This is a genomic window from Enterococcus sp. DIV0755f (assembly GCF_051713725.1).
GTDB classification, from domain to species: domain Bacteria; phylum Bacillota; class Bacilli; order Lactobacillales; family Enterococcaceae; genus Enterococcus_D; species Enterococcus_D casseliflavus.
The window spans coordinates 690,172-805,514 of record NZ_JBIOQL010000001.1; the positions used below are offsets into that span (position 1 = coordinate 690,172).

Annotated in this window: 102 protein-coding genes, 1 tRNA gene and 2 pseudogenes (2 of these 105 only partly in view); 81 read left to right on the forward strand and 24 right to left on the reverse strand. The window is 41.2% G+C overall.

Going from position 1 to position 115,343, the window contains the following annotated elements; translation table 11 throughout:
- The 3 genes from glpO to IGI73_RS03180 form a co-directional block, all read left to right on the forward strand.
- A protein-coding gene (glpO, locus tag IGI73_RS03170) for a type 1 glycerol-3-phosphate oxidase (RefSeq protein WP_438759075.1) crosses the window boundary here: on the forward strand, positions 1–827 show its 3' portion. Its footprint begins 1,003 nt before the window's first position; 827 of the gene's 1,830 nt are visible here — the last part of the coding sequence; its start codon lies off the left edge, out of view; it ends in the stop codon at positions 825–827.
- A complete protein-coding gene (locus tag IGI73_RS03175) occupies positions 820–1,536 on the forward strand; it encodes an MIP/aquaporin family protein (RefSeq protein ID WP_005225178.1) in 717 nt (238 codons plus the stop codon). Before glpO ends, IGI73_RS03175 begins: the two co-directional genes overlap by 8 nt.
- Positions 1,537–1,626: 90 nt before the next feature.
- Positions 1,627–2,682, forward strand: coding sequence for an alpha/beta hydrolase fold domain-containing protein (locus IGI73_RS03180; RefSeq protein WP_438759076.1), 1,056 nt, complete (start codon positions 1,627–1,629; stop codon positions 2,680–2,682).
- 59 nt (positions 2,683–2,741) lie between these two features.
- Here the strand turns inward: IGI73_RS03180 and nrdF are convergent, their stop codons facing one another.
- The 3 genes from nrdF to nrdH form a co-directional block, all read right to left on the reverse strand.
- The gene (nrdF, locus tag IGI73_RS03185; protein ID WP_005225180.1) at positions 2,742–3,707 is read right to left on the reverse strand and encodes a class 1b ribonucleoside-diphosphate reductase subunit beta; all 966 of its coding nucleotides are present in this window, start codon (positions 3,705–3,707) and stop codon (positions 2,742–2,744) included.
- Positions 3,708–3,804: 97 nt separating this feature from the next.
- The gene (gene nrdE / locus IGI73_RS03190; RefSeq protein WP_005225181.1) at positions 3,805–5,964 is read right to left on the reverse strand and encodes a class 1b ribonucleoside-diphosphate reductase subunit alpha; all 2,160 of its coding nucleotides are present in this window, start codon (positions 5,962–5,964) and stop codon (positions 3,805–3,807) included.
- Positions 5,965–6,061: 97 nt separating this feature from the next.
- Positions 6,062–6,286, reverse strand: coding sequence for a glutaredoxin-like protein NrdH (gene nrdH / locus IGI73_RS03195; RefSeq protein ID WP_005225182.1), 225 nt, complete (start codon positions 6,284–6,286; stop codon positions 6,062–6,064).
- Positions 6,287–6,643: 357 nt separating this feature from the next.
- Between nrdH and IGI73_RS03200 the strand changes: the two genes are divergently transcribed.
- From IGI73_RS03200 to IGI73_RS03240, 9 genes are all read left to right on the forward strand, one after another.
- A complete protein-coding gene (locus IGI73_RS03200) occupies positions 6,644–7,111 on the forward strand; it encodes a FeoA family protein (protein WP_438759077.1) in 468 nt (155 codons plus the stop codon).
- Entirely contained in the window at positions 7,111–9,249 is a 2,139-nt protein-coding gene (gene feoB / locus IGI73_RS03205) for a ferrous iron transport protein B (protein ID WP_270788176.1), read from the forward strand. The genes IGI73_RS03200 and feoB overlap by 1 nt, the downstream gene beginning before the upstream one ends.
- On the forward strand, positions 9,246–9,377 hold the full coding sequence (locus IGI73_RS03210) for a hypothetical protein (protein WP_010747544.1): 132 nt from the start codon (positions 9,246–9,248) through the stop codon (positions 9,375–9,377). The genes feoB and IGI73_RS03210 overlap by 4 nt, the downstream gene beginning before the upstream one ends.
- Before the next feature lie 280 nt (positions 9,378–9,657).
- Complete coding sequence (locus IGI73_RS03215; protein ID WP_194193843.1) at positions 9,658–10,923, forward strand: CapA family protein; 1,266 nt, start codon at positions 9,658–9,660, stop codon at positions 10,921–10,923.
- Between the two features lie 232 nt (positions 10,924–11,155).
- Complete coding sequence (locus tag IGI73_RS03220; RefSeq protein ID WP_005225192.1) at positions 11,156–11,770, forward strand: hypothetical protein; 615 nt, start codon at positions 11,156–11,158, stop codon at positions 11,768–11,770.
- Between the two features lie 266 nt (positions 11,771–12,036).
- On the forward strand, positions 12,037–12,693 hold the full coding sequence (locus tag IGI73_RS03225) for an HAD family hydrolase (protein WP_438759078.1): 657 nt from the start codon (positions 12,037–12,039) through the stop codon (positions 12,691–12,693).
- 578 nt (positions 12,694–13,271) lie between these two features.
- Positions 13,272–13,655 carry a DUF7006 family protein gene (locus IGI73_RS03230; protein ID WP_010747547.1) on the forward strand — a complete coding sequence of 128 codons (384 nt, stop codon included), beginning with the start codon at positions 13,272–13,274 and terminating at the stop codon, positions 13,653–13,655.
- A 239-nt stretch (positions 13,656–13,894) separates the two neighbouring features.
- Positions 13,895–14,737: a Cof-type HAD-IIB family hydrolase gene (locus IGI73_RS03235; RefSeq protein ID WP_074934501.1), complete on the forward strand. Its 843-nt coding sequence runs from the start codon at positions 13,895–13,897 to the stop codon at positions 14,735–14,737.
- A 116-nt stretch (positions 14,738–14,853) separates the two neighbouring features.
- On the forward strand, positions 14,854–15,018 hold the full coding sequence (locus IGI73_RS03240) for a hypothetical protein (protein ID WP_164888623.1): 165 nt from the start codon (positions 14,854–14,856) through the stop codon (positions 15,016–15,018).
- 157 nt (positions 15,019–15,175) lie between these two features.
- Here the strand turns inward: IGI73_RS03240 and IGI73_RS03245 are convergent, their stop codons facing one another.
- Positions 15,176–15,814, reverse strand: a complete 639-nt coding sequence (locus IGI73_RS03245) for a CPBP family glutamic-type intramembrane protease (protein WP_015509102.1) — start codon at positions 15,812–15,814, stop codon at positions 15,176–15,178.
- A 513-nt stretch (positions 15,815–16,327) separates the two neighbouring features.
- Between IGI73_RS03245 and hisG the strand changes: the two genes are divergently transcribed.
- The 8 genes from hisG to hisIE all read left to right on the forward strand — a co-directional run bounded on the left by hisG (position 16,328) and on the right by hisIE (position 23,640).
- Positions 16,328–17,887 carry an ATP phosphoribosyltransferase gene (gene hisG / locus IGI73_RS03250; protein ID WP_438759080.1) on the forward strand — a complete coding sequence of 520 codons (1,560 nt, stop codon included), beginning with the start codon at positions 16,328–16,330 and terminating at the stop codon, positions 17,885–17,887.
- A complete protein-coding gene (hisD, locus tag IGI73_RS03255) occupies positions 17,884–19,164 on the forward strand; it encodes a histidinol dehydrogenase (RefSeq protein ID WP_438759081.1) in 1,281 nt (426 codons plus the stop codon). Before hisG ends, hisD begins: the two co-directional genes overlap by 4 nt.
- On the forward strand, positions 19,161–20,219 hold the full coding sequence (hisC, locus tag IGI73_RS03260) for a histidinol-phosphate transaminase (protein WP_438759082.1): 1,059 nt from the start codon (positions 19,161–19,163) through the stop codon (positions 20,217–20,219). Before hisD ends, hisC begins: the two co-directional genes overlap by 4 nt.
- The gene (gene hisB / locus IGI73_RS03265) at positions 20,216–20,809 is read left to right on the forward strand and encodes an imidazoleglycerol-phosphate dehydratase HisB (protein ID WP_005225202.1); all 594 of its coding nucleotides are present in this window, start codon (positions 20,216–20,218) and stop codon (positions 20,807–20,809) included. Before hisC ends, hisB begins: the two co-directional genes overlap by 4 nt.
- Positions 20,810–20,874: 65 nt before the next feature.
- Complete coding sequence (gene hisH / locus IGI73_RS03270; RefSeq protein ID WP_015509106.1) at positions 20,875–21,498, forward strand: imidazole glycerol phosphate synthase subunit HisH; 624 nt, start codon at positions 20,875–20,877, stop codon at positions 21,496–21,498.
- Positions 21,495–22,214 (forward strand): 1-(5-phosphoribosyl)-5-[(5-phosphoribosylamino)methylideneamino]imidazole-4-carboxamide isomerase, encoded by a 720-nt coding sequence (gene hisA, locus IGI73_RS03275; protein ID WP_015509107.1) that lies wholly within the window; start codon positions 21,495–21,497, stop codon positions 22,212–22,214. The genes hisH and hisA overlap by 4 nt, the downstream gene beginning before the upstream one ends.
- Positions 22,211–22,969, forward strand: coding sequence for an imidazole glycerol phosphate synthase subunit HisF (gene hisF / locus IGI73_RS03280; protein ID WP_005225205.1), 759 nt, complete (start codon positions 22,211–22,213; stop codon positions 22,967–22,969). Before hisA ends, hisF begins: the two co-directional genes overlap by 4 nt.
- A 38-nt stretch (positions 22,970–23,007) precedes the next feature.
- Positions 23,008–23,640, forward strand: coding sequence for a bifunctional phosphoribosyl-AMP cyclohydrolase/phosphoribosyl-ATP diphosphatase HisIE (gene hisIE, locus IGI73_RS03285; RefSeq protein WP_422704675.1), 633 nt, complete (start codon positions 23,008–23,010; stop codon positions 23,638–23,640).
- A 132-nt stretch (positions 23,641–23,772) separates the two neighbouring features.
- On the opposite strand, the gene IGI73_RS03290 is transcribed toward hisIE, so the two are convergent.
- Positions 23,773–24,222, reverse strand: a complete 450-nt coding sequence (locus IGI73_RS03290; RefSeq protein WP_087626980.1) for a DUF305 domain-containing protein — start codon at positions 24,220–24,222, stop codon at positions 23,773–23,775.
- A gap of 802 nt (positions 24,223–25,024) precedes the next feature.
- Between IGI73_RS03290 and IGI73_RS03295 the strand changes: the two genes are divergently transcribed.
- Both IGI73_RS03295 and IGI73_RS03300 read left to right on the forward strand, forming a co-directional pair.
- On the forward strand, positions 25,025–25,498 hold the full coding sequence (locus tag IGI73_RS03295; RefSeq protein ID WP_010747557.1) for a DUF1456 family protein: 474 nt from the start codon (positions 25,025–25,027) through the stop codon (positions 25,496–25,498).
- Between the two features lie 719 nt (positions 25,499–26,217).
- Positions 26,218–26,751: a DUF1648 domain-containing protein gene (locus tag IGI73_RS03300; protein WP_438759083.1), complete on the forward strand. Its 534-nt coding sequence runs from the start codon at positions 26,218–26,220 to the stop codon at positions 26,749–26,751.
- A gap of 142 nt (positions 26,752–26,893) precedes the next feature.
- On the opposite strand, the pseudogene IGI73_RS03305 reads toward IGI73_RS03300, so the two are convergent.
- Positions 26,894–27,057: pseudogene (locus IGI73_RS03305) on the reverse strand (transposase); the annotation flags it as partial.
- A gap of 456 nt (positions 27,058–27,513) precedes the next feature.
- Here IGI73_RS03305 and IGI73_RS03310 point away from each other — a divergent pair.
- From IGI73_RS03310 to IGI73_RS03340, 7 genes are all read left to right on the forward strand, one after another.
- A complete protein-coding gene (locus IGI73_RS03310; protein ID WP_438759084.1) occupies positions 27,514–28,389 on the forward strand; it encodes an AraC family transcriptional regulator in 876 nt (291 codons plus the stop codon).
- A gap of 217 nt (positions 28,390–28,606) precedes the next feature.
- A complete protein-coding gene (locus IGI73_RS03315; protein ID WP_159161408.1) occupies positions 28,607–29,929 on the forward strand; it encodes an ABC transporter substrate-binding protein in 1,323 nt (440 codons plus the stop codon).
- 142 nt (positions 29,930–30,071) lie between these two features.
- Positions 30,072–30,950, forward strand: a complete 879-nt coding sequence (locus tag IGI73_RS03320) for a carbohydrate ABC transporter permease (RefSeq protein WP_201290607.1) — start codon at positions 30,072–30,074, stop codon at positions 30,948–30,950.
- A 12-nt stretch (positions 30,951–30,962) separates the two neighbouring features.
- A complete protein-coding gene (locus IGI73_RS03325; RefSeq protein WP_115231896.1) occupies positions 30,963–31,820 on the forward strand; it encodes a carbohydrate ABC transporter permease in 858 nt (285 codons plus the stop codon).
- Positions 31,821–31,829: 9 nt separating this feature from the next.
- Entirely contained in the window at positions 31,830–32,264 is a 435-nt protein-coding gene (locus tag IGI73_RS03330) for an RDD family protein (RefSeq protein WP_034858295.1), read from the forward strand.
- Positions 32,240–33,385 carry a glycoside hydrolase family 88/105 protein gene (locus IGI73_RS03335; protein ID WP_438759085.1) on the forward strand — a complete coding sequence of 382 codons (1,146 nt, stop codon included), beginning with the start codon at positions 32,240–32,242 and terminating at the stop codon, positions 33,383–33,385. Before IGI73_RS03330 ends, IGI73_RS03335 begins: the two co-directional genes overlap by 25 nt.
- Before the next feature lie 539 nt (positions 33,386–33,924).
- Entirely contained in the window at positions 33,925–37,206 is a 3,282-nt protein-coding gene (locus tag IGI73_RS03340; protein WP_438759086.1) for a MucBP domain-containing protein, read from the forward strand.
- Positions 37,207–37,310: 104 nt separating this feature from the next.
- On the opposite strand, the gene IGI73_RS03345 is transcribed toward IGI73_RS03340, so the two are convergent.
- Positions 37,311–37,745, reverse strand: a complete 435-nt coding sequence (locus IGI73_RS03345) for a hypothetical protein (RefSeq protein WP_438759087.1) — start codon at positions 37,743–37,745, stop codon at positions 37,311–37,313.
- 532 nt (positions 37,746–38,277) lie between these two features.
- Here IGI73_RS03345 and IGI73_RS03350 point away from each other — a divergent pair.
- From IGI73_RS03350 to IGI73_RS03375, 6 genes and pseudogenes are all read left to right on the forward strand, one after another.
- Positions 38,278–39,771: a helix-turn-helix domain-containing protein gene (locus IGI73_RS03350; protein ID WP_438759088.1), complete on the forward strand. Its 1,494-nt coding sequence runs from the start codon at positions 38,278–38,280 to the stop codon at positions 39,769–39,771.
- Positions 39,772–40,255: 484 nt separating this feature from the next.
- On the forward strand, positions 40,256–40,636 hold the full coding sequence (locus tag IGI73_RS03355; protein ID WP_438759089.1) for a DUF7006 family protein: 381 nt from the start codon (positions 40,256–40,258) through the stop codon (positions 40,634–40,636).
- A 198-nt stretch (positions 40,637–40,834) separates the two neighbouring features.
- Positions 40,835–41,428: pseudogene (locus IGI73_RS03360) on the forward strand (HD domain-containing protein).
- A 90-nt stretch (positions 41,429–41,518) separates the two neighbouring features.
- Entirely contained in the window at positions 41,519–41,884 is a 366-nt protein-coding gene (locus tag IGI73_RS03365) for a hypothetical protein (protein WP_213357043.1), read from the forward strand.
- Between the two features lie 100 nt (positions 41,885–41,984).
- The gene (locus IGI73_RS03370; protein ID WP_015509114.1) at positions 41,985–42,341 is read left to right on the forward strand and encodes a RidA family protein; all 357 of its coding nucleotides are present in this window, start codon (positions 41,985–41,987) and stop codon (positions 42,339–42,341) included.
- A 532-nt stretch (positions 42,342–42,873) separates the two neighbouring features.
- Positions 42,874–48,051, forward strand: a complete 5,178-nt coding sequence (locus tag IGI73_RS03375) for a mucin-binding protein (protein ID WP_438759090.1) — start codon at positions 42,874–42,876, stop codon at positions 48,049–48,051.
- Positions 48,052–48,259: 208 nt separating this feature from the next.
- Here IGI73_RS03375 and IGI73_RS03380 read toward each other — a convergent pair whose 3' ends face one another.
- The 3 genes from IGI73_RS03380 to IGI73_RS03390 all read right to left on the reverse strand — a co-directional run bounded on the left by IGI73_RS03380 (position 48,260) and on the right by IGI73_RS03390 (position 49,308).
- Positions 48,260–48,610 carry a hypothetical protein gene (locus IGI73_RS03380; RefSeq protein ID WP_016610497.1) on the reverse strand — a complete coding sequence of 117 codons (351 nt, stop codon included), beginning with the start codon at positions 48,608–48,610 and terminating at the stop codon, positions 48,260–48,262.
- Entirely contained in the window at positions 48,600–48,839 is a 240-nt protein-coding gene (locus tag IGI73_RS03385; protein ID WP_015509117.1) for a helix-turn-helix transcriptional regulator, read from the reverse strand. Before IGI73_RS03385 ends, IGI73_RS03380 begins: the two co-directional genes overlap by 11 nt.
- 148 nt (positions 48,840–48,987) lie before the next feature.
- Entirely contained in the window at positions 48,988–49,308 is a 321-nt protein-coding gene (locus tag IGI73_RS03390; RefSeq protein ID WP_086294617.1) for a DMT family transporter, read from the reverse strand.
- 379 nt (positions 49,309–49,687) lie between these two features.
- Between IGI73_RS03390 and IGI73_RS03395 the strand changes: the two genes are divergently transcribed.
- Positions 49,688–50,278, forward strand: a complete 591-nt coding sequence (locus IGI73_RS03395; protein WP_438759091.1) for a nucleotidyltransferase family protein — start codon at positions 49,688–49,690, stop codon at positions 50,276–50,278.
- A 169-nt stretch (positions 50,279–50,447) separates the two neighbouring features.
- Here the strand turns inward: IGI73_RS03395 and IGI73_RS03400 are convergent, their stop codons facing one another.
- Positions 50,448–52,382, reverse strand: coding sequence for a BglG family transcription antiterminator (locus tag IGI73_RS03400; protein WP_438759092.1), 1,935 nt, complete (start codon positions 52,380–52,382; stop codon positions 50,448–50,450).
- Between the two features lie 247 nt (positions 52,383–52,629).
- Here IGI73_RS03400 and IGI73_RS03405 point away from each other — a divergent pair, with 247 nt between their 5' ends.
- The 5 genes from IGI73_RS03405 to IGI73_RS03425 all read left to right on the forward strand — a co-directional run bounded on the left by IGI73_RS03405 (position 52,630) and on the right by IGI73_RS03425 (position 58,281).
- Positions 52,630–53,091: a PTS sugar transporter subunit IIA gene (locus IGI73_RS03405; protein WP_005225261.1), complete on the forward strand. Its 462-nt coding sequence runs from the start codon at positions 52,630–52,632 to the stop codon at positions 53,089–53,091.
- Positions 53,088–53,411 carry a PTS fructose transporter subunit IIB gene (locus IGI73_RS03410; protein WP_005237427.1) on the forward strand — a complete coding sequence of 108 codons (324 nt, stop codon included), beginning with the start codon at positions 53,088–53,090 and terminating at the stop codon, positions 53,409–53,411. The genes IGI73_RS03405 and IGI73_RS03410 overlap by 4 nt, the downstream gene beginning before the upstream one ends.
- 18 nt (positions 53,412–53,429) lie before the next feature.
- Positions 53,430–54,530: a PTS fructose transporter subunit IIC gene (locus tag IGI73_RS03415; protein WP_015509121.1), complete on the forward strand. Its 1,101-nt coding sequence runs from the start codon at positions 53,430–53,432 to the stop codon at positions 54,528–54,530.
- Positions 54,531–54,793: 263 nt separating this feature from the next.
- Positions 54,794–57,469 (forward strand): mannosylglycerate hydrolase, encoded by a 2,676-nt coding sequence (gene mngB, locus IGI73_RS03420; protein ID WP_428221104.1) that lies wholly within the window; start codon positions 54,794–54,796, stop codon positions 57,467–57,469.
- 383 nt (positions 57,470–57,852) lie between these two features.
- Positions 57,853–58,281, forward strand: a complete 429-nt coding sequence (locus IGI73_RS03425) for a GNAT family N-acetyltransferase (protein ID WP_428221105.1) — start codon at positions 57,853–57,855, stop codon at positions 58,279–58,281.
- 84 nt (positions 58,282–58,365) lie between these two features.
- On the opposite strand, the gene IGI73_RS03430 is transcribed toward IGI73_RS03425, so the two are convergent.
- Positions 58,366–59,193 (reverse strand): LysR family transcriptional regulator, encoded by an 828-nt coding sequence (locus IGI73_RS03430; RefSeq protein ID WP_016610507.1) that lies wholly within the window; start codon positions 59,191–59,193, stop codon positions 58,366–58,368.
- A gap of 150 nt (positions 59,194–59,343) precedes the next feature.
- On the opposite strand from IGI73_RS03430, the gene IGI73_RS03435 reads away from it, so the two are divergent.
- From IGI73_RS03435 to IGI73_RS03455, 5 genes are all read left to right on the forward strand, one after another.
- On the forward strand, positions 59,344–60,312 hold the full coding sequence (locus IGI73_RS03435) for a TDT family transporter (RefSeq protein ID WP_438759094.1): 969 nt from the start codon (positions 59,344–59,346) through the stop codon (positions 60,310–60,312).
- A 93-nt stretch (positions 60,313–60,405) separates the two neighbouring features.
- Positions 60,406–61,365: an L-lactate dehydrogenase gene (locus tag IGI73_RS03440; protein WP_010747562.1), complete on the forward strand. Its 960-nt coding sequence runs from the start codon at positions 60,406–60,408 to the stop codon at positions 61,363–61,365.
- Between the two features lie 319 nt (positions 61,366–61,684).
- A complete protein-coding gene (locus tag IGI73_RS03445; protein WP_123834059.1) occupies positions 61,685–62,761 on the forward strand; it encodes an ABC transporter permease in 1,077 nt (358 codons plus the stop codon).
- Positions 62,762–62,766: 5 nt separating this feature from the next.
- Complete coding sequence (locus IGI73_RS03450) at positions 62,767–63,468, forward strand: ABC transporter ATP-binding protein (protein ID WP_077453594.1); 702 nt, start codon at positions 62,767–62,769, stop codon at positions 63,466–63,468.
- Between the two features lie 47 nt (positions 63,469–63,515).
- Positions 63,516–64,142, forward strand: a complete 627-nt coding sequence (locus IGI73_RS03455) for a TetR family transcriptional regulator (protein ID WP_081117236.1) — start codon at positions 63,516–63,518, stop codon at positions 64,140–64,142.
- Between the two features lie 115 nt (positions 64,143–64,257).
- Here the strand turns inward: IGI73_RS03455 and IGI73_RS03460 are convergent, their stop codons facing one another.
- The gene (locus tag IGI73_RS03460; RefSeq protein WP_438759095.1) at positions 64,258–65,685 is read right to left on the reverse strand and encodes an APC family permease; all 1,428 of its coding nucleotides are present in this window, start codon (positions 65,683–65,685) and stop codon (positions 64,258–64,260) included.
- A gap of 549 nt (positions 65,686–66,234) precedes the next feature.
- The gene (locus IGI73_RS03465; RefSeq protein WP_438759096.1) at positions 66,235–66,774 is read right to left on the reverse strand and encodes a hypothetical protein; all 540 of its coding nucleotides are present in this window, start codon (positions 66,772–66,774) and stop codon (positions 66,235–66,237) included.
- A gap of 140 nt (positions 66,775–66,914) precedes the next feature.
- Between IGI73_RS03465 and IGI73_RS03470 the strand changes: the two genes are divergently transcribed.
- The 5 genes from IGI73_RS03470 (at position 66,915) to IGI73_RS03490 (ending at position 72,419) form a co-directional block, all read left to right on the forward strand.
- Positions 66,915–69,392, forward strand: a complete 2,478-nt coding sequence (locus IGI73_RS03470) for a vitamin B12-dependent ribonucleotide reductase (protein WP_438759097.1) — start codon at positions 66,915–66,917, stop codon at positions 69,390–69,392.
- Positions 69,393–69,479: 87 nt separating this feature from the next.
- A complete protein-coding gene (locus tag IGI73_RS03475) occupies positions 69,480–69,869 on the forward strand; it encodes a DUF4430 domain-containing protein (RefSeq protein ID WP_208773567.1) in 390 nt (129 codons plus the stop codon).
- Positions 69,870–70,406: 537 nt separating this feature from the next.
- Entirely contained in the window at positions 70,407–70,895 is a 489-nt protein-coding gene (locus IGI73_RS03480) for an AAA family ATPase (RefSeq protein WP_438759099.1), read from the forward strand.
- Positions 70,896–71,824: 929 nt separating this feature from the next.
- Entirely contained in the window at positions 71,825–72,100 is a 276-nt protein-coding gene (locus IGI73_RS03485; protein ID WP_005225277.1) for a type II toxin-antitoxin system RelB/DinJ family antitoxin, read from the forward strand.
- Positions 72,093–72,419, forward strand: a complete 327-nt coding sequence (locus IGI73_RS03490; RefSeq protein ID WP_438759100.1) for a type II toxin-antitoxin system PemK/MazF family toxin — start codon at positions 72,093–72,095, stop codon at positions 72,417–72,419. The genes IGI73_RS03485 and IGI73_RS03490 overlap by 8 nt, the downstream gene beginning before the upstream one ends.
- 422 nt (positions 72,420–72,841) lie before the next feature.
- Here the strand turns inward: IGI73_RS03490 and IGI73_RS03495 are convergent.
- Positions 72,842–72,914, reverse strand: a tRNA-Lys gene (locus IGI73_RS03495).
- Between the two features lie 269 nt (positions 72,915–73,183).
- Here IGI73_RS03495 and IGI73_RS03500 point away from each other — a divergent pair.
- The 10 genes from IGI73_RS03500 (at position 73,184) to IGI73_RS03545 (ending at position 83,993) form a co-directional block, all read left to right on the forward strand.
- Entirely contained in the window at positions 73,184–73,750 is a 567-nt protein-coding gene (locus tag IGI73_RS03500; protein ID WP_034858210.1) for a DUF1836 domain-containing protein, read from the forward strand.
- Positions 73,743–74,603: a DegV family protein gene (locus IGI73_RS03505; protein ID WP_005225280.1), complete on the forward strand. Its 861-nt coding sequence runs from the start codon at positions 73,743–73,745 to the stop codon at positions 74,601–74,603. The genes IGI73_RS03500 and IGI73_RS03505 overlap by 8 nt, the downstream gene beginning before the upstream one ends.
- A 132-nt stretch (positions 74,604–74,735) precedes the next feature.
- Positions 74,736–75,440 (forward strand): response regulator YycF, encoded by a 705-nt coding sequence (yycF, locus tag IGI73_RS03510; RefSeq protein WP_010747607.1) that lies wholly within the window; start codon positions 74,736–74,738, stop codon positions 75,438–75,440.
- 3 nt (positions 75,441–75,443) lie between these two features.
- Positions 75,444–77,285 carry a cell wall metabolism sensor histidine kinase WalK gene (gene walK, locus IGI73_RS03515; protein ID WP_005225283.1) on the forward strand — a complete coding sequence of 614 codons (1,842 nt, stop codon included), beginning with the start codon at positions 75,444–75,446 and terminating at the stop codon, positions 77,283–77,285.
- Positions 77,282–78,592, forward strand: coding sequence for a YycH family regulatory protein (locus tag IGI73_RS03520; protein ID WP_194195593.1), 1,311 nt, complete (start codon positions 77,282–77,284; stop codon positions 78,590–78,592). Before walK ends, IGI73_RS03520 begins: the two co-directional genes overlap by 4 nt.
- On the forward strand, positions 78,593–79,447 hold the full coding sequence (locus tag IGI73_RS03525) for a two-component system regulatory protein YycI (protein ID WP_005225285.1): 855 nt from the start codon (positions 78,593–78,595) through the stop codon (positions 79,445–79,447). It begins immediately after the preceding gene.
- 55 nt (positions 79,448–79,502) lie between these two features.
- On the forward strand, positions 79,503–80,309 hold the full coding sequence (locus tag IGI73_RS03530; RefSeq protein ID WP_005231151.1) for an MBL fold metallo-hydrolase: 807 nt from the start codon (positions 79,503–79,505) through the stop codon (positions 80,307–80,309).
- Positions 80,310–80,351: 42 nt separating this feature from the next.
- On the forward strand, positions 80,352–81,089 hold the full coding sequence (locus IGI73_RS03535) for a MurR/RpiR family transcriptional regulator (protein WP_010747610.1): 738 nt from the start codon (positions 80,352–80,354) through the stop codon (positions 81,087–81,089).
- A 155-nt stretch (positions 81,090–81,244) separates the two neighbouring features.
- Complete coding sequence (locus tag IGI73_RS03540; protein WP_005225288.1) at positions 81,245–82,537, forward strand: PTS sugar transporter subunit IIC; 1,293 nt, start codon at positions 81,245–81,247, stop codon at positions 82,535–82,537.
- 25 nt (positions 82,538–82,562) lie between these two features.
- Positions 82,563–83,993, forward strand: coding sequence for a 6-phospho-beta-glucosidase (locus tag IGI73_RS03545; RefSeq protein ID WP_151196076.1), 1,431 nt, complete (start codon positions 82,563–82,565; stop codon positions 83,991–83,993).
- Positions 83,994–84,035: 42 nt separating this feature from the next.
- Here the strand turns inward: IGI73_RS03545 and IGI73_RS03550 are convergent, their stop codons facing one another.
- Complete coding sequence (locus IGI73_RS03550) at positions 84,036–84,680, reverse strand: CPBP family intramembrane glutamic endopeptidase (RefSeq protein ID WP_005225290.1); 645 nt, start codon at positions 84,678–84,680, stop codon at positions 84,036–84,038.
- 217 nt (positions 84,681–84,897) lie between these two features.
- On the opposite strand from IGI73_RS03550, the gene groES reads away from it, so the two are divergent.
- The 5 genes from groES to IGI73_RS03575 all read left to right on the forward strand — a co-directional run bounded on the left by groES (position 84,898) and on the right by IGI73_RS03575 (position 90,315).
- Complete coding sequence (gene groES, locus IGI73_RS03555) at positions 84,898–85,182, forward strand: co-chaperone GroES (protein WP_005225291.1); 285 nt, start codon at positions 84,898–84,900, stop codon at positions 85,180–85,182.
- 32 nt (positions 85,183–85,214) lie between these two features.
- On the forward strand, positions 85,215–86,843 hold the full coding sequence (gene groL / locus IGI73_RS03560; protein ID WP_005237384.1) for a chaperonin GroEL: 1,629 nt from the start codon (positions 85,215–85,217) through the stop codon (positions 86,841–86,843).
- Between the two features lie 803 nt (positions 86,844–87,646).
- Positions 87,647–88,393 carry a YcjF family protein gene (locus tag IGI73_RS03565; protein ID WP_005225303.1) on the forward strand — a complete coding sequence of 249 codons (747 nt, stop codon included), beginning with the start codon at positions 87,647–87,649 and terminating at the stop codon, positions 88,391–88,393.
- A 96-nt stretch (positions 88,394–88,489) separates the two neighbouring features.
- Entirely contained in the window at positions 88,490–88,996 is a 507-nt protein-coding gene (locus tag IGI73_RS03570) for a hypothetical protein (protein WP_151196073.1), read from the forward strand.
- A complete protein-coding gene (locus IGI73_RS03575; RefSeq protein WP_428207294.1) occupies positions 88,996–90,315 on the forward strand; it encodes a glycosyltransferase family 2 protein in 1,320 nt (439 codons plus the stop codon). The genes IGI73_RS03570 and IGI73_RS03575 overlap by 1 nt, the downstream gene beginning before the upstream one ends.
- 64 nt (positions 90,316–90,379) lie before the next feature.
- Here IGI73_RS03575 and IGI73_RS03580 read toward each other — a convergent pair whose 3' ends face one another.
- Positions 90,380–91,078 (reverse strand): GntR family transcriptional regulator, encoded by a 699-nt coding sequence (locus tag IGI73_RS03580; RefSeq protein ID WP_034858220.1) that lies wholly within the window; start codon positions 91,076–91,078, stop codon positions 90,380–90,382.
- Positions 91,079–91,277: 199 nt separating this feature from the next.
- On the opposite strand from IGI73_RS03580, the gene IGI73_RS03585 reads away from it, so the two are divergent.
- The 4 genes from IGI73_RS03585 (at position 91,278) to IGI73_RS03600 (ending at position 94,964) form a co-directional block, all read left to right on the forward strand.
- Positions 91,278–92,657 (forward strand): glycoside hydrolase family 1 protein, encoded by a 1,380-nt coding sequence (locus IGI73_RS03585; RefSeq protein WP_074932468.1) that lies wholly within the window; start codon positions 91,278–91,280, stop codon positions 92,655–92,657.
- Between the two features lie 11 nt (positions 92,658–92,668).
- On the forward strand, positions 92,669–93,982 hold the full coding sequence (locus tag IGI73_RS03590) for a PTS sugar transporter subunit IIC (protein ID WP_016620624.1): 1,314 nt from the start codon (positions 92,669–92,671) through the stop codon (positions 93,980–93,982).
- Between the two features lie 151 nt (positions 93,983–94,133).
- The gene (locus IGI73_RS03595) at positions 94,134–94,433 is read left to right on the forward strand and encodes a hypothetical protein (protein WP_428207293.1); all 300 of its coding nucleotides are present in this window, start codon (positions 94,134–94,136) and stop codon (positions 94,431–94,433) included.
- 72 nt (positions 94,434–94,505) lie between these two features.
- The gene (locus IGI73_RS03600; RefSeq protein ID WP_005225310.1) at positions 94,506–94,964 is read left to right on the forward strand and encodes a GNAT family N-acetyltransferase; all 459 of its coding nucleotides are present in this window, start codon (positions 94,506–94,508) and stop codon (positions 94,962–94,964) included.
- Positions 94,965–95,219: 255 nt separating this feature from the next.
- Here the strand turns inward: IGI73_RS03600 and IGI73_RS03605 are convergent, their stop codons facing one another.
- Positions 95,220–96,059: an AraC family transcriptional regulator gene (locus IGI73_RS03605; RefSeq protein ID WP_074932463.1), complete on the reverse strand. Its 840-nt coding sequence runs from the start codon at positions 96,057–96,059 to the stop codon at positions 95,220–95,222.
- Between the two features lie 114 nt (positions 96,060–96,173).
- Between IGI73_RS03605 and IGI73_RS03610 the strand changes: the two genes are divergently transcribed.
- Positions 96,174–97,055, forward strand: a complete 882-nt coding sequence (locus IGI73_RS03610; protein WP_428207292.1) for a DMT family transporter — start codon at positions 96,174–96,176, stop codon at positions 97,053–97,055.
- A gap of 150 nt (positions 97,056–97,205) precedes the next feature.
- Here the strand turns inward: IGI73_RS03610 and IGI73_RS03615 are convergent, their stop codons facing one another.
- Together IGI73_RS03615 and IGI73_RS03620 are read right to left on the reverse strand one after the other, a co-directional pair.
- A complete protein-coding gene (locus tag IGI73_RS03615) occupies positions 97,206–99,827 on the reverse strand; it encodes a PRD domain-containing protein (RefSeq protein ID WP_087627037.1) in 2,622 nt (873 codons plus the stop codon).
- Positions 99,828–99,898: 71 nt separating this feature from the next.
- Positions 99,899–100,318, reverse strand: a complete 420-nt coding sequence (locus IGI73_RS03620) for a DUF3284 domain-containing protein (protein WP_005225314.1) — start codon at positions 100,316–100,318, stop codon at positions 99,899–99,901.
- Positions 100,319–100,622: 304 nt separating this feature from the next.
- On the opposite strand from IGI73_RS03620, the gene IGI73_RS03625 reads away from it, so the two are divergent.
- From IGI73_RS03625 to IGI73_RS03640, 4 genes are read left to right on the forward strand one after another with little or no spacing between them, the layout of a single operon-like run.
- Complete coding sequence (locus IGI73_RS03625) at positions 100,623–100,934, forward strand: PTS lactose/cellobiose transporter subunit IIA (protein ID WP_005225315.1); 312 nt, start codon at positions 100,623–100,625, stop codon at positions 100,932–100,934.
- A 20-nt stretch (positions 100,935–100,954) separates the two neighbouring features.
- On the forward strand, positions 100,955–101,263 hold the full coding sequence (locus tag IGI73_RS03630) for a PTS sugar transporter subunit IIB (RefSeq protein ID WP_005225316.1): 309 nt from the start codon (positions 100,955–100,957) through the stop codon (positions 101,261–101,263).
- A 32-nt stretch (positions 101,264–101,295) separates the two neighbouring features.
- Complete coding sequence (locus tag IGI73_RS03635) at positions 101,296–102,612, forward strand: PTS sugar transporter subunit IIC (protein ID WP_185953316.1); 1,317 nt, start codon at positions 101,296–101,298, stop codon at positions 102,610–102,612.
- 13 nt (positions 102,613–102,625) lie between these two features.
- Positions 102,626–104,071, forward strand: a complete 1,446-nt coding sequence (locus IGI73_RS03640; RefSeq protein WP_128489024.1) for a glycoside hydrolase family 1 protein — start codon at positions 102,626–102,628, stop codon at positions 104,069–104,071.
- A 214-nt stretch (positions 104,072–104,285) separates the two neighbouring features.
- On the opposite strand, the gene IGI73_RS03645 is transcribed toward IGI73_RS03640, so the two are convergent.
- Positions 104,286–104,426: a hypothetical protein gene (locus IGI73_RS03645; protein WP_005237363.1), complete on the reverse strand. Its 141-nt coding sequence runs from the start codon at positions 104,424–104,426 to the stop codon at positions 104,286–104,288.
- 611 nt (positions 104,427–105,037) lie between these two features.
- Here IGI73_RS03645 and IGI73_RS03650 point away from each other — a divergent pair.
- The gene (locus IGI73_RS03650; RefSeq protein ID WP_428207291.1) at positions 105,038–106,678 is read left to right on the forward strand and encodes an SH3 domain-containing protein; all 1,641 of its coding nucleotides are present in this window, start codon (positions 105,038–105,040) and stop codon (positions 106,676–106,678) included.
- Between the two features lie 245 nt (positions 106,679–106,923).
- Positions 106,924–108,696 carry an oleate hydratase gene (locus IGI73_RS03655; protein WP_087627042.1) on the forward strand — a complete coding sequence of 591 codons (1,773 nt, stop codon included), beginning with the start codon at positions 106,924–106,926 and terminating at the stop codon, positions 108,694–108,696.
- Positions 108,697–108,782: 86 nt separating this feature from the next.
- On the opposite strand, the gene IGI73_RS03660 is transcribed toward IGI73_RS03655, so the two are convergent.
- On the reverse strand, positions 108,783–109,571 hold the full coding sequence (locus IGI73_RS03660; protein ID WP_311952409.1) for a MerR family transcriptional regulator: 789 nt from the start codon (positions 109,569–109,571) through the stop codon (positions 108,783–108,785).
- A 73-nt stretch (positions 109,572–109,644) separates the two neighbouring features.
- Between IGI73_RS03660 and IGI73_RS03665 the strand changes: the two genes are divergently transcribed.
- From IGI73_RS03665 to IGI73_RS03680, 4 genes are all read left to right on the forward strand, one after another.
- Entirely contained in the window at positions 109,645–110,268 is a 624-nt protein-coding gene (locus tag IGI73_RS03665; protein WP_159161275.1) for a GNAT family N-acetyltransferase, read from the forward strand.
- 156 nt (positions 110,269–110,424) lie between these two features.
- Positions 110,425–111,264 (forward strand): Cof-type HAD-IIB family hydrolase, encoded by an 840-nt coding sequence (locus IGI73_RS03670; protein ID WP_159161305.1) that lies wholly within the window; start codon positions 110,425–110,427, stop codon positions 111,262–111,264.
- Positions 111,265–111,372: 108 nt separating this feature from the next.
- Positions 111,373–112,320: a hypothetical protein gene (locus IGI73_RS03675; RefSeq protein ID WP_428207290.1), complete on the forward strand. Its 948-nt coding sequence runs from the start codon at positions 111,373–111,375 to the stop codon at positions 112,318–112,320.
- Between the two features lie 228 nt (positions 112,321–112,548).
- The gene (locus IGI73_RS03680) at positions 112,549–114,213 is read left to right on the forward strand and encodes a peptide ABC transporter substrate-binding protein (protein ID WP_010747630.1); all 1,665 of its coding nucleotides are present in this window, start codon (positions 112,549–112,551) and stop codon (positions 114,211–114,213) included.
- A 194-nt stretch (positions 114,214–114,407) separates the two neighbouring features.
- On the opposite strand, the gene IGI73_RS03685 is transcribed toward IGI73_RS03680, so the two are convergent.
- Both IGI73_RS03685 and IGI73_RS03690 read right to left on the reverse strand, forming a co-directional pair.
- On the reverse strand, positions 114,408–114,992 hold the full coding sequence (locus IGI73_RS03685) for a polymer-forming cytoskeletal protein (protein ID WP_010747631.1): 585 nt from the start codon (positions 114,990–114,992) through the stop codon (positions 114,408–114,410).
- A 245-nt stretch (positions 114,993–115,237) separates the two neighbouring features.
- Positions 115,238–115,343 carry the 3' end of a MurR/RpiR family transcriptional regulator gene (locus IGI73_RS03690; protein ID WP_015509153.1) on the reverse strand. Its footprint extends 704 nt past the window's final position, so the window shows 106 of its 810 coding nt (coding positions 705–810); its start codon lies off the right edge, out of view; it ends in the stop codon at positions 115,238–115,240.

The following is a 115,343-nucleotide window of genomic DNA, read 5'->3' on the forward strand; positions in this document are numbered from 1 at the left end:
CCCTTGATGATATCGAAGCGAGCTGGGCAGGATTGCGTCCGTTGATTGTGAATAATGGCGGGTCTGATTACAATGGCGGCGGTAAAGGCAAACTATCGGATGAAAGCTTTGAGCAGATCGTTGAAAGCGTCAAAGAGTATCTTGAAGATGAGCGGCAGCGACCAGTCGTAGAAAAAGCCGTAAAACAAGCACAAGAACGAGTAGAAGCCAGCAAAGTGGATCCATCGCAAGTTTCTCGCGGCAGCAGTTTGGAACGCTCAAAAGACGGACTATTGACGTTGGCAGGGGGAAAAATCACCGATTATCGCTTGATGGCGGAAGGAGCAGTCAAACGGATCAATGAATTGCTCCAAGAAAGCGGTACATCCTTCGAGTTGGTGGATTCAACCACGTACCCAGTTTCTGGTGGTGAGCTTGATGCAGCCAATGTAGAGGAAGACTTAGCGAAGCTGGCTGACCAAGCGCAAGCCGCTGGATTCGATGAAGCAGCTGCGACGTATTTGGCTCATCTTTATGGGTCGAATCTTCCCCAAGTGTTGAACTACAAGACGAAGTTTGAGGGCTTAGATGAAAAAGAAAGTACGGCCTTGAACTATTCCTTGCATGAAGAAATGGTTCTGACGCCTGTCGATTATCTATTGCGTCGGACCAACCATATCCTATTTATGCGAGACACCTTAGATGAAGTCAAAGCCGGTGTCGTTGCAGCTATGACCGACTTCTTTGGCTGGAGCGAGGAAGAAAAAGCAGCCCAGGTAGCAGAATTGAACCAAGTGATCGCAGAATCAGATTTAACAGCCTTAAAAGGAGGAAAAAAAGATGAATGAAACAACCCAGATCTTTAGTGAATTTCTAGGAACGGCTATTTTGGTTTTGTTAGGGGATGGTGTGTGTGCGGCTGTCAATCTGAAAAAGAGTAAAGCAGAAGCCTCTGGCTGGATCGTGATCGCAATGGGCTGGGCGACAGCGGTAACGATTGCCGTTTACGTTTCAGGGTACATGGGACCTGCTCACTTGAATCCAGCCGTTACATTAGGCATGGCGATGACGGGGAATTTTTCTTGGAGCTTGGCTGTACCGTTTATGCTGGCACAAATTGCTGGTGCGATCGTAGGGGCGATCCTCGTTTGGCTCAACTACTTGCCATTATGGGATGAAACAAAAGACCAAGGCGCGATTTTAGGTACCTTTGCAACAGGGCCTGCAGTTCGTAATTTAGTATCGAATACCATCACTGAAGTGATTGGTACCTTTGTCTTAGTCTTTGGCTTATTGGCTTTTGGTGCCAATACCTTTACGGATGGATTAAATCCCATCGTCGTTGGGATCTTGATCTTAGCGATCGGGCTGTCGCTTGGTGGACCAACAGGCTATGCCATCAATCCGGCACGGGACTTAGGACCACGGATCGCTCACCAAATCTTGCCAATCAAAAACAAAGGGACTTCCGATTGGGGCTATGCGTTAGTACCAATCATCGGTCCAATGATCGGGGCAGCGATCGCTGCTGGTTTGTTTATGATGTTGCCATTATAAACGATGTTATTTTAAGGATGATGCCTATTGGTATCATCCTTTTTTAATCTTTAGCGATTGTCATTGAATTTGCTAAAAAAACATGGTTAAATGAAAAAGCTGAAACAGAAAGAAGGAAGGAGCTTTTACTTGAAAAAAATTCTGCGCTTTTTCATGTGGGTGGCGATTGTCCTGATCGGACTCTTAGCTGCCGTTTTTCTGGCTTTTCAACTCTCCCCACGACCGGGGGCTTTTTTGATCGGTCATCTGTTTAACCAAGAAGTGACCATCAAGGATGAGGCAGCTTATCAAAAAAGTTTGCCGAATGTGACGGTCAAACAGGACTTGACGTATCAATCGGATTATCAACGTAGTACCTTTGATCTATATTATCCCAAAGAGGCACAAGGCCCTGTTCCAGTCATTTTTTGGGTCCATGGGGGCGGCTATGTCGGCGGAGACAAAGAAGGGGTCAAAGAGTTTGCGACCTATGTCGTCGATGAAACCAAAGCCGCTGTGATTTCGATCAATTATGAATGGGCACCAAGTCTGCATTATCCTGGACAGGTCAAACAAGTAGCCCAAGCGGTAGACTCGATCAAAGCAGATGCCCAAGCATACCCCATGCTGGATTTCGATCAACTCTTCTTTGGCGGGGATTCTGCAGGAGCCCAAATCGCTGGGCAATATGTGGCGCTGCAAACCAATCCAGCGTATGCGAAGGAAATGTCCTTTGATCAAGACATTCCTGCATCGGCCCTGAAAGGGTTTATTTCCTATTGCGGACCGCTTGATTTGAAGCAGATCGCCGGGACTTCTTCAGATGATCGCTTTATGAAATTCTTTGTCAAAACGGTGGCTTGGTCGTTATTAGGAAAAAAAGAATGGCAAGATAGTCCCCAACTGCAGGAGATCTCACTGGTGGATAAATTGACGGCTGATTTTCCACCAACGTATATCACGGATGGCAATGCCTATTCCTTTGAAGACCAAGGCATTGCCTTTGCCAACCAGCTGCAAGCTCTTGATATTCCCGTGACGAGTCGCTTTTACAAAGAGGATTCGGAAACGGTGACCCACGAATACCAATTTGATTATAGCTTGCCCCAAGCGCAGGCCTGTTTGACAGAAACGTTGACCTTTATCAAAGACCAGTTGGCTCACTAAAAAACACCTTGTTTCTCACCCTCAATTGGCGAGAAACAAGGTGTTTTTTTGTCAGCAGATCAATCAAGTCCGATGAAGTAGTCATCGTCTTTCATCGCTTCTACGGAACCAAGCAGATACCCGTTCCCAACTTGTGAGAAGAAGTCGTGGTTGCTGGTACCAGTTGAAATACCGTTCATGACGATTGGATTGACATCGTTGGCGGTATCTGGGAAAAGCGGGTCTTGACCTAGATTCATCAAAGCCTTATTGGCATTGTAACGCAAGAAGGTTTTGACTTCTTCGGTCCAGCCGATCTCATCGTATAATTCTTCGGTATAACGCTCTTCATTTTCATACAACTCATACAACAAGTCGTACATCCAGTCTTTCAGCTTTTGCTGTTCGTCTTCTGGTAATTCGTTGAAACCTAATTGGAATTTGTAGCCGATATACGTGCCGTGAACGGATTCGTCACGAATGATCAATTTGATGATCTCCGCTACGTTCGCTAGTTTGTTATTGCCTAAGTAGTAAAGGGGTGTATAGAAACCTGAATAGAATAAGAAGGTCTCTAGAAATACACTGGCGATTTTTTTCTCTAGCGGTGTGCCATTTTTGTAGATCTCATTGATTCGTTCGGCTTTCTTTTGCAAATATGGATTGGTGTTGGTCCATTCAAAAATATCAGCGATCTCCGCTTTTGTATTCAGGGTGCTGAAAATCGATGAATAGCTTTTTGCATGGACAGATTCCATAAATTGGATGTTGTTCAAGACCGCTTCTTCATGTGGGGTGCGGACATCTTTACGCAGTTGATCCATACCGCTTTCTGATTGAACGGTATCTAATAAAGTCAAGCCGCCAAAGACGTAGCCCACCGTTGTTTTTTCTAATGGAGATAGCGTCCGCCAGTCATCAAGGTCATTTGATAAAGGGATCCGCGTATCTAACCAGAATTGTTCTGTTAATTTTTCCCAAGTGGATTTATCGATGATATCTTCGATCTCATTCCAGTTGATTGCTTCATAGTAAGTCTTACCCATAGTCGGTTCCTCCAATAATCGTATCAAGACAACAGCCGACCCGCTGTCAAGAAAGAGCAGGGGCAGGCGGTTGGTTCGTTTTCAGGCAAAAGTTGGATTAGATGACGCAGCTTTCACATTGGTTGCTGCCGATCTCTTCTGCATCATCTGTAAAGGTCCGTACATAGTAGATCGATTTGATGCCTTTGTGGAAAGCGTAGTGACGCAAAATGTTCAAATCACGCGTGGTTTGTTTTGTCGTTTCTTTCCATTCGTAAAGACCTTCTGGAATATCTGAACGCATAAACAAGGTCATACTCATACCTTGATCGACGTGTTTTTGAGCAGTTGCGTAAACATCGATCACTTTGCGCATATCCATATCGTAGGCTGATTTGTAGTAGCCGATCGTCTCATTGCTCAAGTAAGGTGCTGGATAGTAGATCTTGCCGATTTTCTTTTCTTGGCGTTCTTCGATCATCCGAGTGATTGGGTGGATGCTGGCACTCGTATCATTGATATAAGAGATCGAACCATTTGGTGCAACGGCTAGGCGGTTTTGGTGATACAAGCCGGTTTCTTTGACGGTTTGTGCCAAGGCTGCCCAATCTTCACCAGTTGGTAAAAAGACGCCTTCGAACAATGCTTTGACTTTTTCCGATTTTGGTTGGTAGTCACCTTGGATATAATCGGTGAAGTAGCTGCCGTCTGCATACGCTGATTTTTCAAAGTTATGGAAAACTTCGCCTTTTTCTTTGGCGATGGCATTGCTTTCAACCAATGTCCAATAGTTCAACAACATGAAATAAAGATCAGTAAATTCAAGGGATTCTGGTGAACCATATTCCATTTGATTTTTTGCAAAATAGGTATGCAAGCCCATTGCGCCTAAACCGATCGTGTGGTTCAAGGCATTCCCATTTTGGATCGATGGTACTACGTCAATGTCAGACGCATCAGTAACAAAGGTCAAGGCACGAGTCATTGCTCGAACAGATTTCCCAAAGTCAGGGCTGTCCATCAAGTTCACGATATTGGTGGAACCTAAGTTACAGCTGATATCTGTTCCTAAAACTTCGTATTCTTGTTTGCCGTTGATCTCAGATGGTGCTTGGACTTGAAGGATCTCGGAACAAAGATTACTCATGATAATCTTGCCATCAATTGGGTTGCTGCGGTTTGCTGTATCGATATTGATGATATAAGGATAACCAGATTCTTGCTGCAATTTAGAAATTTCGTTTTCTAGATCACGGGCTCTGATTTTGGTTTTGCGAATCCGTGGGTTCATGACTAAGTTGTCGTATTCCTTGGTGATATCGACATAAGAGAAGGGCACGCCATATTCTTTTTCGACACTGTAGGGACTAAAGAGATACATCTCTTCATTTTTACGCGTCAATTCGTAGAATTTGTCAGGTACGATCACGCCTAATGATAAGGTTTTGACACGGATTTTTTCATCCGCATTTTCTTTTTTCGCTGATAAAAAGCTGATGATGTCTGGGTGGAAGACGTTCAAGTAGACCACGCCAGCCCCTTGCCGTTGACCCAATTGGTTTGAGTAGCTGAAGCTATCTTCAAACAATTTCATTACAGGCATCACACCACTTGCTGCCCCTTCGTAGCCTTTAATAGGCGCGCCGGCTTCCCGCAAGTTTGATAACGTGATCCCGACACCGCCACCGATTCGTGAAAGTTGCAGCGCGGAGTTGATCCCACGACCGATCGCGTTCATGTCATCAGTGATTTGGATCAAGAAACAAGAAACCAACTCACCGCGACGTTTGCGTCCTGCATTCAAGAAAGAAGGGGTTGCTGGTTGGTAACGTTGGTAGATCATTTCATCTGCCAAGCTCATTGCTAACTCTTCATTGCCATCCGCAAAGTAAAGGGCGTTGAAAGCCACCCGATCTTCGTAACGTTCTAGATACGCGGTACCATCATTCGTTTTTAATGCGTATTGTGAATAAAACTTGTAAGCAGCCATAAATGATTTGAAAGTAAAGTGTTGCTCATCTAAGAATTGATACAATTGCTCAATAAAGGCAGGGCGATACTTTTTGATAAATTCTTCTTCTAAATAATCATTTTCAATCAAATAATTGATTTTGTCCATTGCAGTCGCAAAGGTTAAGGTATTTGGTTCAACGTTTTCTTTAAAGAATGCCGCTAAGGCTTCTTTGTCTTTATTTAATGGAATTTGACCATCTACTGGACGGTTGATCTCATTATTCAATTTGAAATAACTGACATCTTTGATTTCTTTCAAGCTCATAAATGGCTAACCTCTTTTCTTGTTTTGTTCGTATAAAAAAGGACTTGCGGTCTGGACGACTGACAAATCCCTCAAAAGCATCACATTGAGAAAAATCTTAGCTCGCTAATTGACGTAGTTGATCTGGACGGAAACCGATGATCGTTTGCGCATCAGAGGTAATGACTGGCACACTTTGGAATCCTTGTTCTTTCAAAAATTCTAATGCTTCAGGCTCATTATCAATATTGATTTCTTCAAATGCAATCTGATTTTCACTTAAAAAGCGTTTCGCCATTTTACATTGCATGCAGTTGTTTTTCGAAAATAGTTTGATATTCATAATTGTTTCCTCCGAGTTGTAATAGTTATAAACCTAGTATAAATAAGTCTCGGAGAAAGTCAACGAAAAAACACTATATCTTGTGCTTGTGAATTCGACATACACAATTTATAGTGTTTCTGTGTTTTTTATGCAAGGGAAAAAAGCGAAAAATACTTAGAATTACAAGGTTTTTGCGTAACTAATACAGGGGATATGCAATCAAAATGAGTAAAAAAAATCCGTATTGTGAAGGAAGATTCAAAGTGAGGCCCAAAACAGATTGACTTCTTATGGAAATGGCTCTATTATAATGATAATCATTCTCAATTAAAGTAGGTTAATTATAACAACACTTCACAAAAGGAGTAAGAAGCAATGAAAATGGCGCAAACTCTGGCTTCTGGAACATACAAAATCGACTCGTTGGCAACCACCAAAGAAATCACGGCTCATTTAAATGATCTTGGTATTCGCACGGGCGTTGAAATCGTTGTGGTACAAAAAGATCGCAAAGGCGGCATCATTTTACACCAAGGGACGCGGATCGCTTTAGATGAACGGGTCATGGAACAAATCGATGTCACAGAAACCCAGCAGCAAACCATCATTACCTCTTTGGATCAGCTACAAGTCGGTGAAAGCGGGAAGGTCAATCAGATCGCCGCCAAAGGTGCGGTGCGCCGTCGATTGATGGATATGGGGCTTACGAAAAACGTCCATTTGGAAGTGGTGAAGCTGGCTCCTTTGGGTGATCCGATGGAGATTCGGCTCCGCGGCTATGAATTGTCTTTGAGAAAGCAAGAAGCAGCGTTGGTTTTTGTCGAAAAAGGAGTCGAAGCGTAATGACCTATCACTTTGCATTAGCAGGAAATCCCAATAGCGGGAAAACGAGTACCTTCAATCAATTGACCGGTGCCAAACAAACAGTGGGGAATTGGCCAGGCGTTACCGTGGAACGAAAAGCGGGGCGACTGCGAAAAGACCGACAAGTATTGATCCAAGATCTACCAGGGATCTATTCCTTGTCGCCGTACACACCAGAAGAACTGATTTCTCGCAATTATTTGATGGAAGCATCATTGGATGCGGTGATCAATATTATCGATGGAACCAACCTGGAGCGCAACCTGTATCTAACATTGCAATTATTAGAAATGAATGTCCCGACTGTGGCAGCCATCAACATGATCGACCTATTAAAGAAAAAAGGCTTGCAGATCAATTTCGAAAAGCTGGCTTACGGTCTAGGGGTTCCCGTAGTAGGGATCAGTGCTTTGAAGCAACGCGGCTTAACCAAAATGATCGAGGCAGCGAAGCATGTAGCCAATACACAACCGCTTCCTCCCCGCTACGATGCTCGTCTAGAAGCTGGCTTGACCGAGATCATGGCGATTTTGCCAGAGACGATCCCTCAGCAGCAAAAACGCTGGTTTGCCATAAAACTCTTTGAAAAAGATGAAGCGATTCAGACGATGTGTAAACTGACTGATTCCCAGCAGGCAGTCCTTCAGGAGACGATTTCGATTTTAGAGCTGATCTTTAAAGACAGCAGTGACGCCATTCTCGTCAATGAGCGCTATGGCTTCATTGAAGAATTGTTGGCGCTGGCAGTCATCAAGGAAACAGATCAGCACTTAGCCTTCAGCGACAAAATCGACCGTGTGTTGACCCATCGCGTATTGGCACTACCGATTTTTGCCTTCATTATGTGGGGAATCTACTATTTATCGATTCAGACGATTGGTACGATTGGTACTGATTGGGTCAATGATGTATTATTTGGCAGCTGGATTCCCGAAACAGCAGCGCACTGGCTAGAACAGCTGCAAGTCGCCCAGTGGCTGCAAGAACTGATTTTAGACGGCATCGTGGCAGGTGTCGGTGCGGTCTTAGGCTTTTTGCCACAGATCTTCGTGCTGTTTTTTTGTTTGGCTATCTTGGAGGACTGCGGATACATGGCACGGGTGGCATTTGTCATGGACCGCCTGTTTCGCAAGTTTGGTCTATCTGGCAAGTCGTTTATCCCCATGTTGATCGCTACCGGTTGCGGGGTGCCGGGGGTGATGGCAAGCCGAACGATTGAAAATGAAAAGGATCGTCGATTGACGGTGATGGTCACGACCTTCATGCCTTGTTCTGCCAAATTGCCGATCATCGCATTGATTTCAGGAGCCTTTTTCCCTCAGTATAGTTGGGTCGCCCCATCGGCCTATTTTGTCGGCATGGGTGCTGTGATTTTTTCAGGGATCGTCTTGAAAAAAACACCGCTGTTTGCAGGTGATCTGGCACCATTTATTATGGAACTGCCAGCGTATCACTTGCCGCAGCTCACAACGATTTTGAAAAGTGCCTGTGATCGAGCCATTGCTTTTGTGAAAAAAGCCGGGACGATAATTTTTGTGGCTTGTATCTTTGTCTGGTTTACCTCCAGCTACAGCTTTGCCTTGCAGCGGGTCACAGAAGACCAAAGCATTTTGGCCTTTTTCGGACGACTTTTGGCGCCGCTTTTTGCTCCCCTAGGCTGGGGAACCTGGCGAGGCGCCGTGGCGACGATTACTGGCTTGGTCGCCAAAGAAAATGTGATCGGCACCTTTGGGATCCTCTACGGACAAACTGGGGAGTTGTCAGAAAGTGGGACGGAGATTTGGCAAGTGTTGCGCGGCGATTACACTGCTGTGGCGGCATACTCTTTTCTCGTCTTTAATTTACTATGTGCCCCTTGTTTTGCTGCTATCGGTGCGATCCACCGTGAAATGGGGGACAGCAAGTGGACGTGGTTAGCCATTGGCTATCAATGTGGCTTGGCGTACTGCGCTAGTTTGTTGGTCTACCAATTCGGGCACGTCATCTTTGAAGGCGGACACCTCACTCTGGGTGTTTTCGCGGCAATCCTCATTGCTGGGCTATTGGTATTTGCTCTGTTGAAGAAACCATTCCGCGGGAGTGTACCCTTGATCCAAGTCGTAGGAGGCGAAAAATGATTGCTACAATAATTCTAAGCGGCCTGATTTTTGGCTATGGCACCCGTGTAGTGTACCGCATGGTGAAAAAGGATCATTGTTCTGATTGTCATAGCAGTTGTCCCGTGAAGCATGAGGAAGCAAAGTAGCAGATAGCTTCAGGAAACAAAAATTTCTGAGGTCAGAGCTACTATAGAAAAGAATAAAAGAAACGAATAAAACAACTCAGAAGCGAATAAAACAGTTCGATCACGATCGGGCTGTTTTTTTATTCTTTACAAAACGACCTATTAAAGGAATCTCAAATATAGTATAATTATTTAATAAAAAGATATTATTTAGTGAGGTTCGCAGGAAAGGGAGCAGGGAATCTCGTTAGAACGTAAACGAAGATAGGTTTTTGATAAAGCAGAGTGAAAGGGTGAGGGCATGAGACAACAACGAAGACGGGAGCGTCAGAAACGCCAGCGGATCATTGTGGGGTTAAGTACAGCGTTGCTGGCAATCATACTTGGAGTGATTTATCTAGTGATTCAAGCGACAAGCATCCCTGAACAGCGTCTTACAGCAGAATCGACAAAGGCAACAAAGCCAATGCAAGAAACGAGTAGTTCTACCGAAACAAAGCCAGCAGTAAAAACCATCACAGTGACAGCTAGTGGCGATATGCTTTATCATACACCTGTTTATTTAAGCGCTTACGACGGGAAGCGTTATGATTTTGACAATGATTTTGAGCAAGTCAAACCGCTGATTGCATCGGCGGACCTTGCTTTAGGTGATTTTGAAGGAACCATCAATCCTAATAAACCGCTTGGCGGTTTTCCCTTATTCAACGCCCCTATCGATGCTGTTGCCAGTATCAAAGACGCGGGCTTTGATGTGATTGATCTTGCCCATAACCATATTTTAGATACAGGGATCGAAGGAATCAAAACAACGGCGGCTGCTTTTCACGACCAAGGCTTGGCAACGATTGGTGTCACGGTCGACAATAGCGGAATCCTGGTCAAAGAAGTCAACGGGATTAAAGTTGCTCTCTTGGCCTATGCCTATGGCTTCAATGGCCTTGAAGAAAGCTTAACTCAAGCAGAGTATGACACCTATTTGAAAGACTTGTCGTTAGATAAAGTGGAAGCAGAGATCAAAGAAGCGGAAAGCTTGGCGGATATCACCATCGTGATGCCTCAGTCTGGTGTCGAGTATTCTTTAGAACCAACGGAAGAACAACAAACTGTTTATCGGAAGATGATCGATTTTGGTGCTGATATTATCTTCGGCGGCCATCCGCATGTAGCAGAACCAACCGAAATCATCGAAAAGGACGGTGAAAAGAAATTTATCATTTATTCAATGGGAAACTTATTGTCGAATCAACGTTATGAAACCGTCAATAACAACTATTGGACCGAACGAGGCGTCATCCCAGAAGTTGAAATCTCCAAAGAAGGGCAGCGGACCTATTTAAGCAAGATTGCCATGCATCCGACTTGGGTCTCTAAAGAACCGATCCCTGATCGTACCTATTATGATCCAGAATACGGCGTCTTGCAGGCCTTTGATTTTCAAGTCTACCTTGCCGAAGATTATCTGCCAGATGGGCAATATGCCAAAAATGTCCCTGAAGAAAAACGCCAGCGGATCGAAACCGCCTACCATGAAATGCTGGAGCTGTTGGATTTGAAGTGGGAGTAGTGAGGACAAGAAAGCAATCTGGCTAACAGGTTGCTTTTTTATTGGCTATCGAAGAGTATGAACCATGAAATGAAAGTCAATCTATTTTTTAAAACATGACACCAGATCACCATTTATGAACAAAAAATGACACCTCAAGCTGATAAAAATAAGTAATAATGTCAACATAAAGTATTCAGAAATCATTTCCAACTCATTTCTGAATAAATAAGAAAGGAAAGTAGGGTGTATCATGAGAATTATCATATTGACGAAAAATATATCATATGAGATTGATTTGCAGCGGGAGCTGCAGATTTTGAGCCATGAAGTGTTCGTGGGCAGAAGTACCGAAGAGGAGGAATGGTTGATAGAAAGTGCCAAGTTATTTGACTGTTTATTTGTCAGTGAAACAATTGCTGATCCAGAATTTTTATTGCTCAATCAGACATTGGCTCCTTATTATCAACAGCGGATCGTTCGAATCTTGCCAGGGAATGACGAACAAGAAATGATACTGGAAAAAGCGGAAAATGCGACCTATCTTAATCGGTCATTTGTCGAGTTGAGAGAATTTTTGGCGGCTTTGCCACCAAATACTCGCAAGTTAGAAAAGGCATCAGTAACGAAGGAATCGTTCCCTAAATTTCTTAGTCTGCAAGAACAGATCTTTTTCAATAATCTAGCAGAAGAGCAATTTATCAACCGAGAGGACCTTTGCTGGAAAATTTGGGGCAACGGCGGCACGAATTCCCGAAAATCGCAGCTATCGATTTTGGCGAAACGAATCAATGAGAAATTAGATGAATACGACTATACTGAAAAACGCGTCCGTACCGCTTGGGGCAAAGGATATATCTTGCAATAAAAAAGCTAAAAATGGGTTTAACTTTTTATGTCTGACAAATAGGCCTTCAGGTAAATTTGCCTATCTTGTAGAAACGACTCTGTTTTCAAAGCGAGTCGTTTTTTATATAAGTATATTAGCAATAAATGAAGAAGGTTATGGAAAAATATGATAATGCTTTTTTTTAGTGATAAAATAGAGATAATCAGTAATGGAAAGAAATACTGCGTAAATGAAAAAAGCATTTGTAGAAAATTGATGGAATACCTTTTGGAGGAGGAAATATCGTGAAGCAGGTTGAATGTGTGATATTTGATTTAGATGGAACTTTATTGGATTCAAAAGAATGTAGTGTGAAGGCGACAAAAGCAGGTTTTAAAGAGATGGGACTCAAAGTACCCAGTGAAGTAGTCATTGAACATTATATGGGGATACCGATCGAAGAATCATTTTTTAAAATGTCTGAACAGCCATTAGATCAAGAAACCGCAGCGGAATTGATTCGGATTTTCCGAGCCTATTACCAAACCTATGAAGAAAGTACCTTGAAAGTATTTCCAGAAATTCCCCATGTCTTAGAAATCTTAAACAAACGAAAGGTACCTTGTTTCGTCGTTTCAAGTAAAAAGACAGCGGTCGTCAAACGAAACCTAGCTGCTCAGGACCTTGTGGCGTTCTTTGAAGAGATCATCGGCTCTGATGCGGTGACCCACTACAAACCTCATCCCGAAGGAATCAATAAAGTCGTGGCACACTATCAATTTGACCCGACAAAGACGATCATGGTAGGAGATGCTATTTTTGATATCCAAATGGGAAAAGCCGCGGGTGTCAAAACGATCGCCGTTACGTGGGGCAGCCACGATCCGAAAAAGCTTTCTGAAGAAAACCCAGATGCTTTGGTAGACGCGCCACGTGAGATTTTAGATTTTCTATATGCATGATCCTTTTTTGTGCTCACAGTGTAAGAGGACGTTTTAGCCTCGCTTATATCTTGGCATGATCGAAAAAGAAAGGACAGATTGTCCTTTTACAAAATGTAAATTGAGAACTTTGACCAATGATCGAAACCAGCGATCATTGGTTTTTTGTGCTGTCGTGAGAATGAAGGCGCCACAGCATTGGTTAAAAGCATTCATTTCCATTCGTTCTTTTGGTTGATCGTGTAATCATCGGAAAATCACTGCAAATAATTTCCTTTTGATCTTTCTTCTTAGATAAAGCAATGCGGGTACGCTGGATTTTTCTCTCTTATTCCTCTGCTAGAGCAAAAAGGAATTATAAGCTTGGAGAAACAAAAAACTATAATGAGAGTAACTGATTTCCTTAGATCATGCATTGGAGGTGAGCGCAGAACGGGATGCCACCCAAGGATTTCATGTGATTTGAAATACTAGAAGATAAAGCCTTTGTTTTATGTGAAGGGATGTAGGGGCGATTAACGAAGAAGGAAATCATTACGATTAAATGAGGGATCAATGCTATCATTGAAGAAAAGCCATGGATGGAAAGGAGTGATTCTGTGTTATCAGAAAAAATAAATGACCCGAAGGATTATCTGTCTTATTCAAAGGAAGTATTGTTAAGCGCTGGGGTACTGACAGCCTATCCGAAACTTTTTACTTATTATCAGGAACTTTGTGTTGACTTCGAAGACATTTACTATGATCGAACAAAGAACTTATTTGATACCTTTCGAGCGCTTCTGGCTGTGGACGCACAGATCCAAATTCTACTGGAACTTGTGACCAATACCAAAACTGACCTATGTCAAGAGCTGGGGATGAAGGAAGAGGAAATTATCAGTATGATCAAGCATGACAAACGGTACTATTATCGCGAGCTTACGGGTCATGCAACTAACCAACTACCTAAATGGGGGTTGATTTATTTAAGTGAAGAGTAAGCTACGCAAAGGATAAGTCACCTTAAAAGTGATCAAATGAAAGCCATTTGACGATCATCAAGGATAAAGGGCATCGAGAAAAAAGGAGAGCGTGTTTATGTATGAGTCAGTAAAATAGTCTAGCGAGGTTATCTTGTGATTTGTTATACTAATAGCAAGCGGCTGATGGTGACATCTTGGGTTCAGCAAATATGTTCATGTGAGCGCTTTATTGATTGGGTTAGGAAAGAGGGAATGAAATGACGAAGAAAATTGTCTTTTTAGATGTAGATGGAACATTGTGCGATGATGCGGGAAACGTACCTGAAAGTGCTCGCCAAGCGATCACAGCGGCACATAAGAAGGGGCATGAATTTTTCTTGTGTACGGGTCGTTCAAAAGCCGAAATCACAGAAGATGTACTGGCACTGCCTTTAAGTGGAATGATTGGTGCCGGCGGCGGTTATTGCGAGGTGCACGATGAGGTGATTTTGCACAAAGTTTTTGAAAAGGAAGCCTTATTAAGACTGATCGATTTCTTAAAAGCAAACCAAATCGAGTATTACTTGGAATCGAATCAAGGATTATTTGCAAGTACCAATTTACGAAATCGGTTGATTGAGATCGTCTTAGCAGGTGAGCCTGTTGAAAGTGAAGCAGGAAAACAACGTGTTCAAACTATTCAGTGGTTCCTTGATTTATTGATCGAGGACGAAGCGAAAATCGATTACGATGACGTGAACAAAGTTTCCTTCATCAATCATTCCATTCCTTATGAACAGGTCCATGACCAATACCACGAACAATTCCAAATGATTCGCAGTACAGTTCCTGTTTTTGGCAAAGACAGTGGCGAGATCGGCATCAAGAATATCCACAAGAAAACAGCCATCGATTTTCTCTTGAACCACCTAGGGATCGATAACAAAGATACCTTGGCGTTTGGTGACGGCCATAATGATGTCGAAATGTTTGAAGCCGTTGCGACAGGAATTGCGATGGGCAATGCCTGTGAACAGCTATTGGCAGTAGCTGACGAGGTGACGGCTCGTCCAGAAGACGGCGGGATTGCGCAAGCGCTCCAAAAGCACGGTCTGGTGTAACCACTAAGAAGCAGATGTCTGCACAATTCTTTTGTTTCCTAGAGGAATTGATCAGGAGTTGAGCGACGTTGTTAAAGTGACCTGTAAAACCAACGATTGACTAGGAGGCTGGGTAAATGAAGGAAACGACCTTTTTTTGTTATCTTGAACAAGCTTTGAAAAACCTGAAGGCGACAGAAGCCCTGCGTTTTAATATCGAAGGCGAAGTCAAGCGGCTGATGAAGGTGTACAGTGAAGCAGAAATTTGTGAGAAAGTAAAAGAGGATCCCTTTAAAAAGTAAGGACATTTTCTTATGAAACACAGCGAATAGAACAAACACCCAACCTCGTGAAAGGCACAAAAGCGATCAATGCTTCCTTTCAGGGAGGAATACTCAGGTAACTAGTTGTTGTATCAAAAAAGACTGATTTCAATTGAATCAGTCTTTTTCGTTTTTCTCAAGCAGTCAGATAAGCCACTAAAATAGCAAACAGGTCGAACAAGACATGTGTGCCCCAACTAGTCAGGATCGAGTTGCTCTTGATGGCAGCTTGGTTAAATAGCAAGCGCGCCACCCCTTGAATGAAAAGAATATGGACCAAGGTATGGAAAACATTGCCGTTGTCATAAGTGCTGTAATGAACCAAGCCAAAGATGATCGCGGAAAGGATGCTGGCAACTGGCAAGGTACATTTACTAGAAAAAATCGCTAAAAAGAAGATGGAAAAGAGTTCTTCTCCAAGTAACATGATTGGAATAACTAGCAGAGTCAACCACTGAAAGCCTTCGTTCACAGGGTTTCCGTGAAGATCCCACTTTAGTCCGTATTGCAAAACGAGAGAAACGAGAAAGCTGATCAGGATGTTTAAAAGAAAATACTTGCTGATCGTCTTCACTGGCGCGATGGGTTTTCCAAAGAGCTGCTTGACTGCTTCTTTACCGTAAACTAGCCGTAATGCCCAATAGCTGGCAATCGACAATGAGAAGATGCTGACGATGGCAGGGGCATACAAAAGACCGACCAAACCGATACCTGCGAGGACTGTTCCTAGTAAAGCGTGGTTCCATGAGATTTGTTTTCCTATAAGTTTGTTCATTTACTTTTCTCTCCTTATTAAGCTATAGAGCATGTACTATTTAGCTGTTTTCTCTGATTCTTCTGCAGTGTGCTTTTTGTGCCGTAATATAAGCGATAAGTACAACAATGAACGTTTTGGGTGATTTTCATATCATCGCTTCATTTGCGCCAATTCTTTGTACGGTACAAAAGATAGAGTAATCGATAACGAGTTTCTGAAACAAGATGGTCGTATATTTCGGACTTTTTTATGGTTGAGCAACTAAGTGATGGCGGATGCACAAGTACTAAGTTACTTCATTAAGAAAGGAAAACTGACTTCCAGATTCGATGGAATAATCGTCAACAAAGAAACGACATCGCTATGTTCTCTTGAAATCGACTAAAAATTCCAGAATATTTCGAAAAATACCATTGCTTATTTATGGCAAAACCATTAGTATTATTAGAAAAACTGATGGTGAATCGATGATAAAGTGTGACTTTAGCAGTGAGAAAGCCGAATCAGTGGCATGAAATAGGAGTGATAAGTGTGGAAGAGTTATGGAATGTATTAAAACCAGCCGAACAAGTCGAACTGAAATTAAGAAAATTGTATACGCAGCATCATTTTTCACCTTATCACTCGAACAATTTTGAAGAGTATCGCAACTATCAGCAAAATGATCAGTTCTTGCGTGGTTCTTCCATCATCACGTTTACAGGCACGGATGGCAGGACGATGGCGCTAAAACCCGATGTCACCTTGTCGATTGCCAAAAATACACCTTCTGGAGAAGCGCGCAGAGTGTATTATGTGGAGGATGTCTATCGACAGGATCGTCAAGCAGGGGAATACCAAAAAATCGATCAAATCGGTTTGGAGCTCATTGACCAAATCACATGGGAAGATCAACTGGAGGTTGTAAAACTGGCTTGGGAAAGTTTGGCTCAGGTGGGAAAAGGGACCTTGGATCTGTCTCATATGGGGATTTTGGATGGCATCTGCCAACGCTTCCCCGAAGCGGATCGACAAAAGGTACTGCACTGCCTGCGGGACAAGAGTTCCCATGGCATGGATGCACTGACTGAAAAGGCTGGCTTGTCAGCAACAGAAGCTGAAAAATTGGCGAAACTGGTACGTTTGTCAGGTGATTTTGAAACCAAGTATCAAAAGACCAAAGAGCTGCTGGCAGAGTATCCCCAAGCACAAGCTGGTTTAGCAGAACTAAAACAACTGTATCAAGCATTGCAAAAAGAACAACTGTCAGCCTCCATTCGGATAAGGCTGGATTTTTCAATTTTAAATGATGCCGATTATTACAGTGGCTTGCTGTTTCAAGGATTCATCGAAGAAGCAAGAGAGACGATTTTATATGGCGGCCGTTATGATCGCTTGATGAGTCGGCAAGGCAAAGAGCAAGGGGCGATCGGGTTTGGTATGAAGCTCAACCATGTAGGGCAAAAGGTGCCGACTGACAACGAAAGTTCAGGCTATTTGAACATTGCGCTACCTAAAGGCCGCATGGGGGATGCCGTATACGATTTATTCACGAAAGCTGGAGTTGCTGCGCAAGGCGTCTTCAAAGACAATCGCCAACTAATTTTTTGTGATGAAGAAAACAAGTTGCGCTTTTTCTTAGTCAAGCCGAGCGATGTGGCAATCTATGTGGAGCACGGAGTGGCGGATATCGGTGTCGTAGGCAAAGATATTTTAATGGAAAGCAAGGCAGAAGTCATCGAATTTCTTGATTTGCATATGGGGGTCTGCCGTTTGGCAGTAGCTGCGCGTACGGATTTCGAGGAAGATTTCTCCCGCCCGCTGCGGGTCTCCACAAAATATCCGCAGATCACCCGCCAGTTTTATCAAGGGTTAGGTCGCTCGGTGGAATTGATCCAACTGCATGGATCGATTGAATTGGCTCCTTTGTTAGGTCTCTCCGATGTGATCGTTGACATCGTCGAAACGGGGACGACACTAAAAGAAAATGATTTAGAAGTGATCCAAGACATCGCGCCGTCTTCAGCGCGTTTAGTGATCAACCACGCCACGTGGCGTTTCAAGCAAGAACGCATTCAAACAGTGATTGAGAAGGTGAGGGAGCAATTATGAGAATTTTTTCGACCCAAAAAGATACGATCGAAACGATTGTGGCAAGGAAACAGTCGGAAACGAAGGATGTTTCAACCGTTGTCGCCCAAATCATTGCCCGTGTTCAGCAGCAAGGAGATCAGGCGTTGTTTCAATTAATTGAAGAAATCGATCAAGTGACCTTGTCTTCCTTAACCGTCAGTCTTGAGGAGGTTGAAACGGCTGTCCAAGCCGTCTCCCCTGAGCTGCTTGAGGTGATGGAACAGGCGAAGGAAAACATTTTGGCATTTCATCAAAAGCAAGTCCAGCAAGGCTTTGTCTTGACGAAGGAAAATGGCGTTGTGATGGGACAGCGGGTCTTGCCACTAGCAAAAGTCGGGGTCTACGTTCCTGGCGGCACAGCAGCTTATCCTAGTACGGTTTTGATGGATGTCCTGCCCGCAAAAATCGCCGGGGTCAAAAAAATCGTTATGATCACACCGACGGACAGCCAAGGAAAAGTTCCAGCTGCTATCTTAGCGGCAGCTTCCGTTGCTGGAGTGGATGAAATCTACAAAGTCGGTGGTGCCCATGGCGTAGCGGCATTGGCTTATGGGACAGAAACGATTCCCAAAGTCGACAAAATCGTGGGGCCAGGAAATATTTATGTCGCCACAGCGAAAAAAATGGTGTACGGCGAAGTTGATATCGATATGATCGCAGGGCCCAGCGATGTGCTGATCATCGCCGATGCCAGCGCAAATCCTCGCTGGCTGGCAGCGGATCTTTTGGCACAAGCCGAGCATGATATCTTAGCGCAAGCCATCTTAGTCACAACAGAAGCAGCCTTGATTGAACAAGTCCAAGTAGAGCTTGACTTGCAGCTGAAGGAACTGCCCCGCAAAGACATTGCTGCTGCGGCGCTTGAATCTAGCGGAAAGCTGATCCTAGTCAAAGATTTGACCGAAGCTCTTACCATTGCCAATCAAATCGCCCCAGAACACCTTGAATTAGCAGTGGCAGATCCTTTTGCTTTGTTGGGACAGGTAGAAAATGCGGGCAGTGTCTTTTTAGGACATCATACACCAGAAGTGCTGGGAGATTATTTTGCTGGGCCAAATCATACCCTACCGACGGAAGGGACCGCCCGTTTTTACTCGCCGTTATCAGTGGATGATTTTATTAAGAAAAGCAGCTACTTGTATTACCCAGAAGCAGCCATGAAGGCGGCTGGTCCAGCCGTAGCGTTGTTCGCAGAAATCGAAGACTTGATCGGCCATGCCCGTTCGATCAATGTACGAAGAGAGGGAGAAAAATGACCTTTTTACATCAAAAGTATCACAAGCTGACTCCTTATACGCCAGGGGAACAAGTAGACGAGCAAGCCGTTATTAAACTGAACACCAATGAAAGTCCTTATCCGCCAGCGCCAAGTGTTCAAGCAGCGGTTGCCGATGCCGCCCACAAGCTGAATCGTTACTCGGATATTGCTGCTGAAGTGGTGACAACCCCTCTGGCTGCTTATCTTGGCGTTACACCAGCCCAGCTGTTTCTCGGTAATGGCAGTGACGAAGTCTTGTCCTATCTCTTTCAAGGCTTCACGGAAAACGGCATCGCCTTTCCCGATGTGACCTATGGGTTTTATCAAGTGTATAGTGCCTTGTACCAAGTCGCTGCCACCGTTGTTCCGCTGCAAGAAGATTTCTCGATTGCGTTAACGGACTACGATTCGCTCAAAGGGACCGTTATTTTTGCCAATCCCAATGCGCCGACTGGGGTTTATCAAGAACAAAGCGAAATTTGTGCCTTTCTAAAACGGCATCCCGATCGCTTAGTGATTGTCGACGAGGCCTATATCGATTTTGGCGGCACTTCAATGGTTTCTTTGATCGATCAATACCCAAATCTCTTGGTCGTGGGGACGTTTTCGAAATCTCGGCAGCTGGCAGGGGCACGCCTAGGCTTTGCGGTTGCTAATGAAGGACTGATTCAAGACTTGAATCGGTTGAAATTTAGCTTGAATCCTTACAATGTCAATAGTTTGACCCAAGCCGCTGGTGCAGCCGTTTTGCAAGAACAAGCGTATGTCGATGAGAAGATCCAAGCAACGATCCACGTGCGTGAGTGGAGCAAGCAAGCCCTAGCGAAGCTCGGCTTTGAGCAGACCGACAGCCAAGGAAATTTTTTGTTTGCAAGGCACCCTGCGATTGCTGGGGAAGAGTTGTATCAGGCACTGAAAGAGCAGAAAATCTTCGTCCGCTGGTTTAATCAGCCCCGCATCAAAGAGTATTTGCGAATCACGGTAGGAACGAGGGCCCAGATGGAACGATTGATGACGGTGTTAACAACGATCATAGAAGAGGTGAAGGAATGAGAAAAGCAGAAGTTACCCGCAATACGACTGAAACCAAGATCCACCTGCAGTTGACGATCGATGGTACTGGTCAGCAATCAATCAAGACTGGTGTGGGGTTTTTAGACCACATGCTGGAATTATTTGTCCGCCACGGTCGCTTTGATTTGACGTTGGTCTGTGATGGCGATACAGAAGTAGATGCCCATCACACAACAGAAGACGTTGCCATCGCCATTGGCCGAGCGTTTTCAGAAAGTCTTGGGGAGCGACGAGGCATCAAACGTTATGGCAGTATGCTGCTGCCGATGGACGAAGCCTTAGTTATGACAGCGATCGATATCAGCGGTCGCGGCATGGCAGTCGTAGAGTTGGCGATACCGAGCGAAAAAATAGGGCAGCAGTTTGATACGGAATTGGTTGAAGAATTTTTCATTGCTTTTGCCCGTGAATTAGGTGCTACGATCCATCTCCATCAAATCGCTGGCAAAAACAGCCACCACATTGTGGAAGCTTGTTTTAAAGGCTTTGGGCGGGCTTTAGGTGAAGCAGTAGCGATCAACCAAGCAGCCCCAGATGAGATCCCTTCAACCAAAGGGACGATCCAGTGATTCATGAGGGAAAAATGATTACGTATCTTCCACACAGATGGATGAGATAAGGAAAGGGGCGTATTATGTTAGCAATCATCGACTATGGGGTCGGCAATTTGTTCAGCTTGTCTCGTTCGCTGGATTATTTGGGGGTTGACTGCCGAATCACGCGTTCACTAGCAGAATTAAAAGCTGCCGACCGCATTCTTTTACCCGGCGTAGGCGCTTTTGGCGATGCCCGCCAAAAGTTGGCAGAGTTGTCGCTGATCGAACCGATCCAAGAATTGGCAGCAGCTGGCAAACCCTTTTTAGGCATTTGTTTAGGGATGCAGCTGTTGTTTGATAGTAGTGAGGAGTTTGGCACACATGCGGGGCTCGGTTTGATTCCAGGACGGATCGTTTCCATGCAAAGCGCCTTTGAAGAAGCCAAACTGAATCTGAAAGTGCCACAGATTGGTTGGAATCGGCTGACTGTCAGAAAGGAAAGTCCTCTCGTCAGCGGGCTAGGGGAACAAGACTTTGTCTACTATGTCCACAGTTATTTTGCTACTGATTGCCAAGAGTATGTCATAGCAGACAGTGATTATGGTCTAGCAATTCCCGGTATCGTGCAAAAAGACAATGTCTTCGGTACTCAGTTCCACCCAGAAAAAAGTGGGGCTGTCGGGTTGAAGATTTTAAAAGCATTTACGGAGGTGCCGCTATGAAAATTTTTCCAGCAATTGATCTGTTAGATCAAAAAGTGGTCCGTTTGTACCAAGGAGACTATGAGCAAAAAGAAGTGTTTGGGGATGATCCAGTGGCATTTGCTCGTTCATTTGAAGAAGAAGGTGCCAACTATCTGCACCTCGTCGACTTAGATGGTGCCAAAGCTGGCAAACTCCATTACTTTGATGTCGCAAAAAAAATCGTCCAGCAAACCAATCTGTTTGTCGAAGTTGGCGGCGGGATTCGTGAGGAAGAAACGATCCAGCATTGTTTGGCAGCAGGCGTTCATCGGGTGATCCTCGGCACGATTGCCCAGAAAGACCCAGCATTCACAAAAGCGATGCTCAAGAAATACGGTAATAAGATCGCGATTGGGGTCGATGCCAAGGAAGAAAAAGTGGCCGTGGAAGGCTGGCTCGAGAAAACGGCAACAGACGCGTTTACTTTTTGCCAACAATTGGTGGAATGGGGCGCGCAAACGATCATCTTTACCGAAATCTCGCGTGACGGTACAGGAGAAGGCATCAATCTGCCCTTATACGAAAAACTCAATCAATTAGATTGCGACATCGTGGCTTCTGGCGGCGTGGCTTCATTGGCAGATATCAAAGGATTAAAACAGTTGGGCATCTCTGGCGTGATCGTTGGGAAATCCTTATATAACGGCAGTCTCCAATTGGCGGATGTCTTAGCAGCAGGGGAGGCAGAAGCATGATCGCCAAACGAATCATTCCTTGCCTTGATGTGCGAGATGGGCGAGTCGTGAAAGGAGTCAATTTTGCTGGCTTAAAAGATGTCAATGATCCAGTGACTTTGGCGCGCTTTTACAATGAACAAGGCGCCGATGAGCTGGTTTTTTATGACATTACTGCTTCTGCAGAAGAACGCGGCTTATTCACGGACATTTTGCAGCGCGTGGCGTCAGAAGTGTTTATTCCTTTGACGGTGGGCGGTGGCATCAATCAAGTAGCAGATTTTGAACGAGTCTTAAACTGTGGCGCCGACAAAGTCAGCGTCAATTCGGGGGCACTTCGCAGACCAGAGTTGATTGCAGAAGGCGCGAAACGCTATGGCAGCCAGTGCGTTGTTTTATCCGTTGATGTTCGCCGTGTCGGTGAGAACTGGCATGTGTTTGCCAAAGGCGGACGGGAAGATACAGGCTTAGAAGCATTGGCGTGGATTCGCCAAGCGGAGCAGTTAGGTGCTGGTGAACTTGTTATCAACAGCATGGATACCGATGGCGTGAAGCAGGGGTTTGATTTAGACTTGCTGAAAGCTGTCAGCGAAATCACCAAATTACCGATCGTCGCATCGGGTGGTGCTGGCAAAAGTGCCGATTTTATCGAGCTGTTTCAATTGCCAAATATTGAAGCAGGGCTGGCAGCCTCGATTTTTCACTATGGCGAGGTAAAAATCCCAGAGCTGAAAAAACAATTACAGGCCGTCGATATTCCCGTACGAATCGTATAGCGTTGGCGTTTTGATAGGTAATAGAAGGAGTGGATAACATGGTGCAAGTACGATTTGATGAACAAGGATTGGTTCCAGTGATCGTGCAGGATGTGGAAACGAATGAAGTCTTGACCTTGGCTTATATGAACCAAGAAAGTTTGACCTTGACCCTGAAGGACCGATTGATGACCTTTTATTCCCGCAGTCGCCAAGAATTGTGGCGCAAAGGAGAAACCAGCGGCAATTACCAGCATTTAGTATCATTGACCGCAGATTGCGATCAAGATGCCTTAGTCGCCAAAGTAAAAAAAGACGGACCTGCTTGCCATACAGGCACAAAAAGCTGCTTTACAGAGGTGCTTTATGGTACAGAATCCTCTCCGACCATCGATGCGTTGTATGAGCTGATAAAAGGTCGTAAAGATACGCCGCAAGAAGGTAGCTATACCAGCTACTTGTTTGAAAAAGGCAGTGAGAAAATCTTAAAAAAAATCGGCGAGGAAGCAACCGAGGTCGTGATTGGGGCGATGAAGGAAGACCGCCAAGAAACCGTTTATGAGATTGCTGATTTGGCGTATCATACATTGGTTTTAATGGCAGAAATGGGGATTGATTTAGCGGCTATTCGCCAAGAGCTTGCCAAGCGTCATGTTGTGGATAAGAAAGTCAAACAAGAACGGATGCAATAACGGTCAGGGTTTTTCAGTAGAAAGAAAGCAACTGACGATAAAAAAAGAAGCCCTTCAGCCATTGCTTGAAGGGCTTCGTAACCGTGGCGATAAAGTTGATCTGCTGGTTCTTTGAGTGAGCACACAAACTGGCTATTTGTTTTCCAACTCTTCGATCAATTCTTTCATTTCCTTGATTTCTTTTTCCTGTGCGTCAATGATTTTTTCTGCAAGTTCTTTTACTCTTGGATCAGACAAATCGGCATTTTTACTGGTTAGAATCGCAATCGAATGATGGGGAATCATGGCTTTCATCCAGGCAGTATCTCCCACGGCGGTTTGGCTTCTGACCATAAACAGTGAACCAAAAAAGAGTACAACACTGACAACTAAAATTCCGATATTCATTTTCTTGTTGTCATACATCTTCCACATAAATAACAGCATGATGATCGCCATCATCGCGCCCATCATCAGTGCCATAAACAGGCGGGTTTGGCTGAAAAAGATATGATCGAGGGAGTAGACATTGAAATACATCATACAAAACATAATCACCGTTGATACCCCAATCATCACCAAAAATTTCCCGTATTTCTTCATTTCTTTCCTCTCCTTTTTGTTTCTGCTACACGAAATAAAACAATAAAATCAACCAAAAGGGTCAAGAACACTTGCCTTGCTTTTGATTATTTTATTGTTAAGCAAAAAATTTTCTCGTTAAATTAAGTATAGCGGATAAGAAGAGTTTAGAAAAATAATACACTTAAGCAGGTTCCTTTTAGAGATGAGGAAACGATGACCAAGCGTGCATCCTGTCATCCATATAGAGGCAACGATCGGCTAAGCCCTCCATTTTAAAAGAAGATTGAAAATCAGGGTATTTTAAGCAGTAAATGAAAAAGGACGAAAATACGCCCTTCCTAAAAGAAATCAAACTCGCTTATTTCTTTTGTTCGTTGAATAGATACTAAGCACAAGGGCAAGTCCTATACATAGAATCAACACAAATGTCATTTTTTCCCCTCCTAGTCCTTTGTCCTGAAAAGCGAAAATCATACATTTTTTGTTCCGTCAGTGTTTGATTGCTTTATGAGGAAAAAAGGATAAAGCAGACCTCCTTTTATCATCGGTAATGATTGGCAGTAGAAAATACTCGAATGATTTTCCTAATCTATGTACCATGTTACAGTGAAGAAGACAGATGATGGCGACAGAAACTGTTTTGGTCGTTACTGATTGTGTCGTGAATCAGTACAAGTGACTTTCACATGAACGCAAACTGGTGTTATCTAAGCGTTTGGCATTTGTTTTTCTAGCAATCCCAAGCAAAGGAAATCAAAAATGATGGTTCTTAAGCATTTTTATTTGTTATAATCAACCTAAGAAATGGATGGTGTATAGAATGAATCACAATGATCGCTTGACGCGTTTACGCTATGCTTTGGATATCAAAGATACCGACATGGTGAAAATTTTTGAACTTGGCGGCGCTTCTTTCACAAAAGAAGAAGTAAGACAATTATTGAAGAAAAAAGATCCTGAGACCTACGAGATTGAGTGTACCAATGAAGCCTTTGAGCGTTTCTTAAATGGTTTGATTCGCTCGCAACGAGGAACAAAGCCAGATGCTGCAGAACCTGTCCTAGAGTTGAACAATGGCAATGTAAATAATTTGATGCTGAAGAAAATAAAAATCGCCCTTTCCCTAACAACAGATGAAATGCTAGACATTTTCGAGCAAGCGGGAGTCAAAGTTTCAAAAGGTGAATTAGGCGCCATTTTACGCAAAGAAGGCCATCGCAATTACAAGCCATGTTTAGACAAATATGCCCGCAACTTTTTAAAAGGATTGACGATCGAGTATCGGGATAACTAGTTTGACAGGTAAAAGGCAGATAGTGGGAAAAACATATGAAATAGTGGCACTTCGGCAATAGAGACTGATGAGTCATAGCTGAAGAACCCCACCAATTTCTAGATTGATACACACAAGGATGATCTGCTTTTACTTATCCGTCTTTTTTCTATTCAATACATGTATATGTATTGAATAGAATTTGATGAAATCTCAAAATAGCCTGTTTAGATAGTTTCTTTCATACAGAATTGTCTAAATTGTGATCTTAGCAGTTATTTAGCTACTATTTTTCTTTACTCTTGAAAAAATATAAATTTATCATAATCTTTTAAAACAATACAAGGAGGAAGAAATTTGTTCGGATGCGCCCCAAGAAGCTGATCCGAATTGGTTCTTCGATATGAATAATCTGGTAGTGTATTTTGCTTCAGTTAGGGCGGCTGCCATTGGCTATTATCAGAGCATTATGCAAAGCAGTATCATGATTTTCTTAAAATTTGGATGACCTGATTATATACTAATAAAAGTGAAGGTGTGAGTACCTGAAAGTGAAATACCTAAGTTTTATCATAGATGTCTGAGTTGTGCTTTTATGATAATAGTCCATAAATAGTATTCGTCATTAATGAGAAATATGGTAAAGTTATTAATGGAATTATGACTTTATTTTTGGTGAAAGTGATTTAATACAACAACCAGTTGACCCATCAATGATAGAAAGCTAGGCGACAATTGCTATGAAAAACAAACTATTCTTTTCTTTAGTATTGTGCGGATTACCAATAATCCCAACTATTTATTTCTTTTCAGATCTTCCTGATCAGATGGTTATTCATATCAATAGTGAGGGAATACCAGATGCTTATGCAAACAAATACTTGGCTACATTTGGTGTTATTCTCTTTTGCATGGTCATTCAATTTGTACATTATAAATGGAAGATTCAGAATAAAAATGAGTTAGATGGTATGGCAGAATTAATATCTTTGCTGGTCATGCCAGTTATTACTAATCTTACGCTATTAAGTATTCTACACTATTCATTAAAGGGGCAAAAATTGATTATTGATCCGACTAAAATAGTTGGAATCCTGTTACTTATTTTGGGTTTACTTATTTTCAACTTTAAATGGAATTTTATGTTCCTAAATCCGTGGAGAAAAATAGAACAGCCACTTAACGATTCACTCATTAAAATCACTTCAGTATTATTTTCTCTTTCAGGTTTGTTTCTAATTTTTTTGCATCCCTCGGGATTGTTACAAATTTAGTATTAATAATATTAATTGTGGCTCCTAGATTTTTTCTATTGTTATTAAACTGAATGAAATAGCTTTTTGTCAATAAGGACTAGTGAGTTGTGCAAAATCAAATCTGGGTCAGAATGAATCTCATTCTGGCTCAGATTTTTTGTTATCTTACTTTGAATACTTGATTGATTAAAAAGTTTCTAATTCTCATATTTACAAATGATTTAAGTCCGTAGGATATTCATTTCATTGTCTTTATGTGGCTGTCCTTCACTTCTATTTTTCCATTGGAGTAAGGATAGAACCTCGCAATGTGATGCCTTCTTCCTTTGAAGTAAAAATCATTCATTTTGAAAGGGGCAATGGAGTGAAAGTATTAGGAAGTTGTGTAAACACTCTAGGTAAGTAGCAGTGGCTTCTCCAAAATCCTTCGTATCAATAAAATTCGTTTTCTCATGACCGGCAGGAATGCAAGTCAAGCAATCCATAACTGAAAACTTTTCCTGTGGTTTTTTGGCAAAGTCAATCAGACAAACTTTTCACAAAATATTTTCTTTCTTTACTATGGGTTCAATCAGGGGAAAACCGACTTTGAGATGAAAAAAATACTATGATTACAGGTTTTAAAAGAGATAAAAATAACCAGTATATTGAATTCGAATTTATTCGTAATTGTTATTTTTTATTGGATGCGCTTTCTATGGTGAAGGAAATATGTCACAATTATCATAAGATAAGAGGATTTTTTCGGTTAAAAGAAGAAAACAAAAGGAGGAGTAAAAAATGAAGACAGTCCTTTTTCGAGGCATGATGAATGGATTGGAAATCGATCGTTCACAAAGAGACAGTACGTATAACATGGTGAAGCATTGGCATCCAGAATGCGAGATTCAATATTTTATTGAAGGGAAACGCTATTTTTTAATCGACGAAAAAACCTATGAAGTTCAAACGGGTTCTTTGGTTCTGGTTCCTTCAACACTTGTCCATAACACATTTTCGGGAAACTATATCTTTCACGATCGTATATTGGTCCTGCTTGAAGCAAACAAGTTTCCTAGAATCAATCAAGCTATTGGCGAACCCCTTTGTCAGTTTTTTGTAAAGCATCAAGGGAGGGTTCAAATTCCTAAAGAACAGCAAGCATATGTTCAAAAACTTTTGACTCAACTGGCAGACGAAGTCATCCAAAAGGAATCTAACTATCAGGCAATGGTCGAAACAAAATTGATTGAACTCCTGATCTTTCTTCAGCGAATCAAGCAAGCCGATTGTTTAAGTGATAAACCCTCGGGAAGCAAAGTGAAGGAACTTGTAGAACAGCTTTCTGCTTATATACGGCTTCATTACGCCACGATCCATTCGCTAGATCAGATTGCAGCTGCTTTTTATTTTGATAAATCGTATTTAAGTCGGATATTCAAAAGTGCCACTGGCTATACCATTACTGAGTATTTAAATATTCAACGCATTCGCCAATCACAGCGTTTGTTGGAAGATACCGATTGGGATATTGCAGAAATAGCGAAATCCGTTGGGTATAGTAATATTACTTATTTCAACCGTGTGTTCAAAAAATACACAGAGACATCGCCCCTTCAATACCGTAAAAAACAAAGCGCCTACAAAGAAAGTTTACGAGAAAAGAATAATTTTTGAACAGCTCATCTTATGTTTCTTTGGTTTTGCCACGTAACATAAAACTACAATCAAAAGAAAAAGTCAAAATTGTATAAGTTTCATGATATTTCATCACTATTTTGTGGAGGTTTTTGGGATCCATTGCTGAGAAAACATTCCTTCGTTAAAATCGTTAATGAATAGAGGATCACTGAAATGAAAACGTGTGCATTTAATGAAGGAGGAAAGAAATGTTATGAAAAGAAAGCTATTATTAGTCAGCCTTTTTAGTACGTTGGTTTTAGCTGCTTGTGGAACTCCGGCTGATTCCGACAGACCAGAAAGCGGAAGTACAGAAGAGGTTACCATCAAGTTTGCTTGGTGGGGCGCAGACAATCGTCATGAGGCAATGCAAGACTTGGTACAGCTATTTGAAGAAGAACACCCTCATATTAAGGTGGAAACTGAGTATGGCGCTTGGGATGGTTGGCAAGAAAAAACCTTGACGCAGCTATCAGGAAAAACAGAAGCTGATGTGATGCAAGTAAATTACAATTGGCTGTTTTCATTTGGAAAAGGCAAGAATATTTTTATGGATCTAAATGAAGTCAGCGATTATTTGACCCTGGATAATTGGGGAAGCTCTTATTTAGAAGCAATGCAAGTTGATGGGGAACAAGCGGCTGTTCCTCACGGATTAATGACTGGGCGAGTCCCCTTGATGAATCAAGCGTTGTATCAAGAAAATGGCCTTGACTTACCAACGACCTATGATGATTTACTTGCCGCGGGTCAAACGATTGCTAAAGATAATACGGCTACAGGAGAAGACAATCAGTATGCCTATTTAACAGTTGGTGAATTTGCACTCGATTTGTTTATTGCCCAAATGCTCTATGACTACACTGGAAAAATCATGCAAACCGATGGTACTGTCAATTATAGTGTAGAGGAAGTCCGAGAAGTGTTGGAACGCTACAAAGCGTTAGAAGATGCAGGGGCATTGCCAACCTTTGAACAGACAAGTCCAATTGATACGGAGTCTAACCCGCAGTGGGTCGAAGGAAAAGCGGGTTCGGTTTATGAATGGGCCAATACCTTGGCGAAGTGGACAGACTCTTATAAAGGCGGTCAGGCACAAGAGGAGCTGGTTGTGGGAGATTTCTTACAAGTTGATGCTGCAACTAAGCCGAAAGTTTATGTTAAGCCCACTTTCGGATACGCAATTTCTAGAAATTCCAAACATCCAGAAGCTGCAGCCACATTTATTGAATTCTTATTTACCAATGAAGAAGCAGTGAAAATCGCTGGTGACACATTAGGAATTTCTAGCAATGCTGTTTGTTACGACTATCAAGTAGCGAATAATCTAGTAGAAGGTGCAGTTGCCCAAGGATACGAAAAGCTCGATGAGTATGAGACAACTGTTTTAGATCCCTATTTCGAAGACGAAAATGTTCGTGGAGAAAGATACACCGTTTATGAAGCATTTCGAACAGGTAAATTCACTGCCGAAGAAGCAGCCGCTCAATTTGTTGAAAAACAACAGGCGGCGTTAGATAAGCATTATCAAGAATAATTGATGGTTGGGAAGGAGTTGGGAAGGAGTCTGAACGAAGCTTTGCGGAGAGTCCTTCCCTTCTATTTTCAAAAAGCAGACACGGCTGTGGTTATTTCGCGTTTATTTTAAAGACAAAGGAGTCATTTGCATGTTGAAAAAAATGAAACGGTCACATTGGTTGATTTACTGTATGTTAATGCCATGGGCCATTGGGTTTGTTGTATTCAAAGTCTATCCCATCGTTGTTTCTTTCTATTATAGCTTATTAGAGTACCCGATTTTAGGAGATCCGGAGTTTATTGGCTTGCAAAATTATGTTGAAATATTCACAAAAGATGATACATTTTCAGCTAGCTTTTTTGCCACCATCAAATATGTTTTGATTGGTACGCCTGCTGTGATCATTGTGTCATTTACAGTTGCAGCTATCTTGAATTTTAAACTCAAAGGAGTAAATTTCTTTCGTACCGCGTATTACATCCCTTCCATATTAGGTGGGAATGTCGCAGTCTCCATTTTGTGGACTATGCTGTTTGATGTTAATGGTCCTGTCAATACGATTCTGAGTGTATTTACACTAGGCAATGACGTAGCGATCAACTGGACCAAAGATCCTAGATTTGCGATTTTTACCTTGATTATTTTAAAAACGTGGCAGTTTGGTTCCACCATGTTGATTTTTCTATCTGCCTTACAAGGGGTGTCCAAAACGGTTTATGAAGCAGCAGAGATGGATGGTGCCTCAAAAATCAGACAATTATTCAGTATCACTGTCCCTATCATTACCCCTGTGATCTTATTCAATGCGGTGAATGTCTTAGTCAAAGCATTTCAAGAATTCAATTCCGCCTATCTGATCACTAAGGGTGGGCCGAATAAAACCACTTATTTCTTGAATCTTTATATTTACGATCAAGCATTTCAAAATGGAAATTATGGTTATGCCAGTGCACTGACATGGATTTTGCTAGTGATAATTGGGGTCTTTACGATTATTATCTTCAAGTCATCCAACCGCTGGGTATTTTATAATGATTAAGGAGGCGAACTAATGGAAATGAGTCGTTCACGTAAACGGATGAATGAAATCATCCGCTATGGTTTGTTGATTGTTGTCGGAATAATTCTGATATATCCCTTATTGTGGATGCTGGGGTCAGCATTTAAGGAAAATCGCGATATTTTCGGGAGCATCAGCATCTTTCCACCAAGAGATCGGATAGTGACGAATAATTTTGCTGATGCTTGGCAAATGACCCGAGACCGATCGATCTGGTTTTTCTTTGGCAACACTTTACGATTTCTAATCCCCAAAACCATTTTTACCGTTTTATCTTGTGTCATTACGGCTTACGTCATTGCTCGCAAGTCATTTAAAGGGAAAAAGTTTGTTTTTGGTGCCGTGATTGTCACATTATTGATGCCAGAACTTGCCTTTCGAATCCCCCTTTATCTTTTGTATCGCGAAGTTGGTCTTTTAGACACCTTTGCCAGCCTGTATGTTGCGGATATTTTTGCTAGTTCTTCCTTCTTTATCTTTATGATCATTCAATTTATGCGGACTATTCCGAAAGAACTAGATGAAGCGGCTGTCATGGATGGCTGCAATGAATTTCAAATTTTGTTTAAAGTCATTATTCCTGTCATCAAACCAATTCTGATTACAGTCGCTCTTCTTAGCTTCATGTGGGGAATGAATGATTTTCAAGGACCATTGATCTATTTGAATAGCTCCGATAAAACAGTTCTATCCGTTGCCTTAAAGCAATTACTCGATGGCGAAGCGATGATTTCATATGGTAGAGTTTTTGCAGCATCTTGTTTAGGCTTATTACCGATGATTGCGATCTTCTTCACGGGTGCGCGGTATTTTGTTGATGGTGTTGCTTCAACAGGAAGCAAAGAATAGGTGGATGCAATGTTGATAAAAAGAGTTCTTGCACAAATTATTGACTTTGTATTAGGTATCTTAACCATCTTTTTAGTTTTTACAAAAGGAATTCCAATTATTAGTCAGATCATAGCAAATGATTTCGTGGTCGTGTTTCTTGCGATTGGTTTGATGGGAAGTCTGTATTTCCTTATTCAATACCCCTTTATGCAAAATCAGCAAACGATTGGAAAAGCATTCTTTCATTTACAGATCATTTCAACCGATCAATATCGCAAAGAGGTACCAGTCGCAGTCATCTTTCAACGGGAGATTTTATGCAAATTAGCCAGCTGTTTCTTCATCTGTTTACCGCTTTTTTTCGGCAAAGAAGGAGGACATGAGGCTTCCACCCACACCAAGTTAATATCAGTTATGAATGCAAAGGAGCAGAGGATTTGGAAGAAATCAGACACTATTTAAATCAGATCATTGAACGTTCATCTCCAGAGTCACCAATCTGGAATCAAGAAGCTCGTTTAGATAAGAAAACGGGGGGATGGAGTTATATTGATGGGTGCATGCTCATCGCTATCCAATCGGTGTACAATACAACCCAGGAGCAAACGTACTTTTCGTTTATTGAAAACTTTATTGACTACTATATTGACGATGAGGGACACCCCTTAGGATACGAGCCAGAGACTTATAATTGCGATTCGATCAATGAAGGAAAAGTCTTATTTCAATTATATGCGCAGACCAAAAAGGAGAAATACCGTAAAGCGTTGACTCACCTTTATCAGCAAGTTGTCTTACAACCGCGGACGAAAGAAGGCAGCATGTGGCATAAATTGATTTATCCGCAGCAAGTCTGGTTAGACGGGCTATATATGGTACAGCCATTTGCTCTTGAATATCAATTAACCTTTGGCACATCTCAAGACATCAGCGACATTGTTCGGCAATTTGAAAATGTGGTGACAGCTATGAAGGACCCGCAAACCGGCTTATTGTTTCATGGATACGATTGTACCAGAAGCGCTTTTTGGGCAGACAAGATAACGGGGTGTAGCGCCAACTTTTGGACGCGTTCTATCGGGTGGTTTGCGATGGCATTGGTGGATACTCTCGCTCTTTTAAACGAACGTCAAGAATACGGTTCAGAAAGGAAAAAATTGCAAAGGTATTTGCAAGACTTGATGGAGGCAATCCTCGCTTATCAAGATCGTGAAACGAGCCTGTTTTATCAAGTCACAGATCATATTGGGGCACAAGGGAACTATTTGGAAACAAGTGGTTCAGCTGCATTGAGTTACGTCATGCTAAAAGGTGCACGGCTAAAACTATTACCATCTAACTTTCAAGCGATTGGAAAAACAATACTGACCTCGCTTTTAAAAGGCAAGCTGACCTGTGAAAATGGTGTGTTTTCATTGGACGATATCTGCTTGGTAGCTGGTCTGGGGGGAATCTCAGGAAAAGGCAATTATCAAATAAGAGATGGTTCTTATGACTATTATGTATCAGAACCTGTCGTTTGCGATGATGCCAAAGGGATCGGTCCGTTTTTGTATGCCTATAGTGAATGGTTGTTGCTATAAAAACTGCTCGTTCTTTCAATTATAGATGCGAACATAAGAAATCGAAGAAAACACAAGTCAGAAATAGATGTAGTTGCGAAGAACACTGCAACCTATTAAGTAAAATCATTTAAGAAGACGTCTCTCGATCTATCGAAATGAAGCAACCCCAAAAGTTAGACCAAGAAATCTAACTTTTGGGGTCACTACAAGATGCATGTTATGTGTCTTTTTTTTTGTGTAAATTCAAAAAAACAATGTAAATCAGTGATTGTAACGCTAACTGAGGCCAAGCTTGGAGCATGAAGGAGCAGGTGAAGTGAACGATCTGTATGCTTGAATAACCTGTTCGTTAAAACCTGACAAGTTTGGTCATTTCTGATACAAATGTTGACGTGTTCAGAATGATCAACCATGTAATACTATCAAAATGAACAGGGGTATCCTGTGTCTAAAAGTTGTAATTAACAAGTCGTCACCATCATCAGAAGGGGAAGTTTGTCGATAGGTGAAAGATAGGAAAGCGTATCGTAGTTAAACGAATACAAAAGGAGAATGTTATGAAAAGGAACTTTTGGGGTTATTTGTCATTGGCGATCTTGTTAAGTCAGCCTGTGTTGGCACCTTTGGCACAAGTTATGGCTGAGGAACAGGAAACCATTCCATCAAACAAAGAAATAACGACATTAGGAACATTAGAAAAAGTGGAGGAGACTACTGAAACAGTCGATTCTTCTCGTATAGAAGAAATCAATGGAGACACCACAAGTAACTCAGAATCGCAAGAAGTGGTTAATGATGATGAGAAAAGTGGCTCGACGGAAAGTACAGAAAAAAACCTCCCTGATTCAAGTAAAGACACAGCTAGCTCGGCAACTGAATCATCAGCGGAAATGAAAGAGGCATCTAATCGCAGCGTTTCATTAGACGCTTGGATGCCAGATAAGAATTTGCAAAATGAGGTAGCGAAAGGGCTAAACAAAACCGTTGATACAATCACTCAAGCAGATATGGTGAATCTAAAACAGTTAGATTTTTCTTCTTTAGTCAAAGACACAGTAGTCGATTTTACTGGTTTAGAATACGCAAGCAACTTGCAGGCGTTATACACGACATCTATTATTGCTACGAATGTTCCCAAAATCACTATGGCGGAAAATGCAACATTGTTTACTCGTCCTAATGTACTAGCACACATTCTTCCAAAAGGATCTTTTTCAAATATCCACATAGGTAATTATGATGCCTATTTGACAGCCCAAGAATTGATTGGGGTTGGTCAATATCTTAGTGGATGGGTAACAGATTATCTGACGGTCTATGCAAGTAGCATGACGGATTTTTCTAAGTTAGAGCTATCTCCAGAACACCATCAAAATTCCCAACTATCTATTATGACTCAGGAGAAAATACTATTAGAGCCAATGCTAGTAAAAGATGGCCAATCTGATGTTCTTTATAAAGACCGTATGATGGTTGATACCCAAGGAAATGCGTTGCTCTCTTCTTTGTCCAACAAAAAGTATTCTTATTCGATTCGGGGGATAGATAAAAATGGCTATAGCTTTCCCTTATATGAAAATGATGGGTTTGAACTGACTGAAGAAGGAATTCAATTTAAAAATATTCCCGCCAATGTTGACTATTTGTCAATCACTTCTCTTGTTCCTAATCGTTTATCCACCGAGAGAGCTGCTAGTACAGGTACCATTCAATATTTAGTGAATTATCAAGTACCTGTGAAGTATGTGAATACTGCAGAAGATGTTACGGTCAAGTATCTTGACGAAAACGGACAGACGCTTGCACCAAATGTCACTTTATCAGGGTATGTAGGCGATCCCTTTACTACGGAAGAAAAGGATATCTCAGGCTATACACTGAAAAAGATCCAAGGGGATAGGATAGGGACCTTCAGTGATGTCGCGCAAGAAGTCGTTTATGTCTATGAACGTAGTAATGCGGCCCCAGTTACCGTGAAGTATGAAGATACAGAAGGCAATGAATTGGCAACACCAACCGTAATGAATGGCAAAGTAGGGTTACCCTATACAAGCGAAGCCAAAACGATCCCAGGCTGGTTTGTAGCTCAAACGCCAAGCAATGCTAATGGGACTTATAGTGAAACAGCTCAAGAAGTCGTCTATGTCTATGAACGTAGCGATGCAGCGCCAGTTACGGTCAAGTATGAAGATAAAGAAGGAAATCAACTATCTGCCCCGACAGTATTGAGTGGCAAAATAGGTCTGCCCTATGAAAGTGAAGCTAAAGCCATCCCAGGCTGGTACGTTTCTCAAACACCAACTAACGCCAACGGGACTTATAGCGAAACGGCACAAGAAGTCGTCTATGTCTATGAGCGTAGCGATGCAGCGCCAGTTACCGTGAAGTATGAAGATACAGAAGGCAATGAATTGGCAGCACCAACCGTAATGAATGGCAAAGTAAGGTTACTCTATACAAGTGAAGCCGAAACAATCAATGGCTGGTACGTTTCTCAAACACCAACTAATGCCAACGGGACTTACAGTGAAACAGCTCAAGAAGTCGTTTATGTCTATGAACGTAGCGATGCAGCCCCAGTTACGGTTAAGTATAAAGATACAGAAGGGAATCAACTATCTGCACCGACAATATTGAACGGCAAAGTAGGTTTGCCCTATGCAAGTGAAGCTAAAGCCATCCCAGGCTGGTATGTTTCCCAAATGCCAACTAACGCTAACGGCACTTACAGTGAAAATGAGCAAGAAGTAATTTATGTCTATGAACGTAGCGATGCAGCCCCAGTTACCGTGAAGTATGAAGATACAGAAGGCAATCAACTATCTGCCCCGACGGTATTAAGTGGCAAAATAGGTCTGCCATATACAAGTGAAGCCAAAACGATCCCAGGCTGGTACGTTTCTCAAACACCAACTAACGCCAATGGGACTTACAGTGAAAATGCACAAGAAGTCGTTTATGTCTATGAGCGTAGCGATGCAGCCCCAGTTACGGTCAAGTATGAAGATAAAGAAGGGAATCAACTATCTGCCCCGACAGTATTGAGTGGCAAAGTAGGTCTGCCCTATACAAGTAAAGCCAAAGCCATCCCAGGCTGGTACGTTTCTCAAACACCAACTAACGCCAACGGGACTTACAGCGAAACGGCACAAGAAGTCGTTTATGTCTATGAGCGTAGTGATGCAGCGCCAGTTACGGTCAAGTATGAAGATACAGAAGGGAATCAACTATCTGCCCCGACAGTATTGAGTGGCAAAATAGGTTTACCATATACAAGTAAAGCTAAAGCCATCCCAGGCTGGTATGTTTCCCAAATGCCAACTAACGCTAACGGGACTTATAGTGAAAATGCGCAAGAAGTTACCTATGTGTATGAACGTAGTGATGCAGCACTGGTTATCGTAAGATATGAAGACATGGAAGGAAATCAATTAGCTGAACCAACGATCCTTAGTGGCAAAGTTGGCTTGTCTTATGAAAGCAACGCCAAAGAAATAGCTGGCTGGCGGGTTTCAAAGACGCCTAAAAATGCAAAAGGGACCTTCAGTGATGCCGTCCAAGAAGTTATTTATGTTTACAGTGCTGATAAAGAGAATGAACCGGGAGAAGATTCAGGAAAAGATACACCAGAATCAGAAAACAAGGCGCCGAAAGAAGAGAACGGGAATAGCTCAGGAAATAACAGCAAGCAAACAAACACACAAACCAAATCAAAAAATAAGTTGCCTGCAACAGGAGAACAACTTACAGGTCAACGAATCATGGGCTTTTTGGGAGTCATCACTGTTCTGTTTTCTTTCGTAGTAATTTTGAGACGAAAAAGAAAAACTGAAAATTAAAAGCTTTTCAATAGAGAGGAAAGAGTATCCAGAAATGATTGTTTTCTGGATACTCTTTGTTTAACCCTATTTAATTATGAGCGAGAATATGAGATTTTTGTCAGTTATCTTTCGAATATTACGTTCTTGAATTCATCATTCAAGCCATCCCGATAGGCAATAGTCAAGACTAATTTTCCTGTTGTTTTGTCATAGTCTATCACGTTTAGTTCTAGAGAGAAGTTCTTAACATTGGCATCAATATAAGAAACAATTTCTTTTTCTTCCTCACCGATTTTTATCGAAAGTGTACTTTCTCCTAATAAATTCGCCTCCTCCAGAGCTGTTTTGGTTGAGCGTATTTCAGGCTGATAGAAGACAGTGTTTGTTTGAGTTAAATAGGTTCTATTTATTCGCAACGGAACGGTGATCTTTCCAAAGTCATTTGAGACAACGATCCCAGGTTTATTACTAGGGGAGAAAAAGACAGCGATACCTATTAAAATTAGAACGAGAATACTAGCAACACTTGACCATACTATTTTTTTTGATATTTTCATTGATTTCAGTTCATTCAGCGAAGCATGAACACCTGTCCCACCATTCTTTTTAAATAATGTAAGAAGTTAGCTTGATTATGGCGAAGATACTTTAAAAATGACTGTCACTAATTTTCAATTTTATATAAGCGTAATTGATAGAAAGTAGAAGCTTTTGGAATTGTTGAATTGCTCAAAGGCTACTTAACTCTTCGATTGTAAATGCTCCTAAAAACCGACCCGCTTTTTATCGTAGCAAAATATACGATTTTTTACTTTTATTATTATAAAATAATTTTTTGATAAATATCGGTTTGGACTGTTTTGTCGTCTTAAACGAGCTGTTAGAAAGAGCAATGCTCTCCAGACGTAGTAACTCGTAGTTCTAAGTAGTTGTAGCCATGCTTTTGCTTATCCTAAATGATTCAGAAGGTGATAGTTTCAGAGACAGCTTCTTATAAAATGAAATAAGTAGTCAATGAATACACACTGAATGAAAATAGATCGTGAAAGGAGTATAATTACCTTAAAAATAAAGTTAAGAGGTATTATTATGTATAAATTTCTTTTAACTAAATTAGACCAAGATGTTTATGAATTGTTTGCGCATTTTTTTGAGCAGGCGGTGGAGCGTGAAAAACTAAATGACCTTGCTGAAAAGACAAACTTATCAAAACGACGAATCGTCTTAGTTTTTGAGCGAGCACTCGATTTGCAAAAGGCGTATCCTTATTTTGAGATTGCGTTGCATGAAGGTAGAGAGATGACGCTTTATTTTGCGCCGAATTTTCTTTTGTCTAAGCTTTATTCGGTCATGCTAGCAGAAAGCATGCCATTTCAAATTTTAGACAGACTCTTCAGTGATAAATATGTGTCGCTGGAAGAAACCGCCCAACAACATTATGTCAGCAATCGCACGGTTCAAAGAAAACTAAAGGAAGTAGAAACGATTCTTGAAAATTATCACATTCGATTGAACCTAAAAAGAAAACCGCTTTTTGTGGGCGAAGAATACCGCATTCGGCATTTTTTCCACATCATGTATTGGCAGATCTATGATGCAACGAACGCGCGTTATAGTGGATTGACGAAACAAAGTGTCAGTACATTGAAGAAAAAGTTGACAAGTTATCCCAGTTTTTATCGCGGGATTGATCAGGAGAAATTTGTTCAATTGCTGGCATTGAGTATTTATCGTTTTAAAAGAGGCTTTCCTGTAAAAGAGATTCCTCAAGAGATGAGGGAGATGAGGCATCTGACGATTTCCTTTGAAGAATTTAAAGAAGAGCTCATCAAGCCATTGCTAAGAGACAATTTGATTCTAAATGGGCTTCCAGAAACAGAATTTCTCTTCTTGTATTATATGTTTTCTGTCATGACGACGTACTTACCTGAAGAGATTCCTAGTCAGCTAACAATTGGGGATCATTTTTCTCCTCAAGCCATCGCTGCAGCAAGGCTATTTGCGGAAAACGCTCAGAAAGTTTTTCTCGTTTCTGAAAGCAATATTGATTATTTGTTGGTCAATGCCTTGAATATTCATTCGGTTTCGCTTCTTTTTGCATCGAAAAATAAGATCGATGCCTTTGGAAAAAGCACCACGGACAAAGATTATCGCCGTGTCTTTCCTAAGATTTTTCCGCTTGTTCAGGAGATGTACCAATCGTTAGCGCAACAATCACCAATTTTTTCAACCATGTATGAAGCGAACAATCGCTTGCTTTTTCAATATAGTATGCTTCTTTCTCTGGTAGCGAAAATTGATCGTTCTACGGTTCGTATTTTTCACGAATCAAAATTCGGAAAAATCCAAGAAATCAGACAAAAGGAACGATTGAAGCGCTGGTTTGGGTACACACTTTCATTTGTTTCCGAAAATCCCGATTTTGTCGTGACAGATTACCCCGTCAATCGGCAAGCTTTTATTGACCAAAATCCCAACGTCCAATTTTTTAAATGGAATAGTTTTCCAACGGGGGATCGCTGGCTTGAACTGATTGAAGCAGTTGAAAAGTTCCAGAATGAGTTTAGTCAAAAACATACGTAAAACTGTGGATTTCACAGTATGAAAAAAAGGGAGGATTCTCAAAACCAGAGAATCCTCCCTTTTTTTAGTGGGAAGTGAAAAGTTTTGCACAGCGTTTCTCAGATTTCCTATGTAGTTTGTCAATCGCTCAATCGGCTCTTGGGCTTGTTTACTTTTATGAAACTAAAATTGATACGATCCAACCCGAAGGTATCTAACAGGACTTTATTTGCTTCTAACAAACAAATGATTGGCGTCTCCTTTCCAAAAAAACATGTAATAATGCAGGCATAAAGATTTCGGTCAACAGAAACGTTTTACGAAAAAGTGAAGGCAAAAAAGTGTTCGAATCTTCTATTTAACGTAATGCTAGTGATTTCAGCCTAAAGGTCGATTTCCTTTCAATATTTCCATAGAGTAAGCATCGACGTATTCGTTCCAACTATAAACATATAAACAGGATTTTACATAAGATTCACCAATCAATAGAACAGGAGGGTTAAAGATGGAGTCAGCATTTAAGATCCATTCAATGGAAGAATATTTAAACTTCTACATGGAGGAAACGGAGCGGCTTTTTTTCAAGGAAGAGTTTCCAGAACTCAAAGAAAAGATTCTTGCCAATTGCTTCGAAATCAAACGAGCGATCCAAGAAATCAATCACGAAAACTTTTTTGAACAGTATGCGAGAATCAATACATTAGAAGCAGAAATTTTGATTGTTTTGGAATGCAGTGAATTGCGGGGGAGTGACAATGTGGTCCCTTTTGCTGAGGCAGAAATTTTGCAAGTGGCGAAACAAGATAGCAAAACCTATTTTAAAGAAAGATGTGGGCTGACATTGATCGCGCCTACGCCCCATTCATTGCATTTTTCCGTGGAGTAGTTGAAGTAACAACAAAGATCATTCGTGAGGAAAAAGTGTTATAGGAAGTTTGAAAGGAGCCTTTCATTTAGGTTTGTGCAGGAGTAATTGTTTTACCAAAAGAAAAGGCTGCAGTCTTTTTATGCAACTTTGGAGGCATTGTGGAAAAAAGCTGTACCTTTGATATAAATTCATTTAACAAATAAGTGGAGGTCACAGATGAATGCAATAGAAAAGAGGATCCAGTTTATTGTCGAAGCTGACAAGCTTAAATCTATCCTTAGACAATCAACACTGATCTATGATAGAAACCAACGGGAAAATGATGCAGAGCACACCTGGCATTTGACATTATGTGCACTATTGCTTGCAGAACATGTCGCAACCGAAGGGCAAGTGGATTTGTTGCGAGCACTCAAAATGTTAATTATTCATGATATGGTAGAAATCGAAGCGGGTGATACCTATTGTTATGATGAAGCTGGGTACCTGGATAAAGTACAGCGAGAACGGGAAGCAGCTACAAGTTTATTTTCTACATTACCGAGTGAACAATAAGATGATTTTATGGCTTTGTGGGAAGCGTTTGAGGAAATGGCAACCGTAGAAGCAAAATATGCAGCGGCAATCGATAGGTTACAGCCTGTCTTGCAGATATACTACTGTGACGGGAATACCTGGTTAGAAAATAACATTGATGTTGAACGCGAATTAAAACGAAACGAGGTCATCAAAGAAATTATGCCAGAAGTTTGGGACTATGTTAGAAAACTTATAGATGATGCCGTAAATAAAGGTTGGCTGAAGCAATAAAGCAAAAATCAATAAGCTGTTAAACATGAGCCAAAGTAGAAGAGCATCATCAAAATGAACACCAAATGTACTAGAAGAGAAGGAATGGTTATGAGTATCGGGGAAGTAGGGTATATTTTTACAAAGTATTTTATCGTAACAGTGTCTATTCTTACATCAATATATGGGGGCTATTGGGTATACTATGCCTTTGTCCAAACGAAAGATGAACAAGAAAAAGCGCTTGTTTGCTACACGGCAGCAAAAGCATTCGGTGTCACTGCCCTCTTGTTTTTCCTCTATTATCTTTTACAGCTGATCGTAAAAGCCGCAAATGTAAAGCAGCTGACAAGGCTTTGGCAGATTCTTCATTTTGGAAGTCGTGATGAGTTTTCTGTAGGAATGGCTCTTTCCATCATGATGGTGGTCCTAGGAGTTTTTCTTTTGGTTGAAAAACGAAACATTCATTTGCGGTAATCATTGAATTTCCCGTGTTTTGGCAAAATATAGGCATAGAAGTATTTTTTATAAAAGTAGTGAAAAAAATGGCTCAAACGCAAAAGGAGTAAAGAAGAAAATGATAAAACGTTATGATATTAATGAGGAATGGGCGCTTTCGGGCGTGATCGAAGCAGGAAATTTTGTTTTTGTTGGCTATTGCGTGGGAAATATTGGCGAGCCGATCGAAAAGCAGATTGTAGGAGCACTGAAGCAATTAGAAGAGCGATTAAAATTGGTGGATTTGGCACTAGCAGATGTGGTAAAGATGGATGTACTTTTCAAAAATATTTTTGATATTCCGATTATGGAAAAGATTTTAAAAGAAACCTTCCATGGGAAATTTCCTGTTAGAAAATCGATTCAGACAGAATTTGCTCATTCTGGCGAGGTGGGGATTCTTTTTCAAATTGATGCGATAGCTTTTAAGGGATAGCGCGATAAAGGGAGTACATTTCGAAAAAACGGAACGTCTCTTTATGGTTACCTATCGGCAAAAGTAATGGTAAGCCAGTGTTTTCTTGAATGACGGTGTTGCTTACGCTTCATTGATTAAAAAAGCAGACAAAGAAAAGGGGGCTGAAGAATCAGTCCTCTTTTTTTTGATTCTAACACATCTTTTTAGAATCACAGAATTCCCATCAGTGTGGTAAGTTATTGAGAAGAAAGAGTTAAAAATAGAGTGTAGTCTGACAATGACGTGTTATTTATTGTATTTTGTATACACTTTTAGCGGTCGTCCCCTTCATATTCCTTTATTTTCTTTTTATAAAATAGGACTTTTTTTGTATTTTTCAAGCCGTTTATTGTCGTGTCCTGCTCCGAGAACCATGTAATAATGCAGGCATAAGGAATGAGAACAACGAACGTATTACATAGAAGTAAGAAGTAGTTGTCAACGGGCAGCTTTTTTGCATTGGGGAGAGTGTCGCTGCGCTTATTCACTTAAATTGAAAGAGGGAACAGTAATGAAAAAATCAGCGAAGCAAGAACTATTGTCGCGTCTTCTTGTTAGTTCGTCAGTGTTTATTTTGGGAAGCCCAATTGTTACACAAGCAGTTGTTAGCATCCCTGCTGCGGCCGAAACAATCAGCACTTCAGAGATAGAGGAAGCAACACTGAGTACGAGTGAGAATCTTTCTGAACAGCAAGTTTCCGAACCAGCAGTAACGGAGGAAACGACCACTTCTGAAACGGGGAGCAAAGGAAAAGCAGTTGAACAAGAAACTGAACAAGAAACAGTCGAGACAACTCAAGTAGAAGAAACGGAATCTGATCAGCGAACAGAACAGTCTGCAGAAAACGCCAGTACAGAAGAAGACACAGAAAGCAGTATGGCGGCTGATGAGAGTCAGGAAGTAAAATCTGCGCTAGCAGAAAATATATTGTGGACGGGCATGTGGGGGACTGCGCCAGCAACATTAGATATTGAAGGGGTTTTGGCTGTAGGAGCAGGTACATTAACAACTGCGGTGGATCAAGTGATTCCTTTAACGGAAGAACTTAAAAATATGGTCATAAAAAAAGTTATTCTCACAGCACCAGTCATTCTACCAGCAGATGTGCCAGGTCTGTTTGAAAGTACCTCTCATGATGGGAAAGTCCCTTCGGAGTTGGATGAAATTGTAGGACTGACTTTTCTTGATACGAGTCAAGCGACCACAATGAATAATATGTTCTATGGCTTTCGAGGATCATCGCTAGATTTGTCGAACTTTGATAGCAGTAGTGTAATAAGCTCATTGGGAGCAGGGATGAACGAATTTTTAGGCAATGCTTTGTACTTAAAGGAATTAAAGTTGGGGCCGAATTTTAGTTTTGTTGGGTGGAAAAATTCGTCAAGTAATCCCTATCCGGTCAATTTGTCAGAGCCTAGTGACATGTATGGCTTTCATTCCAGTTACTATACAGGATATTGGCAAAATGTAGGAAATGGAACAGTTGATGCGCCTTATGGCGATTATGTCTACTCATCAAAAGATCTTGTTATGTCCTACGATGGCGCGTCTATGGCGGACACTTATGTGTGGCAGCCTCATCACATTGAGGCCGCACCAGTTACGGTCAATTACTTAGATGAAGATGGCAATGAATTATTGCCCCCGAATGTACTGACTGGCGGAAATATTGGCGATACAATTGAAGTTGTTCCTGAAGATATTCCTAACTATACATTGAAGGAAGTCCATGGTGATGAGAAGGTTGTCTTTAGTAATGTTCCGCAAACGGTCACGTATATCTATAGTCCCTTGATAGAAACCAAGGAAGAAAGGAAAATTGTCGCACGAATCATTCACTATTTGCATGAAGACGGTACGGAAGCTGCTCCAGATCATGTAGATACAGTTGAATTTACTCGAGAAATAAGGACGAATCTAGCCACTGGCGAAGAAACGTTCGGTGAATGGCAAGCAAGAGATGATGATACGATATTTGATTTAGTCAAAAGTCCGGAGATAGCCAACTACTATACAGACAGGGATTTTATTGATGAAGTCATGGATGTAAAGGCCGATTCAGAAGATATTGAAGAATTTGTCATTTACTCGCCAAAGATAGTCGAATCAACGGAAACAAAAGAAGTCAAGCGAATGATCCATTATGTGTATGAAGACGGCAAAGAAGCTGCGCCAGACAATGTAGACACGGTCACGTTCACACGCACAGTGACCACGAATGAAGCAACCGGTGACAAAACTTTTGGTGAATGGCAAGCCAAAGATGATGATACAACGTTTGATGAAGTACAAAGTCCTGAAATTGACAAATACAATGCAGACCAAAAAATGGTTGATAAAGTCATTGAGTTGACTGCAGAATCAGAAGATCTTGAAGTAACTGTCACTTATTCGCCAAACATGATCGAATCTACGGAGACCAAAGAGGTCAAGCAAACGATCCATTATGTTTATGAGGACGGTAAACAAGCCGCACCAGACAAGACGGACACTGTGACTTTTACACGGACAGTGACAACGAATGAAGCAACAGGTGACAAAACTTTTGGTAAATGGCAAGCCAAAGATGATGACACAACGTTTGATGAAGTGCAAAGCCCTGAAATCAAGAACTATCACGCAGACAAAACAAGCATTGAGGAAGTCACAGGTTTGACAGCAGAGGACAAAGATCGCGAAGTGACTATCACTTATTCGCCAAACATGATCGAATCTACGGAAACCAAAGAGGTCAAGCAAACGATCCATTATGTGTATGAAGATGGCAAAGAAGCCGCCCCAGACAAAGTAGACACGGTCACGTTCACACGCACAGTGACAACGAATGAAGCAACAGGGAAAAATACCTATGGAGAATGGCAAGCCAAAGATGATGACACGACGTTTGATGAAGTGCAAAGTCCTGAAATTGACAAATACAATGCAGACCAAAAAATGGTTGATAAAGTCATTGAGTTGACTGCAGAATCAGAAGATCTTAAAGTAACTGTCACTTATTCGCCAAACATGATCGAATCTACGGAAACCAAAGAAGTCAAACAAACGATCCATTATGTTTATGAAGACGGCAAAGGAGCCGCACCAGATAAACTAGACACGGTCACCTTTACACGCACAGTCACAATGAATGAAGCAACAGGTGACAAAACTTTTGGTGAATGGCAAGCCAAAGATGATGATACAACGTTTGATGAAGTGGAAAGTCCTGAAATCAAGAACTATCATGCAGACAAAACAAGCATTGATAAAGTCACAGGTTTGACAGCAGAGGACAAGGATCGTGAATCGACTGTTACTTACTCACCAAATATGACTGAGTCAACAGAAACCAAAGAAGTCAAACAAACGATCCATTATGTGTATGAAGATGGCAAAGAAGCCGCCCCAGACAAAGTAGACACGGTCACGTTCACACGGACAGTGACAACGAATGAAGCAACAGGGAAAAATACCTATGGAGAATGGCAAGCCAAAGATGATGACACGACGTTTGATGAAGTGCAAAGTCCTGAAATTGACAAATACAATGCAGACCAAAAAACGGTTGATAAAGTCACAGGTTTGACTGCAGAATCAGAAGATCTTAAAGTAACTGTCACTTATTCGCCAAACATGATCGAATCTACGGAAACCAAAGAAGTCAAACAAACGATCCATTATGTTTATGAAGACGGCAAAGAAGCCGCCCCAGACAAACTAGACACGGTCACCTTTACACGGACAGTTACAACGAATGAAGCAACCGGTGACAAAACTTTTGGTCAATGGCAAGCTAAAGATGATGACACGACGTTTGATGAAGTGTCAAGTCCTGAAATCAAGAACTATCACGCAGACAAAACAAGCATTGATAAAGTCACAGGTTTGACAGCAGAGGACAAAGATCGCGAAGTGACTATCACTTATTCGCCAAACATGGTCGAATCTACGGAAACCAAAGAGGTCAAGCAAACGATCCATTATGTGTATGAAGATAGTAAAGAAGCCGCCCCAGACAAAGTAGACACGGTCACCTTCACACGGACAGTTACAACGAATGAAGCAACCGGTGACAAAACTTTTGGTGAATGGCAAGCCAAAGATGATGATACAACGTTTGATGAAGTACAAAGTCCTGAAATCAAGAACTACCATGCAGACAAAACAAGCATTGACGAAGTTACAGGTTTGACAGCTAACACCAAAGACTCCGAAGTAACTGTTACTTACTCGCCAAATATGACTGAGTCAACAAAAACTAAAGAGGTCAAGCAAACGATCCATTATGTGTATGAAGATAGTAAACAAGCCGCACCAGACAAACTAGACACGGTCACCTTTACACGCACAGTCACAATGAATGAAGCAACAGGTGACAAAACTTTTGGTGAATGGCAAGCCAAAGATGATGATACAACGTTTGATGAAGTACAAAGTCCTGAAATCAAGAATTATCACGCAGACAAAACAAGCATTGACGAAGTTACAGGTTTGACAGCCGACACCCAAGACCGAGAATTGACCGTTACTTACTCGCCAAATATGACTGAGTCAACAGAAACCAAAGTGGTCAAGCAAACGATCCATTATGTGTATGAAGACGGCAAAGAAGCCGCCCCAGACAAAGTAGACACGGTCACGTTCACACGCACAGTCACAACGAATGAAGCAACAGGAAAAAATACCTATGGTCAATGGCAAGCCAAAAATGATGACACGTCGTTTGATGAAGTGTCAAGTCCAGAAATTGACAAATACAATGCAGACCAAAAAATGATTGATAAAGTCATTGAGTTGACTGCAGAATCAGAAAATCTTGAAGTAACTGTCACTTATTCGCCAAACATGATCGAATCTACGGAAACCAAAGAAGTCAACCAAACGATCCGTTATGTTTATGAAGACGGCAAAGAAGCCGCCCCAGACAAAGTAGACACGGTCACCTTCACACGCACAGTTACAACGAATGAAGCAACAGGTGACAAAACTTTTGGAGAATGGCAAGCTAAAGATGATGACACGTCGTTTGATGAAGTGAAAAGTCCTGAAATCAAGAACTATCACGCAGACAAAACAAGCATAGATGAAGTCACAGGTTTGACAGCCGTCACCAAAGACCGCGAATTGACCGTTACTTACTCACCAAATATAACTGAGTCAACAGAAACCAAAGAGGTCAAGCAAACGATTCATTATATCTACGAAGGCGGCAAAGAAGCCGCACCAGACAAAACGGACAGTGTTACTTTTACACGAACTGTCATTACCAATGAAGCAACAGGTGACAAAACTTTTGGAGAATGGCAAGCTAAAGATGATGATACGACCTTTGATGCGGTGAAAAGCAAGAATATTGATGGCTACACGGCAGATGTTACGACGGTCAAAGAACAAACAGGATTGACTGTGGAAGATGAAGATAGGGAACTGACTGTGACGTATATAAAAAATCCAACCGAACCGACAGACCCATCAAAAGAGCCAAGCAACACACCAAATGATCAGACAAATCCAGAAGTTACGACATCGTCTACTGATAAGGAACCAACGACTAAAGTACCAGAAACAACAAAAACAGCAACTAGTGAAAAAATTCTTCCGAAAACTGGGGAACAAGCAACGCCTTACGGTTTGTATGGAGGAGTGGCATTGGTTGTCGCATCACTATTAGGTCTCTTTATGAAACGCTCAAAAAGAAAGAGTGAGTAAGAAGGATCGAAGAAACGCTTGAAGAAGCTTTGATCGAGTGTTGCTTATACTAAATTAGAGGTAGGAAACTGCAAACAATTTTCGAATGTTACGATTGTTTGCAGTTTTTCTGCTTTACTTCTGCGAATAAAAAGTGAGTGATCTATGAACAGGTACTGATCACAGAAAAAAAACTCGGTTCCCATCTTAAAGGGACCGAGTTTGTTTTTTATAAAAATTGTTTTCTATACTGATAAACCAAACTCAGCCCGCTCACTATAAAAGCCAGAGCATACTTGTAAAGGAAAAACTGATTCCACATGTAATCTTTTGGAAAGAGAATGTCTAAAAAGACGATCGTTAGCAGCATCGCATTCACGGAGATGTAATAAATTTTTTGCGAATGTTCATCTTCTTTGCCAATTTTTTTAGTGTAAACATAAACCAAAGCAATGCCAAAAATCAGTAAAAGCATACCGATACCTAGCAATAGGTTCCAGTTGGCATTAGAATATTCGGCCCAAGTTTTCAGACGGTAAAATAATGCGCTGGGAATATCTGAAAGTGATTTAATGACCATATTTCCTCTCTCCTTCTGTATAAGTAAATAAATCTGTGATGTCCACTTGAAAAACGTTCGCTAGACGATAGGCTAATAAAAGCGTTGGCGTATAGTTGCCTTTTTCCATGACAAAAATCGTTTGTTTTGAAACACCTACTTTGTCCGCAAGTTCTTGCTGAGTAAGCCTAGCTAACACCCGATATTCATATACTTTATTAGCAATAGAGTCGCCAAAATCTTCCTTCAAACGATCACCTCCCAAAACCATTGTAAACCATAGTTATATAAAAGTAAAGTTTAATTATACTAAAGCTAACTATATCTATACTGAAACTGAATGAATTGCCATAAAATAGCCGCCAGAAGTGAACTGACGGCTGTTTTTTTAGATATCATCAATGTCCGCTGGTAAACTTGATGCCCAAAATCCCGACTATTAATAAAGCAACGAACACCCAAGTCAGAAGGGATAGCTGGTCTTTGAAGAACACGACCCCGACAATGATCGAACCAACTGCGCCTATCCCTGTCCAAACGGGGTAAGCAATACTTAATGGTAAGTTTTTTACCGCTAAAGCCAGGAAGCCAAAGCTGAAAATCATTCCGAGTAGTGTAGAGACACTATACCAAAAGTGGGTAAATCCATTACTTAGCTTCATAGTCGAAGCCCATACTACTTCAAAAAAACCGCCTAAAAATAAATACATCCATGTCATATACTTTTTCCTCCTCAAAAAAAATAAGCATCCAGTAAACTCTTCAAGGACCTAATGAGTTTACCAAACACTTCAATCACCCGGTGGTGGTTTGGATATTCAATTAATGTGACAATAAGAAAATCTTAGCTGAAAAGGGAGGGATTGTCAAATAAGTGGAAATTGTTGGTAACTATCGCTCTTTTGATTTTTAGTTGATAGTTGTCATTTTTTTCTATTTAAAGCAATTACTTTGAATAAAATGATACAATGTCTATAAGTAAAAAAAGTTTTGTCAGAGTCTAATTAAATATACATTCGCATCTTATTTAGATGGTATAGAATCTCACAATTATTTTGAAGATTATTTAAAAATAATCCTTAGAAAAGGAGAAGAACAATGTATCAGAATAAGAGTCTAGCTATTCAAGAAACGGTATTGATTAATATTTTGAAAAAAGATACTACTCTTTACAAGATCATTAAAGATGTCTCGGCTTTAGGTATTCCAAACCTCTATGTCGGTGGAGGAAGTGTCACGCAGTCTGTATGGAATCATCTTTTTTCTAAGCCCATCGGTTACGGAATAAGTGATGTGGATATCGTTTATTTTGACACAGATTTGAGTCAAGAGAGAGAACGCATGGTACTAGAACAAATAGTGGAAACTACTAAACAAAATCAATATGCGCTGGATGTAAAGAATGAGGCAAGGGTGCACCTATGGTATGAAGAAGAATTCGGGTTTTCTATTCCCGCATATACCTCTACTGAAGAAGCGATCAGTACTTGGCCTAGTACTGCAACCTCGATCGGTGTTTTTTTTGATCAGGAAAGCAAGCTCCAGGTTTTTGCCCCTTATGGCATGTATGATCTCTTTTCTGGGATAGTAAGACCAAACAAAGCGATGATTTCCCGGGAAGTTTATGAAAAAAAGATTGAAAAATGGTGTTCGAAGTGGCCAGAACTTAATGTGGTTGGCTGGCAGTAACAACTGGTGAACATAGTGATTTATGCATTAATCTTTGAATAGAAACTGTTTGATTTTTAACATATGTCTATCGTTCATGATTTCAGAAACCTTCTATTCCTTAACCATAGTTTGCATGCATTTCACAAAAGTTAGAATCAACAAAAGGAGCTGGATTCCCCAGCTCCTTTTATAATTGCTTTATACAGCTCAAAAAGTGGTGATAGTCACTTTTTTGCAGGATTGCTTGTTGAATATCTTCACGATCCATCAATTCTAATAAAAGACTATAGATTTCTTCGGTATCTTCATATTCGTCTTTTTGAATCGCAAAGAGAAAGACAAATTTAACCATATCACCATTTCCCCAATCAACACCATCAGGAATGATCGCCACTGAAACGGCTGAGCGTTTTGCCATCAATGTCATGGGATGGGGGATAGCAAGCCACTCGTTAATATTGGTCTGATTGATTGCTTCTCGTTTTTTCACACTATCATAAAAATCTTGGGGCACAAAATCTTTTTGGTACAATTGCTGCGCCATTTTCTTTAGTAAGGTTTCTTTATCTGCATGATTTTCATGAAGAAAAAATGCTTTTTGAAACACTGAATAGATACCATCTTTTGATTCACTGAGCGTTTCAATGAACGGTTCGATTTTGCCAATTTCTTTATCTAGCTTGGCCATGTTGATGTAAATAGAAGGAACCGAGAACTGTTCTAATGGAACGGTTGTGATCACAAAATCAATGGAAGAAAGATCACATTGTTGTAGCTCGACGTAAGAAAAGCGATCAACGACTTCGATCGTTTCTTGATAGTGTTTGATAATTTTTGCTTCAATAATACGACTCATGGCTCGTCCGGTTCCGCAAACAAGGATGACGCGATGTTTATGATGATTTCTGATGGAACTCCTTTCCATAGCACCTGCGATGTGCAAAGCGATATAGCCGATCTCATCAGGAGAAAAATAAAAACCGTGTTTCAGGCTTACCGTTTCTAAATGAGTCAAACATAAATCATAAGCCTGTGGAAAAGATTTTCTGATCGTTGCCAGCAATGGATTGCTACGGCGTGCATCCATTAGATTCATGTTGATAAAGCCCTCAATATGAGATGTCAAATCGTCCATTAGCATCTTGTCTGTCTCTAACGCATAGTTTGACGTCTGTTTGATCGCAGTTAATAATTCTTCCACAATGGCTTTCGCAGTTTTCGTGGAAGAATCGCTTGCATCGCCTGTTTCAACTAAACGTGGTGCATTCATCGCAAGATAGTAAATGAAGTATTGTTTTTCTCCAGCAGTCAATTGTATATCAAATGCATGATCGATTTCTTCTAAGAAGTGACCAACAACTTTCTGGGCGTCTTCTTTGAGCGCGGGCACGTGCAAGGGAAATTCGTTGATCTGATGGCCAGCTATAAAGCGACTGATTGCTAAAGCAAAATGAGAAAGAATGTTTTTATGATAGTAGTCAGAGTCTAACAAGTCTAAGGGCGCCAGATGATTTAATGACAATTCTTGCAAGCGGGTCAGATCAATCGTATCAAACAACTCAAGTTCCATTTCCGTAAAACCCACCAAATACTCTTGGAGATCTTTTTCAATCAAAAGATCACTGATTGCTTGTCGCTTGGCGAATTCGTTACCCAAGACTTCAAAGCCAATATTTGGACGATTTACTATTTTTAATTGATAGGTCGCTAAATTGTCTCGAGCCGTTTTTAAGTATGAGTAAAAGGTGTTTTTACTAATAAATAATCGATCAAGAAAATCATCTAAGGATAAAGGGTTTTCATTCTTAAATAAAAGGAAAAGTAGATAGGCTTGTCGTTCTTCACTCGTATTTAGAAAGGACTCGGTAGTCGACATACTTTCAGTCCACCAGTCATGAAATCGTTCTTTTGAACCAATAGACAACAAATAGCCCTGCCCTCGAATCAACTTGATGGAGGCACCCACATTTGTTAACAAATCGTTCAAATTTGCAATGTCTGTCCGAACCGTTCGCTCAGAAATCGAGAAGCTTTTTGTTAACTCCTTCATTGGTAGCGGCGCCGTTTGTCTAGTTAATACTTCCATTAGATCATCTAATCGTTGATAAGCAAGTTTTGACACTTGTTTCACCTCCGTGCTCTTTCTCATCATACAATAGAAAGGATAAGAATGAAATGCTTCACCAGTACCGAAAATTTCCAGAAGAGTTGGCAATCATTTTGGAAAACGCTTTACTAATGATTGCCACTTGAATTGGAAATTTGTTGTGTTTACATCGTGAATTAGAAACCGTAAATTAAACGTGTACAGAAAATAAACCACACGAATTACGATAATGGTTTCATAATAAAGGAAAGGAGCAGATGAGATGGATTTTCAGAAAAAAAATATTCTCTTGAATGTGGCTGTTACATCAAAAGAAGAACTGTTTCACGTAATTGCGCATCATGCCTATGAATCAGGGATCGTTACCAATGCAGCAGATACATGTGCGGCATTCATTGAACGGGAAGCACAATATTCAACCGGCTTACAAGAAGGCTTTGCTATTCCACATGCAAAAGCTGAACCGGTTTTGGAACCGACCGTTTTGTTTATTCGTTTAGAGCAAGCCATCGAATGGGAAACCTTCGATGATTCAGCAGTCAAAAATGTGTTTGCTTTGATGGTTCCTAAAAAAGATGAAGGAACGGTGCATCTGCAAATGTTGAGTCGCCTAGCAACCGCATTGCTTGAAGAGACATTCATCCAGCAGATTCAACAATCAGAAGACAAAGCTTATTTAGCAGAATTGATCAAAAAGGAAATGATGGGAGAGAAAATTGTATGAAAATAGTAGGAATTTCCGCCTGTCCAGCTGGATTGGCACATACACCGATGGCGGCAAAAGCTTTAGAAAAAGCTGGTGCTAAACTTGGCTATGAGGTCAAGATCGAACAGCAAGGCTCATTAGGGCAAGTCAATGAGATCACTGCAGCCGAAGCAAAAGAAGCAGATTTCTTGCTTTTAGCGACTGACCAAAAAGTTGTTGGGATGGAACGGTTTGAAGGAAAACCGCAAATTCGAGTAAATATCAATACGTGTATCAAAGCACCGGAAGCGGTGCTGAAGAAATGTGTAGCTGCTGTTGAACAAAGAAACGCAAACTAAAGGAAAGAGGCAAGGATGATGAAAAGAGTTCTAGCAGATTTAAAAGGCCACTTGATGAGTGGAATTAGTTTTGTACTGCCATTGATTATTGGTGCTTCACTGGTTGTTGCCATTCCGAAAATGATTGCTCTTGGTATGGGGATCACAAGCTTAGATCCTTATGCTGACACGGAAGGCTTTAAACATGCGCTTTATTTGATTGAACAAGTAGGGTGGACAGGAATCGGCTTGATCAATACTGTCTTGGCTGGTTTTATCGCGTATTCTGTTGGAGATAAGGCTGCGCTAGGTGCCGGCTTTATCGGTGGTGCAGTCGCTTCTAGCACCAATGCTGGGTTTTTAGGGGCAGTTATTGCTGGGTTCTTAGCAGGATACTTAGTGAAGTGGGCGAAAGAACATATCAAATTACCGGAGTCGTTTGCTGGGGTGATGCCGCTGGTAATTTTACCCTTGATTGCTACATTGTCTGTAGCAATCGTCATGGGCGCCTTACTCTCTGAGCCATTGGCGTGGATCAATACTAGTTTGGTTGAATGGATCCGAACCATGATTGAAAATGATGTTAACAAAATTTTACTGGCAGTCATCATGGGGGCAATGATTGGCTCTGACTTAGGGGGACCTGTAAACAAAGCTGCTTGGATGGCAGGAAATGTGTTACTAGCGGAAGGAGTCTATTTACCAGCCATCATCGTGAACGTTGCGATTTGTGCGGTACCATTTGGATATGCCTTAGCAACTTTGTTCCACAAAAATCGATTCAACAAAGAGCTACTGGATGCTGGGCGTAATAACTTTATTATGGGGTTCATCGGAATCACAGAAGGAGCAATTCCTTTTACATTAGTCAATCCATTACGGCTTGTGCCGATCAACATGTTGGGAGGTGCAATTGCTTCTGGTTTGGGGATCGCATTAGGAATGTATGACAAAATGCCACCAGTTGGGGGAATCTACGGCTTCTTCACTGTTGGAAACGGTTGGGCGTATTTGATTGGACTATTTGCAGGAGCAGCCTTCATCGGTTTTGTCGCGCCTTTATTCGTGAATTTCAATAAGCAAGAAGAACAAACAGAAGATATTGCCCTCGATGATATTGAAGTGAGCTTTGAAAACTAAGCAACAAGGCTGATTAGCTAAATAGTAGCAAAAGAAAAGGCACGATCAGGTGAATTTTCAAGAACGGTTTAAGGTATCTGACAAGGACAAGACTTGGGGAAGAAAATAAGAGTATTTGAAGAGAAACGATTTTCAAAATTCGAAGCATTTATGTAAGGATCAAATTATGCGTACCAGATGGTAAAAAAATTGAGAAAAATTAATAGGCACGAACGACACCCATCGTTACGTGCCTTTTTTAATCACGGGAGAGGAATGATTGAATGAAAAAAACAGTACATGTCGTACCCCACAGTCATTGGGATCGCGAATGGTATTTTACGACGAGTCGCTCGAAAATCTATTTGATGCACGATCTAAAAAACGTCATTGAACAACTAGAAAAGGATGATCCTTATGAAAGTTTCATTTTAGATGGACAGGCTTCTCTGTTAGATGATTACTTGAAATGGCGCCCACAGGACAAAGAAAGGATTCAACAACTTGTCCAACAAGGAAAATTGATCATTGGCCCATGGTACACACAAACCGATCAATTAGTGATCTCGGGAGAAAGCATTGTTCGAAATATGTTATATGGCATGAAAATTTGTGAAGCATTCGGAACCTACATGAATGTCGGCTATGTGCCAGATTCTTTCGGACAAGCAGCTAGTATGCCACAAATCTATCGTGAGTTTGGTATCACTGACACGATGTTTTGGCGCGGTGTCAGTGATGACGATGTTAAACACACAGAGTACAAATGGCGTGGAGAAGATGGTTCTGTGGTCAATGTTTACCAGATCCCAAGTGGGTACTACATTGGCGGTGCCATTCCTGAACGAGAAGCAGAATTAGCAGAGTTCTTACATCAAGAACCGTTTAAAACGACTTGGGGACGCAGTGCAACGGATCAAGTGTATTTTCCAAATGGTTTCGACCAAGCACCAGTTAGAGAAAATCTTCCAGAATTGGTTGATCGAATGAATCAACTGTATCAGGATGAGTATGAGTTACAATTTTCAACGATCGAAAAATACATTGCTGCGGTCAAAGCACGCCATCCTGAGTTGGAAGAAATCGCTGGTGAACTGATCAACGGCAAATTGATGCGAATTCACAAAACGATTTTTTCTTCACGTCCTGATTTGAAGGCGATGAACACTCAGATCCAACATTACTTAGTCAATGTCATGGAGCCTATCTTAACCATGGCTATGCAATTAGGATTTGAGTACCCCGTAGAAACAGTCATAGAGATTTGGAAGTTAATGTTTGAAAATGCGGCGCATGATTCGATTGGTTCTTGTGTTTCTGATACGACAAACGAAGATATCTATATGCGCTATAAGCAAGCGCGAGATATTTCTATGAATCTTGTCGAATTGATGTTACGACAGATTTCTATTGCAATCAACAACCCACAAGCAAAAGAAATTACTTTTACGCTTTTCAATACCTATGACACAAAACGTAATGGGGTGATCGAAGCAGAGGTTTATTTGCCGCAAAAAGAATTTGCGATCCTTGACCAGTCAGGTCAGGCGTTACCTTATACGATTTTAGAGCTTACCGACCAAACGGAGTATGTGTTGAATCAGGGGAACATATTAGATCCAGTCAAGGAGATCTATTTGCCGGAGAAAGTCTATAAAGCAAAGATTGCCATAGAAACGACTGACGTGCCGAGTATGGGGTATACTCAGCTGACAATTGATTTAAAAGGTGATACAAGCGCACCATTGCAGGAGATTACAACCAATACGATCGAAAATGAGTACTATCAGATTACTGTCAATAGCAATGGCTCGTTAGATATTCTAGATAAAACCAATCAGGTGCTTTATCAAAATCAAGGGATCATTGAAGAAAATGGCGACGATGGTGATTCATTCAATTATTCACCACCTGTGAAAGATTTTGTGATTTCATCAATTGATGCGCAACCAACGATCTCGATTCAGCAATCAGCAATCTACCAAAAGATTGATGTGGCATTCACGCTGAGGGTTCCGAAGGATTTAGCTGAACGTGCAGAAAAGAAGGTCTCGGCTTCACTACCGATCCAATTGACGATCGTGTTGAAAAAACAATCGCAACAAATTGATTTCAACTTAACGGTTGAAAACCAACAAGTGGATAGTCATCGGGTATGTGTGCTATTTGATACCGGAATTGCCTCGAAATTTTCGCTGGCTGACCAACAGTTTGGTACGTTGCAGCGCCCTGTTGTGTTTGAAAAAGAAATGGCTCTTTGGGAAGCTAATAAAGAGCAATGGAATGAGCAGCCGATCGCCATAGAAACTTGTCAATCGTTTGTCGGTTTATTCGATGCATCCCATGGCGTAGCAGTCATGCCCAAGGGTGTACGTGAATATGAGATCGTGGGCAAAGCGTTTAATACGATTCGCTTAACGATTTTCCGAACCTATGGCTTCATGGGGAAAGAGAATCTACTGTATCGACCAGGGCGTGCTTCAGGAGAATCAGTGATTGCAACACCAGCTGCACAGTGCCACAAAACGATGCACTTTGATTTCTCTGTTGCTTACTTTGCTCAAGGATTTGATCAAGCAAATGTTGCACAACGTGCCAAACAAGCAGTAACACCGATCACTCTTTATCAAACCGCAGAATTCCTGAATTCCCGCTTGATTTTTACTTTAGGACCGGTTGAACCAACCTTACCGGCAAACTTTAGTCTTTTTGAGATCAATGGCAATCTGACCCTGAGTGTATTGAAAAAAGCCGAAGATCGTCCAGGTTATATTTTTCGCCTATACAATGGGCTTTTAGATGAATGTGGACACGCGACGATCACATTCAATCATCCAGTGAATGTAGTAGAAACAGTCGATTTAAAAGAAGCTACAAAAGAAGCACTTGTTGTGAAAAAGAATGTAGTCACTCTTGAAAAAATAGGCCACGCAAAATTTGTGACATTGTATGTAGAGTAATCACTACTGAGAAAAAGTCACGCGAAGCGGCGAGTCCGCTTGTGCCATAGAAAAGTGAAAAAGGTTCGTAAGTCTTATCAAAGTATTTACGAGCCTTTTTTAATACTAATGCGAAACAGACGAGAATCTTTGTAGGTTGAATGCCAATAGCGAATGTATACCTAAGCCATCCTTTCCAAGGTATGCAAAAATCTCTCCTCTGTACGAGTTGCACGAAAGGAGGAAAGTCAGAAGGCAGCTTGTCGGTTTTCTTTTAATTCTTATTTCAATCTCAGTTTATGTAGTTTTTGGTATTTCACATCAGCGGCGCAGAACGGGCTTTCTTGACAAATAAGCATTCTAAAAATATAGTTGAGTCAAAAGCTGCAAGACAGGAGAATATCATGAAAATTAGAGCCGCAGCATTGTCTGATCATAAAGAACTAACTCATTTGTCGAAAGTACTAGGCTATCCGATTGAAGAAGAAGTATTGATCGAAGGCCTAAAGAGAATTTTAGCTGAGGAGGATCATCTCTTGCTTGTTGCCGAAATAAAGGGAAAAGCAGTTGGGATGATTGAAGCACAGCCGTATTCAACAGTTTATTCTGCTGGGCAATTTTTTAATGTCTTAGGTTTGGTAGTGGATGATCAAGTGCAAAAGCAAGGCGTTGGCGGGAAACTACTGTCGGCAATTGAAGAAGAAGCCCGACAGCGAGGAATGCAAGGCATTCGATTAAATTCGAATGTTAAACGCCAAGCTGCTCACAGGTTTTATGAAAACCATGGCTATCATAGCAGTCATGAACAGAAACGGTTTATCAAGGAATTATAAAAATACAAAGACGCTGGAGGAGTGACAAACGACACTCCAGCGTCTTTTTTTGTATTCACTTTAATTGGTTCAAAAGACTAATATTTATGGAATCAATGCCAACAACAGCCGTTTAATCTCCTCATAAACCTCTCCGGTTTCCGGCGTCACACGCTGACGATTCTGAATGATAAAAAGATCACGATAGCGGTACTCTGGATCAAGTTCCTGCCAGGGCAAGTCTTCTGGTAATGAAAGTTTCGAAATGATCGATTTGCCGATGTTTTGTTTTAGTAGGGACAAAATCACTTCGCTATTATTGGCTTTGATGATTTGCGGATGCAGGTGCTGTGCGTACAGATAGGTTTCGTTAATGTAATACATCCCCGAGTCGTTTTCTCGCAAGACCCAAAAATCAGAAGCGAGGTTGCCTGCTAACACCAATTCATCGCGATAAACGAATTCTTTTTGGATCAATGGCGAAACGATTGATTTTTCGATCAGGCCGATATGGGCTTTGTTTGATTCGACGGCATCGATCACTTCTTGCGAATTCATGATTTTGATTTCAAAGGCAAACGTTGGAAATTCTGCAATCAGCTGTGCCATGATGCTGGGCAGTAAGTAAACGGCGGTGGTATTCGAACAAGCGAGCACACACGCTGTTTTAAAATTTTTGGTGTCTTTGGCTTGCGAAAAAATAGTGGACAAAGAGCGGAGGGACTCGACCACACGAGGATACAAAAACTCCGCTTGGCTAGTGGGTAAAATCAATTGTTTTCCTTTACGTTCAAAAAGCTTGAAGCCAAGTTCCGCCTCTAAGCGTTGGATTTGTAAGGAGATCGTTGGCTGAGTTTTATAGAGCTGTTTGGCGGCAAGACTAAAGTTTCTCGTTTCATAAACAACAATGAAGGTTTTGAGCAATTCAATCATTTTGCGGACTCCTTTATTATTAATAAAATTTATAATTAGTATTTAAAAGAACAATTTTACAAATAGTTATCAGGTGATTATAGTATAAGTGTAGAGAAAAAAGAAAGCAAATTTAATTGAAATTTTCATACATTAAGAAAGGATGAGTTGATGAAAACATCGATCCAGCATTTTTTACATTCATTGCCAATCCCGATTTGCGGCTTGATTTTAGGCACTGTGTCTTTGGGGAATTTATTGTATTCAGAAGGAATGGAGACGGTTGGAAATGGGTTTTGCACCCTTGGTATTTTCATCATGGGGCTCTTCCTTCTGAAAGTAGGCTTTACATTTAAGCACACGATGTCAGAGTTGCAAAACCCAATCGTTGCTTCGGTGGCGCCGACCTTTACGATGGCGCTGATGGTGATTTCCACTGTTTTTGAACGGGTCATTCCCAATGCAGTGGTGAATGATCTGCTCTGGTGGGGGGCTATCGGCTTACATTTTGCTTTAATGATCTATTTTGTTGTCGTGCATATTTTGCCTGTTGACCTTTCGCTGGAATACATTTATCCAAGCTGGTTTATTACCTTCGTCGGGATTGGCGTAATTCCCAATACTTCTGCTGTCTTTTTTAAAGAGCTAGGAGAAGTGATCGTCTGGATCACATTGGTATTGTATTTTGCGCTTTTGCCGATTATTTTAAAGCGAATCGTCCATCAAAAGCTGACGGAACGGGCGGCAGTTCCATTGATCACGATTTTAACAGCACCAGGTTCTCTTTGCTTAGCAGGTTACCTTTCCGTATTTGAACAAGGCTCTGCTTGGTTTGTCGCCTTTATGCTGTTATTGTCACAAACGATTTATTTCTGTGTCGTCGCTTATATGAAAAACATGCTGGCAGTCGGGTTTTACCCAAGCTATGCGGCATTTACGTTTCCTCTTGTGATCTCGGCGACGGCAATGTTCAAATCAGCACTGTTTTTTGCAAATCACCCACTGATATTTGGGTTTCTACAAGCCTTAACGATTATTGAAACAAGCTTTGCCGTGATTATCGTCAGCTATGTGTTAGGAAAATATGCTGTTCATTTGTATCAGCAAACCAAAGCGCTGATTGCCGATCATAGTTACTAAGAAAGTACAAAAAATCATCCATTTTTCAAGAAAATGCGTACTCTACGCAAAACAATAGTACAAGTATTTGAAAAGAAAGGGAAGGGATCGCACATGAAAAGTACAAGCAGAAAAGTTGTCGTTGTCGGAACAGGTTTCGTTGGAACGAGCATTGCGTATTCCATGATCAATCAAGGACTGATCAATGAATTGGTCTTGATCGATGTCAATCGGGACAAAGCAGAAGGAGAAGCCCTCGATTTGTTAGACGGTATGTCATGGGGGCAAGAAAACATCAAAGTTTGGGCGGGAGAGTACTCGGAATGTAAAGATGCTGATATCGTCGTTATTACTGCAGGGATCAACCAAAAGCCAGGACAAACACGGCTTGAATTGATCGATGTGAACGCCGAAATTATGGCAAGCGTCACAAAACAAGTGATGGCTTCAGGCTTTGATGGCGTGCTTGTCATCGCTTCAAACCCAGTCGATGTCTTAACTTATCAAGCATGGCGTGTGTCCGGGTTGCCAGCCAATCGTGTCGTTGGTACGGGAACGACCCTCGATACCACAAGACTTCGAAAAGAAGTGGCGGCAAAATTAGCCATCGATCCACGAAATATTCATGGGTATATCATTGGGGAACACGGTGATTCGGAAGTCGCTGTCTGGTCCCATACAACGATCGGTGGGCAACCGATCGTAGAATTGATCAAGCAAAAGGATCGTTTGACCGTTGCCGATCTAGCGGTTCTTTCTGAACGAGTAAAAAATGCCGCCTATGAAATCATCGATCGAAAACAAGCAACTTTTTACGGGATAGGCATGAGTGTCGCAAGAATCGTTCGAGCGATCTTAAATGATGAGCAAGCGATTCTGCCGGTGTCTTCCTACCTTGATGGGGAATATGGCATCAACGATTTATTCACAGGTGTTCCTGCAGTCGTGGACCAAAACGGCGTCCGCGAAATTATTGAATTGACGCTTACCCCTGAGGAAAAACGGCAGTTTGATACTTCGTGTCATCAGTTACGAGCAGTAATTTCCACAATTGGACAAAGCAAGGTCAGCTGATCTTTAGAATACGATTAATGAAATCCTCGTGTTCGTTTTTGCCTAAGCATGGTTCGACTATTTACGGTCGGCCATGCTTTTTTTACATCTAGCCAAGAATGTTAAAAGGAAATGGCGTATTTTACGCGAAACGCCCACTATTCAACTCTCTTTTTTCTCACTCCTTTAAAAAAAAACATCCTCAGTGAATGACAGAAAAAGAATGATCGATCAACCTTACAAACTTTCCGAGTTGTAAAAAGTGACAAAGTGTCACCTTGTGTGGTATTCTTCAAAAAGTGACACTTTGTCAACATTTGGAAAACAGGAGGAAAGAGCAATGTTTCTGGCTATAAAAGAAATGCGTTATTCAAAATTAAGATATGGGCTGATCGTAGGAATCATGTTTTTGATCGCCTATGTTGTTTTTATATTGTCTGGCTTAGCTACCGGGCTTAACTGGGATTTTAAAAAGGCCATCGTCGACTGGGATTCATCCGCGATCGTTTTATCAGAAGATGCGAATGACACATTTGCGGCTTCGCAATTGACGAGAGGGGATCTTGACCGTGTAGCAGGGACTCAAAAAGCCCCGATTGGTTTATATAGCAGTGTCATCACGGTCAACGATGAACAAGTCAATGTGACTGTTTTTGGTACACAAGACGATGCGTTCTTGTTACCAGAAGTCTTAGAGGGCAAGCTGTTTTCAAAAGAAAATGAGATCACGATTTCAGAAAACTTAGCAGAAGAAGGTATCAAGGTCGGGGACCAAGTGAAAATCGGGCGTTCAGATGAAACCTTCAAAGTCGTTGGGATCACCCCAGAAACGTCTTATACGGTCTCACCAGTGATTTATACTTCCCTGGATACTTGGACGAAAATGAAGTTTGCTAATCAACCATTCGCATCTGATAAGGAGCAGCCAATCAATATCATTGTGACCAAATCAAGTGATCCGAAAGTCGATAACCAAGAAGGAACCCAGCTCAAAGTGTTGGCAACGGAAGACTTTATTGAAAAGCTTCCTGGATTTTCTGCCCAAAACTTGACCTTAAATGCCATGATCTACTTCTTATTTGTCGTTGCAACGGCAATCGTGGGGATTTTCATGTATGTGATCACCCTACAAAAAACGGCGATTTTTGGTGTGATGAAAGCCCAAGGGATTCGGACCAGCTTTATTGCTAAATCAATTATTGCGCAAGCATTTATGGTCGGTGTGATCGGGGTAGCCCTAGCCTTTGCGGCGGCATACGGCACCAGTTTGTTTTTACCAGATGCCATGCCATTTTTCTTTGAATTAAAGCAGTGGCTGCTTTATAGCGGCATCTTGATTCTCGTGGCAGTTCTAGGCGGCTTATTCTCCATTCGGACGGTCACAAAAGTCGATCCAATCACGGCAATAGGAGGGTAACAAAGATGAAAGACATTTTAGTAATGAAGGATATTATAAAAAAATTTGGCAAGCAGCATACCGAAGTAACGGCATTAAAAGGACTGAATTTTCATGTTCAAGAAGGGGAATTTGTCAGTATCATCGGTCCTTCTGGTTCAGGAAAAAGTACCTTTTTGACCATCGCTGGCGGCTTACAAAGTCCAACATCGGGAGAGATCATCATAAACCAGGTGAACTTTTCCCAATTAAATGAAAAGCAACGAGGAAAGTTGCGTTTTAAAGAGATTGGGTTTATCTTGCAAAGCTCGAATTTGATCCCTTTTCTAACGGTAAAGGAACAATTTTATTTGGTCGACAAAGTTTCAGGAAAAGCCAAGGAAAAGGAACGGATTGATGAATTGCTTGCTTCATTAGATATTCTCGATCTTCAAGACAAGTTTCCCCGCGATTTATCTGGTGGGGAACGTCAACGAGTAGCGATCGGCCGGGCGTTGTTTAATGACCCAAGCTTGATTTTAGCGGATGAACCAACAGCCAGCTTAGACACGGATCATGCGTATGAAGTCGTGAAGTTATTGGTGAAAGAAGCGCATGAGAAAAAGAAAGCGACAGTCATGGTCACTCACGACGAGCGAATGATCCAATGGAGTGATCGCATTTTCCGAATGGAAGATGGCAATCTGATCGAACAAAACGCCCCGTCAAGAGAAACTGCACAAGTCTGAGTGGAAAAGTAGAGGGAATTGTTTATAATAGAGGGAGTAGATTGCGAATGATGGAGGAGAATCCCTTGCCAAGTACAACATTTTTTCATTTAAAACAAGAGAAAAAAGAAAAAATCGATGCCGTGCTTTTAGAAGAATTCTTCAGCAAGCACATCAGTCAAGTCAAGGTCTCTGCCATCGTCGAAAAGTCGCACATTTCTAGAGGGGCGTTTTACAAGTACTTTCAAAACTTAGAAGATGCCTATGACTATGCGATCGCCGACTATTCAAACCAAATCCATTCCGCGATTTTTACGTTTATCAATCGCAACAAAAATGATTTTTTCAAAGGGATCGAAGAATACTTGGCTTGGTGCAGTCAATGGTCACCTGAAGATGATCATTGGAAAATGATCCACTTATGTACCCAAAGCAATGCCTGGACGAAGCGCGATGCGATCCCTGACGATTCGCCCATGATTCGCCAGTGGTTGGAGCTGTTGGAAGAAAATCGCTTCACGATCCATGATACGCAAGAAGCCGTCAGTTTCCTTTACTTTATTATGGCGGTCGTGATGGATAGTCTGACAGATTTTATTTCGAATGAATGGACCGCAAAAGAGCTGATCAAAGATTTTCGCTATAAGGTGCAATGGATCAAGTATGGAATCAAAGAGGAAAATGACGAAGAATGAACGCTTCGGCAAGAGGATGGACCAAATGCCTCGCACGGCGGAAAAGTTCATATATAAGGAAAGAGGTGCCCGACAACCGAAATAGTTGTCGGACACCTCTTTTTTGAGGGAATGATTATTTTTTATTTACACGTTTCGCAATGATCGGCAAGATCAAGCCAATCAAAAGAAAGGCGATTGGCGTAATGATATTTAAGGCCAATTGGAAGAACCAAGCTTGCGGATCTGCCGCATAATCAAGCTTAGGAACCATCCCTAAAATGCAGGCAAAGGCCGTGAATAAGAAGCACCATAAGCCGATTCCAAAGCCAACCTTGGTGTTTTTCACGAATTTATAATCGGAAGTAAAGCGATTGGCGTGTTTGTTGACTAGCATAAAGGCTAAGAAGACCCATAAGTAACGCAATGGCATGACAACTGAATTCAAGTTCAGCAACCAACGATACAGTTCGGTCATATTGCCGATTCCTAGTGCTGGAATAATGATCAAAATGCTGACTAGGATACCAGTCATAATATACCCATTCACTGGTGTTCCTTTTTTGTTTAGTTTTGCTAAGCCATTTGGTACAAATTCTGAATCAGCATCAGACAATAATATTTTCAATGGGGCATCAATTGAAAATGCCAACGCAGAAATTTGCGCTAACGCATTGGCGATGGAATAAAGAATGACAAAGAAATTGCCGATTCCGTAGAAGTTTCCTAGTCGTTGAAAGGCTTCATAAGCGCCGTTGACCATCAAATCTTCTGGAATATGATTGGCATCAAAAAGCATCCCCATAGCAATCGAGCCGAGCAAGGCACATAACGCCACCATACCGGCTAAAAAGATCATGCCTTTTGGAAATTCTTTGGCAGGATTTTTTGTGTTATTTACGTAAGGCGAGATTTTTTCACAGCCACCTACTGCAAATACCAGCATCGAGATCGTGGTTAAATAGGTAAAGTCAAATTTAGGGATATAGGTTGAAACAGATGACATGTTTGGTGTAGCAATTTCAGCACCAGTCATTGCTGGAGCAGTCACTGCTAAAAGAATAAAAAGAATCGACATCACGAACATGGCTGTTCCGGCGATGTTCCCAATCATTTTTAAGGTCGTCAATCCTTTAGAGGCAATCCATAAAAAGAATAGAAAAATAGCTAAACAAATCAACGAGACTTCCATGGAGCCCATCGTTGATACAAATGTACCATTTCCTTTAAATAACCAACTTAATGATACTAAGATTCCTTGGGGTTTTTGTGCCAAATAAGGCACGTGAACGACCCAATAAGTCCAAGCAGCAAAAAAAGCCAACCGCTTTGTTGAGGTTTCTTTGATCCATGAGGAAACCCCACCACTTGACTCTTTGAAGGTCGATCCTAACTGACCAACACTTAATGCATAGGGTACAAAATAAAGAACCATAATTAATAGCCACGAAACAACAACAGTCAATCCTTGTTGAGCGTAGTTGTTTACAACATTTCCCAGTCCCCAAACAGAGACGAACGCCATCAGCGCAATATTATACCAGCGTAATTGTTTCTCATTCATCGCTTTCTCCTTCTTAAAATGATTTTTCTGACTGGTTAAAATAGAGCGTTTTTTGAAATTTAGTGAGAAAAAAATTTCTTTCCATAAGCGCTTGATCACTATCAAGTTTCTTATGCATTTTTTCACAAATGTCAAAGGTCAAATTGAATAAAAAAATTTCATTTGCTTCTTTTTATCCAGTCGTTGATTTTCCATAGTTAGGATAAACCTCTGAAATCTTTTGGTCAAGAAAAATTAAATTGTTATTTAAAAAAAATAATAAATTTCTGATGATAGCAAAAGCAAACATCATCATTCATTAATAATCTGAAAGAAATCCAACTACATTCGGTCAAGGGCATGGATGAAAGAGGGATCATTTCATTTAAATGAATGGACGTATAAAGATGGAAGAAACCCTTTCGAAAGGCTTTCACTGATGCTTTTTGGATAGATTTTTAAGCAAAGGAAACAGGAGAGTAGTCGTAGTTTTTTTTTTTTAATTTTATGCGAACATTCTTTCAAAGAAACACGAAAACAAAGTTAGCCGAATGCTTCGTTCCATCGAAATCACTCGTTTTTTTTCGCCAATTTATAGGAGGTGGGTGTTATTCGCTCAAATACTGGCCATAAAAGCAGATAAAAGACGAAGTTTCCGCTGGCATGGAAGAAATCGAACAGTAGTCCTTGAAGGTAATAGGCAAGAAACGAAGGAAACTGATAAAGCCAAACTTCCATCAACGAAACGATCAAGCCATAAAGAAGTCCGCAAAGAAAGGCAAAGAAAGCTTGCAAGAAGCGGTTTTTCTTGATGATCGGTATTTTTCCAATCTGATGAAAAAGAACGATGGTGACAGTAAGTGCAGCCAATTGACTGATCGTCCAGGGACCCATGCCTAGATAGATATTTGTTCCGAGCAAACTTAATAAGGCAATCACCAACGCATCAGATAAACGATAAGAAAAAGCCACTAAAAATAAAAGGGCACTCATAGGCTGAACGTTAGGGATAAAGACAAAAACTAACCGTCCAACGATACAAGCCGCAGTGATCAGTGCTAAATGAGAAATTCTTTGGATGGAAAATATCTTGGTTTGGGGAGGAAGCATGAAAATCGCCGTCTTTCTAATTGATAATCATTCTCATTATACATGTAAAATAATAAAATTCAAGATTGAAATACACATTATATAGTACGATAATTAAAAACGAGCGCAATATGTTGTGTTTTAGAAGGCGAGGGAAAGAAATGGAATACAAAAAACAAACGATTGAGAAATTGAACGAGGATATCAAGTTGTTCCAAGAAGTTTCGGCGATCACACCAGAAATGACCCAAACATTTGAGGGAATCGCTCGTTTGATTATGCTGGATCGTTATTCATACAAGGATCAAACCCATCTAACATTGCGTAAGGATGATTTGGTGATTTTGACAACGAAAGCTGATCCTAAATATCCTGCGCGAGGAATCGGTGTTGTGAAAGCAATCGATGGGGAACTAGTCTCTATCGAAGTGGAAGAGGCCTATCGCTCAGCGTTAGAAGATATTGATGAACAAGCCAATGGACTTGTTAAAAGAAGAAAAAGTGACATTGAAAAACCGTTAGAACTCTTTTTTGAGCAAGTGGCGCATCGTGTAGCCAAAGGGATTTCTGCCAACGAGGCCCATGACCAGGAGCGCTTCTTTGAGGCGTTTTACCAACAAATCGTGGCGCAAAACCTAATCCCCGCAGGCAGAGTACTTTATGGAGCAGGAACAAATTCTCAAGTTACCTACTTCAATTGCTTTGTGATGCCTTTCATCCATGATTCCCGAAAAGGGATTGCTGTTCATCGACAAGAAGTTATGGAGATCATGAGTCGAGGTGGCGGGGTTGGAACCAATGGGTCGACCTTGCGACCAAAATCAAGTGTGGTCCACGGTGTCAGTGGTCGGTCTTCTGGGGCAGTTTCTTGGTTGAATGATTTGGCAAACTTGACGAACCTTATCGAACAAGGAGGTAGCCGCCGTGGAGCGCAGATGATTATGATGGCAGATTGGCATCCAGATATTTTTGCATTTATTCTTTCTAAAATTCAAAATCCTGCTGTATTGCTTCACCTAAAAAAAACAATCACAAATGCGACGATCAAACAACTGATCAATGAAAAACTGCAATTTGACCCTCTGACAAAAATGGAAGAAAGAATGTTCGCTTATCTAGCACAACTGCCTGAATCGTCAGATAAGGAACATAATGAAATGATCCAAAAGGCAAAAGAAAAATTGCGCATAGGTGGCAGCTATACGGTGAAAGAAAGTGATTTCTTAACTGGCGCGAATATCTCAGTCTGCTTGACAGAAGAATTCATGGAAGCAGTGAAGACAGATGGGTGGTATGAGCTACGCTTTCCAGATATCGACAATTATTCAGAAGCAGAGATGGCGCAATATGATGCAAAATGGGCGGAAGTCGGGGATGTGCGAGAATGGGCAGCTGCTGGCCATAAAGTCAAAACCTATCAAAGGATCAAAGCTCGTGAGTTATGGGAGTTGATTACTTTTTGTGCAACATATTCTGCTGAGCCTGGTATTTTCTTTATCGATAATGCCAACAAGATGACGAATGCTACAGCATACGGACAAAAAGTCGTGGCAACCAATCCGTGCGGTGAACAGCCCCTAACCCCTTATGCGGTCTGTAACTTGGCAGCCATCAATCTCGCAAACATGGCGGATCGCCAAAAGGGCACCGTTGATTTTGACAAACTAAAAGAAACCGTGAAAACAGCGGTTCGTTTCCAAGACAATGTTATTGACGTAACGCCTTACTTTTTTGACAAAAATGAGCAGCAGGCGAAAGGGGAAAGACGTGTTGGATTAGGGATCATGGGCTTGGCAGATTTATTGATCTACTGCGGGAAAAAATACGGATCGGCAGAAGGAAATCAATTCGTTGATCAAATTTTCGAGGCAATGGCAGTCACTGCCTATGAGGCATCCATTGAACTGGCGAAAGAAAAAGGCAGTTTTCCCTTCCTGATTGGAAAAAATGACCAAGAGACGCAAGCGTTGCGGAAGAAATTTATCGATACAGGATACATGAAAAAAATGCCAGCGCACATCCGCGAAGGCGTGCTGCGATTCGGTATTCGCAACTCTCATCTTTTGACTGTTGCGCCAACAGGATCGACAGGCACGATGACGGGAGTTTCAACTGGTTTAGAACCTTACTACTCCTTTTCTTATTTTAGAAGCGGTCGACTAGGTAAGTTTATTGAAATCAATGCGGAAATCGTTGACGAATACCTGATGGATCATCCTGAACGAACCAAAGCGGAGTTGCCGGCATGGTTCATTTCCGCTATGGAGTTGACGCCCGAAGAGCATGTCGGTGTGCAATGCACCATACAACGCTGGGTGGATAGCTCCATTTCAAAAACGGTCAATGCACCAAAAGGATATACAGTAAGCCAAGTAGCCAAGGTTTATCGAGATCTTTATGAAGGAGGAGCCAAAGGAGGGACTGTCTATGTAGACGGCAGCCGAGATTCACAAGTACTTACCTTAGAAGCGGTTGAAAATGAGCTGACCGCACAAGTTGAACCGCTGTCTGTCGTTCAAGTAAATGAACCCGTCACCTCTGGTGAAATCTGTCCCATCTGCCATGAAGGAACCATTGAGGAAATCGGTGGCTGTAGTACCTGCACAAACTGTAAAATCCAATTAAAATGCGGGCTCTAAAAAAAAACGAGATTGATAAAATAATTCTTATCCGCATACTGGATAGAAAAACGATTAGTATTTTGACTATTGGAGAGGAAGAAATAGATGAAAAAAGTATTTGTCGTATTCATGCTAGTGAGCACACTACTCGTCGCTACAGGATGCCAACAGGCAAGTGTAACGCCAGAAAGCACGCAGCAAAGTTCCTTGAAGCAAGAACAAGGAACAGCTACGATCGTCATCCAAAATCAAGAAGCTGTGACCTCAAAAGAAGTAACGTTCCGAGAAAATGAGTCGCTGCTGGAAGTAATGAAAGAAAACTTTGCGATCAAAGAAAAAGATGGCTTTATCACCTCTATCGACGGCATCAGTCAAGATCAAAAAGCTAATCTATTTTGGGTCTATACCGTCAATGACGAAATGACCGATAAAGGGGCACAAGCGTTAATTTTAAAGAACAATGACACTATCACATTTGATTTGAAAGCATTCTGATTTGTTTGATTCTAAGGATCTTTATTAGTGCAAAAGAACTTGCACATAAAGATCTTTATCAATACAGATAGACTCTTACGTTGATTTTGGAGGCAGTTTTGCATTCACGTTCTACTCAAGAGTCTATTCCTGTTTTTCTATCAGGCGTTGGGGTGGTCGCTTAGTTTATTTTAAAATTGGAATAATAGAAATAAAGATACCATTACATACATAAGTTTTAGCCATGATGTTTCTTTCGTATTTTGGCTTTCGTTCCTATTTTTTGTAGAAAATAATTTTTTATAGTAGAGTGGAAATGGACAAAAATTTGATTTATCCGTTAGCTTAAGTGGCTAACGCTTCTATTCTCTAATATATGGTTTTACTTACTATTTTTCTTGCGATTGTTTCCCAATCTGCTTGTTGTTCATAAAAACAATGTTATCATTGTATCTTCAGATGTGGGTGGCGAACAGTGGTCTAAAACATGAGCGTTGATTACAAATAAGGTTTTTTCGTTCTCTTTGTTTATTGATCAGAAAAGGTAGGAGGAGAATAATGGTTGAGGTACTTTTGATGTGTGGCGTTAGTGGTGCAGGCAAAACCACTTACTCAAAACAAAAAGAGCAAGAAGGCTATGTAAGATTAGCAATAGATGAATTGATTTGGGAAGACTATGGCGTTTATGGTGTTGATTACCCTTCGGAGAAATATGCAAAAGTTTCCTCATTATCTTCAATTAAATTGAAAGAGCTTACAGTAAAGGCTGTTCAAGAAGGAAAAAACGTAGTTGTCGATTCTAGTTTTTGGGCTAAAAGTCACCGAGACGCTTATAGAGAACTACTGGCAGCATATGATGTGACGATTAAAGTAATCTATCTAAAAGCTGATTATGATACTTTACGAAAACGATTAGCGATCAGAAATAAAGTCCAGACTGCAAATTCCGCTTTTCCTATTACAGAAGAAATCCTTCAACGGTTTTTTTCAGGATTCGAAGAACCGATAAATGAAGATGAAGTAGTGATTGAGCAAAAGAATAAATGAAGTAGCATCAAAACGTTTTTTACTCTTTTTCAATACAGTTAGTCTTATTCCTGTGCAGGACACGAAGGACAGTCATGCTAGAAGCAAAATAGTGATTGGCAATTTCTTTTCTTGTTGCATTTTTCAATAGAAGAAATAATTTAGCGGTGACCACCCCAAATGAAGAATAAGAGCAGCTATTACGAAATTTGTATCCAATTGCTGATGAGAGGAATTAGATCAGCCAAAATTGTAAAAGAGGGTAAGAAATAGGAGAACTATTTTAAAAAGACGATCGTCCCCTCAGAACCTTCAGAATGCAAATAGAATAAAATCAATTGATTGTATAGGTGAGTTATGAAAGTTCAGTATAAACTAATTTATCTTTTTATATTATTTATTTTGATAGGGTTAGTTATAATTGGAGATCCTACAGATATTTTTTATTTAGTGTTAAATTTTTCTCTTCTTGTGTTATTTATAGTTTTTAGATTGTTTTTTTCTGATGTGAAAAACAGGAAATTGTTTTGGCAAAAAAGGTCCCATACTTTGGAGAGCAAAGAAGAAAAATAAATAAAAACATTTTAAATCTATTTTTTATAATAGGATTAGTATGGTTTATGTATTTAGTTTATCAATACCTGAATTAAAAAAACAAGGGACATGACATAGGTTAACTAGTTATGCTCCTTGTTTTATGGTATTACGATAATTAGTGTTAGTGTAATATCCATGGATTTTTTGAAGAATATATGGAGATAATATAAGTAGGGGTTCGCGCCACGATTTACCTGTTCATTGGGTGTCAAACCCACTGACTAAAAGTTAGGTAATTTGAAGAAGTAAGATTTCTTATGCGAAAAATAAATTTATTTATGAGTATAGTAAGTGAAAATAGCGTTCAAATAGAGTATAATATGAGTATAAAAAACTCTTTTTGGGGGTGCGTTATGAAGAAGGAAAAAGAAAGAATTCAGATTGCGGTTGAAAAAGATCTAAAAATGGAAGCAGAAGATATTTTACATGATTTAGGAATGAATCCCACTACGGCAATTACTATTTTTTATAAACAAGTCATAGAAAAAGGGGGATTACCCTTTGAGGTAAAACTTTCTGAACAAACAAAGCAAGCTAGGCGAATTGCTAAGTTAGCGAAAAAATCTACTAATGTGACGAGGATAGATGATAATAAGGCTTTCGAGGCTTGGTTGGATGAAGATGAATAAAATAGTTTCAATGTATGTGGCTTATGTGGGTAAACCAGAAGGAAAAAGACGACCAGTTTTGATTATTGAGAATAGTGAAAATGAATTTCTTTTTTATGCGATTACAAGCAAGTTTGAACACAAATCAGAGCGCATAAAAAAGCTTTATTTTCATATCAATGATTGGCAAGATTCAAATTTAAAAAAAGAGTCTTGGATTGACACAGGAACGTTATTCGTTCTTTCCAAAGAAAAAATAGATTTTAAATATAAAGATATAGGGGAACTATCTCAGAAAGATTTGAATCGTTTAGAAGAGTTTCTTAAGGATCGCTCTTAGAAGAATGAACAGCATTAAAAATACACTACCTTTTCATTAGGACTAGGTAGTGATTTTTTTGATTTCATATCTAATTTGTAGTGGTAATAGTGAGAAAAAAATTACTGTAAAGGTTTTTGAACTAGCGAAGCACTCACTGAATTTATACAGAAGCTATTACTTCCACAAATTATCTGACTCAGTTAATTTATGGAAAAACGAAGCATTTCACGTGCAAAGAGTTCAGTCATCTCGTAGAAAAAAACTTTTCGAAAAGCATAGCTCTTACATACATCATTTAAATAAGAAACTTTTTGACAGCAAGGCATTTCTTCTTATTCACTTGGCAATAAATTAATTATAAACAAAAAAATGGAACAGCATAAATGTTTTCGAAATGCTTTCGCACCAACATTTACCTGTTCCGTGGGTTTGGCACCCAATGGGCCGTGAGGGGCTCGAACCCGCGACCCGCTGATTAAGAGTCAGCTGCTCTACCAACTGAGCTAACGGCCCGTACCAAAAGTACTTCATTATCTTAGCACTCCATTGTTGAAAAATCAATCATTCTTTTGAAAAAAATATGCGCTTTTTTCAGTTGGGAAACTGGCGTTATCTTAATAAAACACCATTTGTTTCCCAAATTCAAATGATAGGAAATTCTTAAAAGATTGATCAGATTGCTTTAAAAACTCAGAAAACCGTGATAAAATGTATCTAGTTATCAAAACTAGATGATTAGTTTGTGATAATCTAACCTTCTGTTCGTCAAAATGGAGGATGACATGGAAAAATTACAAGCAGACATGAAAAATTGGGGCAATTCATTGCTGAAATTCCACCTGCCGAGATGGGAAGAATTGCCAACGCTGGAACTGTATATGGATCAGGTGATCACATTGATCGATCAATATTTATCACCGGTGATCCAAACGGAAAAGCATCCGCTATTGACCTCTTCCATGGTCAATAATTATGTCAAAAAAGGGATGATTCCAGCACCAGAGAAGAAACGTTACAATCAAAAGCATCTCGCATTTTTGATTGCGATCACGATGCTCAAGCAAGTGCTGACGATTCCTGAAATAAAGACGGGGATCCTTTTTCAAGGGAAAGTTGTCGGCATCAGAAATGCCTACAATGTATTTTGTGAAGAACAAGAAAAAGCGATCCACCTTGTCGGCAAAGAAGCGATGGGAGAACCCGAACAAATGACGTCGGAACCGATCCCGATTGAATTAGTAGCCATGAAAGGTGCGACGCGTTCCTTTGCCAACAAACTATTGGCAGAAAAAACGATTGAATTAGAAGTCATTTATTTAGACACACATAAAGGAGAAGCCCATGAATAAAGAGAAAATTGCCCTATTAGTTGATTCAGGTACCGATGTTCCCGCACAGATCATGGAGCAATACGGCATGTATATGCTGCCATTGCAAATTATCTACAAGGATCGGACCTATACCGATAAAGTTGATATTACTGCGGAAGAAATTTACGAGCGCTTGCCGCAAGAGATCCCTAGTACCTCGTTACCTGACGGTGCTGCGATCGGGGAAATCTTTGATCGGATCAAAGCCGATGGGTATGAGAAAGTCTTTGCCGTAACCATCTCCAGCGGATTGAGCGGAACGTTTAACGTCGTTCGCCTGTTAGGTGAACAACGGACGGATCTTGAGGTTTTCGTGCTTGATACGAAAAATATCGGAATCGGTGCAGGGCTGCAAGCGATTCGTGCAGCAGAACTGTTAGAAAAAGGCGTGACTTGGGAAGAACTGCGGGCACAATTAACGAATGAAGTGCCGAAAAACAAAGTCTTTTTCAACGTAGCTACCTTAGAGTATTTACAAAAAGGCGGCCGCATCGGTCTGGTTGCATCCATCTTAGGTAATGCCTTGAAATTGAACCCAATTATTTCTTGTAATGAAGAAGGGATCTACTATACGGTCGCAAAATCTCGTGGACGGAAGAAAAGCTTGGACAAAACCGTTGACTTGATCAAGCAATTCATCGGTGATCATCGCCATGTGCGTTTAGCTGTGGCGCAAGGTGATGCACTGCAAGAAGCCAAAGAAATGAAAGCACGATTAGAAGCCGAATTTCCTAAGGTCAAAGAAATCTTATTTGGACAAATCTCTCCCGCATTAGTCGTCCACACGGGTCCTGGGTTGTTAGGGATCGGTATCCAGCTTTTAGAAGAGTAAAAAAGAAAGGCCCCGTGCCTTTCTTTTTTTGTGCTTTCCTTAAGAATAAGGCCGCGGTTTTTGGGAAAGATGAAAAGCCCGTTTAAATAATGTATAATAAGTAAGAAACCAAAAAAAATTGAGGTGACATTTTTGAAAAAGATCCTAGTCGTGGACGATGAGAAACCAATTTCTGATATCGTCAAATTTAATTTAACCAAAGAAGGATATGAAGTATATACCGCCTATGATGGAGAAGAGGCATTAGAAAAAGTAGCCGAGGTCGATCCTGATCTGATTTTGCTTGATTTGATGCTGCCAAAAATGGATGGGTTGGAAGTTGCACGGGAAGTGCGCAAAACCCATGACATGCCGATCATCATGGTCACAGCCAAAGATTCTGAAATCGATAAAGTACTAGGCCTCGAGCTTGGTGCGGACGATTATGTAACCAAACCATTTTCAAACCGGGAATTGGTGGCCCGCGTCAAAGCCAATCTGCGTCGCGGCTCGGCAGCTGCGAAGGAAGCAGACGATAACGCCAACAGCGAATTAACGATTGGTGATTTAACCATTCATCCTGATGCGTACATGGTCACTAAAAATGGTGCAGCCATCGAATTGACGCACCGAGAGTTTGAATTGATGCACTACTTGGCAAAACATCTTGGTCAAGTGATGACCCGAGAGCATTTATTGCAAACGGTTTGGGGCTATGACTACTTTGGTGATGTTCGGACCGTTGACGTGACGGTGCGTCGTTTACGTGAAAAAATCGAAGACAGCCCGAGCCATCCAAATTATTTGGTTACTCGTCGCGGAGTGGGCTATTACTTGCGGAACCCAGAACAGGAATAAGCTATGAAAAATAAAGTTCGCTTTTTTCAATCGGTGAACTTCAAAATCGCCCTGACTTTTATCTTGATCTTATTGATTGCGATCCAGATTATCGGGGCGTATTTTATTCGCGAATTGGAAAGAACAACGGTCGATGCCTTCAAACGCGACATGGAGGCACGTGCCAGCACGTTAGTGGTAACATTAGGCTCTGAATTGAGTCGAATGGATAATGATGACGGTTTAGATTGGGATTCCATGAATGCTTCCTTGAATCGAATCTTAACGAGTACCAACTCATCGGAAATTTTGGAGATGCGGGTGGTGGATGAGCAAGGGATCATTCGTGCAACCACCAATATCAATGATCGTGGCTCGGTGGGAGAAAAAAATGATTACCGTGATTACGATACGAACCGAAGTGAAGTCCTCTATGATGAATCCAGCGGCCAGCGGGTGTTCAATATCGTGCAGTCGATCCAATCACCGACAGGGGATACCGTTTTAGGAACCCTTTATTTACGGAGCAATCTTGAGTCAAAATACAATGAAGTCAGTACGACTGCGGTCATTTTTGTGACAGCCTCGCTGATTGCGGCAGTGATTTCGATCATTGTGGCACTATTGGTCTCTCGTTCCATCACCCAACCGATCGGAGAGATGCGCGAACAAGCGATTCGCATCGCCAAAGGAGATTATAGCCGCAAGGTCGCGATTCATGGAAAAGATGAATTGGGGCAACTGGCGGAGACCTTTAATCAACTAGGGGAACGAATCGAAGAGACTCAAGAAGCGATGGAGTCCGAGCGAAACCGCTTGGACAGCGTCTTGTCTCACATGACAGACGGCGTTGTTGCCACCGACCGACGAGGCAAAGTCATTACCATCAATGAGATGGCGATGTCCTTGTTAAATGTCAGCAACGAAGAAGCGATCGGGCAGTCGATTTTGACGTTATTGGAAATCGATGAAGAATACACGTTACGAAAGCTTTTGGAAAATCCTGAAGACATGCTGTTGGAGCGTCCTAGCAATGATTTGACGGGAACAAATATGATTTTGCGCATCGATTTCTCCATGATTCGTCGGGAGTCTGGCTTTATTTCTGGGTTAGTTGCGGTGATGCACGATGTTACAGAGCAAGAAAAAAATGAACAGGAACGGCGAGAGTTCGTTTCCAACGTTTCTCATGAGTTACGGACACCATTAACGAGTATGCGCAGCTACATCGAAGCGTTGAGTGAGGGTGCTTGGAAAGACCCAGAAATTGCGCCGAACTTTTTGAAAGTGACGTTGGATGAAACGGATCGAATGATTCGGATGATCAATGACTTGTTGAGTCTGTCGCGGATGGATAGCGGCAATTCGCAACTGCAGTTGGAATACATCAACTTCAATGAAATGGTCAATTTCGTGTTGGATCGTTTTGACATGATGGTGACGAATGAAAGCAAAAAATACTTGATTCGTCGGGAGTTCACTAAACGAGAATTATGGGTGGAAGTCGATACCGATAAAATGATCCAAGTGATCGATAACATCATGAATAATGCCATCAAATATTCGCCAGATGGCGGGATCATTACGGTGAAATTGATGGAGACCCATAACAACATCGTACTTAGCATCAATGACCAAGGACTAGGGATTCCGAAAAAAGATCTCACGAAGATCTTTGATCGTTTTTACCGGGTCGACAAAGCTCGTGCCCGTCAGCAAGGAGGTACTGGCTTAGGATTGGCGATCTCAAGAGAAGTCATCAAAGCTCATGGCGGTGCGATTTGGGCGGAAAGTCGAGAAAATCGCGGGTCAACATTTTACATCATGTTGCCGTATGAACCGTATGAGGAGGATTGGTGGGTATGAGAATCTCAGAAAAAATCATTCGTGTAGGCTTGATCGTGATGATCGCCTTGAGTTTTTATTTCTCCTATATGATTTGGCTGAATCCGACTGGGTTCAACAATGCCAGCACGGAAACAGATACCGGCGTCAATCCTTCGGTTCAAACCTACAAACAAAAAAGCGATTTGTTTTTGCCCCTGTATTTGACTTGGAATGACGAGGACGCGATCAAAGAAACCAACTCTGAAGCGGTGATTCGTGAGATCCAAGAGGCGATCAATGAGGCAACGATCAGTGATTTGACGCTGCGAACCTATGGCGAGGAACAAGCTTTTTCAAAAGCCCAAGAAGTCAATCAAGGGGTGTCCTTAAACTACTATACAACGTTTTACTTGAAAGATTATGAGAAAACCTTTGAAAAAGAGCTGTCCTTAGAGGACGAAAGTGAAACAGAGGATTTTCCGTTTTCCCGCATCCAGTTTGACCTTGAAGAAAACACGATCCAATTTGTTGATTTTACCCATCAACGAGTGGTGCGAGGCAAAATCGACTGGGACAAAAGCCAAGTAAAACACTTACTAGCAGACAACCCTCGGGAATGGACGACAATGGTGGCAGATGAAGAACGATCCAGCAAGCAATATTATACGCAGGATTCGATCAAGCTGAAAAAATACAGCTACTATTCTTCGACCCAATCTCAGAGCTTGTTTCGAGAAGCTTTTTTCAGCAATCCTAAAAACGTCAAGATCAATGATGAAAGTGTCGATACCTACTATTATGAAGGTGGGCAAAACATGACGGTCTTGCAAGATCAGCAGCAAGTCAAGTTTGAAACTACCACAGACAGTTCCGATGAAACGGATCTGGCGATGTTGAGTGCGGATTATATTATTCGTTTAGGCAACAATTTTGGGACGATCCGTTATTTTGATCAACAAGACAAGCACTTGGATTATCGGGTTTTCGTTGAAGGCTATCCAGTCTTTAGTACTGGTGGTCAAGGGGTGATCAGTGTGGCTTTTTCAGAAAGTGGTCAGACCGGCAGTCGGGAAATGACGATTTCTGCCAGTTTGAACGCGATTCAAGTGCCGATTCCTTCTGAAACCGAGATTGAATTGCCCTCTAGTTTGTCGGTCAAAAATGAGCTGATTGCGGCAGGGGCTGATCCTGAATTATTGCAACAGATCATCGTTGGCTATCAATGGGGGGAGATCAAAGATGCACCACTCGTTGATTTGACGCCTGCTTGGTATGTCAATTATGACTCGTCTTGGATCAGTTATGATGCATTAATGACAAAATTAGCAGAAACGGAGGAGAATTAATTGGATTTTAAACGAATCGAATGGATTTTTTTCCTCGCTTTTCTTGGTCTGAACGTCTTTTTATTCAATGTTTACAGTGAGGCTCGCAGCGAGCATCAGATGGTTTCACAATCAAACCAAACGATTCCTATCGAACAGCGCCTCGAGTCTGAGGACATTCGGTATTCTGGCGAATTATCAGATGAGGTCTTGAGTGGCTATTATTTGAGCGGTGAACAGACGGATTTTGATGTGGAGCTACGAAATCCGCAACTCAATACGCAGTTCAAAAGAGGGTCGACGGTCAAAGGGCAGCAGTTGATCCATGTCTCAACCAATGGCTTTTACATCAGTGATGATTCCCAAACGGAAGAAACCGTGAATGGTTTTTTGCAACGAAAAGATCAAGTCCTGTTTGGGGATGAATATGACTATTTGGAAAACCTCTCTGTCTTGAACGCCAATCATCCGACCGTGGTGGCGGTTCAATCCTATGAAGGCATTCCTTTCAATGACAGCTCAAGTCGAATCGATATCACCTTAGAACAAACGGATGATCTATTGCAGATTGCTCGTTACACGCAAACACATATCTCCAATATTACGCCTCTAAGGGAAAAGATGACGGTCTATTCAGAAAAAGAAGCAGTAAATACGCTTTATCTAAACAACAAGCTGCCGAGTCACTCGAAAATTCTCTGGACGGAATTAGCCTATACGATGATTTTGAAGGTTAGGGAAAAAAATGTGTACATTCCTGCATGGTTTATTGCGTTCCAATTAGATGGCGATGACACCATCCAAATCGAAACGGTCAATGCCTTTAGCAATCGGATCATCACGAATAATGCCGTTCAAAAGGTAGAAAATCCATAAAAAAGCGGGTATAATGGAACTCGTTGAAACAACCAGAGAGGAAGTCACGTAAACCATGATGAAGGAAAATGCCTTTCAAGTAAGTATTCTAGCCAGCGGAAGCTCAGGAAATTCGCTCTATATCGAAAGCAATAAAAAGCGGATCTTAGTGGATGCCGGTTTGAGCGGCAAGAAGATCACTTCATTATTGGATGAAGTAGGGCGTAAACCAGAAGATTTGGACGCCATTCTTGTGACCCACGAACATCGAGATCATATCCACGGTGTCGGAGTACTGGCGCGAAAATACAAACTTGATGTCTATGCGAATACAAAAACATGGCAAGCGATGGATCCAATGATCGGTAACGTCGCTGTCGAACAAAAACATATCTTTGAAATGGGAAAAGTGCTGACCTTGGGTGACTTGGACATTGAAAGCTTTGGCGTCTCTCACGATGCTGCAGCGCCGCAATTTTATCGTTTCCATAAAGACGGCAAATCATTCGTGATGTTGACGGATACCGGTTATTGCAGCGATCATGTACGAGGCATTATCAAAGGTGCCGATGCGTACCTTGTGGAAAGCAACCATGACCTTGAAATGCTGCGAATGGGCCCTTACCCATGGAGCCTCAAACAGCGAATTCTTGGAGATCGTGGTCACTTATCGAATGAAGATGGCGCTCTGGTCATGACGGATATCTTGACCGACAATACCAAACGGGTCTATCTTGGTCATTTAAGTAAAGAAAACAACTTGAAAGAGTTGGCGCACTTAACGATGGTCAACACCATGAAAGAACATGATCTAGGTGTTGGAGAAACATTTGAAGTCTATGATACCGATCCTGACAAAGCGACGGAATTATTTGCAATCTAATCGATCAACAAAGGATAAAATTGTCGGGTGGAGGCAGCAGGTATGTTTGATGAAGAAAAAATCAAGCGTCTGAACGAGCTTGAAATGGCTGTTTATAAGTACATTGTCCAGCATTTTGAAGAGATCGATCAACTGACGATCCGCGAATTGTCAGCTGCATGCCATGTCTCGACCTCGACGATTTTACGATGTATCACGAAATTAGGCTATCGCGGGTATTCAGAGTTAAAGTATGCGATCTGTCAAAAAAAGGAACAAGATGCACGAGCGTTTGATCTTTTCTATGATGCAACGATCCAAGTCAATACATTCTTAAAAAAAGTCAATAATGAAGATTACCGTAAGTTTATCCAGCCAGCGGTAGAACTGATTCTTTCCGCACGCCATGTGGCGTTTTCAGGTATCGGCACAAGTGGCATTCTTGGCACCTATGGCAGCCGCTATTTTGCTAATTTAGGCATCAATGCCTATAGCATCGTCGATCCCTTTTTGCCAGTACCGCCTCGTGGGATGGAAAATACGTTAGCGATCATTTTATCAGTTTCGGGGGAAACCATTCAAATGATCAAGCAAACGGAGGACTTCAAACGGTATGGGGCAAAAGTACTCAGCATCACCAATGATGAAAAATCGACGATCGCCCAAATGGCAGATTACAATATTTCCTACTATATGCCCGTCGTCAGTGGGGGAAAAGAAGTCGATTTGAACCTGACGACGCAAGTCCCAGTGATTACACTGATCGAACTTTTAGCCCATCAAGTCTACAAGCAAATCTAAGTGATCGTAAAAAAACAGCTTCGGCTGTTTTTTTTGTTGGAACATGTTTCATAACTTAGAAAAGCTATAGGCAAGGGGAATATTATCCATTAAGATTTATTTGTAAGCGAATTCACTGGCCAGTGGATGGAATTTTATTTTAGGAGTGATGTGAGATGAACGAATGGATCAATGAGAAATTATTACCTCCAATATTAAAATTTGTCAATACGAAAGCAATCACTGCATTAAGAAACGGTATGCTCTATACGATGCCCTTTTCAATCGTAGGATCGATTTTCCTGCTATTAGCAAACTTTCCCGTCCAGTCGATTGCGGATTGGGTAACGAATAGCGGCTTAGGTGAATACTTCAACCAAGCCTATGGCGCCTCTTTTGCAATTATGGCCTTTTTCGCCGTAATGGGCATCGCCTATTCATATGTAAAAGCAGAAGGTTACGAAGGACTCCCTGCAGGAATGATTGGTTTAGTTATTTTCTTATTAACTATGGAGTCAAGTGTGACGGATGCTGAAGCAAATGTGACCATCGCAAATGTCATTGATAAGACGTGGACCGGTGGACAAGGAATGATCAGTGCCATCTTAGTGGGACTTTTTGTGGGTTGGGGCTATACGTGGTTCTTGAAACGCGACATCCGAATCAAACTGCCAGAGCAAGTACCCACCAATGTCGCAAACTCATTTACAGCATTGATTCCAGCCGCTGTTTTGACGACCATCGCATTAGGCATTTATATTTTCTTTGATAAAGTTTTTCAAACAACCGTGGTCGAATGGATCTACACCGTGATTCAAAGTCCAATGCAAGGGGTGACGGATTCCCTTGGTGGTGCAATGATGCTAGGCTTCTTAGTGCCATTCTTGTGGTTCTTTGGGGTTCACGGTTCGACGATCGTGGGCGGGATCATGGGACCAATTTTACAAGCCAATTCACTAGCCAATACGGCTATTCTTGAATCTGGTAAAGCATTGACATTAGAAAATGGCGGACACATCGTGACCCAGCAGTTTTTGGATCAATTTATGACGGTAACTGGCGCAGGAATGACGATTGGGATCGTGCTATACATGGTGGCTTTTGCCCGTTCGGCGCAGTTCAAACAATTAGGACGTCTTTCCTTGATCCCGGCATTCTTTAATATCAATGAACCAATTATTTTTGCGACACCGATCGTCATGAACCCAATCATGGTATTACCATTTATTTTGACACCGATGGTTTCAGGCGTGATCACGTATTTTGCACTTTATACCGGTATCGTACCGCTATTTACTGCTGTGCAAGTTCCATGGACGACCCCGCCGATCATTTCAGGTTTTCTAGTAGGTGGCATTCGGACCGCTATCTTACAATTTGTTGTTTTAGCAATCGGCTTCTTTATTTACTATCCCTTCATTCGTAAGGTCGATAGTTTGAACTATAAACAAGAAACAGAGATTGTTTAATACCAAGGAAGCAGGTTGAATAGAAATGAATAAACTAAGAAGCGATTTTTTATGGGGTGGCGCAGTCGCTGCTCACCAATTGGAAGGCGGCTATCGTGCGGGTGGAAAAGGCGTGAGTGTCGCTGATGTCATGACTGTCGGAGGCAACGGAATTCCTCGCCGAATCACGGAAGGGATCCAACCGGGCGAAAGCTATCCCAATCATGAAGCGATCGATTTTTATCATCGGTATCCTGAAGACATCAAGCTTTTTGCCGAATTAGGGTTGAAGTGCTTCCGAACATCGATTGCCTGGACCCGTATTTTTCCAAAGGGGGATGAGCGCGAGCCGAATGAGGAAGGCCTGGCCTTTTATGATCAATTATTCGATGAGTGTTTACGCTATGGCATTGAGCCAGTCATTACCCTGTCTCACTTTGAAATGCCTTATCATTTAGTGACCGAATACGGAGGTTGGCGTAACCGTAAGCTGATCGATTTGTTTGTCCGCTTTGCAGAAGTTTGTTTTACGCGCTATCAAAAGAAAGTGAAGTATTGGATGACCTTCAATGAAATCAATAATCAAGCAAACTATAAAGAAGATTTTGCGCCATTTACCAATTCTGGTCTGTTCTTTACGGAAGGAGAAGACCGAGAAAAAGTCATGTACCAAGCAGCTCATTACGAGCTCGTTGCCAGTGCAAAAGCGGTGGCGCTAGGACATGCAATCAATCCTGCGTTTCAAATCGGATCGATGATCGCGATGTGCCCAATCTATCCGTATTCTTGCGATCCCAAAGACATGATGGCAGCTACGGTGGCCATGCAACGGCGCTATTGGTTTTCAGATGTTCATGCCCGTGGGCACTATCCGAGCTATATGCGCAGCTATTTTGAAAGAAAACAATTTGATTTAGATATCACCCCTGAAGATGAAGCAGCTTTGGCGAAAGGGTGTGTTGACTACATTGGTTTTAGCTACTATATGTCTTTTGCGATCAAAGGCAAGGAGAATGATCCAACCTATGACTATGATGAGAGCCAAGATCTGGTGGACAATCCTTATGTCGATGCTTCTGAATGGGGCTGGCAGATTGATCCCGTAGGCTTGCGCTATGCCCTGAACTGGTTTAACGAACGCTACGAATTGCCGCTTTTCATTGTAGAAAATGGCTTTGGTGCGGTGGATACGGTGGAAGAGGATGGACAGATCCACGATGACTACCGTATTGACTACCTAAAAGCCCATATCGAAATGATGAAAGAAGCAGTAGCTTATGATGGCGTCGACTTATTAGGTTATACACCGTGGGGCATCATTGACTTGGTTTCTGCGGGGACAGGGGAAATGAAGAAACGCTATGGTGTGATCTATGTGGACAAAGACAATGAAGGAAATGGAACCTTTGCTCGTCAGAAGAAAGATTCATTTGCATGGTATCAGCAAGTGATTGCGTCCAATGGCACGAAGGTCTAAAGAAAAAAACGTTACGCAAAATTTCTGCGTAGCGTTTTTTCTTTAGGGCATTTGGATATAGCCGTAATGAAGCAATAACTGAATAATAATAACTAAAGTGTTCATTCCCACATGGGTGATCATGGAAGTCCAAATACTGCCGGTCAAAGCATAAAGCCCAGAAAAGAACAGTCCTAAGAAAATATAGACTAAGAGATGATTGTCATTGTGGGCAAAGGCAAAGGCTACGGCGCTGACCACTACACCAACCCAAACATTGCTGTATTTCCCAATGATGCCAACTAAGGCTCTGCGGAAGACAAATTCCTCCATAATTGGCCCACCGACCATTGCTGCGAGAGCAAAGAGTGGGTTTTGCACCACGATGGCAATGATGTTTTCGGTATTTTGCGAAGCGCTGACTTCTCCGAAAAAGGATTCGATAAAGATGGCTAGATTTTGCAACAAAATCGCTGCGACAATGCCGGTTAGCCCGTAAATAAGAATCGCTGAGACTTTGGTTTTTTTGTGTTCAAACGATAGCGGTTCTGTTTGTTTGAAATACAAGAAAAACATGATCGCTGCACCAGCTAAGTAACCGATCGTTGTTGCTGCTACTTGATGTCCGCTAGGGACGAAGGCGATCGGTAGAAAAAAGACGATGCCGTAAGTAAGAATCGTGGACAAAGAATATTTTGATAAAGACATAGTTGTTTCCTCACACTCCTTTGCTTCATTATAGACTAGGTTGCTTCTAGAAACAAAAAATCCTACTATATTTATCAATCAATTAGAAATGCAAAAAAAATTTAGCAAAAGGCTTGCAAAAATTTGGGAAAATGAGTAATATTGAAACTGTAAGTTAGCACTCGATACAAGAGAGTGCTAATGCTAAATTCTATAACATTCATTGGAGGGATTTATCGTGTTAAGACCATTAGGTGATCGTGTGATTATCGAAGTCGCAAAAGAAGAAGAAAAAACTGTAGGCGGAATCGTGCTTGCATCAGCAGCAAAAGAAAAACCACAAACGGGTACCGTTATTGCAGTCGGCGAAGGACGCACGCTCGAAAACGGTGAAAAAGCTCCTGTTGCTGTCAACGTTGGCGAACAAGTAATGTTCGAAAAATACGCTGGCACAGAAGTGAAATATGAAGGAACAGAATATTTGATCGTTGCTGCAAAAGATATCATTGCAGTAGTAGAATAAGAAAAATAAAAAATACTTGAGGTGATGAAATCATGGCAAAAGAAATCAAATTTGCAGAAGACGCACGCGCAGCAATGCTTCGTGGGGTAGATAAATTAGCAGATACAGTAAAAGTAACCTTAGGCCCTAAAGGTCGTAACGTGGTTTTAGAAAAATCTTACGGTTCACCATTGATCACAAATGACGGTGTAACGATCGCTAAAGAAATCGAATTAGAAGATCATTTTGAAAACATGGGCGCAAAACTTGTTTCTGAAGTCGCTTCAAAAACAAACGATATCGCTGGTGACGGAACAACGACTGCTACGTTATTGACACAAGCAATCGTTCGTGAAGGATTGAAAAATGTCACCGCTGGTGCGAACCCATTAGGTATTCGTCGTGGGATCGAAATGGCAACAAAAGTGGCTGTAGAAGAGCTACACAACATTTCATCAATCGTTGACTCAAAAGAAGCAATCGCACAAGTTGGTGCTGTTTCTTCTGGTAGTGAAAAAGTTGGTCAATACATCGCTGATGCAATGGAAAAAGTCGGCAATGATGGTGTTATCACTATTGAAGAATCAAAAGGGATCGAAACAGAATTAGATGTTGTGGAAGGAATGCAATTTGATCGTGGTTACTTATCACAATACATGGTAACTGACAACGATAAAATGGAAGCAGCGTTAGAAAATCCATACATCTTGATCACTGACAAAAAAATCTCTAACATCCAAGATATCTTGCCATTGTTAGAACAAATCTTACAACAATCAAAACCATTATTGATCATCGCTGATGACGTTGATGGCGAAGCATTACCAACACTTGTATTGAACAAAATCCGTGGAACATTCAATGTTGTTGCAGTGAAAGCACCAGGATTTGGTGACCGTCGTAAAGCAATGCTAGAAGACATTGCGATCTTAACTGGTGGTACAGTGATCACTGAAGACTTAGGTCTTGAGCTGAAAGATGCAACCATCGATAACTTAGGTCAAGCAAGCAAAGTGGTTGTGGATAAAGACAACACAACAATCGTTGAAGGTGCTGGTGAAAAAGAAGCAATTGACGCACGCGTTCAATTGATCAAAAACCAAATCGCTGATACAACTTCTGACTTTGACCGTGAAAAACTACAAGAACGCTTAGCAAAACTTGCTGGTGGGGTTGCAGTGATCAAAGTTGGGGCACCAACTGAAACTGAATTGAAAGAATTGAAATTACGTATTGAAGATGCATTGAATGCAACACGTGCCGCTGTTGAAGAAGGCATGGTCTCAGGTGGGGGAACTGCCTTAGTGAATGTCATCAACAAAGTTGCAGAAATCGAAACAGATGGCGATGCAGCAACAGGTGTCAAAATCGTTTTACGTGCCTTAGAAGAACCAGTTCGTCAAATTGCTGAAAATGCAGGCTACGAAGGTTCAGTTATCATCGACAAATTGAAAAACGCTGACTTAGGCGTTGGTTTCAATGCAGCAACTGGCGAATGGGTAAACATGCTAGAAGCTGGGATCGTTGACCCAACAAAAGTGACGCGTTCTGCATTACAAAACGCAGCTTCTGTTGCCGCATTATTGTTAACAACTGAAGCAGTCGTTGCCGACAAACCAGAACCAGCAGCGCCAGCAGCTCCTGCAATGGACCCATCAATGGGTATGGGCGGCATGATGTAAGCAAGCCTTGAGAACTCCTCTTTTGAGGGGTTCTTTTTTTGTGCGATCAAAAAATACTTCAACACAGAAAAAGACAAAAAACCTTTCTTCTTAGTATTCTAAGCACCAAAGAATTGGTTCATTGCTTGAATAAAAGGAGAAAGGATTGGTAGATATAAGCTATCTATTTGTCTTGTAAAGGCAGCGAGTTTTGTAAGGAACGTCAATCACAACCGTTCCCAAAATCCCTGCGCAAAACCAGTAATAAATTCGTAGAGAGCCGGCAGTATCACCGAAATACATAAAACGGCAAAGACCATTTTCTGAACAGCAGTTAATTGTTTGAGGAAATGGTTTTTTGTGAACAATAAATACGCGATACAGATAACGGCAAGCAGCTGCAATAGATCAAATAAAATGGACAAGAAAATCACCTTTTCTGATTAGATTGAATGGACGATAGAATGATGGATTCTCTCAACATAGAGCAAAGAGTTGAATGATATGGTTCTGAGAAAATGTGAAGATCAACGTTTATAAAGAAACGGTATTTCGACTCCAAAGAATGCGAAGATCCCGCTTAAAAGAAAGTAAGTCAATAAGCCTAGATAAAAAAGGACTTTCCAATTCAATTTCTTTTTCATTCGATCCACTCCTTTTGTGTATCATAGCATAAAAAAACGATAATATAAATAAATAATCTAAAGATGCAAATTTGCATTTTTCAGCAAGTGTAAGCTCTCTCAAGCTACATTTTCGCTATCTTGAAAAACCTGAGCTAAAATAGAAAGAGGAACAAAATCATGGCTCACTTTGATTTTTAAATGAACAACGAGTCGAAAGAAGGAGACATTTCTTTGAAAAAACCATGGATAAAACGCAAAAAGAAGCAAAACGAAAATGAATTATTAACGGAACAGTCCGTTCAAGTCGAGCAAAGTCAAACGAGAGAAGAGCTGCAAGAAGAAGCGGAGTTTACTTCTTTTTTTGCGGATGTCATGAAGCGAATGCCGAAAAAATCGGCTGCCCTTGTGATGAAAGGCTATGACGGATCAAAAGCCCAGGCGGAAAAAGTGTTAGCGAAAAGCAAGGATCAATTTGATCAGGTGTTTGAGGAGTTTTTGGTTGGCGTAGATGATGAAACGCGGAAAAAAGCCCACCGCACGATCCATGCGGCTTCTTTGACGGCGGCGATCATCGGCTGTTCACCGATTCCCTTTTCAGATGCAGTGTTACTTGTGCCAGTTCAGATGACAATGATGGCCCGTTTGTATCGTATTTTTGGGCGAACATGGCGTGAAGGGTTAGCGAAAAGTATTTCGAAAGAGCTAGTCGTTGTGAGTTTTGGTCGCAGTGCCGTTGGCAATATCTTGAAATTTGTCCCAGCAGTCGGCACCGTTGCTGGAGCTGCAATCAATGCCAGTGTGGCTAGCGGTATTACCGAAGCATTAGGCTGGGTGACTGTCAAGATGCTGAATGATGGGGAAGATGTGTTTGAGCAAGTGATGTCCTTTAAAGGCCAATTTCACACGCTGTTCAATGCGTTGAAAGTTGGCAAGAAATCTAAGTGAGACAAACAGAAGAAGAACGAAGCAGGTCCAGACGACTTGCTTTTGTTGCTTCTTTTTCTTCACAGCAAATAAAAAAAAATTTAAGGAGTGAGTAAAATGAAACAACGAGTGACACGGGAAGAAGTCAAAGAACGGTTGGTCACCGATGCGTATTTTCAAAAAGGTCGTTCCGCTTTAAAGACCCGCCAAACGATTTTGACGATTCTTGCTTGGCTGATGGTCTTGGTTCCCTTTGTCTGGCTGGCCATTCCGTTGACGCTGCCGAATCTGGCGGATCGGATCGCCTTTCGAACCTATTTAGAAGAAGCAGTCACTTTCGAATTTCTAGCGTTATTTTTAGGCATTTCTTTTTTGGTTTTAGTTCTTACGTTTACTTTATTAACTTTGAGAAACAACCGCCGCTTCAAACGATTGCTGCAAAAGCAATCGATGCATGATGAAGCTGCTTTGGAAAAACGCAAAGAGTTGCTAGAAGCATTTTACGAAGAACGCTTCGGGACGAAAGAAGAACGCCACGGGGCAAAATACTACGCGGTTGCACCGGAGCAAAACATCGGAGAAAGAGAGATCCAAGAACTTTTCCGTAGAAATGGGGTGGGCTGATGGTTGTCAATTTTGATACTGGGTTCCCGTGGTTGGACACATTTTTAACAGTCGTTTTGATGATTCTCTTCACGTATCCAATTTTAGGTGGCTTTGCTTGGTTCATCGGGGTGATCTGCAATCGTTTTTTGTTCCGTTATCGACAATTAGAGTGGATACCGATCCCCGAAGTGATCGAGCCGATGATCACGATTATGGTACCAGCTCACAATGAAGAAATCGTTATTGAAGACACGATTCATTATTTAATGAATAATCTGAACTACAGCAATTATGAGGTGTTGGTGACTGATGATGGCTCAACGGATCAAACTCCTGTGATATTAGACCGATTGATGGAACAGTACCCAAATCTAAGAGTGTTGCGCATCGAAAAAAACCAAGGAAAAGCCCATGCCTTTAATATTGGGGTAGGGTTTGCCAAAGGGGAATTGATCTTGAGCAACGATGCAGATACGGTTCCTGAACCTGATGCGTTATGGAAATATGTCAATTATTTCATCCGCCAAGACTCCATCAATATCTCTGCCATTACGGCGAATATGGATGTTCAAAATCGCACAACGATCGTAGGGAAATCACAAACCGTTGAATTTTCAAGTATCGTAGGAATTATCAAACGGACCCAGCAAGCCGTTTTCGGCGTCATCTATGCCTATAGCGGTGCCAATACGATGTATCGCCGCGCGGCATTGATGGACGTGGGTCTGTTTCGACAAAATCGAGCCACAGAAGACATCAGTATTGCCTGGGACCACCAATTCCGAGGTTGGCTGTCTTTATTTGCTTCACGAGTGATGTTTTTCATGGAGGTGCCAGAAACACTCAAGATGCTCTACCGACAACGGAAACGCTGGGCGAAGGGCGGTACAGAAGTATGGCTGACCAACTTTAAAAAGGTCTTTTTGCATCCTTTTGAAAACATTGGTCGAACCGCTATGTTTGTCGATCAAACATTAAGTATCATATGGTCATTCTTTTTCTGGCTTTCATCTGCCTTGTTTGTCTTCTATCTGATCTATTATGGTGCAACTGGGAATTACGAACGGATCTATCATATGTTTACGATGGCCTTTCTCTTCGTTTGTTTCGAGATGATTGCGGGGGTGATGCAGCTATTTACCAGCCTCCTGGCGGATGATAACCGCAGCAAGCTGAAGTATTTCCGTTTTGCTCCTTTTTACATGCTGTTTTACTGGATGATCAATGCCATAACGATCGTCACTACCTTTATTCCAGCCGTCAAGACCATCCTTGGCTACGGCAGCGGCGTTTGGGTCAGCCCTGAGCGAACGGCGAAAAAAACCGGAGAATCTTAACGAATTCACCTTCCCTGGACAATAAAAACAAGTCTGAGTTTTCTTCAGACTTGTTTTTTTGCCATTAAGGTTCAGAAAGATAGTAAATCTCACGATTTTGGTAAGGATAACGAGTTTGCGAAAATTCGAAGGGTCGTCCGTCGGAGAGACGAGCAACTTGTTCCAATTCTAAGATCGGATCATTCGGATCGACTTCTAAATATTTGATATCATAGGAATCTGCTTTGTCGGCACGGATTTTACGTATGGCGGGACCTATTTTGAGATGTAAGGAATCAGTGATATATCGATAGATCGAGTGTTCAAGGATCGCCATATCAATATCGGGAATGGTTTTGATGGGCATGATCGTGTACTCCAATTCAAAGGGTTCGTTATCAACATAGCGCAGTCGTACGATATCATAAACAGGTTCGTTTTCTCGCAAGGACAAGTAATCCATTTCGTTGGCTTCTGGAAAACGTACATTGAAACTAATGATTTTACTTTGCACTTTATGCCGCCCGCCATATCGGTTGACTAGACCGATATACTCATTGATCTGTCCTTGGTAGGTCGCTGAATTGACATAGGTGCCATGACCTCTTTTGGTGGAAATCAGGCCTTCTTGCTTCAGTTGATTTAGCGCTTTTTGGATCGTCATTCGCGAGGTTTGAAATCGTTTGGCTAACGCCGTTTGTTCCGGTAGTTTTGATAAAGCAGGAAAAACTCCTTCATAAATATCCGTCCGCAACTGATCAACGATCTCTTTGTATTTTGTCATAGTCATCACTCCTTATGTAAAGAAATTCATGGACTTGAGTTTTGTTTGAAGGGGATAAAAACAAGGTCTATCACTAAAGAATCCGCTGAAATTCACATGTATAGAAAAAGCTTTACATATGTTTTTGAAAAATTTACATGCCTGTTTCACCTAATTATAATAGGTTTTGTAAGCGAATACAAATGATGGAGGAATCAATATGAAAAAATTTTACTGGGGAAACAGTGTCAGCAGTATGCAGACAGAAGGTGGTTGGAATGAAGGCGGTAAAAGCTTATCCGTTTATGATATACGGGAAGCTTCGGAACAGGCTAGCGATTGGCATGTAGCAAATGATAACTATCATGCGTATACAGAAGATTTTGATTATATGCAAGATTTGGGGATGAACATGTATCGTTTCCAAATTTCTTGGTCAAGGGTCGTTCACGATGGAGATGGTGCCTTTAATGAAGAAGGGATCGCCTATTACGATCGTTTTATTGATGATCTGTTAGCTCGAGGGATCGAGCCTATGATTTGTTTGTACCATTTTGATATGCCTTTGCATCTGGCGAAAACCTATAACGGGTTCATCAGCAAAGAAGTGAAGGACGCATTCATTCGTTTTGGAAAAGAAATGGTAGATCGTTTTGCGGATAAAGTCCATTATTGGTTAACCTTTAACGAACAAAATCTTTTTCACCAAGACCATGGTTTTAAGATCAGCGGTTATTTAGAAGGGGAAGAAACGACAGAAGAATTGTATCAGATTTTCCACAATGTCATGGTTTGCCATGCAGAAATCTGTAATTATCTTCATGAAACAACAAATGCGAAGATCGGCGGCATGCTGGCGTATTCTGAGGCGTATCCAGCGACTTGTCGTCCACAAGACATCAAAGCAGCAAGAGAGTTTGATGAATTTGCGAACTTTACTTTATTAGATTGCTATGCGCACGGCAAGTATTCGGCAGCACAAGACCGATACGTGAAAAATCATCAACTCAATATGAATATTTTACCTGGGGAATTAGAAGCGATCGCAGCGCAGAAAAATGATTACATTGCCTTTAGCTATTATGCTTCTTCTACCTTGAATGCTGAAAAAATTCCTGAAGGAACGCCGCCGAATCGGTACATGACTTTTGGAAAACAAGACAATCCGTATATTAAAACGACGGAATGGAATTGGCAAATTGATCCGCTCGGCTTCCGTGATGTCTTAAATAAAGTCTATCAGCGGTACCGGTTGCCAGTGTTTCCGATTGAAAACGGGATTGGTGTCAGAGAGCATTGGGATGGCAAAGAACCGATTCAAGATGATTACCGTATTGCCTATCATCAAGAGCATATTCGAGCGATGTTTGAAGCGATGGTGGAAGATGGAGTGGTCTGTCTTGGGTATCTTGGTTGGGGGCTGATCGACATTTTGAGCTCGCAAGGTGATATGGAGAAACGATACGGACTCGTGTATGTCAATCGTGGCAACCATGAGTTGCGAGATATGAAACGTGTACCGAAAAAATCGTATGAATGGTTCAAAGAAGTGATCAAAACCAATGGTAGTACGATCTATACAAACCCATATACAGAATAGGAGGAACAAAAATGGCAGCAGAAAAGCGCACGTTTTTAGATAAATTTACAGAGTTTTCGGTCCGTCTCGGCAATCAGGTTCATCTCAAAAGTCTTCGTGATGCGTTTGCGACCTTAATGCCTGCCTTTATTATCGCAGGGATCGCTGTGTTGTTTAATAATGTCTTCTTTCCATGGTTTTTAGAAGGGGCTGCCTTGGCGCGAATGCAAGTGTTTGGCAATTCCATCACCAATGGAACATTGAATATCGCCGGTCTGCTGATCGCCCCGATGATCGCTTATTTTCTTTGCCGCAACAAAAACAATCCGAGCGCCATCAATGCAACCTTTGTGGCAACGACTTGCTTAGTGGTCATGTTGGCGATGGCTCATGCCGTGATGCCAGAAGGCGCTCAAGCAGAAGTGACCATCAGTGGTGTGATGCTATTTGACGATGTCGGGACCAAAGGGATGTTTTCTGGAATCATTTGTGGGTTAGTTGCCACGGAATTATTTATTCGACTGTCAGAAAACAAGCACCTAAAAATCAATTTAGGGGATCAAGTTCCTCCTGCCGTCAGCAAATCCTTCAGCACGTTGATCCCTGCTATTTTGGTGATTTCCTTCTTTGCCGTAGTTGCGACCGTGCTAGCAGCCTTTGATACCGACCTGATTCAAATCATTTCAACAGTGATCCAAGAACCACTGCGTTTATTGAACACATCGATTTTTGGGTTCTTGATCATCTATTCAACGGGCAATTTTTTGTTTACTTTAGGCATTCACCAAACCGTCATCAATGGCACCTTGTTAGATCCATTGCTGTTAGTCAATATGAATGAAAACATGCAAGCCGTGCAAGAAGGCGCTACGCCACCCAATATCTTAAATTCAGCATTCGTGACGGTTTTCGCACAACTAGGCGGGACTGGATTTACGATCAGCTTGATCATTGCAGTGCTCTTATTCGTCCGCAATTACCAACCTTTTCGGGATGTCGTCAATCTATCCCTAGCTCCGGGTATTTTTAATATCAACGAGCCAATCATCTTTGGTTTACCGATCGTCTTCAATTTACCCATGATCATTCCCTTCGTTGCAAGTCCAATTGTGGCGACGTTGATTGGCTACTTTGCTACCGCAGTAGGATTCATTGAGCCACTTTCTGTGATGGTTCCTTGGACGACACCACCAATTCTTAGTGCATTGTTGGCATCAAAAGGGGATTTTAAAGTTGTTTTGGTTCAAGTGATCATCATCGTCGTCTGTGTAGCAATCTATTTTCCATTTTTAAAAATCGCTCAACGGGTTGCAATCAAATCTGCTGAATTGGAGCGGGCAGAATAAACAAAACAGGATGAATCCTATACTAGAGTGACCTACAAAAGTTAGAACAAAATTCTAACGTTTTGGGGGTCACTATTTTTTGAGGTGATTTTTTACTAAGTTTCTATTTTGAACTTTAATTAAATGGTATACTATCCCAAAAGGAGCGACTATGAAACTTTCAGAAATGCAAAAAGCGATTTATCAAAACAAGATTGATCACCAATTCAATGTCACAAATATTGAAAAAGAGTTTTTGGCTTTATATGGTGAAGTAGGGGAAGCCTTTGACGCGTATCGGAAGCAACAAGAGGTAGGAGAAGAATTGGCGGATGTGGCGATTTATCTTCTTGGGATAGCGGAAATCCTTTCCATCGATCTTGAAGCAGAGATTCATAAAAAAATGGCCGTCAACCAAAAGCGTCGTTATACGAGTTATGGCAATGGCTATGCCAAACGAATCGATAAATGATACACGCACAAAAACTAGTGGATTCCTCGAGTATAGGCCCTTACCGAAATAGAAATGGAAGCAGGAGATAGGATGGAAAAGAACGTAAGCATGCGTGAATTAACCACGGCGGATTTAGCAGAAGTCGTGGACCACTATATTGCTGTATTTTCAGCAGAACCATGGAATGACCAATTGACAGTGCCGCAAATCACCGACTATGTATCATCAATGATGGCAATGAATACTTTTATTGGTTATCGACTAACAGACCGAGCATCGAATGAATTGATTGGCCTTTCATTAGGCTTTATCAAGCCCTGGTATCAAGGAAAAGAGTATGTGATCGATACTTTTTTAATTACTGGCACGCACCAAGGAAAAGGCCTTGGTTCCACTTTTTTAGAAAGGATCAAAGAGGATCTGCTCAAGAAAGAGATCCCAACGATCCTGTTAGATACTGAAGAAAGTATGCCAGCAGCGGATTTTTATAAAAAGAATGGCTTTAAACCGCTACCAGATAATGTGAGCTATTATTTATCTCTAGAATAATAATAGCTTGTCAATAAATAAAAAAGTCTGCGAAAAAATCGCAGGCTTTTTAGTTATGCACAGTTTCAACAGGTTTATCCACAATATGTTGTAGGAACATGTTTTCGCCTACTAAATATTGGGTGTGTGGTTTTTAGAAAAGGATTTCAAAGAGATTCTTATGGACCAATGAGCGTAAAAGTGAAAAAAGTACTGAAACGCTTATAGAATATAGCAAAATTTATCTAGATGAGAGGCTCTGTTGGTACCGATCAGCTAATTTCTATCATCTTCGCGATAGGTCTTGCGATACTGTAGCGGCGTTAAACCAAATTTACGCTGAAATCTTTTGCTAAAGTAGCTCAAGTGATTGAAGCCAACGTGGTAGCAGATGGTTGAGATCGGCTCATCCGTTTCGATCAATAGGTTTTTGGCTTGAGACAATCGATAATCAATCAGATAGTTGATTGGGGTCAATGTCGTGTATTGCCGAAAAAGGGCGGTACAAGTACGTGTATTGATGGCAGCAGCTTTAGCGATCGCAGGAACCGTTAATGGTTCTTGATAATGCTCATGGACAAATGCCAGCATTAAGTAGATAGTTTCTTTCTTTGGTGAAGCAGGTCTTGCAGCCATTAGCTGTGAAAGGGCAGCTAAAAACAATTCATAGAGAGTAAATCGTTGTTCAATAAGCAGAGGCAGACGCACGGTTTGAACAAATGCTTGATGTTGGGCGGTTAAGGTTAAGCGCCGATAGCTGCGGGTGCGATCGTGGACTAATTGTTCGATCGCTTCTTTAAAAACAGGGTCAGCGATAAAGCCTGAAGAAAAATCAAAGCAGCAATATCGGACGTTTTCTGAAGCTAAAACAGCACCATGGAGTACACGGCTATTAATAATGATCGCCTCATTCTTGCTTAGCAAAATTTGCTCGTCGTCTATCGTATACACGAAGCTACCTTCTTCGACCCATACAATTTGCAGCTCGTCGTGCCAATGCAGAGGCAATTGGTCGCCACGCTTTTGTTGCAAGCAACGTTGATAAATTGCGAAGGAGCGATTTGTAGTTGTATGTTTGGTCGTTTCTTCGTTTTCTTCTGTGCGTTCAAAGTACATACCGCACCACCTTTTTACAGAATAGTGTTAAAAACAATCAGGATATTGACAAAAGTTCACTATCTGATTCGGTATAATACTAACAAAGTAAAGTGAAAGACAAAAGGTGTTTTTATGAAAAAAACAGTTGGGATTGTTTATGCTTGTTCAGCAGCAGCTTTGTGGGCAGTTTCTGGCATCGCTGGACAAATTTTATTTACGAAATATAGTATTTCAGCAAATTGGCTCGTTTCAACACGATTGGTTCTTTCAGGGTGTTTGTTGCTAAGCATTGGGTTAAAGGATCGCGCCCGATTGATTTCCCCATTTCGGGAGAAAAAGGACTTCATTCAGCTGCTCTTGTTTTCTTTCTTAGGCATGTTTCTCGTTCAATTTACCTACTTTAAAACGATTGAGCAAAGCAATGCTTCGTTTGCAACGATTATTCAATATACAGGACCTTTCTTTGTTTTACTCTATGCCGCGATAGCCAAAAGGCAGCTCCCCTCTTTAAAGACATGTTTCTGGTTATTGGTAACCTTACTTGGTGTGACGGCTGTGGCATCAAAAGGACAGATTGAGCAATTAGCGACTTCCCAATCTGCACTAGGCTGGGGGTTAGCATCAGCGATATCACTAGCTTTTTATTCTATACAGCCGCGTAAACTCTTGCAAAAATATGGGAGTTTACCAATTGTCGGCTGGGGGATGTTGATTGGTGGAGGCTTGGGGAATGTGGTTCATCCAATGTGGCAGATCGGTAGTCAACTGAACGTTCAAGTAATTCTTTATTTGCTGGTGGTCATTTTATTTGGAACAGCACTAGCGTACTTGATTTTTTTAACAAGTTTACGCTATTTATCCTCAACACTTGCAACAGTTTTAACAGCAGTTGAGCCACTGCTGGCTGCTTTCTTATCGATCATTGTTTTTCATGATCACTTCACAGTGGTGGAGCTAGTAGGATTTATGGCAGTTATAGGGAGCATCATGTGTTTACAAAAAAATATGGAGTGAGTTAAGTAATGAAGTAATAGAATAATGAAATCTCTCTATGATCCTTTATCAATGAAGGAACATAGAGAGTTTTTTTTGTTATACCCATGTCAAAAGGGTTACCCACCAAATATTAGGAGAACTTATTTTCGCCTACTAAATATTGTATGTTTAGAGTTTTTTGATGATGAGAAGGATAGTGGAAAGTTCCAAATCGTTGATCAAAACATCGAAGCTTTTTTCTAATTTTCTTAAGATCTTTGCAATAATCAAAGCATCTTGCTTAAATGTTTTCATTACAGCGAGATTTGCTTTGGCAATGTTGGGTGAACGATTTTCTAATAACCGTTCGATCAGACAAGCTAAGTGCATGAATAAGCCAATGGATTGATCAAGGGAAAGAGGATAAAGGGCGCAAATCTCATCAATGACTTCTGGCAAGACCATTTTTAATTTGCCAATGTCGGTATACTTGAACGAATCAGCTAAGTAATTATAGACTTCTGTGTAATCAAAGAATTGCGTCTTTACGGGCTCAAATAAAAGTAAGCGATCGAGTGTTTCCTTTGGTGTCTCAAATACTTTCCCAATTGAGATAAAGGGAATACCGAAAATGTTAGGATCATAAGTCCCGACAAAAGCATGTACTTTATAGACTTTCTTTAAGTTACTCACTTCTTTGATTAGTTCATTTCTCGAAGAGATAGCCAGTGCTTTAACTTTCATACCAAGTTTCGAGTAACTTTCGATGTACCGTTTTAGTTGTTCTGCGCCTCCTTCTCCGGTATGGCATAAAGTAATGATCAATTCATATCCTTTTTCCGCTTTTTGTAACAAGTCGTTCATACTCATACTGACCGTGTGATAGACATAATCAATATCGGTTTCCATTGCACTTTTTCGAGCTGCTTCGATGCCGATAAGAGTTATAGGTAAGTAAATCAGTCGAAGCTTACAATTTAATTCCTCAGCGATCGTTTCAACAATCGTTTTTATTGAACCCATATCATAAAGAACGATCACACCTTGTCCTTGATCAATTCGTTTGATGACTTGTTTAATTTCGATCATCGACTGGCGAGGTGTGCTATCAAGTTTCATGTCGTAGCTATAGATGTTATTTGTCTGAGTCAGCATGTTTGTTGTTTCAGCCAATGAAGAAGCTGTTCGATTTCCATGCATGATATATAACAATACTGGATGACCTGTTAATTGAGTCTGCTCTTGGTTAATCAGAAAAAGTAAAATCAGAATGATCTCATCTTTTGGTAAATTCAAGTTGAGCTGCTTTTTTAATTCAATCGAAAGCTGAACACTTAGCGCATATTCCTCAGGGTATTGTTGAATAAATTGAGTGACTTCCTCTTGCGAGAGGGTTTGTCGATTGGAAGCCAGTGTCAATAAGGAGTTGATATGAAGACAAAGCCCATAAAATACGCTTGATTTAAATTCTCTGTTGAGTTCCTTTTTACAGGTTTTTAGCCAGAAATCAACAATTTGAATGACTTTAGCATCGACGATTTTTGCTAATTGAGTAATGTTATATTGATCATCAAAGACATTGTAATAGTTGTACTTATTAAAAAGATTTTGCACATACTTGTTCATTAGGGGAGTGATCGTTAATTCATTGATGCCGCTCTCCGAAAGTGATTGATATTGATTGCGAATCTCCTCATAAAGGTATAAGCGTTCATTTTTTCCAAATTCTTTTAAGTAACCCTCATTCTTATCATAAATAATATGCTCAACATTTCCGAATAGCTCGTCGAAAACCATCGCATTTTCTTTCACCCGTAACAAGCTCTGTTTGATTTCTGGTTTGAAATCAGCGAGGGAAAGAGCAATATCTTGGTCACCCTCATTGATTACGCGAACATACCCTTTGGCACAAGCAGCTGTAATATCCATTTTCAGCTCTTTTACTTGATAAGAAAAATTTGCTAACAATAGACCTCGGATCACTTCTGAGGGAACAACGATTGTACGTCTAGAATGAACGGCTTCTCTGGAAAAGAAATGATTGATCAAGTCAAAACGTTCTTTATAGGAGCGCTTCTCTATTTCAGGCAATTCGATCGTCAGTGGAATCGCTTGATTAATTAAAAGTTCTTTTGAAGGCATGATTGATAAGATCACCATCACATTATTCGGCTGAGATTGCTTTTTTTCTTGAAATAGGGGGATTTTGTTGTTTAAAAAATCTAAAATTTTGTTTTGCTGCTTCGTGTTTAATGAATCGTATGCTTCTAGAAAAAGAATACCAGACCAAGCTTTCTCAAATACGCTATTGGCATAATCCTCGTTGGTTCCGAAAAGATCCTCATCAAGCAAATGAGGATCTTTGGAATAATTTCGACAATTAATTTTTATATAAGGAGCTTCTTTAGTCAGCACCTGTCGCTGTTTGGCAAAATCTACTAGTGTATCAACAAAGTAACTAGTACCACAGCCTGGTTTGGCTTGAATCAGCACATTTAATGGATTTTTTGGATATAAGACGGCGGCTTTTGCCAATTGAATCGCATTTTTAAGACTTTGATTGGCACCAATGATGACGTCAAATGCATCCTTTTCAGCGATTGGTTCTGCTAAAGAATAGAGAACAGGTCTCGATGTGGATTTCACTAACTTCTTTTCTTGAACAAGTTGATTAAGAAGGGTGCTGGCATTCGATCTTTGTAGGTTCAATGCCTCAGCAACCTGCTTTGTAGTCAGACCATTCACTTGTTCTTGATTGGTGTAGATTTGATTTTGGATAAAGTCAAATACGATAGCTTTCATTCTACTCATAGTTTTACTCCTTTGAAACATTCTCAATGTATTGGCTTAGAAATCGCCTATCCCCATTCTATGTCAATTCATCAGGACAAATTAGTCCTCCTCTTCTCATGGATTTTTTTTTGGATATCGAATAGAGTATCAGACATTCTTCCTAAATAGACACCTTCGCTAAAGAGCCGCATCAGTCGGTTTTGTTTTTTCATTTCAAAACTTTCGATGTGCTGTTCGAATTGTATCTCTAAACCGTTTTCATTTTCTTGTGTTGTGTACTTAAGAAAATATGTCTCATAGGAAGAGGAGATTTTGACTTCATAAAGTGTGCCACGAATATAGTTGATCACGAAAACTGAAATTTCCATTTGGGTTTTGGAATCAGTTTTTTTGTAATTCAGTCCTTTCTCAATCTTTGTTTTCGTGAGCTGACATTCGCGAATGAGTTCACTTTCAAGATAGTCATAGAATTCGTTTTCGCTTATTTGTAACGTTCGTTTGATTTTCATGAGTGTATTATAGGGGGAATTAATTGAGGGTGCAACCGACGGTATTTTCTAGAAATTGACAAATTTTATACAACTATTTTATAGGATTATACAGTAGGAAGAAATTGATTTACTTCTTTATACACTAGTTATAGAAATGGATGAATGAAGGTATTATTTTGATTTTTTCAGATTTTAAAGGTTGTTTTTGTGAAACTTAGTGTATAAAAAATTTTTTTCTCGAAATGTAAGCGCTTGATTAAAAAGGTGTTTATGATAGTTTTGATTTTGTAAGTGAGAAAAAAATTGGGAAGGAAGAGTCACTATGGAAAAAATAAACAATACAGAGTCGGCAGCCATGAACTTGATTGCTAACTCAGGAGATGGGCGTTCCTATGCATTCCAAGCATTAGAGGAAGCGCGTAACGGCAATTTGGAAGAATGTAATCTTTTATTGAGAAAATCGGATGATGCGATCAAAAAAGCCCATCAGGCACAAACAGAGCTATTATTTTCAGAAGCAAGGGGGGAAAAGCAAGAAATCAATGTCCTATTGATACACTCACAGGATCATTTTATGACAAGTATGTTAGCCAATGAATTGATCAAAGAAATCATTCGATTCTATCAAAAATAAAATGGAAAGAAGGGAAATTCATGAAGAAGATGAAAATTTTATTGGTTTGTGCTGGAGGTATGTCTACCAGTATTTTGATGCAAAAAATGAGTAAGTACTGGAAAGAAAATGATATGGAGTTAGACATTAAGGCCGTCGGACTATCGGAATATCAGGATGTTTATCAAGAGTATGATGTAGTGATGGTGGGACCACAGGTCTCTTATCGTTTGAAAGAAATCGTGGAAAATACTGGTTTGCCAACTGAAGCCATTCCATCTTTTGATTATGCAATGGCAAATTGCTCGAATATTATGAAGCTCGCAACGAAATTGTATGGTCAAAAGTAAGACACAATAATAAAAGGAGTGTGGATCATAATATGGAAAAACTTTTTGATAGTCCAGTGATGATAAAATTACAAGATTTTGGACAGAAACTCGGGAGTAATAAGTTTCTAGCAGCTTTGCAAGCATGTATGATGTCTTTGATGGGCATCATTATGGTTGGGGCAATCTCTCAAATCACTGTTTCGGTTTTAGGTCCTACGATGTTTAATGTGATTGCTGCGGAAAGTCAGCTCTACGAAATTATTTATCTGCCTTATAAGTTCACAATGGACCTTTTATCTGTATGGGTCGTCATTCTATTTTCTTTTAATTATGCCAAAAACTTAAAAATGAAGTCGCCCATCATGAATGCAGTTGATGCATTGATTTGTTTTTTCTTGGTTGCTGGCACGTTAATGATCAGTGAAGCAGGAGTTACTAGTATCGATATGACTTACTTAGGATCGACTGGTATGTTTATCGGATTTGTTGTTGTCTTCCTTTCTGTTCAAATTGAAAAATATTGTGCGGATCATAATATTCGCATCAAAATGCCAGACGTAGTACCGCCATTTTTACAAGATGGCTTTGCCTCGATCGTACCGTTAGCAATTAGCGCCTGCTTTTTCTTAGCGTGCAGTGCTGCGGTAGATATCTTTACCAACGGCAATTACACGATTGCCTCTGGTTTTATGGCGCTTTTAGGCATTCCATTGTCTGCATTGTCTTCCACCGTTGGGATGTTTATCATGTGTGTATTTGCAGCGTTATTATGGTGTTTTGGGATTCATGGCACGATGATCTTAGTGCCGATTATTATGCCTCTTGGAATCCAAGCTGCAACCGCAAATGGCGCTGCTGCTGCTGCAGGCGAGCCACTCGTTTTTTATCCCGTGGCTTTGTTTGGTGGGATGGCAATTGCCGGAGGAACAGGGAACACGTTACCACTAGCTTTAATGGGTTTAAAATCAAAATCGAAACAAATCAGCGCGATATCAAAAATCGCAGCTGTGCCAGGATGGTTTAACATCAATGAACCGCTGACTTTTGGTATGCCGATTATGTACAATCCAATCATTTGTATTCCATATGTGCTAAATATTCCTGTGGTGATGTTACTGACATTAATTGGCTATCGAATCGGTTTTCTAACACCTGGTTGGATTTCCATTTCTGCTTTGCTGCCAATGGGGATGGCAAGTTATCTCAGTACGCTCAAATGGCAAAATGCTATCTGGGATTATCTAATGTTGATTCCTGCAGGCTTAATTTATTATCCATTTTTCAAAGCATATGAAAAACAATTGATCGCCAAAGAAGCGTTGGCGGAACAAGAGGAACAATTTGGTGTAGTAGCAGAACAAGAATAAAGGAGCGAACAGAATGAATAAACGATTTCCAGATAATTTTTTATGGGGTGGCGCAACTGCTGCGAATCAATTAGAAGGAGCATTTCTTGAGGATGGAAAAGGATGGTCAACTGCGGATACTGCCCTTTACATTGGAAAAGAGGCACGGACACAAATGCTGTTAGGGGAACCTATGACTAGAGACCAAGTCGAATTTGCTATGAAGGATAAAAAGGGACATTATCCAAAAAGGCATGGTATCGATTTTTATCATCGATACAAAGAAGACATCGCGCTTATGGCAGAGATGGGATTTAAAACATTTCGTTTATCAATCTCTTGGCCAAGGATCTTTCCAAATGGCAATGACCAAGAACCCAATGAAGCTGGTTTAGCCTTTTACGATGCAGTCTTTGATGAGTGTCTAAAGCATGGAATCGAACCGTTGGTGACGATCTCACATTACGAGTTCCCATTGCACTTAGCGCTGACTCAAAATGGCTGGCTCTCACGGGATACTATTGATCATTTTGTTCGCTATGCAGAAACGCTGTTTAACCGTTACAAGAATAAGGTCAAATATTGGTTGACGTTTAATGAAATCAATATAATTGGGATGACTGGTTATCTGAGTGGAGGGATTTTGGCAGACGGAATTGACAATATGTTAGCAGCACAATATCAAGCAGGACATCATCAGTTCCTTGCAAGTGCTTTGGCTGTAAAGAAATGCCATGAAATTATCCCAGATGCCAAAATCGGTTGTATGTTGGCTCGAATGGAGGCGTATCCTGAAACATGTAATCCGCAAGATGTTTTGGCTTCTGTAAAAGCAGATGAAATGAATTTCTTTTATACTGACGTTCAAATACGTGGAGAATATCCAGCATATATGGATTCATTTTTTGAAGAGAATGGAATTGTGATCGACGTTCAGGAAGGCGATCGTGATATTTTGAGAGAAGGAACAGTGGATTTTCTTTCCTTTAGTTATTATATGTCAATGGTTGTAGGAGAATCAAAAGAAGAAACTGGCGGGAATCTTTTTGGATCCATCAAGAATCCTTACTTAAAAGCAAGTGATTGGGGCTGGCAGATCGATCCAGTAGGTTTACGAATCACCATGAAAAAAATGTATCAGCGTTATCAAGTCCCTCTCTTTATCGTTGAGAATGGTTTAGGTGCTGAGGATGTGGTGACAGAGGATAAACGGATTCACGATGCGTATCGAATTGATTATTTACGTGACCATATCGAGCAAATCGGTATAGCGATTCAAGAAGGAGTTGAGGTGATGGGCTATACTCCTTGGGGATGCATCGACTTAGTCAGTGCTAGTACAAGTGAAATGTCGAAGCGTTATGGGTTTATATACGTGGATCTTGATGATGATGGAAAAGGAACCTTGGAAAGAATTCGTAAAGACTCTTTTTATTGGTATCAAAAAGTGATAGCGACCAATGGTGAAGAGCTGGCATGAAAATTTTATCGCTATAATAATCTTAGCTTTCATGGATTCCCACTCTGCATTGGGTAATCCTACAATCTATATCGAACCCAACAAAGTTCAAAAAAAGTGATCGGACTAAGTATTTTTTAGACAAAAATAGTAATTGTCAAAAAAGACGAGATTCGCCAAAATCGGTGAAGTCTCGTCTTTTTTATAAATCAACAGAAAAAGAAAACGCAGGAGTCTACGCTTTCTTTTTCTGTTCTTCTTTTTTCTTGTCTGTGGTCGGTACGGAATCTAAGGCTTTTTTGAAAATCTCTTCTTTTTTCGTTTTATAGTTATGTTGTCGTTCAGCATACACTTTTTCTTTCGTCTTTGTTTTCATACTCGGTCACCTCTTCCTTTTTTTAAGTATAGCATGATTTCACAAACTTATGCAAATCCTTGGTTTTATCCTTGGTGTTATAATCTTTCTTGTAAAATACATTGTGAAAATATTTCTTTTGGCAGAGATGAGGGACTTCTCTATTAAGAAATTCGCATCCGGTTGGAAGCGATGTAACAGGATTTCATCTAAGCGTCGATCACACAGGTGAAAGCAGCGTTCTTTTTGAAACAATTTTTTCACAGAATCCCTCGTGTAAAAAAGGAATGATAAATGGGTGGTTTTAGTATCGATTTTTGAAAAAGGGAATCAGGAAAGAAATGTTATTCAAATAACAGTCTTGTTTTTCAAAAAGTGGGTTTGTTTGCAAAAAAAATCCTGTTTTTATTCGCGAATTAAAATAACGTTGAATGAAATAGCGTTTTTCTCTAGTTTATAGAAATCTTTGTAAATAGAGTGCCATTGAGCAACATCAAAGAGAAAGTAATCAAAAAGAATAACGCAGGAAAATAAATGACACGTTTTATTAAACGTAAAGTAAAAAAATACAAAACGAAAACAATATCAAAAAATATTAATTTTTGTTAAAATGGGGTACAGGGGGTGTTTTATTGGAATCTCGGAAAATCAAACGTAAGCGTTTAGTGAAACAAAAACGGTCCCTTTTCGTACAAAAAGGATTGGGTATCACAGCAGCGTTAGCATCGACTTCAGGTGTCTTTACGTCTCTTGCTCATGCGACCGAAACGACGAACGCTTCGTCATCAACCAACACAACTGCTACTCTTGCCAGATCGTCAGCTGAAACGGCGATCAATCGACAATTTAAAACAACAGCTTCACTGAATGTTCGTTCAAATGCTTCAACAAGTGCCTCTATCGTAAGTGGTGTAGGAGCAAATACAACAATCACTGCGGTGGCTCAAAAGAACGGTACCTCAGTGAATGGCAATACAACATGGTATAAGCTATCAACAGGCGGCTGGATCTCAGGGGCTTATGTGAAAAGCACTTCAGGCTCTTCTTCTGCCAATACAGGCTCGTCCAATTCGTCGTCTTCATCGGAAAAAGCAATTTCGAAATCAGTGAAAACGACCACTGCATTGAACGTCCGTTCAAATGCAACGACTAGTTCTAGTGTCGTACGTGGACTAAGCAGCAATGCGACGGTGAAAGTCGTTGCACAAAAGAGTGGAACGTCGGTGAATGGCACGACCACTTGGTACAAATTGTCCACAGGTGGTTGGATCACGGCGGCCTATGTCAAAGATGTTTCCAGCAGTTCGACAGGAAATAGTTCTTCTGGCGGCAACACAAGTGTTTCTGCAGAAACGGCTATCAACAAGAATGTGAAAACAACAGCGGCATTGAATGTCCGTTCGAGTGCCTCAACAAGTGGTAGTGTCGTTGGCAGCCTAAGCAACAGCACGACGGTGAAGGTCGTTGCCCAGAAAAATGGCACATCCGTTGGCGGCACCAATGTTTGGTACAAAGTATCGACTGGTGGCTGGATCACAGCGGCATATGTACGTGACGTCACGTCTAGTTCTGGAAATACAAGTAATAACAATAATTCAAACACAGGTTCAAGCAACACTGGTTCATCAAACGGCTCAAGCAATGCGAGTGAGCAAGCCATCAATAAAACGTTCCAAACAACCACTGGTATGAATGTCCGCTCAAATGCATCGACTTCTGCAAGTGTAGTCAGCAGTTTGGGCAGCAATGCGACCTTCAAAGCAGTCGCTCAAAAACAAGGAACGTCAGTCAATGGCAATGCCACTTGGTATAAGTTATCAACGGGTGGCTGGGTATCTGCAGCGTATGTGAAGGAAGTCAGTGCAACGACTCCTGGCAACAATATCAACGCAGGCAATACCAATGTTCCGATGAGCGTGAACGGAGCAGCGATCGTTGCAGAAGCTAGAAAACATATCGGCACTCCTTATCAATGGGGAGGCAAAGGACCAGATGTCTTCGACTGTTCCGGGTTTACACGCTACGTCTTCTTAAAAGTGACGGGCAAAAACATCGGTGATTGGACAGTCCCACAAGAAAGCGCAGGGACAATCATTCCTGTCTCGCAAGCACAAGCTGGCGACTTGCTGTTCTGGGGTCAAAAAGGGAATACCTACCACGTAGCGATCGCTACCAGTAATACAAGCTATATCCATGCGCCAAGCACGGGTTATACAGTCACCGAAGCACAATCAGGCTTTTCGACTGCTAGCTTCGCTCTACGAGTGAAATAAATGTTTCATTGAATAGGCAAAGGGTTTGTCCTTTGTTAGAAGCGCCCCTAAGAAAGCTGCCATCAGTTTTCTTAGGGGCGCTTTTTTGGGTTGGGCGCAGATCTTTTTAAAAGGTGGGGCTTTGCCCTGTTTTTTTGACAAAAAGGCCGATTTGTCAAAATCACTTGTTTTTACTAGTACAAATTTTTGTCAAAAAAAATAGTTACTGATACCATAAAAACGTACCAATATTAGGAGGGATCTACATGAGATATACGAACGGAAATTACGAAGCTTTTGCAAGAAGCAGAAAACCGAAAGATGTCGAAAAGAAAGAAGCCTATATTGTTGGTGGGGGATTAGCAGGACTTGCTGCGGCAGTCTTCTTGATCCGTGACGGCCATATGGCGGGTGAGAAAATCCACGTCCTTGAAGAACTTTCTTTATCAGGCGGTTCATTGGACGGAAAATTCATTCCCCATGATGGATTTGTGACCCGCGGCGGTCGAGAAATGGAAAATCATTTTGAATGTCTGTGGGATCTATTTCGCTCGATTCCATCTTTGGAGGTGGAAGATGCTTCGGTGCTAGATGAGTTTTACTGGTTGGACCACGATGATCCAAATTCGTCTAACTGTCGGATCATCCACAATCGCGGCCAACGAGCAGCAGATGATGGAGAATTTACCTTGTCTGCTACAGCACAAAAAGAATTAACCCAATTATTTATGACTTCAGAAGATCAATTGATCGGGAAAAAAATCGAAGATGTTTTTGGCGAAGAATTCTTTGAATCTAATTTTTGGCTATACTGGTGTACGATGTTCGCCTTTGAAAAATGGCATTCGGCGATTGAAATGCGCCGCTATGTGTTGCGTTTTGTGCACCATATCGATGGCTTGCCTGATTTTACTGCGTTAAAATTTACCCGTTACAACCAATATGAGTCATTGGTCAAACCACTACTTGCTTATTTGGAAGAACAAGGAGTTGACTTCCAATATGAATGCACCGTCAGCAATATCGATGTTCGGATCGTGGGCGAGGAAAAAGTTGCTCAAAAACTTGTGCTGGAAAAAGCGGGAGCAATCGAAGAAATTCCTTTATCAGAAGATGACTTGGTCTTTGTTACCAACGGATCGATCACTGAAAGTTCCACGCAAGGGGACCATTATACTCCAGCGCCTATCTCAAAAGCACCTGGTGGCAGCTGGCGTTTATGGAAAAACTTGGCGGCGCAATCGCCTGAGTTTGGTCATCCAGAAGTCTTTTATGAAAACTTACCTGAAGAAAGCTGGTTTGTTTCGGCAACCGTGACTTGGCAAAATTTTGATGTGGAACCTTATTTAGAAAAATTGACCCATCGCAAGTTACGAACAGGCAGAATCGTCACTGGCGGGATCATCACCATCAAAGATTCCAATTGGATGATGAGCTTTGCGACCCATCGCCAACCGCACTTTAAAGAACAAAAAGACCAACAAACGATCACATGGGTGTATGGCTTGTTGTCAAATACACCAGGGAACTACATCAAAAAACCAATTGAACAATGTTCTGGACAAGAAATCGTGCAAGAACTGCTTTACCATTTAGGCGTGCCAGAAGCAGAAATCCAACGCATTTCAAAAGAATCAAGTGTGGCAGTTCCAGTCTACATGCCGTTTATCACTTCTTACTTCATGCTGCGTGAACCAGGGGATCGGCCATTGGTTATTCCAAATGGCTCCAAAAACTTAGCTTTTATCGGTAATTTCGCAGAGACTGAACGAGACACTGTTTTTACAACAGAATATTCCGTTCGGACTGCAATGGAGGCTGTTTATCAGCTATTAGCTGTGGAACGTGGGGTACCAGAAGTGTTTGCTTCCGCTTATGATCTACGTACTTTGGCCAAAGCTGTCTATTATCTGACCGATAAGAAAAAAATTACAGAAATGGAGCTGCCGTTTATCGAACGGAAACTCTTGGAAGGCTTCGTTAAGAAAACCGAACATACCTACATTGGCGATCTGTTGAAAGAAAACCATTTGATTTAAAGAAAACGCAACGACAACGAGGCGAAAGAAGCTGCTCGTTGTCGTTGCGTTTTTTATTTACTTTTTAGCACAGTTTGAACGAATCATTATTCCTCAGATAAAATCCGAACTTGGATCTCTGTCAAATAAGCTTGCTCGTTGCTAAGGGTCGTTTCGTGGATCGATCGTTCATAGAAGTAGTCATCGATTTGCCATTGGTGCGTCGCAATCAGCTGCTTGAGTTTTTGATAGAACTGCTTCAATCCTTCGTCATCCCCCTGATAAATGGCGGTTAAATAGCATCCTGCTGGTTTCACGAAGGAAGTCCCTTGCGGCTCTTCTTGCCGCACGTAAACGTAGTCGATGTCTTGCGTATCGTCTTTGTTCGTCCGAATCATAAAACCGTACTCGTTATTCGAAAAAAGATAAGGCTGTGCCATCAAAAGGTCGTAGGCTTGGGTGATCATCTCTGGGATGGAGCTGCCGTTTAATCTAGGACTAAGGGAGAAATATTCCTCTGGCTGTTCCTTCAAGGTGAAGGGGGAAGTTTTTTCTGCAGCCAGGCGCAAATCCGCAGCTTTTCGTTCGATGATTTTTTTGATGTTGGTCAACTGCTGAATTTTTTCATCGATGGTTTGCCGCTTGGCTTCCAATAAGTTTCTCATGGTCTCGGCATCCCCCTGCAGCGCTGTTTGGATCTCTTTTAAGGGCATCGATAATTCTTTCAATGACAGGATCAATCCGAGATCCAAAAGTTGATCAAGGGAATAATACCGATACCCGTTCTCGGCTTTGCTGTTTGGTTGAAATAGCCCAATCTCGTCATAATAGTGGAGTGTCCGAGGATTGATCCGCGCTAAGCGTGCCATTTCCGATACTTTTAATTTGGTTTTCATGAAACTCCTCCTTGACTTTACAGTTACTGTAAACTTTATACTAAGGATAGTCAACTACTGGGAGGAAGATAGAATGAATAAAAAAGTAACATATCGACCATTTAAACGAGAAGATCTGCCTGCGCTTGTGCAAGTAATTATTGATAGCTGGAACTACGACAAGCAATTTGACAAGAAGACCGCCAAGCACTTTGCTCATGTCTTTTTGTGTTATGAACTTGCCCGTGCGACCTATTCGCGGGTGGCTCTTTTAAATGGTGAAGCTGTCGGCATCTTGTTAGCAGACAGTAAAAGCGGGAAGAAGCTTCATCCAGCGCGCTATTGGGGGAAAACGATTTGGCATGCTGGCTGCTTACTGCTTACGAAAGAAGGGAGAAACACGCTGCTGCATTATGCCAAGGAGGTGGCTGAGTTAAATCAAGCGATGTTGAAAGACTTACAAACTCCTTTTCAGACCGAAGTTGGTTTGTTTGCCGTTAGTCCCAAAACACAAGGATTGGGTGTAGGCAAGCAGCTCTTTACTTCCTTTTTAGCGATGGTCCAGCAGGACAAAACGGCTCCGTTTTTCCTTTATACCGATACCACCTGTAATTTCGGTTTTTATGAGCATATGGGCTTGAAGCGGGCAGCTGCTGTGAAACGCTGGATCAAAAAACCGATTAAGAAGGAAATCGAGTTTTATATCTATACTTCCTAAGAGTGCAGCGATGCACTCTTTTTTCATTGGCTAGTATGGTAAACTGGAAGCAAAGAAGGTCAAGGAAGCTGTTTTCGTTTTATGGAAACGGCGCTTATTTTGGTCGAAAGCGATGGCTCAACTCCCTTTCGTAAAAAGGATGGGGAATGGGAAAGGATGGTTTATTTGGAAAAAAAGCAGATAGGGTTTATTTTAAGTGATATTGATGGGACGATCTTGGATCATAAGCATCAAATCGATCTGGATTTGATTGAAGAAATCAAACGATTGAAGCAGCAAGCGATTCCTTTTGTTTTGGCTTCCGCTCGCTCCCCGAAAGGAATGCTACCGATAGCTCAAGAATTAGGGATAGAAGACTGGCCCTTGGCTTGTTACAACGGTGCCCTGATTGGAGGGTACGATCAAAAGGGCACACTGGTACCGATTTTCAGTCATGAGGTCAAAAAAGCAGAAGCAAAAACTTTGGTTGCGCGCATCAAAGCTGATTTTCCTGGTGTTTCCATCAATGTCTACTCTGGTGATCAGTGGTATTGCGAAAGAGTGGACCAATGGGCACGAGCAGAAGCGGCGATCACCAAAGAGACTCCTGTAGAAACTTCATTAGAACAACTGTTGGCACAAGAAGCTTTTGAGGTTCATAAGTTTCTTTTGATCGGCACAACGGCAGAAATCCAAGCGCTTCATGCTGCCTGCCAGAACGCTGGATTTTTAGAAAGCGCCTTTTACTTATCCAAAGAGAATTATTTGGAAGTCACTCATCAAGCTGTGGGAAAAGATAAGGCGCTAAATGAATTGGCGGCCTATTTTCAAGTGCCGCTGGCGCAAACCTTAGCGATCGGCGATAATTTTAACGACCTGCCAATGATTGCTTCAGCTGGTATTGGTGTTGCGATGGAGAATGCGCCCGAATTGGTCAAAGCAAAAGCTGATTTTGTGACGACTAGCAATACAGACCATGGGGTTGCTGATGCGTTGCGGCGATTTGTCACAGAATAGATAAAAAAACTAGGTTTTTTGAACAAATTGATTGACTTTCATTTCTACTCTCCTTAAACTTTTAGCTATACCTAAAAAGGTAAGTGTTTGTTGGAAAGAAGGAGAAAAATGAATAAGAAGATCGAGAAGACATTGACCAAATTTGCCGAGCCGTTGGGGCTCTCCGTTGATACTTCCACTGGGGTGATTTATGGAACGTATCATAGTTATAAACTTTTTTTAGTTCAAGAGAATAACAATAGTTATTCTCTAGTGGCTCATTTTTCACTTAGCAAAGATGGCGAACTTCCCAACCAAGAAGAAGTCAAAGAAGTTCTAAGTGAGTCAAAAGAGATCATCGACTGTGTGATCCAAGGATATCAAGTTGCCTATACATTACGCGGAGCGATGACTGCAGGGAAAACCGTGGACAAGTTACGTACTGCGTTGGACCAGTTGACGAATTTTTTGAAGACGGAAGGCTTCCAAAATGCTTGTACCTTCTGCGGCGCGGTCACTGAGCCGGTTTCGCTGTATGCTATTGGCGGCGCTCCCGTCATTGCCTGTGAAGCTTGCTTTAAGAAACAACAAGAAGCAGTCCTTGCGCAAGAACGGGAAAAGGGGCAGAAAAAAGAAAATTGGTTAGCTGGAACCGTGGGTGCGTTTCTTGGCTCACTGATTGGTGCCGGCGCAATTATTTTATTAGGACAACTGGGGTATGTTGCTGCATTGTCTGGGATTGCGATGGCGATCTGTGCCATCAAAGGGTATGAATTATTAGGTGGAAAACTCAGCACAAAAGGTATTATTAGTAGTATTATCGTCATGATTATCATGGTCTATGTCGGGAATCGTATCGACTGGTCGATCAGTGTAGCAAATTATTACACGGACGTTGATGTCTTCTATGCCTTCCGTATTTTACCTGATTTGATTCGTGAAGGATATTTGGAAGCGAGTCAATATTACGGGAACTTAGGTCTGGTCTATCTCTTTACGGCGATTGGGGCTGTGCCAACTATTATCGCTACGGTACGAGAGGGGAAAGTGACGCGTCAAAGCTATAAAATGGAGTAATCCACGTTTCTATCCAAAGATAAAAAAACACAAAGCGAGATCTTTTTCGCTTTGTGTTTTTTGTTTTTGTGTCATAAATAATAACATGCAGTGTTAACATAAAAAATAAATAATAATAAAATGAGAAAAATAGCTTGCTTTTATAATTAATATTTATTAAAATCTTATTTACATTCAGAGTTTTGTAATAATTCTGAAAATTTTGGATTTTCATAAGGGGTAGGTAAGATGAAGAAAAAATGGGGATATGGTGTCGTCGCTGTTTGTGGAATCGTATTAGCAGGTTGCTCAACAGGAGGGACATCAAGTACAGGTGAAAGTTCAAGTGGTAGTGGGACAGCAGCTGCCGAACAAATTTTTAATGTTGTGGTTCAACAAGAAATGCCGAGTGCCGATCTATCCTTAGCCACCGATACGATCAGTTTCAGTGCTTTAAATAATGTGTATGAAGGGTTGTACCGCTTAGATGCTGATAGTAAGCCCGAACCAGCAGGTGCCGCCGAATTAGCGGAAGTCAGTGAAGATGGTCTGACCTATAAATTGAAACTACGAGAAGATGCCAAATGGTCAAATGGAGAACCAGTAACGGCAGCGGATTATGTGTTTGGTTGGCAACGCACCGTAAGTGCGGAAACAGGTTCTGAGTATGCGTACTTATTTGCGCCCGTAACCAATGCCGAAGCGATAACAGCAGGTGAAAAAGATGCCTCAGAATTAGGGATCAAAGCAGTCAGTGACTATGAATTAGAAATCACGCTGACGACACCTACGCCATACTTCCAATACTTATTGGCATTTCCATCCTTCTTCCCACAAAGCCAAGCAGTCGTAGAAGACAACGGCGATCAATATGCTTCAACGAGCGACAATGCCGTTTACAATGGACCCTTTGTGTTGGCTGGCTTTGATGGGCCAGGAACCGATACAGAATGGTCATATGAAAAGAACGACCAATATTGGGACAAAGAGACGGTGAAACTTGACACCATCAATGTTAGTGTCGTAAAAGAATCATCGACCTCCTTGAATCTATTCCAAGATGGGCAAGCAGACGACGTCATCTTAACAGGAGAATTGGCACAGCAAATGGCCAATGATGAAGCGTTTGTGTCAGAACCATTAGCCCGTACTTCCTATATCGAGTTGAATCAGCGCGAAGAAGATTCGCCATTCCGCAATGAGGATCTGCGTAAAGCAATCTCTTATGCCATCGATCGTGATGCATTAGTGACATCGATTTTAGGGGACGGTTCATTGGCTTCCACAGGATTGATACCAAAAGGAATGACCTTTAACCCAACTGATAATACTGATTTTGTCGATGAAGCGGAAAGTGTCATTGAATACGATCAAGAAAAGGCCAAAGAACATTGGGAAAAAGCCAAAGAGGCGTTAGGAATCGATTCCTTGAGCTTTGAAATTTTGGCTTCTGATACAGATTCAACCAAAAAGGCCATTGAGTATATTCAAAGTGCGATTCAAGACACGCTGGATGGGGTGAAAGTTAGCCTAAGTCCTGTTCCTTTCTCCGTTCGTTTAGATCGTTCAAACTCAGGTGACTTTGATGTCGTCATGGGTGGTTGGGGAGCTGACTATGCGGATGCTAGCAGCTTTACTGATTTGTTTGTTACCGACAATTCCTACAACCGCGGTCGTTGGACAAGTGAGGCGTACGATGCAGCAGTGAAATCGTCTGCCACGACAAACGCTGGCAATCCAGATGCTCGCTGGCAAGACTTGTTAGATGCAGAGAAAATCATTATGGATCAACAAGGGGTCATCCCTGTGTACCAAAACGTTGAAGCTCATTTACGTGCACCAAAAGTAAAAGGGGTCGTATCACACGGTGCTGGTGCGCAATATGACTACAAGTGGGCAGTTATTGAAGAATAAGCGCCTAAAGAAGAAACTGGTTTTGCGTAAGCAAGCCAGTTTTTTTTCTTGGGCTTTGTTCTTACTTACACAATGTTAGTAATGAGAGCGGATGCAATTGTTTATAAAAAAACAAAAAAAGTTGGCAAGGGATCAACGATCGACTTGCCAACCTCGTTTTTTGTTCATCTATTTCACAGAAATCCAGTGAAAGATTATTCGCTAACTGTTACGTCACCTGTTACAGAAGCGCCATCTTCGTCAAGTGTTGCTGAATCTTGGAATTCTTTTGAAGTGAATGTTACGTTACCTTCAACTTTTGCACCGTTCAATACAAAGCCGTTAGCATTCACTTCAACGTCACCTTTGATTACACCGTGAACGATGTTGAAGTTTTCTGAGTTAACGATCAATTTAGGAACAGTTACTGTGTATTCAGCTGTTACGTTGCGGTCTTCATCTTGTGAGTACAATGCAAATTTACGGTAGATATCAGCAGAGTCGTCACCTTTGTCGTGGAATTCGCCATCAACGGTCACATCGTTATCAAATGTCATGTCGCCAGTTACAGCAACGATCCAGTTACCATCTGCGCTCAATGCTTTTTCGATCACTGAAGTTTGGTCACTGATAGAAGCAGTTGAAACAACGTCATCTGATGATTCAGTTGATGCAGCAGTTGAAGCTGCTGTTGATGATGATGAGCTTGCAGCTGTATCGTTATCTGAACTACATGCAGCTAAAAGAGTGCCTCCCATAAGCAATGATGCAGCGATTAAAGTGATTTTAGTTTTTTTCATGTTTCCTTCTCCTTTGTATTCCCATAGTTTTCTTAAAAACAAAATGATTATACCATACCGAGGTGAAGTTTGTGAAACAAAAAACATAAATGAGGAGAAATTTAATAAATAGCAGCCTAGGATTAAAAAAATTTCAAAGAAACTAGGAATAAATGAGTGACGCTTACGAATGAATGAGACATCTTATTCACAAAGAACCCTCCATTATGGAAGAAATGCCCTTCTTCTATAATGGAGGGTCATTACTACATGCGCTTTCGATCCGTCAACTGCTTGAACTTCGATACGATCAAATCCATGATGAACTGATACATAAAAGCATGGGTTTGAAAATGGGTTTGGTGAGGGAAG

What these genes read in the sequence shown, in the direction of transcription:
- IGI73_RS03175 (WP_005225178.1), top strand. Translation starts at nt 820, where the DNA reads ATGAATGAAACAACCCAGATCTTTAGTGAATTTCTAGGAACGGCTATT.
- IGI73_RS03180 (WP_438759076.1), top strand. Translation starts at nt 1,627, where the DNA reads ATGAAAAAGCTGAAACAGAAAGAAGGAAGGAGCTTTTACTTGAAAAAA.
- nrdF (WP_005225180.1), bottom strand. Translation starts at nt 3,707, where the DNA reads ATGGGTAAGACTTACTATGAAGCAATCAACTGGAATGAGATCGAAGAT.
- nrdE (WP_005225181.1), bottom strand. Translation starts at nt 5,964, where the DNA reads ATGAGCTTGAAAGAAATCAAAGATGTCAGTTATTTCAAATTGAATAAT.
- nrdH (WP_005225182.1), bottom strand. Translation starts at nt 6,286, where the DNA reads ATGAATATCAAACTATTTTCGAAAAACAACTGCATGCAATGTAAAATG.
- IGI73_RS03200 (WP_438759077.1), top strand. Translation starts at nt 6,644, where the DNA reads ATGAAAATGGCGCAAACTCTGGCTTCTGGAACATACAAAATCGACTCG.
- feoB (WP_270788176.1), top strand. Translation starts at nt 7,111, where the DNA reads ATGACCTATCACTTTGCATTAGCAGGAAATCCCAATAGCGGGAAAACG.
- IGI73_RS03210 (WP_010747544.1), top strand. Translation starts at nt 9,246, where the DNA reads ATGATTGCTACAATAATTCTAAGCGGCCTGATTTTTGGCTATGGCACC.
- IGI73_RS03215 (WP_194193843.1), top strand. Translation starts at nt 9,658, where the DNA reads ATGAGACAACAACGAAGACGGGAGCGTCAGAAACGCCAGCGGATCATT.
- IGI73_RS03220 (WP_005225192.1), top strand. Translation starts at nt 11,156, where the DNA reads ATGAGAATTATCATATTGACGAAAAATATATCATATGAGATTGATTTG.
- IGI73_RS03235 (WP_074934501.1), top strand. Translation starts at nt 13,895, where the DNA reads ATGACGAAGAAAATTGTCTTTTTAGATGTAGATGGAACATTGTGCGAT.
- IGI73_RS03240 (WP_164888623.1), top strand. Translation starts at nt 14,854, where the DNA reads ATGAAGGAAACGACCTTTTTTTGTTATCTTGAACAAGCTTTGAAAAAC.
- IGI73_RS03245 (WP_015509102.1), bottom strand. Translation starts at nt 15,814, where the DNA reads ATGAACAAACTTATAGGAAAACAAATCTCATGGAACCACGCTTTACTA.
- hisD (WP_438759081.1), top strand. Translation starts at nt 17,884, where the DNA reads ATGAGAATTTTTTCGACCCAAAAAGATACGATCGAAACGATTGTGGCA.
- hisC (WP_438759082.1), top strand. Translation starts at nt 19,161, where the DNA reads ATGACCTTTTTACATCAAAAGTATCACAAGCTGACTCCTTATACGCCA.
- hisB (WP_005225202.1), top strand. Translation starts at nt 20,216, where the DNA reads ATGAGAAAAGCAGAAGTTACCCGCAATACGACTGAAACCAAGATCCAC.
- hisH (WP_015509106.1), top strand. Translation starts at nt 20,875, where the DNA reads ATGTTAGCAATCATCGACTATGGGGTCGGCAATTTGTTCAGCTTGTCT.
- hisA (WP_015509107.1), top strand. Translation starts at nt 21,495, where the DNA reads ATGAAAATTTTTCCAGCAATTGATCTGTTAGATCAAAAAGTGGTCCGT.
- hisF (WP_005225205.1), top strand. Translation starts at nt 22,211, where the DNA reads ATGATCGCCAAACGAATCATTCCTTGCCTTGATGTGCGAGATGGGCGA.
- hisIE (WP_422704675.1), top strand. Translation starts at nt 23,008, where the DNA reads ATGGTGCAAGTACGATTTGATGAACAAGGATTGGTTCCAGTGATCGTG.
- IGI73_RS03290 (WP_087626980.1), bottom strand. Translation starts at nt 24,222, where the DNA reads ATGAAGAAATACGGGAAATTTTTGGTGATGATTGGGGTATCAACGGTG.
- IGI73_RS03295 (WP_010747557.1), top strand. Translation starts at nt 25,025, where the DNA reads ATGAATCACAATGATCGCTTGACGCGTTTACGCTATGCTTTGGATATC.
- IGI73_RS03300 (WP_438759083.1), top strand. Translation starts at nt 26,218, where the DNA reads ATGAAAAACAAACTATTCTTTTCTTTAGTATTGTGCGGATTACCAATA.
- IGI73_RS03310 (WP_438759084.1), top strand. Translation starts at nt 27,514, where the DNA reads ATGAAGACAGTCCTTTTTCGAGGCATGATGAATGGATTGGAAATCGAT.
- IGI73_RS03315 (WP_159161408.1), top strand. Translation starts at nt 28,607, where the DNA reads ATGAAAAGAAAGCTATTATTAGTCAGCCTTTTTAGTACGTTGGTTTTA.
- IGI73_RS03320 (WP_201290607.1), top strand. Translation starts at nt 30,072, where the DNA reads ATGAAACGGTCACATTGGTTGATTTACTGTATGTTAATGCCATGGGCC.
- IGI73_RS03325 (WP_115231896.1), top strand. Translation starts at nt 30,963, where the DNA reads ATGGAAATGAGTCGTTCACGTAAACGGATGAATGAAATCATCCGCTAT.
- IGI73_RS03330 (WP_034858295.1), top strand. Translation starts at nt 31,830, where the DNA reads ATGTTGATAAAAAGAGTTCTTGCACAAATTATTGACTTTGTATTAGGT.
- IGI73_RS03340 (WP_438759086.1), top strand. Translation starts at nt 33,925, where the DNA reads ATGAAAAGGAACTTTTGGGGTTATTTGTCATTGGCGATCTTGTTAAGT.
- IGI73_RS03345 (WP_438759087.1), bottom strand. Translation starts at nt 37,745, where the DNA reads ATGAAAATATCAAAAAAAATAGTATGGTCAAGTGTTGCTAGTATTCTC.
- IGI73_RS03350 (WP_438759088.1), top strand. Translation starts at nt 38,278, where the DNA reads ATGTATAAATTTCTTTTAACTAAATTAGACCAAGATGTTTATGAATTG.
- IGI73_RS03355 (WP_438759089.1), top strand. Translation starts at nt 40,256, where the DNA reads ATGGAGTCAGCATTTAAGATCCATTCAATGGAAGAATATTTAAACTTC.
- IGI73_RS03365 (WP_213357043.1), top strand. Translation starts at nt 41,519, where the DNA reads ATGAGTATCGGGGAAGTAGGGTATATTTTTACAAAGTATTTTATCGTA.
- IGI73_RS03370 (WP_015509114.1), top strand. Translation starts at nt 41,985, where the DNA reads ATGATAAAACGTTATGATATTAATGAGGAATGGGCGCTTTCGGGCGTG.
- IGI73_RS03375 (WP_438759090.1), top strand. Translation starts at nt 42,874, where the DNA reads ATGAAAAAATCAGCGAAGCAAGAACTATTGTCGCGTCTTCTTGTTAGT.
- IGI73_RS03380 (WP_016610497.1), bottom strand. Translation starts at nt 48,610, where the DNA reads ATGGTCATTAAATCACTTTCAGATATTCCCAGCGCATTATTTTACCGT.
- IGI73_RS03390 (WP_086294617.1), bottom strand. Translation starts at nt 49,308, where the DNA reads ATGACATGGATGTATTTATTTTTAGGCGGTTTTTTTGAAGTAGTATGG.
- IGI73_RS03395 (WP_438759091.1), top strand. Translation starts at nt 49,688, where the DNA reads ATGTATCAGAATAAGAGTCTAGCTATTCAAGAAACGGTATTGATTAAT.
- IGI73_RS03405 (WP_005225261.1), top strand. Translation starts at nt 52,630, where the DNA reads ATGGATTTTCAGAAAAAAAATATTCTCTTGAATGTGGCTGTTACATCA.
- IGI73_RS03410 (WP_005237427.1), top strand. Translation starts at nt 53,088, where the DNA reads ATGAAAATAGTAGGAATTTCCGCCTGTCCAGCTGGATTGGCACATACA.
- IGI73_RS03415 (WP_015509121.1), top strand. Translation starts at nt 53,430, where the DNA reads ATGAAAAGAGTTCTAGCAGATTTAAAAGGCCACTTGATGAGTGGAATT.
- mngB (WP_428221104.1), top strand. Translation starts at nt 54,794, where the DNA reads ATGAAAAAAACAGTACATGTCGTACCCCACAGTCATTGGGATCGCGAA.
- IGI73_RS03425 (WP_428221105.1), top strand. Translation starts at nt 57,853, where the DNA reads ATGAAAATTAGAGCCGCAGCATTGTCTGATCATAAAGAACTAACTCAT.
- IGI73_RS03430 (WP_016610507.1), bottom strand. Translation starts at nt 59,193, where the DNA reads ATGATTGAATTGCTCAAAACCTTCATTGTTGTTTATGAAACGAGAAAC.
- IGI73_RS03435 (WP_438759094.1), top strand. Translation starts at nt 59,344, where the DNA reads ATGAAAACATCGATCCAGCATTTTTTACATTCATTGCCAATCCCGATT.
- IGI73_RS03440 (WP_010747562.1), top strand. Translation starts at nt 60,406, where the DNA reads ATGAAAAGTACAAGCAGAAAAGTTGTCGTTGTCGGAACAGGTTTCGTT.
- IGI73_RS03445 (WP_123834059.1), top strand. Translation starts at nt 61,685, where the DNA reads ATGTTTCTGGCTATAAAAGAAATGCGTTATTCAAAATTAAGATATGGG.
- IGI73_RS03450 (WP_077453594.1), top strand. Translation starts at nt 62,767, where the DNA reads ATGAAAGACATTTTAGTAATGAAGGATATTATAAAAAAATTTGGCAAG.
- IGI73_RS03455 (WP_081117236.1), top strand. Translation starts at nt 63,516, where the DNA reads ATGATGGAGGAGAATCCCTTGCCAAGTACAACATTTTTTCATTTAAAA.
- IGI73_RS03460 (WP_438759095.1), bottom strand. Translation starts at nt 65,685, where the DNA reads ATGAATGAGAAACAATTACGCTGGTATAATATTGCGCTGATGGCGTTC.
- IGI73_RS03465 (WP_438759096.1), bottom strand. Translation starts at nt 66,774, where the DNA reads ATGCTTCCTCCCCAAACCAAGATATTTTCCATCCAAAGAATTTCTCAT.
- IGI73_RS03470 (WP_438759097.1), top strand. Translation starts at nt 66,915, where the DNA reads ATGGAATACAAAAAACAAACGATTGAGAAATTGAACGAGGATATCAAG.
- IGI73_RS03475 (WP_208773567.1), top strand. Translation starts at nt 69,480, where the DNA reads ATGAAAAAAGTATTTGTCGTATTCATGCTAGTGAGCACACTACTCGTC.
- IGI73_RS03480 (WP_438759099.1), top strand. Translation starts at nt 70,407, where the DNA reads ATGGTTGAGGTACTTTTGATGTGTGGCGTTAGTGGTGCAGGCAAAACC.
- IGI73_RS03485 (WP_005225277.1), top strand. Translation starts at nt 71,825, where the DNA reads ATGAAGAAGGAAAAAGAAAGAATTCAGATTGCGGTTGAAAAAGATCTA.
- IGI73_RS03490 (WP_438759100.1), top strand. Translation starts at nt 72,093, where the DNA reads ATGAATAAAATAGTTTCAATGTATGTGGCTTATGTGGGTAAACCAGAA.
- IGI73_RS03500 (WP_034858210.1), top strand. Translation starts at nt 73,184, where the DNA reads ATGGAAAAATTACAAGCAGACATGAAAAATTGGGGCAATTCATTGCTG.
- IGI73_RS03505 (WP_005225280.1), top strand. Translation starts at nt 73,743, where the DNA reads ATGAATAAAGAGAAAATTGCCCTATTAGTTGATTCAGGTACCGATGTT.
- walK (WP_005225283.1), top strand. Translation starts at nt 75,444, where the DNA reads ATGAAAAATAAAGTTCGCTTTTTTCAATCGGTGAACTTCAAAATCGCC.
- IGI73_RS03520 (WP_194195593.1), top strand. Translation starts at nt 77,282, where the DNA reads ATGAGAATCTCAGAAAAAATCATTCGTGTAGGCTTGATCGTGATGATC.
- IGI73_RS03530 (WP_005231151.1), top strand. Translation starts at nt 79,503, where the DNA reads ATGATGAAGGAAAATGCCTTTCAAGTAAGTATTCTAGCCAGCGGAAGC.
- IGI73_RS03535 (WP_010747610.1), top strand. Translation starts at nt 80,352, where the DNA reads ATGTTTGATGAAGAAAAAATCAAGCGTCTGAACGAGCTTGAAATGGCT.
- IGI73_RS03540 (WP_005225288.1), top strand. Translation starts at nt 81,245, where the DNA reads ATGAACGAATGGATCAATGAGAAATTATTACCTCCAATATTAAAATTT.
- IGI73_RS03545 (WP_151196076.1), top strand. Translation starts at nt 82,563, where the DNA reads ATGAATAAACTAAGAAGCGATTTTTTATGGGGTGGCGCAGTCGCTGCT.
- IGI73_RS03550 (WP_005225290.1), bottom strand. Translation starts at nt 84,680, where the DNA reads ATGTCTTTATCAAAATATTCTTTGTCCACGATTCTTACTTACGGCATC.
- groL (WP_005237384.1), top strand. Translation starts at nt 85,215, where the DNA reads ATGGCAAAAGAAATCAAATTTGCAGAAGACGCACGCGCAGCAATGCTT.
- IGI73_RS03565 (WP_005225303.1), top strand. Translation starts at nt 87,647, where the DNA reads ATGAACAACGAGTCGAAAGAAGGAGACATTTCTTTGAAAAAACCATGG.
- IGI73_RS03570 (WP_151196073.1), top strand. Translation starts at nt 88,490, where the DNA reads ATGAAACAACGAGTGACACGGGAAGAAGTCAAAGAACGGTTGGTCACC.
- IGI73_RS03575 (WP_428207294.1), top strand. Translation starts at nt 88,996, where the DNA reads ATGGTTGTCAATTTTGATACTGGGTTCCCGTGGTTGGACACATTTTTA.
- IGI73_RS03580 (WP_034858220.1), bottom strand. Translation starts at nt 91,078, where the DNA reads ATGACAAAATACAAAGAGATCGTTGATCAGTTGCGGACGGATATTTAT.
- IGI73_RS03585 (WP_074932468.1), top strand. Translation starts at nt 91,278, where the DNA reads ATGAAAAAATTTTACTGGGGAAACAGTGTCAGCAGTATGCAGACAGAA.
- IGI73_RS03590 (WP_016620624.1), top strand. Translation starts at nt 92,669, where the DNA reads ATGGCAGCAGAAAAGCGCACGTTTTTAGATAAATTTACAGAGTTTTCG.
- IGI73_RS03595 (WP_428207293.1), top strand. Translation starts at nt 94,134, where the DNA reads ATGAAACTTTCAGAAATGCAAAAAGCGATTTATCAAAACAAGATTGAT.
- IGI73_RS03600 (WP_005225310.1), top strand. Translation starts at nt 94,506, where the DNA reads ATGGAAAAGAACGTAAGCATGCGTGAATTAACCACGGCGGATTTAGCA.
- IGI73_RS03605 (WP_074932463.1), bottom strand. Translation starts at nt 96,059, where the DNA reads ATGTACTTTGAACGCACAGAAGAAAACGAAGAAACGACCAAACATACA.
- IGI73_RS03610 (WP_428207292.1), top strand. Translation starts at nt 96,174, where the DNA reads ATGAAAAAAACAGTTGGGATTGTTTATGCTTGTTCAGCAGCAGCTTTG.
- IGI73_RS03615 (WP_087627037.1), bottom strand. Translation starts at nt 99,827, where the DNA reads ATGAGTAGAATGAAAGCTATCGTATTTGACTTTATCCAAAATCAAATC.
- IGI73_RS03620 (WP_005225314.1), bottom strand. Translation starts at nt 100,318, where the DNA reads ATGAAAATCAAACGAACGTTACAAATAAGCGAAAACGAATTCTATGAC.
- IGI73_RS03625 (WP_005225315.1), top strand. Translation starts at nt 100,623, where the DNA reads ATGGAAAAAATAAACAATACAGAGTCGGCAGCCATGAACTTGATTGCT.
- IGI73_RS03630 (WP_005225316.1), top strand. Translation starts at nt 100,955, where the DNA reads ATGAAGAAGATGAAAATTTTATTGGTTTGTGCTGGAGGTATGTCTACC.
- IGI73_RS03635 (WP_185953316.1), top strand. Translation starts at nt 101,296, where the DNA reads ATGGAAAAACTTTTTGATAGTCCAGTGATGATAAAATTACAAGATTTT.
- IGI73_RS03640 (WP_128489024.1), top strand. Translation starts at nt 102,626, where the DNA reads ATGAATAAACGATTTCCAGATAATTTTTTATGGGGTGGCGCAACTGCT.
- IGI73_RS03645 (WP_005237363.1), bottom strand. Translation starts at nt 104,426, where the DNA reads ATGAAAACAAAGACGAAAGAAAAAGTGTATGCTGAACGACAACATAAC.
- IGI73_RS03655 (WP_087627042.1), top strand. Translation starts at nt 106,924, where the DNA reads ATGAGATATACGAACGGAAATTACGAAGCTTTTGCAAGAAGCAGAAAA.
- IGI73_RS03660 (WP_311952409.1), bottom strand. Translation starts at nt 109,571, where the DNA reads ATGAAAACCAAATTAAAAGTATCGGAAATGGCACGCTTAGCGCGGATC.
- IGI73_RS03665 (WP_159161275.1), top strand. Translation starts at nt 109,645, where the DNA reads ATGAATAAAAAAGTAACATATCGACCATTTAAACGAGAAGATCTGCCT.
- IGI73_RS03670 (WP_159161305.1), top strand. Translation starts at nt 110,425, where the DNA reads ATGGTTTATTTGGAAAAAAAGCAGATAGGGTTTATTTTAAGTGATATT.
- IGI73_RS03675 (WP_428207290.1), top strand. Translation starts at nt 111,373, where the DNA reads ATGAATAAGAAGATCGAGAAGACATTGACCAAATTTGCCGAGCCGTTG.
- IGI73_RS03680 (WP_010747630.1), top strand. Translation starts at nt 112,549, where the DNA reads ATGAAGAAAAAATGGGGATATGGTGTCGTCGCTGTTTGTGGAATCGTA.
- IGI73_RS03685 (WP_010747631.1), bottom strand. Translation starts at nt 114,992, where the DNA reads ATGAAAAAAACTAAAATCACTTTAATCGCTGCATCATTGCTTATGGGA.